The sequence below is a fragment of the Treponema sp. OMZ 855 genome (assembly GCF_024181145.1).
Lineage (GTDB): Bacteria > Spirochaetota > Spirochaetia > Treponematales > Treponemataceae > Treponema.
This window is the reverse complement of sequence record NZ_CP051194.1, coordinates 1,909,675-2,025,017: the sequence shown is the minus strand read 5'-3', so window position 1 is coordinate 2,025,017 and position 115,343 is coordinate 1,909,675. Positions and strand designations below refer to the sequence as shown.

Sequence of the window (115,343 nt, the reverse complement as noted above, 5' to 3'; positions counted from 1 at the left end):
CAACCCCGCGGATACTTCTGCCCGCTCTGTTACAGGTGCGACCGACGATGATGCTGAGCGTTCCGATCGTTATGGAAAAAATATACCGGAACAAGATACTTCCGGCTTTGACCTCCTCCCCGTTCCGGGCATGGCTGTATCATACTAAGCTCGGTAAAAAAATCTTAAACCGCCTCGCGGGAAAACAGCTGAAAAAAACATTCGGCGGACACCTGAAGTTTTTCGGCTTGGGCGGTTCAAAAACCGATACAATCGTTGAAGAATTTTTGAGAGATGCTAAATTTCCCTATGTTATCGGGTACGGTTTGACGGAAACGGCGCCGCTTATTGCCGGTTCAACCGTTCGCCAAAGTGTTCCGGGCTGGATCGGTTACGCGATCCCCGATGTCGATGTTAAAATCGATAACCCTGATCCCAAAACCGGTATCGGTGAACTGCTGATAAAAGGCCCGAATGTGATGAAAGGCTATTACCGCGACCCGGAGCTTACAAAAAATTCGTTTACCGAAGACGGCTGGTTTAAAACCGGCGATCTTTTTGTGATGGACGAAAAAGGTCATCTCGCTATTAAAGGCCGCTCAAAAAACATGATTCTCGGTGCCAGCGGCGAAAATATCTACCCTGAAGATATTGAGTTTGTGCTCAATCAGCATCCGCTTGTAACGGAATCGCTCGTGGTTGAAGGGGAAAAATCTTCCCTTGTTGCCTACGTACAGCTTGATGAAGAAAAACTTGCTGCTGCCGTGCAAAAAGAGCAAAGTCAAAACAAAGAAGGCTCTGCCATTCAGAATTTGCAATCCGCCGTAGCGGGCGCTGTTTCCGGCTTGACGGATGCGATGGCTTATAAACGGGCGGAAATCTTAAACGAGATTAAATTTTTTGTTAATTCCAGTGTGAATAAGATGTCACGGATCGATAAAATTGAACAGGTTGAAGCATTTGAAAAAACGGCCAGTCAAAAGATAAAACGATACCTGTATCATTTTACGAACCGCGGGAAAAAGGATACCGAGGTTTCGGCAGGGGAATAATACACCAGCCGAAGCTTCTGTGTGACAATTTTATCCGATATGCTTGACATTTTTTTCTATTTTCGGTATAAATTTGTCCATAGTTATTTATCACTTTCCCCTGTAGCTCAGTAGGCAGAGCAAGTGGCTGTTAACCACTGGGTCCGTGGTTCGAACCCGCGCGGGGGAGCTTCCGAAGCTCAAACAGTATGACTGTTTGAGCTTTTTTGTTTTTATCCGCTTATCGGCGCCAAAAGGCAGGTACGCATAAGATAACGATGGTGTACAGTTCCAAACGGCCTGCCAGCATAGAAAAAGAGAACACGACCTTTGCCCAATGCGGAAAGAACGAAAAGTCTCCGCCGCTGCCGACTCTGCCGAATGCAGCGCCGATATTACCGACCAATGTAAGTGCTGCCGTTATGTCGGTAAGGAGATCCGCGCCGGTTAAGGCAGCCGTCAAAAACGTTACCAATAGACATACAAAATAGACGAACATAAAACCGGCAACGCTGTATACAACGTCTTTCCGTCCCGGGCGGCGGTTCAGTTGGATACTGAACACGCCATGCGGATGCAAAAGACGCTGCATTTCGTTTAAGGCTTGCTTGCGTAAAATAACCCAGCGGATCACTTTGATGCCGCCCGCTGTCGAACCGGAACACCCGCCGGTAAACATCAGTAAAAAGAGAAGCGCTTGTGCAAAGGCAGGCCATGCACAGTAGTTTACCGTAGAAAAGCCGGTGGTTGTCATAATCGATGCGACATGGAAAAAACTGTGGCGAAATGCTGCCGACAATCCGTAAACCGGTACAAGCACTAATGCAATGCCGATTCCTGTAAAAAGCGCGATACGGATATACGCCCGTAATTCGGAATTCCTAAAAAATTCTTCCGGCTTTCCGGTAAAAAGGTGGAAGTAGAGGCTGAAATTCACACCCGCCAAAAACATAAACACTGTACAGATAATCTCGATCGCTGCCGAGTTATAGTATCCGATGCTGGTATTTTGCGTTGAAAACCCGCCGGTTCCGAGCGTGGAAAAGCTGTGACACATTGCTTCTAAGAACGGCATCCCCGCAATACACAAAAGGATAATTTGCAAGACCGTCATTCCCAAGTAAATAAACCAGAGTGCTTTTGCCGTATGCGTAATTTTTGCCGTTACCTTTCCTTTATCGGGGCCGCTTGTCTCACTTTTTATTAGCTGAAAACCGCCGACACCGAGCAGCGGGAACAAGGCCACGGTTAAGGCAACAATCCCCATACCGCCGAGCCAGTGCATTTGCGTACGCCATACCCGCAGCGCCATCGGGTAGCTTTCGATGTTCTGTAAGACGCTCGCGCCGGTTGTCGTAAAACCCGAAACCGATTCAAAAAACGCATCGCTAAAGTGCGGCACAAATCCCGACAGCATGAACGGAACCGCACCCAATAAGCCCGCGCCGAGCCATGCGGCGCTTACCAAAAGGATTCCTTCGCGCACGGTAAGCCGAATCGGCTGCCGCTTTGTTCTTATAAATAAGAGAATTGTTATTACCCATAACACAGCCATCGGTATAAAAAACGCCGGCAGCATATTCCATTCATGCAAAAATACGGCAACTGCAACCGGAATCAAAAAACTTCCGGCAACAATCGAAAGAATCATAAAAATGATGGTTAAACATTGGAGAAATTTCATTTTTTACCGGCGAAATATTTAATCACTTCGTCGCTTTTTGCGACTTGTACGATAATAGCGAGTTTGTCATCCGCTTCAAGGACGGTATTTCCGCCGGGGATACGGCAGCCTGTTTCGTTCGTAATGAGCAGTATGAGGAACACTCCGGGCATTGCAATGTCTTTCAGGCTTTTCTCTACCGCTTCCGAGTGCTCGGAAATAATAACTTCGACTATCTCAAGTTCACCTGCACCCATGGTATGAATACGGGTAAGGTGCTTACCGCCCAGATGGCTCATAATAACGTCAACCGTAACGTCTTTGAGCGGAATCGCCACGTCCACACCGATCTTATATGCTACGTTCGACATCACGGAGCTTTGCACCAACGCAATGGTTTTGGGGATCCCAAGCGTTTTCAGATACGCAGAGGTAATCATGTTCAGTTCGTAGTTTTGTGTTGCATTGATAACGAGATCGAAGGAATTAAGCGCAATTTCTTCTATAAATGATTCGTCGGTAACGTCGCCGCTATAGATACGCGCGTCCGGATATTCCTCTGCTGCATGCTTTGCAAGGCTGCTGTCTTTATCGATAATGGCAACTTCCCAACGGGATTTGGTACGCAGACCGAATAAGCGTTTAAACATACCGAACGAATGTTTTTCGATAAGGCTTGCTGCGACCCGTTTACCGACCTTCCCAATTCCGACTAGGGCAATCTTTTTGATGGGTTTAACCGTGAACCCGGCAAGCGCATAGAACCGCTCGATATAGTTCGGCAGTGTCAGAATCGAAATCCGCATACCGGCATGGAGCACGGTTCCTCCCGAAGGAATAGCGGTTTTATTCTCATCTTCTACAGCGACGACAACAAAGGGATCATCGATAATACTGCGGATGTTTTGTAATATAACTCCATCCAGCTTACTGTTTGCACCGATAGTAAAACAGGTGAGCTGATACGGAGAATCTTCGAAGGCGATAATATCACTGACAGCCCCGTGCTCAACGGCATTAATGATGGCGAGTGCTGCTTCTTGGTCGGGATGCACCAAAAAATCGATACCCAACGTACGGTCTTTTCCAGTGTTCAGCGATGCAACGTAATTTTCATTTCTTACGCGGGCAATCTTCAGTACCTTGGGAGCAAGAGATTCGGCAACACCGCAGATAATCATATTCAGTTCGTCACTGTCGGTAAGGGTAACCAGCGCGTCTGCCCGTTGGATACCGGCCTCGGTTAAAACTTTCGGATCGTTACCGCTCGCCTCCGTTACGATACAGTCCAAGCGGTTGGCTGCATGGCGGGCGGTTTCTTGATTTTGTTCGATAAGAACCACATTATGCTTTTTTGCGATTAATCTTCGGGCAAGCTCAACCCCTGTTACGCCTGCGCCAATAATAATGACAGTCATTTGTAATGATACTAACACAAAAGCATCGGCATGGACAGGGGCTTGGAAGCCATGGAAAACGTTCCCATTGATAATTCTTAATGAAGATTATCAATGGGAATTCCTATTTGGGCATTTCTAAAAACTCAGGTATAGTTTTTATCCTACTCGTCTCTTTCTTGCTAGTGCGTAGGCACGGTTAGGGAGAAGGTTCTGTCGTGGTCAGTTTACCGTCCGAGCCGACATACCAATTTTGACTGGGAGAGCCCCCCGGCGTTACCGTGAACTTTTTATAGTTTTCGTCAACGGTAATATCGCTGTGAAGGACTTTGGTTGAAGCGTTGTACTTTGTATCCGGTACCGTAATGCGTCCGACAGGTCTTGCACCGGTCAATTTGCCGGAAAGCTTAATATAAACATCGTCATAATCATTTTTCAAAAATATATCATTTTTCCCCTTTATATTATCGTCGGAAGGAACAATGCGAGTACTTCTTTGCATTGTAAATTCTCCCGCTCCATCCGCGCCTTTATATACGTACATACCGCCGCCTGCGACCGATGCCTCACAGCCGTTCACATTACTATCGATAAGCGTACACGCTCCGCGCCGGACATAAATGCCCCCGCCGAGACCTCCAGAGTCGGGCGCTTTACAACCGCTGATATGCACATGGGTAAGTGTTATCGTTCCGTTGTTTGCGATGCCTCCGCCGACACCGGTTGATCCGCGAGCCTCATTGTCTGCAATACGAACCGGTTTCTCCTGCGTACCTGTTATGGTAACCGTACCGCTATCAGCTGGGCTACTGGTACCGTAGATATGTAAGCCGCCTCCACCATCCATAACGGTTATTCCATTAGTCACCGTATTATACCGGATAGCAACATTTTCTTCAGTTGTACACTCTCCCTTTTCCCCTATGTAAATACCGCCGCCTGAAGTTTTTGCCGTATTGCCTTTTGCTTTACTGGGATCCGTTCCGTTATAGTCCTGTTCGCCGCCGATAGTACAGCCTGGCTCTATAATAAGCTTTGCGCTACGTACCGCGATGCCGCCACCGTTTTCGGCGCTATTTTCCGAAATACGCGCGCCGTCTGTTAAAGTCAGCGTACCGTTTACAGAACCGCTTGTATTTGTCTTTATGTAAGCACCGCCACCGTTGTAACCGCCAGCATTATTGCCCGAAATAGTGCAGCCCTTGACGGTATACTTTGAGCTATCGTTATAACCCCCGCCAAAATATATCCCTGCACCGCCGTTGTTAAAATTAGGATCCGTATCCGTACTTGTAAGGCTATTATTTTCTACGGTAACGCTATCCAAAACTCCCGTTATATGTAGTGTTACGTTGGAAGGGTCGAATGCAATACCGCCGCCTCGCAAACCTGCCGTATTACCCGAAATAATTGTCCCAGTTATAACGGCTTCTGTGTTGACACCGCTCGATGCAGCTACACATATTCCACCGCCTTCTATATCTGCCTTGCAGTTCGCAATAGCGCAACCCTTTATCGTTAGCTCTTTAATATTCTTACAGAAGATACCGCCGCCCATACCATTGTCGCCTACCCCCGCAGCCTTGCCGTTTTGAAGAGTGATATTTTCGAGTGTAAGCTTTGTACTGGAACTCGTTACATTAAAGATACGGTGTACATTTGGACCGAGCGCTGCCTGATTTGCATCAAGGCCATCGGTAGTCCGATTACCGCTCTTACCGCGTATTGTGATGCTCTTGTTTATAGGAATTTCACCGTTGTTTCCGGTAGCGTTCGTTGCTTGTATCATGCCGTCTATAACGATGGTATCGCCTGCTGCTGCACCAGCTATTGCTGTTTTGAGCCTATTCCAAGCACCGGAACCGCCTCCTGCTATCACCTTTCCTTTTTGCAATATAAGTTCTTCATCATCGTCGTCCGGAATTAATAGCCAACCCTCTGCCATTGCGCTGTCCTTCGTTAAATGGAAATACTCTTTATATGCGGCGGCAGAAGCATCATTAGGAACCTTTACCAATGTTGTATTTTTTTGGGCGCCATAGTCATGCGGTTCAATATTGATATGGGCAGTTGCATCCAAATCTTTAGCCGTTACAAAAGCGCTTTGCGAAGAGGAACGAGCTCCTAGACACAAGGTATTTGACCCTGCCGTATTGTCTCCAATCTGTGTCCTACCTGTTATAGTAAGTGCAGCGCTACCGGAAGAGGGCTTGCTTAGGTATATTCCAGATCCTCTATTGATGATTCCCGTACCAATTGTATTTCCCTGCACTGCAACTCCGTTGAGTGTACAGCTACCTTGGTCTAGGAATATTCCCCCACCCATGCTTGCGTGGTTTCCGCCTCCTGCAGTAATACTTCCAACCATTCCGCCATTTATTGTTAAGATACCTTTATTGTCGATACCGCCGCCGCTATTTGCTGCGATGCACTTCTGCACGATACAATCTGTCATTGTCAAGGTTCCGCCGCTTTCTATCAGCATCGCGCCGCCGCGGCTTTGGTCGCTTGTACCTGCCGCATTACCGTTTTTGAGGGTAAGTTTTTTAAGTATCAGTTCACCGCCATTTTTGATAGTGAAAATACGATGGGCACTCGTACTGAGCTCATCTTTATTTGCATCGAGCATATCGATAGTTGCATCATTGCCTTTTATCGTAACCTTCTTGGTTATTTCGATTGCACCGTTGTTGCCGTCAGCATTGGTTGCTTTAATTGTACCGTTTATAGAGATAACATCTCCATCTTCAACCGCTGCAACGGCAGCTTTAAGCTGTTTCCAAGCGTTCTGTCCCGTGCTTATTTCCAGTGTGTTATTGCGTTCTGTTTTATAGTATACGACTACATCCGAACTCTTATCATAGCCCTCTTTTTCCGCCCATACCGTAAGCTTATACACAGCATCCGGAACAGCAGGTAATTCTATCGTTTGAGGTGTTTGTCCGGAGCTTTTGCTTACAACCGAACTGTTGCGTTCCAATTTATATTCTACCGTAGCTCCGGTTGTAGCTGTTGACGCTTGCAGTACTACTTTTTGTACACGCGGGTCATAGACTATTTCATGCGGATCGGTTTCACTTCCGCTCTTCGTTGTTGTTGTCCAATTGCCGGTCTGAACGGCTATAAGTACCGGACTAACTTTATTGGTACTGGTAGAAGCGACAAGTTCATCTTCGGAAAACAGTCCGGCTTCATCTTGCAGCCGAAACCGGTACTGCTTTACCGCGCCGCGAACCTCGACATCCGTTTTTATTCTGATAATCCATTTTTCAGTTGAAGGCGGCAATGTATCGGGCGTTACACCAGACTCAACATCTGTAAGCGCTAATTGAGCCGTTGCGCCGGCTTCTAACAAGCGCCCGCCTGCGCCGCTGATGTCGAACCCGCTTTTATCTTCTTTTACCGTTAGCGGTACTTGCACGTATGAACCGTCTCCTTCAGCAATAGAAACCTGTGCAATATCCTTATGCAGAAGTGCCGAGCCGTTTATCTCCGTATCCATATCCTGTGCTTGAAGGAACAACACATAATAGTACTTACCGTTTGCATCAGGCGCAGCCGTCTTGCCGATTGCCCGATAGATAAGATTGGACGGCGTAGTATTTGCCTTTATATTGAGTGTAAATGTCTCTGAAAATTTTCTGCCGTCATCGGCATAGAGCGTAATCGTCGGGCCGATATTTTTTTTGCCGTATTCGTGTTTCTGCAAAAATTTCTTTTTATATGTGAGCGTTAATTGACTGTTTGAATCCTGTGTCAGTTCATAATCATCGGGGTGTTTTGGGGTGGGTGTCGTTGTGCCGGCAACGTCTGTGGGAAAAACAACAATATCGGTAGGGGCGCCTGCATCTTGCGGCAACTTAAAGGTGACGTTTTTGGGATTACGGACGGTAAATGTTACCGTTACATCCCTTGATGAAGGAATACTCTGTATTGTGTCTGTATCGGTTTGTACGGTGATTGCAGGGTTAAAGCTAGACCGGACAATTGCAGCCTCTGTTGACCAATAACTTAAATAGTCGTCAATATCGGCCTGATAATTTTCACATCCGGCACATAAAATGATGCCTGCTAAAAAAATAAGAAGTTTACGCATAGGAGAAGCCTCCTTCTTTTCATATTAAGTTCAGTAGGTATTGTATCCACAGTTCCTGTTTTACAAGTTCCGGTGAGATTTACTAATGCGGTGCTTACACTGCTCTATCCGCCTCAGTCGGATACTATCATAATACCGATTAAAGGTAAATTGCATGGATTCATTGCTTATTAACGTCGATTTTAACATTGATTTTTTTCTTGACCATTTGCGATTCCGTTAGTATTTTCTATCTGTCAAATAAGGAATAAAACGGCAATTCGGCCGACAGGCAGATAAAGCGCCGGATAATTTGAGGAAGGGAATGACAAAAAAACATGAAAAAAAGCATGCGCAGGAGTGCGAAGCCCAACCGGTAGAGCAGAACGGTATGCACACGGACTCCGAAGCCGGTAAAAAAGCTGTCGGTGCGAATCCGCACGGTAACAGCACGGAAAATGCCGGACAGTATGCGGCGCCGGAACAGCAAACCGGCAATCGGGAGCATGGAAAAGAGGCTGCCGGACAAACCGCTCCGGATACGGAAGCGTCAAAGGAAGCAAAGCCGGAGCCGTCCGATGCCGACAAGCTCGCATCTCTGGAAGCAAAATGCAGGGAATTGCAGGATCAATATCTGCGCAAAGCGGCGGATTTCGATAACTACCGTAAGCGCATGATAAAGGAAAAACAGGAGGCAATCGACTACGCAAACACGAATTTGATTTCCGACCTCTTGCTGATATTGGATGACTTTGACCGCGCTATCGAGGCCGGTAAAAAGGCAGGGGAAGAAAGCGCCGCTGCTTTTATGCAGGGTGTTATGATGATCCGGAGCGGCTTATCCTCGCTGCTGGAATCAAAGTACGGGCTGCAGTATTACGAAGCGCAGGGGAAGCCCTTTAACCCCGACATTCACGAAGCCGTTGCGACAAATCCCTCGGCGGAGGTTACGGAACCGACCGTCGGCGCGGAATTGCAAAAGGGCTATAAATTGAAGGAACGGATTCTCCGTCCGGCAAAGGTAATGGTATTGATGCCTGCACCGGCAGAGAAAAAATAACAGGCTTCCGAGTACGCTCAAATGCGCTTTTCGGAGCCGTCTATAAGACTATAAGATAGTATCCCGCACGGGATATATAAGAAGGAGTTTTTATTATGGGAAAAATTATCGGAATTGACTTAGGAACAACCAACTCTTGTGTTGCAATTATGGAAGGCGGAGAACCCGTCGTTATCCCAAATGCCGAAGGAGGACGCACCACACCCTCTATCGTCGCATTCAAAAAAGACGAACGGATTGTCGGTCAGCCTGCTAAAAACCAGATGATTACCAATCCCGAAGGTACCATCTATTCGGTAAAGCGCTTTATCGGCCATCGGTACAGTGAATTAACCGACGAATTAAAGCGTGTTCCGTATAAAATCGTACCGCAGGGAGATGATGTCCGTATCGAAGTGGACGGCAAAAAATATTCCACGCAGGAAATTTCAGCGTTTATCCTGCAGAAGATGAAGAAAACGGCAGAAGACTACTTAGGCGAACCGGTAATCGAAGCGGTTATCACGGTACCTGCGTACTTTAACGACGCACAGCGCCAGGCTACAAAGGATGCCGGTAAAATCGCAGGGTTGGATGTAAAGCGTATTATCAACGAACCGACGGCAGCTTCACTTGCATTCGGCTTTAACAAGGATTCAAAGAAAGAGAAGGTTATTGCGGTATACGACCTTGGCGGCGGTACCTTCGATATTTCGATTTTGGAATTGGGCGACGGTGTATTCGAGGTTAAATCGACCAACGGCGACACCCACTTGGGCGGCGACGACTTTGATAACCGCATTGTCGAATGGCTCGAAAAAGAGTTCAAGGCAGAACAGGGCATCGATCTTTCAAAGGATCGTATGGCATTGCAGCGGCTCCGCGAAGCGGCGGAAAAAGCAAAGATAGAGCTTTCCAGCCGTGCGGAAACGGAAATCAACCTTCCGTTCATCACCGCCGATGCGAACGGCCCCAAGCACTTGCAGAAAACACTGACCCGTGCAAAGTTCGAACAGATGACCGACGACCTCTTTGAGCGCACAAAAGAGCCTTGCCGCAAAGCCTTAAAGGATGCAGGGCTTGAACCGAACCAGATCGATGAGATCCTGTTGGTAGGCGGTTCTACCCGTATGCCGAAAGTAGCTCAGATCATCAAAGAGATTTTCGGTAAGGAAGGTTCAAAGGGTGTAAACCCCGACGAAGCGGTTGCAGTCGGTGCGGCTATTCAGGGCGGTATCTTGGGCGGCGATGTTAAAGACGTACTGTTGCTCGACGTTACCCCGCTTTCGCTCGGTATCGAAACGATGGGCGGCGTATTCACTCCGTTGATTAACCGCAACACCACCATTCCTACCCGCAAGAGTCAGGTGTTCTCGACTGCGGCTGACGGACAGACGGCGGTTTCCATCCATGTGTTGCAGGGTGAGCGCGGTATGGCAAGCCAGAACCGGACGCTCGGCAACTTCGACTTGGTCGGTATTCCTCCGGCTCCCCGCGGTGTTCCGCAGATTGAAGTTACCTTTGACATCGACGCGAACGGTATCGTGCACGTTTCCGCAAAAGACCTTGGAACCGGTAAAGAGCAGCACATCCGCATCGAAAGCTCCAGCGGCTTGAGCGAAAGCGAAATCGACCGCATGGTAAAGGAAGCGGAAGCCAACGCCGAAAACGACAAGAAAGAGCGCGAAAAGGTTGAGGTACGCAACGAGGCCGACTCGATGATCTACCAGACTGAAAAGACTTTGAAGGAAATGGGCGATAAGGTGAACGCCGCCGACAAGCAGCGCATCGAAGAAGCTGTTGCCGCTTTAAAGAAGGCGATTGAAGGCGGAGATACTGCCGACATCAAGTCCAAGACCGAAGCACTCCAGCAGGCTGCGTACAAGATTGCAGAAGAAATGTACAAGCAGCAGGGCGCCGGTGCAGCGGGAGCTGCCGGAGCAGGTGCTGCAGGCGGCGCTGCCGAAAGCGGCCCCACCAAGGGAACCGCCGACGACGTTGACTACGAAGTCGTAAAAGACGAAGATAAATAACAAAGAGGTTTTCCTCCTATGCGAAATTTCCGAACTATAAGGAAATTTCGCATATTTTTTTAAGATAAGGGTAAACGCAGCAAACAAATACAAACAAATCGCAGACGGAGAGGCTAAAAATAGTCTCTCCGTTAGCCTTTTAGAAATAGGCGAGGCAGATACGAGGCATGAACAAAAATTACCCGCAGTCGTGCTTCTGCACGTCGAGGACTAATTTTTGTGGAATAACGAAGTAGATGCCCGCATATTTTTAAAAGGAAAGGTTGAACAGCCTATAAAATTCTGCGGGATATACTAAAAAATCGTTTGCTGCGTTTACCCTAGACGGAGCTTATTTTGGCACAACGAGATTATTATGAGGTATTGGGCGTAGCAAAGACCGCTACCGCCGATGAAATAAAAAAAGCCTACCGCAAATTGGCAATTCAATATCACCCCGATAAAAACCCCGGAAATAAAGAAGCGGAAGAAAAATTTAAAGAGGCGACTGAAGCCTACGAAGTGCTTATTGACGATAAAAAACGCAGCGTCTATGACCAATACGGTTTTGACGGTGTTAAAAATATGGGCGGCGGTTTTGATCCGTCTGCATTCCAAGGTTTTGAAGACATCTTCGGCGGAGGAGGCGGTCTTTCCGACTTGTTCGAAAGCTTATTCGGCGGGGGCGGCTTCGGAGGATTCGGCGGGTTCGGTTCATCGAGCCGCGGTTCTTCACGGAGCAGCGGCCCCGCACGGGGTGCAAACCTCCGGTATGACTTGCAAATCGACTTTACCGACGCCGTATACGGCAAGAAGATTGAAATACAGTATTCACGCGATGAACATTGTACGGAATGCAAGGGTTCGGGAAGCGCCGGCGGGGGCGGCAGAAAGATGTGCCCCGACTGCAAGGGTACCGGACAGGTACGGCAGAACACCGGCTTTTTCTCCATCGCGAGTACGTGTCGGCGATGCGGCGGCGCGGGAACTATTATTGAAAACCCGTGCAAAAAATGCGGCGGTTCCGGCTTAGAGCGGAAAAAGCAAAAAATTATCATCACCATCCCCGCCGGTGTTGAAGAAGGCAAGCGCATTACCATTCCCAAACAGGGAAATGCAGGTTCAGGCGGCGGCGATTACGGCGACCTCTACGTATTCATCTTTATTAAGCCGCATCACTTATTCGAACGGCATGGGAACGACCTGTACTGTGTAATTCCCATCTCGATGACGCAAGCCGCGCTCGGAGGAGAAATAACGGTAAAATCGCTGAACGATAAGCGCCTGACGGTAAAAATTCCCGCCGGTACGCAGCACGGCGATGCGCTCAAGGTGCGCGGAGAAGGTGTCCCCGCAGCAAGCGGCAGAACCGGTGACCTCTACCTCAAGGTAATCATAAAAATACCGACTCGGATATCTTCCGGCGGTAAGAAACTGCTCAGCGAATTTTCTGCAATGGAAGGTGAAAATACGGCGCCGGAGATGGTACCGCTGTCTAAGCTATAGGTAAATGCATCAGACATTTTGGCATATAACCCCGCAAAATAAGCGGCTGTATCAGCAGAGTTTCACCGCTACGCGGTTCAAATGCTGCTCCAGCCACTTATTTTGCGATATGTGTAGCACCAGTCTGATCCATTTACCTTGCTTACGGAAAAAAGGGGCCGTAAGCCTTTTGAAATAGATAACGTAGTAGATACACCGTATATTGCCAAAAGGAGAGACCGAGATGAAAAAAAATTCCATAGTAATAAGCATTTTGTTTTTTTTGTGCTGTGCGGCGGCGTTGAATGCGGAAGAGGCAGCCGATGACTTCGGCTTTGACAGCGAGGCGGAATCGGGCAGTGCTTTTTCGATTGATATCGGCGGAAAGCTTTCTCTCGGCGGCTCGTTTTATTTTGACGATTTTAAGACTTTTAAGGATGTGCAGCCCGGTTCGATGATTGAGGGAAAGCTGCACGTTCACGCAACCGCACCGATGACGGAAGCCTATTTCGGCGTTAAGCTTAACGGTAAAACCCTCGCTCCCCTGCTCGGCACAGAGCAGAACGTTTTTCCCAAAAGTTCCCAGATTGCTTCGTGGATTGACGAAGCATATCTCAAAATGCTCTTTGGTTCGGTAGTTATTACCGGCGGCATCCAAAAGATGAACTGGGGGCGGGCGGAAAGTTTAAGTGTGCTTGATATCGTCAATCCTCGCGATAAAACCGACCTTACGCTGATGTATGCCCCGCAGGAGATGAAAATTGCCCGCCCGCTCATATCCGCAGTCGTGTACCTTCCTCATGATCTCAAACTGGAAGGCGTATATTTGCCGGTATTTGAAGGGAACCGCATTGTTACCGGAAAAACCGACCGCTGGTATTCACAGCAATTTGACCGGATATGGGGTAACAGTGCTTCGGTCTTTCATAAGCCTGCTACCAATACCCTCGCATATTCGCAGGGAGGCGGGCGGCTTACGGCTGCTGTAGGAGGCAAACACGACTTCGGCATTCAGTATTTTTACGGTCGGCTGCCAGAGCTTGCGTTTGAAACCCTTTCCCCTGCAACCTTTACCGGTCTCTATAATCCTTATCACCATATCGGCATCGATTACGGTGTCGGACTCGGCCCCGTATCGCTCAGTGCGGAATTCGCCGCAAATATCACCTCGGATTTATCGGGCAATAATCCTTCCATATATAACCCGTCGCTTGCGTGGAATATCGGTGCGGTCTATTCCGCACCCCTCGGCTTTACCGTGAGTTTGACCGCAACGGAAAATATTCGGCTTCATCATAGCAGAAGTGCTGCTCAAATCAACGATGTGGAATACGGCAAAAAAGCAACGGATACTAAGCTCGCATTTTCCGTATCGCAAACCCTCTTGCGTAATTCCTTGGAATGGAAACTCGGCGCCATTGTCGGGCTTGAGGACGCAGACTTTTGCATTATGCCCGGTATCCATTGGCAGCTCGCAACCTTGCTTATCGACTGTAATGTCGGTATCTTCGGCGGTAAAAAGACCGGAAACTTCGGACAATTTTCCCGCAACAGCTTTATCAGGCTCACCCTCGCGTATGAGTTTTAAAACAGGTTGCCTTGAAATGTGATAACCGAGGATACGTATGACATATACCCAATGGTATGATTCTCCGCTGGGGAACATTTTACTGGCAGCAGACAACGCAGGTTTGACCGGCGTGTGGTTCAACGGCGAAAAGTTTTTTGCTCAGTATCTTGAAGAACAGCATGAAGAAAAAGAAACCCCGTTTTTACAGCAAACAAAGCGATGGCTTGATGTCTATTTTTCCGGAAAAGAACCTGATTTTACCGTGCCGCTCCATTTTAACGGAACGGATTTCCAAAATGCAGTGTGGAATATCCTCTGTACTATTCCGTACGGGCATACAACTACCTACGGTGAAATAGCCAAGCAAATTGCCCGTCAACGAGGTCTATCCCGTATGTCTGCACAGGCGGTCGGCGGTGCAGTCGGTCATAATGGCATTTCCATTATCGTACCCTGTCATCGTGTTATCGGAGCGAACGGTAACTTAACCGGCTATGCAGGCGGCCTTGATAAAAAAAGAGCATTACTGACGCTGGAGAAAGTTCTGTAAGATGCAGGCAAATACAGTGTGGGTATGATAGATATATTAAAATTTGCGGAAGACTTGGTATCGGCACCGCAGCAGATGATACACAAAGCGGGTGGTTGCAATAATGAAAACGGTTTCACGGTGATTCTCGATAACAGCAATACGGAGCAGGCACAGTATCACGATGCGCCGCTTTTCTATGGTCAGACACTGACGATAAAACCACCGAATGATAATACAACAGCACAACAAACCACATCATTCGGTAATAATCCCAAGCCAACGCAAAAAACAGCACCGGATAGAGCTTCAAACAGCGCAACACCAAAAGCGAAAAAGTATGTTCCGGAGCAAATTCGCAGAATGAAGAATCTCTATCAATATGGGAATGGTTCTTTTAAGCAGATATGTAAAAACTTCTATGTGCAGGGAAAATTCATGGAGAACTATGAAGATAATGTTCCTTGGAAAGGAGAAATCAGCACTTATTATTGGTCGACCTATCATAATTTATCTTTAGCTCAGCTGCGCGGGTATTTTACATGGCGGACTGAATTGCGGAAGGGAAACTATCGGAAGCACTGCGAAACGTTTGTATCGATGTATCTGTATGAGCTGCTCAATGGGATAGGAACGAAATCGGTGGAAGATAGCCTTAGGAAAATGGAAGAATTTGAAACAGGTTATATCGATTCAGGATTTGGCGACAAATATCTGCGAGACAGGCTTCATCGGTGGATGCTGGAATTCGCTGTACTGAAGGGACTTGCCCCGGACATTGCCCGTAAGTATGCGGACAGCGACATGCTGGAAAAAGACGCCACAGTTCAAATTCTTCACTATCCGGAAAAATTCAGTGCGCAGGAAGTGTTTAATGCGTTCTGTGTGTTCGGTGGGAAGAAGACTGCCGAATCGAAGCTGATACAAGAGCGCGGGACGGAAGCTATCACCCTCTTTGCAGCAGTGTGGCGGCTTGCTTCCGTTCAATATCAAGAAGATGGAAAAAAACTTTTTCAACTTTGTTTTGGGCGCCGAAGAGCACAGGACTGGCACCCTCTTGAGTACACACTTTACTATGATAATAGTAAGAAAAGAAAATCCGTCGCATATGAGCTGAATCCTTCTCGATCATATCTCTTTAAAGAGGGAGCATGGTATGTGGTAACGTGTCAAAGCTACTATTTTAATAGAAAGATAATTGCTGACTTTTTACATGAAACAGACCGAAGACTGCGCTTATACCTCAAAATAAGACATCCGCTAAAAGAGCGAAAAGAAGCGGCATGGGCGGTACCTTATATAGAGGCGGTTATTGAGGCGGATCGGAAAGCAAAAATCGAAGCGGCACGTCCTAAGATCTCGATTGACTTTTCAGGCCTGGATAAAATCAGAAAGGATGCGCTTGAAACTCAAGGCAACCTGTTAACCGAGGAAGAGACGATGGGCTCGCCGGAATTCAATGCTGTAAACAAAGCCGTCCGCAAGAGCGCGGGCTCAAAAAAACGTACAAAAGAAAACTCAGCAGCGCGGAAGAATACAGCCGCTGTGTTGTCCGTTGCCGCGTCTCCGCACTTAGCATCTGAACAATCCGAAGCGGCAGTTCTAGCAGCGCCGTCCAATACATCCGTTCCGTTAGATGATATGCAAATGCAGCTGTTGCGGATGCTGCTCCGCGGAGAGCCGGTGCTGGAATTGATTGCAGCACAGCGCGGAATGCCGAGCGTTATCGCCGATGCTATCAATGAGGCCTTGTTTGATCTTATCGGCGATACGGTGGTAGAATGCGACGGCAAAACGATTACCCTTGTGGAAGATTATCGTGATGATATTATCGGGATATTGGGATAGGGCAATCGCATCAGAGGCTATTGTAAATCCCCCGCAAAATAATAGGCCGTTCAACCAGAATTTCGATGCGTTGCATCTCAAATGGTTGCCCAACCTATTATTTTGCGTAATTCGATTTACACTTCTGATGCGATTGCCCTACACTTTTAAAATAGCCTGTGCGAAATTTTCTCAAAAATTTCGCACAAAATGAAGACAACCGCTTAAAATATCCGTATGCGGTTGTCCTGGATATTGGGAGATGAAACAACATGAACGAAGCGGAAAGAAAAGTTCCGAAGCGGATTGCGCAGACAGTATTGCATTCTTTAAAAGGCGGTGTTGTGCCCCGTATCGGGCTGCCTTATATCACCGTCGGAAGAAAAAATGAAATTCAAGCCTTGCTGCATGATGTTGATATTATCGCCGAAGGCGGTGCTTCGTTCCGCTTTATTGTCGGGCGGTATGGCGCGGGGAAGAGTTTTTTACTGCAAGCTATCCGAAATTATGTGATGGATCGCGGGTTCATTGTTGCGGATGCAGACCTGTCTCCGGAACGGAGGCTGCAAGGAACGCGGGGACAGGGGCTTGCAACTTATCGCGAGCTGATCGGGAATCTCTCCACAAAGACAAAACCGGAGGGCGGTGCACTCACGCTGATATTGGAGCGGTGGATCAGCACCGTGCAAAGTGAAGCCTTGCAAGAAAGCGGGCTTCAACCCGGAGACCCGGCACTGACTGCGCTTGTCGATCAAAAGATTTACGCGGTAACCGCTTCGGTGAGCGAGCTGGTACACGGTTTTGAGTTTGCTCAATTACTTTCAGCCTATTATCATGCGTATCTCAAGAGCGATGATGAAACGAAAGCAAAAGTAGTGCGGTGGTTCCGGGGTGAATATGCCCTCAAGCGTGAAGCAAAGGAAGAACTCGGTGTCAATATCATTATTACGGATGATGACTGGTACGAGTATCTCAAGCTCTTTGCAACATTTTTTCGGCTGGCAGGTTATTCCGGCATGATGATTATGATCGACGAACTCGTCAATATTTATAAAGTCCCCAACTCCATCACGCGCCAGTACAATTACGAAAAACTCCTCACTATGTACAACGACACCTTACAGGGGAAGGCAAAATACCTCGGTATTATCATGGGGGCAACACCGCAGGCGATAGAGGATAAGCGGCGCGGTGTGTACAGCTACGAGGCGCTCCGCTCCCGTCTTGCAGAGGGGAAGTTTTCCAAGCCCGGTGCACGGGACTTACTTGCGCCGGTAATCCGGCTTGACCCGATCACTGCGGAAGAAATGCTGATCCTCTGCGAAAAACTCGCCGCGATGCACGCCGGTCTCTATGGCTATGAACAGAAAATCACCACGAACGACTTGGCAGGGTTTATCAAAATTGAATATGAGCGGATCGGCGCCGATGTACATATCACCCCGCGCGAAGTAATCCGGGATTTTATCGAGTTGCTGGATATTTTATACCAAAATCCGGGAATGAGCGTTATCGAGTTACTAAACTCCGATACATTTTCGTACGCAAAGTCTGATGCGGTATCGGACACCGCCGATGAAAACTATGCCGAGTTTACGATTTAAGGTGAGTGCGTAGAAGAGCGATGGATATTTTTAATCAATACGCCCCTTTTATACAGGATTATATTTACCGCTCCGGTTGGCAGGCGCTTCGTGCGGTGCAGAATGCGGCGGGCGATGCTCTTTTCAATACCGATAACAATGTGCTGCTGACGGCATCCACCGCCTCCGGCAAAACCGAAGCGGCATTTTTTCCTATTTTGAGCCTCTTATACGAAGAGCCTGCTGCCTCGGTGGGAGTGTTGTACATCGCGCCGCTCAAGGCGCTCATCAATGATCAGTTCGGGAGGCTGAACGAGCTTTGCGAGGAAGCAGGAATCGCCGTAACGCGATGGCATGGTGATGCGCCGCAGAGTCAAAAGCGGAAGCTGCTCCGTAAACCTGCGGGGATTTTACAGATCACCCCGGAATCTCTTGAAGCGCTGATGATCACCAAGCAAAGCGAAATACCCTCTTTGTTCCATGACCTCCGTTTTATCGTTATTGATGAAGTCCACTCTCTGCTGCGTGCGGACCGCGGCGGGCAAACCTTTTGTCTGATCGAGCGGCTCTGCCGGACTGCGGGCTGCAATCCCCGACGGATTGGTCTTTCCGCCACACTCGGTAACCCTGAAGAAGCGGGAGCCTTTCTTGCTGCAGGCAGCGGGAGAGAAACGGTTATCCCCAAATGCGACGGCGGCAAAGAGGTGTGGCGGCTTTCGATGGAACACTTCTTCAATACGGAGCCGCAAGCTGACGAAGGCAAGCCTATTACCATCGAAGCACTTACGGTAGAACCCGCCGCGGACACTGCCCCCAAGGCTGCCGATCCGGGGATGGGCTATATCTTTGAGCATACCCGCGGCAAAAAATGTCTCGTGTTTACCAATTCCCGCGAGGAGTGCGAGGTCGTATGCCAGCACCTCCGGCAATACTGTGAAGCCAACCACGAGCCCGACCGCTTTTTAATTCACCACGGCAACCTTTCCGCTTCGTACCGCGAAAGTGCGGAAGAAGAGATGAAGGATGACGACTCGCTTATCAGTGTGTGCGCTACCGCTACACTGGAGCTGGGGATTGATATCGGGAGACTGGAGCGGGCATTCCAGATTGATGCACCCTTTACCGTTTCCGGTTTTTTACAGCGTATGGGACGTACCGGACGGCGCGGCACTCCTTCGGAAATGTGGTTTGTTATGCGGGAAGATCATCCCGAAGCGCGGTCAATGCTGCCGGAGATGATCCCGTGGTATCTTATTCAAGGGATTGCACTTGTTCAGCTTTATATCGAAGAGCGTTTTGTGGAACCTCCGCGCACGGAAAAGCTGCCCTTCTCCCTGCTCTATCACCAGACCATGAGTACGCTTGCCTCCTCAGGAGAGATGACACCGGCGGAGCTTGCATCCAGAGTACTGTCCCTGTCGGTATTCCGCCGCATCAGTCAGGAGGACTTCCGTACCTTGCTCCGGCACCTTATCACTATTGATCATATCAACCGCACGGAAAACGGCGGGCTGATTGTCGGGATTACCGGGGAGCGGGTTGTCAACAATTATAAGTTTTACGCAGTGTTCCAAGAAAATATCGAATACACGGTGCGTTCCGGTTCCGAAGAGCTGGGAACAATCGTCAAACCGCCGCCTGCGGGCGAGAAGATAGCCATTGCAGGCAGGGTATGGGCAGTGGACGAGGTGGATCACCAGCGCCGCGAGGTATACTGTACGCTGGTAAAGGGGAATATCCCTGCGTATTTCGGTGATGTGGCAGGCGATATACACACCCGTATCTTGGAACGGATGCATACTGTCCTTGCCGAACAGAAAAGCTACCCGTACCTGATGCGCCATGCAGTGTGCCGGTTGCAGGAAGCGCGGAATACGTTCAGCAAGGCAGGGATGGACACTCACCCGCTCATTTCCCTCGGCGGCTCTATGTGGGCGCTCTTTCCTCAGCTGGGCAGCTATGCCTTTCTTGCGTTGGAACGTTTTCTCAAGCTCCGCTGCGGTACACGGCTTGGGCTCAAAGGCTTGAGTCCGTCCAGACCGTACTACCTACAGTTTACCATGCAGGTAAGCGCACAAGAATTCTATCGCATTATTGCCGAAGAAGCCGCACAAAACTTTGACCCGCTCGAGCTTGTCTACGAAAGGGAAGTTCCCATCTTTGACAAATACGACGAGTATGTTCCCTCTGAGCTGGTACGCAGAGGATTTGCCTTAGGTGTACTGGATATCGCCGGCATGAAGCAGCGGGTGCTGGGATGGAAGGAAAATGCAGAGAAAGCATAATATGAAATACAGACCAAGTTATACAATAAACCTGTTCGGAAACTTCCGTTTCTGAACAGGTTACCTTGAAGTGCGATGTTCTAAATCGTGCTATTTGTGCGATTTAGAACTCGTCTACCTGTTCCGCAACGCAGTTGCCGAACAGGTCTAATATGTCTATACTTCTAAGCAAAAACAATATCGGATACTCTTATGAATAACATTACAAGACAAATTTTTCGTGCAGTATATGAAGGGAAGTGGCTCTATGTTGAGTACTGTAATAAAAAAAGTGAGCAAGTTTCTCGATTCTGGATAGGAATAAAAGACATTCTCAAAAATAAGGACGGAACATTGTACACTTTACAATGCAGTGGCCTCCATCTTCATACGTATACACTTGCAGATAATATGTTGCTTTCTGTAGAACGTATACTATCGGCAAGTATTGTAAATGGTACATATATGCCGATAAATCAACATCTTGTTGACGATATTGATTGTAATCCTGCAAAGTATGAATTACTATTTGATGGCTCTGCAAACTTCAAAATTCTCAATTACCTTGCGGATTGCAATAAATTTGAAAGTATTCCGTCATTAAACAATGATTTTTGCCTCATAGAAAATTTAGATGACAATGTCCTCCGCAGTAATCCACAAGAATATCGCTTATCTGATACGCAGTATCGAGAAATTGTTGATGCGTTTAATAAAAAACTGAATATAAAGCAGAAAAAACATCAAATGGAGGGACAGCTGTGTCTAAATAAACTAAGCCTTTATACCCGGAAAGGGCTATATGTACTTGCGTATCGTGAAATATTTTTAAATGTCGAGAAACATACATTAGAAATATCAAACGAAATTTCTTTTAATAAAGAATTCTATATGAATGCCGATTCGGACGACGGTAAGATTGAAAGTATTCGTCGCTTTCTTGAACCATGTGAATTATATCTACTCAAAGATTTTGATAAAAACTTGCAAAAAATTGAAAACATTATTCAGGAAAAAATTTCAAAAGAAAAAATAGATGATCGTCCATATTTTTTATATTTACAACGAAATGTCAAAGTCAATCTTGAAAAAGAATATGAATCGATTCTGACTATGTATGAAACCGGTAAGGTCTCCATTCCAATACGTGCATTCTTCGGAGAACTGCATAGTATTGAAAAAAATGAAAATGATATACCTATAACATTACTGAATAAAAAAATAAATCTTGATCAGCTGCTTTCCATACACAATGCAATGCATAGTCCTGTATCATATACGCAAGGACCGCCCGGAACGGGCAAAACCAATACAATAATAAACACTATTATCACCGCATTCTTTAACAATAAAACGGTTCTATTTTCTTCGTATAACAACCATCCAATCGATACTGTGTTTCAGACTTTAAGTTCACTGCAATATAAAAGACACTCCGGAAGTATCGATACTATACCATTTCCTGTTCTCCGCCTTGGCAGTAATGAGAAAGTAAAAGAAGCATTAGGCTATATAGAAACGCTGTATCAAAAATGTAAAAACATTACAATATATACTACAACACTTGAACGAAATAAATACGATACGATAGAGCGAACAAAAAAACTATCGACATTGTTAAAAAATCATCAAGAAACGGTAGAACTTGCCGAACGAAAAGATACACTTGAAGCAATGCTTGAAAAAAACACAAGTATGGAAATGCGGCTTGGTTTGGAAGGACAGCAGCTTAATGTAATCAGAAAGAAACTTAATGAAATCCCCAAGGTTTCCGATCAGGATGCTCTTAATCTTTTGGAAAATGATGAAAATGAGTTCCTAAAATATCTTTATTATATATCAGCAAGATATATCCAACAGCTCTCAGAACCGGAGTATGATGATCTTCGTCTTATTTTAAAACTTGAAAAAGAGGAAGAACGCATTACGGCTTTTAATAAATATACATCCGTCGATGATAATATTTGTAAATTGCAAAAGATTTTTCCGATTATTGCAACTACTTGTATTTCGGCGCATAAACTCGGCAGTGGCAATCTTTGTTTTGATTGCACTATAATTGATGAAGCAAGCCAGTGTAATACAGCACTATCACTTATCCCGATTATACGCGGTAAAACGCTTATGCTGGTAGGTGATCCGCAGCAGCTTAATCCGGTAATTACCTTGGATGAGAATATCAACAAAGCATTAAGAACAAAATATGGTATTCCTGACGATTACGATTATATTACAAATTCAATCTATAAAACTTTTTTAGCAAACGATTCAATCAGTGAAGAAATCTTACTTCATAATCATTATCGTTGTAATAAAAAAATCATTCAATTCAATAATGAAAAATATTATAACAACCGGTTAAATATAGTATCAGAGTCTACGGTTTCGGAACTATTGGTATTTTATAATGTTGATAGTACAAGGACTAATTTTAAAAATACTTCCGAACAAGAAGCGGAAGCGATTGTACATTATATAAAAAATAATCCTGATAAAAGTATCGGGATTATCACTCCGTTTAGAAGTCAAAAGGAACAGATAGAATATTCAATGAGGGAAGCTGGTATCAATCCTGAAAAATACAGTTGTGGAACGGTTCATGCATTCCAAGGCGACGAAAAGGATGTTATTTTATTCTCACTCGCATTGACCGATACCACTCATAATAAAACTTATGAGTGGTTAAAAAATAATCGTGAACTGATAAATGTTGCGACATCCCGTGCAAAAGATCGCCTTGTGATATTTTCAAATAGTACTGTTCTTAATCAGCTGCACCGGAATGCAGAGAAGACAAAATCAGACGATATCTATGAACTTGCGGAATATGTAAAAGCAAAGGGCTCGTACAAGATAACAAACTGTACAAATGATTCGCGAGCTCTTGGTACAAAACCGTATAAAACGGAAACAGAAGACGCTTTTTTGGAAACATTGAACCATGCACTTTCAATTATTTCTTTAAAAAATAAAAAATACTGTGTCGAAACAGAAGTACAAGCTTCGCATATTTTTAAACCGGGGACGGTTCATCAGGACTATTTTTATCGATGCAGTTTTGATTTCGTGATTTATAAAATCGGCTATAGAAATAAGAAAGAACCAATCCTTGCGATTGAATTAAACGGACGGGAGCATTATAATAATCTACACATAAAAGATAATGACACGAAGAAAAAAGATATTTGCAGAGAGCAAGGATTTACTCTTATTCCTGTAGAAAATTCTTATGCCCGGCGGTACAACTATATCAAAGATATATTAGCCGGATATTTTGGTCAGGTGCCCGATTCATATAAGTAGACAGATTGTTAATGGTGTATATAATTAGTCCATCGGTTGGTGCCCCGAGTGAGACGGCAAGTGCAATTTTTCTTCCTGTCAGAGCTTTGCTTTTTGATCCGTATGCCCAGCCATTTGTTTATAATCTCTATGCAAACATGCTGTTTAAAAAAACAAGATAGTGTATAGGAGGACACAATGCAGAGCCATACAAAAAAAGAGCTGGGAGTTCATCCGTTTTTATTCCCGATGCCCGTACTCATGATAGCGACTTACGGTGAGGATGGAAAAGTTGATGTAATGAATATGGCATGGGGCAGTATCTGTGCAGAAAATATGGTTTTGATGAATCTTGATGAAAAACATAAGACTGCGGCGAATCTCAAGTACAAAAAAGCGTTCACCCTCAGTGTTGCGGATATCCCTCATATTGAGGAAGCGGATTTCTTTGGTATTGCAAGCGGAAATACGATGCCGGATAAATTTGAACGCAGCGGCTTAACGGCGGTTAAGAGCGCCAAGGTGGACGCACCGATTATCCAAGAGTTTCCCCTTACGCTTGAGTGCAAAGTAGTAGAGATAAAAAATGCAGTGTTCGGCTTTTACGTTGTCGGGGAAATCGTCGGAGTTCTTGCAGATGAGGCTGTTTTAAACGAAAAGGGCAAAGTTGAACCGTCAAAGCTCAATGCATTCATTTTTGATCAATTCCAAAACGGCTATTATGCCATCGGAGAAAAAGTCGGCCAAGCATGGAAGTCAGGCGTAGATTTGATGAAAAAATAGCCTGATGCGTTTACCTCCCTTTTGTGCGAAATTTTATCCAAAATTTCGCACAATTTTCCAGTAGACGGGTAAACACATCAGGGAAATAGCTCCAATTCTGCAAAATATATAGGCTGGGAGACCATTTGAGCTGCGTAGCAGCGAAACTCTGGTTGAACAGCCTATATATTTTGCAGGGCTGTCACAACTGCCTGATGCGTTTGCCCATAGCGTGCGGCGTTGACGCAGTACAATCTTTGGGTTACACTCAGTCGTTATGAAAATTTGGTTGAAATATTTTATCGGTATTGTGCTGGGGGTAACCTTTGCTCTTGTCGCCGGTGCCGAAAATACGCTATTTGTACAGGCTGTAGACTTTTTATCAAAAGCAGCGATACAGTTCGGAAGGTATGCTCTCTATCCGGCAGTTTTTTTCGGATTTACGCTCAGTATCTTTGAATTACGTGAAAATAGAAGTCTGCTCAAAGTTGCGATTATTACAAGCCTCATTATCTGCGGTGCCGCATTATTATTGTCCTGTATCGGATTAATATCCGTACTTATTCATACACCCGCTCGTATACCTATTTTTGTAGAAGGCATATCCGATGTGCAAGTTCTCGGTGTGAAAGAATCGCTATTACAGTTACTTCCTTCCAGCTCGTTCGAAGCATTGATAAATGGAACCTATATCCTACCGCTTTGCATTTTCGGCGGATTTGCAGGAGCCGGCTGCGCCGTTGATAGAAATATTGCGAAGCCGACCATCACGCTTATCGATTCTTTGGCTCGGATTTCTTATGCGGTACTGGTCTTTTTTGTGGATATGCTGGTATTCGGTATGGTAGCCGTTTCGTCCTACTGGGTAATTAAATTTCACGAAATGCTCTTGACTGCGGTTTTTGCCGATTTTGCAATTCTGCTTATTGTCGATCTATTGATTATCGCGCTTGTTATTTATCCCGCATTATTGAAAATCTTTTGCCGCGATATCAATCCGTATCGAGTTCTCTATGCAAGCCTCGCACCCATGATGGCAGCTTTTTTTTCACAGGATACCCATGTCGCGCTCAGTGTATTGCTGCGTCACTCCAACGAAAGCCTCGGTGTACGCCGGCGCATTTCCTCCGTTGCCCTTCCTGTTTTCTCCATTTTCGGGAGAGCGGGGTCGGCTTTAGTCATTACCGTCAGTTTTGTTGTGATTTTAAAATCTTATTCGATTAATGTATTTAGGATAGCTTTTAGCGATATATTTTGGCTTGTGGGATATGCCTCTCTCTTTTCATGTTTGCTCGGACGGTTTTCTATCGGGGGAACATATATTGCGCTGACCTCCTTGTGTATGCTTTACGGACGAGGCTTTGAGTCGGGGTATTTGATTTTACGTCCGGCTGCCTTTTTTATCAGCTCCATCGCGGCAGCAATTAACGCGTTAACTGCAATAACGGGAACCTATATCACAGCGTATCGATTCAACATGACCGGCAGAAAAGATTTACGATTCTTTATTTAACCGAAGCCGGTATTGAAGTGTAAAATTATGGAACAAAAATTTCCCGTTCCTTCTCTACTCAAAGAAATCAGCGGATATTTCCATGAAGCGGGCTTTTCCGCATATCTCGTAGGCGGGGCTGTCCGCGATTTTTTCTTAAAGAAAAAAGCAAGCGATTGGGATATTGCAACCGATGCGCAACCGCAGGAAGTAATGCGCTTATTCCGGCGGACAATTCCTACCGGAATAGAACACGGTACCGTTACCATCATCTATAAAAATAAGCATATCGAATGTACAACCTTCCGTACCGAAACGGATTATACCGACGGACGGCACCCTGCAGCAGTTTCATATACGGCAAGCATAGAAGCAGACCTTGCCCGCCGCGATTTTACGATGAATGCCATTGCAGTTTCGCTTCCTGACGGAGAAATCGTCGATCCCTTTAACGGCAGAGCTGATATCCGTGCAGGGCGGATTCAAACAGTTGGGAATCCGCTCGACCGATTTTTAGAGGATGGTTTGCGCCCCGTCCGTGCGGTTCGCTTTGCAGCGCAGCTCGACTTTATCGTCGATACGGGAACATTACAAGCAATCCCGCAGGCGCTGCACATTACCCAAAAAATTTCGATTGAACGATTCCGCGAAGAGTTTACAAAAATGCTCAGCTGTCAAACTCCGCTTACCGGCTTGCGGCTAATGGAAAGCACAGGGCTGCTGAATCTCTTTATTCCGGAACTGATGGAATGCCGCGGCATCGGGCAGGGAAGCTATCATCACTTTGATGTACTCGACCACAGTTTTCTGGTGTGCAATGCCTGCCCGGCAGGAATGGAACACATCCATATCCGGCTCGCGGGGCTTTTCCACGATATCGGGAAGCCCGCTGCCCGCAAGGAAGCGGCGGACGGCAGCTGTACCTTTTACCGCCACGAGGCTGTCTCCGAAAAAATGACCCGCAGCATTATGCGGCGTCTGAAATACTCTAATGCCGAAATAGAAAAGACTGCTCATTTAGTTGCCGAACACATGTTTCATTATGATCCTTCATGGACTGACGCCGCCGTCCGCCGTTTTATCGTCCGTGTTGGGAAAGAAAATATCGATGATTTATTTTCATTACGAAAAGCGGATGTTTTCGGGCTCACCGGTACGTATGCAGAGCCGAACTTTCTTGTAGAATTTACGGCACGGATTGATACGCTCCTTAAAGAGGATGGAGCATACAGCCTTAAAGATTTAGCGGTTAACGGAAAAGATTTAATGGCGATCGGTATTCCTGCGGGAAAATACCTCGGTCTGGTTTTGCATGATCTTTTGGAAACGGTATTGGATGATCCTGCGCAAAACACTAAAGAGGCGCTCTTACCCATTGCCGCAGCGCTCTATGAGCGGATACAACGGTTTCAATAGGCGATGACGTTTTTAGTTTTTACATTGCATGGATTGGATGTAGCCGTTAGGGTTTTCAATTTTGCTACTGCTTAATGGAATAACAGCCGCCTTCTTCTGCAACAAAACCTTCGCGAATGAGACCTTCGAGCGCTTTATCGAAGAGGAGCTTTTCCGTCTGTGTGTTGCCGTACAGCTCTGCATATCCTTGATTACTGTGTGCCGTAAGGGTTCTAATTACTGCGCCGCGTGCTTGCCGTACCGAACCTTCAAACTTGGACTGTTTGGTATAATGCCTGCTTTTTCTGTTCGGATTGACGGTCTTCTTTTTTAATTCTGCGCCGTAATCCATCAGCGCGTAGTACCAAAGCCGCGGATTTTCTTTATACAGAGAGGCTTCGATATGAGGGAATAATTCTTTATCGCTGATATCGGTTTTGTCCTTAAAAAAGAAAAAGATAAACACCGCGCGGATATTTGTTTCGATAAATGCATTGGGTTTATTGTAGGCGAATGTCGAAATCGCGGCAGCCGTGTAGGGGCCGATACCCGAAAGCGTTTGAAGCGTTTCAGGAGCATCGGGAACAACGCCGCCGTATTCGCTTACAATGGTTTGGGCGCACTGATGTAAAAAACGCGCGCGGCGATTGTATCCCAAGCCTACCCACTGTTCAAGCACCTGTACGAGTGAGGCTGCCGCAAGGTCTTGCACCGTGGGGAACACTTCCAACCAGCGGTTGTATTTTTCCACCACCCGCTCGGTCTGCGTTTGCTGCAGCATAAATTCGGACACGAGGATGGAGTACGGATCGTTCGTCGTGCGCCATGGAAAAGATCGCCCATGTGCATCATAGTAATCTAAAATCGCTTTTTGAAAATCGGTGTAATCGGGATGAGGTGGTGCTTCAAGAATACTCATTTGTTTACTATGGATAAGCTGTTCGCTCTTCAAGGCTTGGTATTCCGAACCTTTGTTATGTGTCTGCTTTCGGAACAATGAGCGAACGCCGTAAAAGCTCGTCTATGATAAGCTCTACAATGAGATCGGGGGTATAATGCTCCGTATCGATCAGCATATCGGCAAAGGCATAATCGGTGTTATCGATATTGTACAGTTCTTTGTACCGGCGGGTGTCGTCGCTGTCACGCATCGCGGTAAACTCTTTGATATGTTCAAGGCTTCCGCCCTCCCGCTGAAAGATACGCCCGGCACGTACTTCATCAGAGGCATAAAGATAGACTTTTAAATCTGCCTCTTTCAGCATCCAAATCGCAAGGCGGGAACCCAGTACACACGATGATTTCAGCGCCTGCTCAACTTGGCGGTTATCGACAATGCGGTCAAAGCTGAAATCAGTCTTCGCTTGCTCAATGACTTTCTTTAACGGCATATCCAATTCTTTTGCAAGATTCCTAAAGGTATAATTGATGCACGGAATACCCAATGTGTCGGCAAGCAAGGTAGAGACCGTCGTGTTGCCGCAGCCGGAAGCACCTGAGATTGCAATGCGCAGCTCTTTTTTTGCAGGAATAGCATAGTCGTTTTTCATCAGTGTATCCCTCATTCGATATTGTGAGCTTGCTCGCGGATATTTTCCAGAGCATCTTTAGCGGAGATTACCGCTTGTCCGATTTCCGTCAGCTGATTTTTGGAGCCGATGGTGTTAATCTCCCGATTGATTTCCTGACATAAAAAATCAATTCTCCGGCCGGGAGTTTCGTTCTCTGTAATTTCTTTTTCTAAAGCGGCGATATGAGCTTTTGCCCGTATAATTTCTTCATTGATTGTATACTTAACAAGCAGCACCGCAGTCTCCTGCATAACACGCTGCGGATCCGGCTCACGCTCCATAAGGTCGGAAAATTTCTTTTTCAGCATTGCAGAAAAAAGTTGTTCCATTCTCGCAGCGTGCCGCTCAATCTCCGCAACGGAGTTGGAAAGTACGGCAAGCATTTTCCGTATGTCTGCGGACAATGCCTTGCCTTCTTCAATCCTGCACGCATTGAATTTTTCAGTCAGCTTATCGAGAAGGGGAGTAAGGGCTTTTTGCCAAAGTTCCTCATCAAAATTTTTATCGATTTGTAACACTCCCTCTTGCCGTAAAATCAGGTCGAGCGTGATTTGATTTTCCATTCCGAGCGCATGAGCAATATCAGCGATGGATTTATAGTAGGACTGTGCGAGAGGTATATTGGGCAGGATGGGCTGATCATTATGGATTTTTTTTAAACGCAAATAAAAATCGACCTTGCCCCGTATGATACGCTTGGAAAAATATTTGCGTAAAAACGGTTCAAGTTGAGTGATTGTAGAGGGAATATTGATGTTGAGATCCAAAAATCGGGAGTTATAGCTCTTTAATTCGCAGAAAATATCGGTACCGCTCACAATGCCGTCAAGATAGGCATAGCTCGTCATGCTTTTCATACGTGCGCCTTTTCGAGTAAGTCGTTATAAACGGCTCGACCGAGCTTCCAATTGTCGCCTGCACCGACGGTGATGAATAAATCGTTTGGGCGCAACTCACGCTCTACAAAATCCTTTGCGTCCATAATCTCTTCAAAATAATGAACTCGTTTGTGCCGCTTCTTCATTTGTTCATACAAGGTTTTGCCGTTTGTCGAACCGCTGTATTTTTCCCGTGCGGAAGCATAAATCTTATGCAGGATAACCGTATCGGCGTAGGAAAAAGCGTCGGCAAATTCGGGGAGCAGCGCTGCAGTACGCGAATAGGTATGCGACATAAAGTCTGCAATAATACGCCGTTTGGGATAAAACTCGTGTATGCCCTTGAGGGTTTTATAAATTGCGGTGGGATGATGCCCGTAATCATCCATGAAGAGGATGCCGTTGACTTCGCCCAAAATTTCGCTGCGCCGCTTTGCTCCCTTAAACGAGGCGAGACTGTTCCTGATTGCGGTGAGGTCGGCAGCGGTAACTTCTTTCCGCTCCTGTTTGATAAGTCCGATTACCAGCGCGATAGCAGCAGCGGCATTGAGGACGCTGTGTTCTCCCGGAATACCGATACGGAATTCTCCGTCAAAACCGCGGAGGGAAAAAACGGACTGTCCGTTTTGGATGCCGAGGGTTTTAATCCCGTAATCGCCGTGTGCCGTTTTGCCGTAAGGCGTTAAGACAAGATCGGGACGGGAAGAAAATGTCAGTTTTGCCGCCTCCCGCGCTCCTGCATCGTCGGAACAATAAATTAATTCGGTGAACTGGGGCAGGCGGTCGATGTATTGCAAAAAGGCGGTTAATATATCTTCGTATTGCGGATAATAATCCTGATGGTCGCTTTCGATACTAGTAAGTACGATTTTTTGCGGATGGAAAAATAAAAAGTTACGTTTATACTCACAGGTTTCGGCGACAAAATATTTTGAACCGTTGATAACTGTGCATCCGCCGCCGAAGTTAGACACCGCACTGCCTGCCAATACGGAGGCGCTTAAATGTAAGTCTTTTAAAAGAGTTCCTGCGATACCGGTGGTCGTTGTTTTGCCGTGCACGCCTGCAATACCTGCCGAATAACTGTGTTGAGAAAAAGCGCCGAGCGCTTCGGGATAGCTCATGCGCGGGATATTTTGTTCTACAGCGGCGTGCAGCTCCGGATTTTTATCGGGCGTGTAAGCCGTTGAATATATGATAAGCTTTGTAGAGGCGGGAATATTTGAAGGTGCAAAAGGACTGCTTACCGGTATGTTCAGCTTGCGTAAAAGTGCATCGGTATAAAATTCATCGCTGACATCGCTGCCGGTTAGCTTTGCGCCTCGCGAAACGAGCAGCTCCGCTAAGGCTGCCATACCGGTGCCTTTAATACCAATCATGTGTATGTGATAGCCGGAGAGGTTTTCAGGTAAACGTGTTACAATCATAGATGAGCACATAATAATGAAAAAGCGTGTTTTACACAAGAAGAAGTTGTTCAGGGCTTGACACCCAATACCGTCTTGTGTAGTATAAAACAGCCTTTGGGACTATAGCTCAGCTGGATAGAGCGTCAGATTCCGGATCTGAAGGCCGGCGGTTCGAATCCGCCTAGTCTCATTCTTTTAATAATATTAAACTTCTTGTTGTTTCCCGTATTTCATGCCTGCCTTGTTAGGTCTATTTTAACCGGTCTGTTGACCATTATATTTTTTGAAGGAAATAAAATGATAGCCGGACAAAGAAATAGTGACCTGACGGAAGGAATTATCTGGAAAGTACTGATTATATTTACCTTACCGATTTTGGTGGGGAATTTTTTTCAGCATTTATATACGACAGCTGATGCGGTGATTGTCGGGCGGTTTACCGGCAAAGAGGGTCTTGCCGCAATCGATTCTATTTTTAGCCTATTAAGATTACCCGTTAATTTGTTCAGCGGACTGTCGGCCGGTTCTTCAATTTTAATTTCACAGCTCTATGGAGCAAAAAAGTACAATGATCTGTCAAAGACAATGCATACGGCATTAGTGCTCACGTTTATTGTCGGAACGTTTTTATCTGTTATCGGTGTTTTATCGGCTCCTGCATTATTGGGAATGATGGGTGTTCCTTCCGATATTTTTAATGCAACATTAATCTATGCCAGGATATACTTCGGCGGGATGTTAATCTCGCTCTTTTATAATATTGCTGCAGGAATTTTACGGGCAATGGGAAATGCGCAAACGCCGTTTTATGCATTGGTGGTTTCAAGCGGAATAAATGTTATACTCGACATTGTATTTATCGGTGTGTTCAAGTGGGGGATCGGCGGGGCAGCTTTCGCAACTGTGCTTGCGCAATTATGCAGTGCATCAATTCTTTTTGTTACACTTTCAAAAAAAAGCAGTTTGTGTCCGTTGTATGTTTCAAAGTTTAAAGTATACGGTACTGTAGTTGCAGCTATCACAAAACTGGGTATTCCGATAGGGTTGCAGTCAATACTTTTCCCGGCTGCAAATATGATCATTCAGGCGCGGGTAAATGCTACCGGTACGGAAAACATTGCAGCATGGGCGTTATGTGGTAAATTGGATTTTCTGATTTGGATTTTGCTTGAAGCAATGGTAACCTCTGTTTCTACGTTTGTTGCACAAAACTATGGCGCGAAAAAATATGACAGGGTAAGTACGGGGGTTCGTACCGGTTTATTGATGAGTGTCGTTATTATCGGAATATTGAGTGCGATCTTGTATTTATGGTGTGTGCCATTGGGAAAGCTCTTTATCAGCGCCGAAGATTATGGTATTCTTACCACCGCTGAACGGTTAATGCATCTGATGGCTCCCTTTTATACGGTATTCATATTTTCGGAGGTTTTGTCTGCAGCAATGTACGGAATCGGCGAAACATTTAAACCGATGATTATTACCATGCTTGGAATATGCGTGTGCCGTATTCTGTGGATATGGTGTGTCGTACCGCGGTATCCTTCGATTGAACTAATCGTGTGGGCGTTTCCTGTATCTTGGAGTTTAACTACCGTCGCATTTATTGTTGCATATCTGCGATTGCGGAGAAATATATGAAAATTGTTTTTATTACCGGTGTGTCCGGAACGATGGGATCCGAAGCATTAAAACAGATTGCTCAAACGGGAGCATTCCGGTGCCGTGTTCTATTACGGCCTAAAAAGGCGAATATAAAGCTGGCAAAAAAGCTTCAGAAAAACGAAAACATTGAAGTGTTGTTCGGTGATATACAAAACTACGAAGACTGCCTTGCCGGTGTAAAAGATGCAGACTATGTGCTTCACTGTGCGGCAATTATTCCTCCGGCAGCCGACCACAATCATGATGAAGCTTTCCGTACAAATTGGCTGGGAACTCAAAATCTGCTGAATGCTGTGGTAGAAAGCAGGCAAATCGAAAAGACAAAATTCGTTTACATAGGCACCGTTGCGGAGTACGGTAATAGAACATTCAAACATCCGTGGGGACGAGTTGGCGATCCGCTTTTGCCGAGTGCGTTTGATATGTATGCGGCAAGCAAAGTAAAGGCTGAGCGTGCGGTTATTGAATCGCCTTTATGCTGGGTTTCGCTCCGGCAAAGCGGCATCTTATATGACGAAGTGCTCTTCAATAACATGAATGACGGGTTGATGTTTCATACGTGCTGGAATACGCCGATAGAATGGGCAACGGCACGTACCTCCGGGCTGCTTTTGAAAAATCTGGTCGAAAAAGATACCAACGGAACACTCAAGCCGGATTTTTGGAGAAAGGTATACAATATTGGCAATGGAAAAGATGCCCGTGTTACCGGTTTTGAAACGCTTGACCGCGGTTTTAAAATGATGGGACGGAGCGCCGAGGAAATTTTCCGCCCCGAATGGAATGCAAACCGCAATTTCCACTGTATGTGGTTTGCCGATTCTCATATCTTAAACAGCTATCTTGATTTCCAGCATGAAGGGTTTGAAGCGTTTTTCTCAAAGCTTGAAAAAAAATTGTGGTATTTTAAATTGGGAAAACCGTTCCCGCGTCTGGTTCAGCGTTTTTCGATTATGCCGCTGCTGAACACAAATAATGCTCCGGTTTTTTGGGTTACGCACAACCTCAAAAAAAGAGTGGATGCCTTTTTCGGATCGTTGGAGGCTTATAACGCAATCCCGCGCAGCTGGAAAAAATTCCCGTTATTGTGCAAAAATCAAAACCCTGAAACCGGTGCTGAGTTAGATTACGAGGCATTAAAAGACGAAGCATTGCTTGCAGCAAACAATATGCTTTTAAATCACGGCTATGATGAAACAAAGAAGCCGGAAGACCTTGATATTGAAGATATGCAGCAGGCGGCGGCTTTCCGGGGCGGCAAGTGCAATAGTACAACAATGACCCGCGGCGATATGTACCGTCCGCTGCAATGGCAGTGCCATAATGGTCATCATTTTTCGGCGACTCCGTATTTGGTGCTTAAAACAGGCCATTGGTGTCCCGAATGCTGCAGCGTACCGCCGTGGAATTTCGGAGAGCTTGCAAAACACATTCCGTTTTATGCACAGGTATGGTACGACGACCACACGAGTGATGAAACGGAATCATATTCGGCAGAGGATGCCCGCGATATATCCGCCTACGAAAAATGAAGCTCAGTGACGCTTTCCGAAGCTGGGTCGTTTAGCAGGTTCCTCTAATACACAAAGGGGATAATGCGCTTTGGTTTATAGCGGGCAAATTCCTCGGGGAAGTCTTGCGCATATTTTTTATACAAGGCATGAGACCGCGGTACTAAATTGCAAGCTGTCCAAAATAAAAACAGAAAACCGGCGGATGACCATGTTAAAACAGCGAAGCCGAGCCATTCCACCAATTCACCGAAGTAGTTTGCGCTGGTAACATAGCGGTACATCCCCTTACACGGATAGTAATGCTTGCTGTCTCCATTTGCTCTCAGCGAACGGATATAAGAATCGGATTGTATATTGATAAACATACCGGCGCAAAATAATGCAGCACCAACGATAAAACGGGGATCGGCAAACCAACGCACGCTATACATTTCCGCAGGAGAAAAATAAAAAATCCATAAACCGATTAAAAACGCATTGACCGTATTAAAGAGCATCCCCATAGATACTATGCTGAGCGGCATTTTACTGTTTCCTTTGAGCAGCATCGGGAAAATCAGCGTGCGCTGAATGTAGTGCGCAAGGAAGAAAGACACAAGCACTATCCGTACCGGTTTGTGTGCATAGTCAAGTATGGACAGTAAAGAAATCATAACGATAAGGGTGGGACACTCCATCAGCATCCATGCAGCTTTATTGTTAAAACTGAAACCCCATTTTTTATCGATCAGCTTTCCGTACCCCGCAGGAATAAAATACAAGGCAAAAAAGCATATCAATCCCAAAACGAGCATGACAATTTCAACAGTACAATATACAGAATACAACATTGCCACAGTATCACCGCTTTTCTTCTTTTAATCAACTATCCCTCGATGCGGAGTGTTGGGGAATGTAACTTTCCGCACGGATCAAGCGCCGGTATGAAGGGTTGACAGGCTGCATAAATACTCGTAGCTTACTTAAAAAGGCTGAATGAGATTATGGATCCTACGATACGATTGCTTCCCGCCGATGCAGTGTACACGGTGTATGAACGGCTGCGGCAGGAAAATCCCAACCCGCGGAGCGAGCTGCATTGGAAAAATGTCTATACATTGCTGGTTGCCGTGGTGCTTTCGGCACAGGCAACCGATGTTGGGGTAAACAAAGCAACCACGCCTCTTTTTGAAAAGGTTGATACGCCGGAGCAAATGCTTGAACTTGGCGAAGAGGGACTGAAAAGCTATATCAATTCTATCAATCTATACCCGACAAAGGCAAAGCGGATTATCGCGCTCAGTAAGATTCTGATAGACCAATATCATTCGGAGGTACCGCATGACCGTACCGCATTGGAAAGCCTTCCGGGGGTCGGGCGGAAAACAGCAAATGTTGTGCTGAATGTAGGATTCGGGGAACCGGCAATAGCGGTCGATACACATATTCTGCGTACAGCTCCGCGTATTGGGCTGTCGCAGGGGACAACTCCGCTTGAAGTTGAGCAGGATTTACTGCGCGTAACGCCCGAAGAATTTTTGCTGGACGCTCATCATTGGATACTGTTGCACGGCAGATATGTCTGTAAAGCGCGAAATCCTGATTGTGCCGGATGTAATCTTAATGATATATGCTTAAAAAATGGGGTAGGGGACTAGAACCATACAAAAGGGGGAAAAAGATAACAGCCTGATCAATTTTACGATCGCATTTACAATAGAGCCGTTCCCAGCCGTTGGCTTATTTTTTCATTGGTAGGTCGGACATCATAATATACCGCTTTAAAGGTGATTGTGCGGGCTGTAGTATCCCACAGTGCGAAATATGCAGGGAAATGCGTTTTATCGGCAAGCTCCGCCGCCCTGCCCGCTGCTGCGTCTAATACGCGCGGAAAGCCTACGCTGCCCGGATTGATGATACAGCAATCTTTATCGAGTGTTACCGTTTGCTCCGGTTCGGGGTATAACGCATCGTAGCATCCCCGATCGATGTAGAAAACGGCAGCTTGGTGCGTGTGTCCGCAAAAGCAGAGTTTAAAACCTTCTGCACACAGGTACCGGAGCGATACGGCTGTTTCTTGCCCGCCGTGCAGATATTCGGTGACGGGTTCCAACGGAGAGCCGTGTACAAGCAGTGTCTTTTCGGATAAAAAATAGAGAGGACGCAAGCCTGCCAAAAAGAATCGGCTTTTCCATGAAATAAGCTGTGCGGTTTTTTTTAGAGAGCGGCGGGCGTTCTCGCCGAACCAGCCGGACGGAAGCCTTTTAAGCAATCCTTCTTCGTGATTACCTGTCAGAAGAATGCACGGACGGATATGTTTTTTTAATCTTTTTACTCGCTGAATGCAGGCCTCAGGATCGGGACCGTAGCCGACCATATCGCCAAGCGAGATAAAGCCGTCGTACTGTCCATTGACGGAATCCAGTACAGCGTTGAGTGCTTCCATGTTTGCATGGATATCTGCCGTTACCACTATTTTCATATTGAGAGGAATATATCATACCGTATGCCGGAAAAACTTACAACAAGACTTTTGAATAACCTCCGGGATAGCTTTCAATCCGATTGGAAATTGCTTTCCGAAACGGAGCATTTTCTTGCGTCTACCCCTTTGCAGCAGAACTATGAGCAGCAATTTGCCGTATGGCGTAAACGGCTGCAAACAGGGAAAAATGATGCGGTACGTGCATCGGTACGGGAAGATCTTATCGCATTGAGGAAGGCGCTGCGTTTGGAAGGGTATGATTTGTCTCTTGGAGCAATTCAGCTTATTGTAAAAGATTTTGTGAACGATGATGCGGCGGCTCGCGGTTTCCGGCGGGTTGTGATCTGCTTTTGTGATGCGGGGCTGTTTTGGCTGTCGGGGGAAGCTAATCATCTTGAACTTGGCAGTGATCTACAGGCCGAGTTGGAACGTAAGCGGCTGTATGTTCATCCTGAAATGCATTATCTTTGGTTTCTGTGGAAGCGGAATGCTTTGCTGTTAAGCGGTTCCGCAACCGAAACAAAAGAAGCTTTTGAGCGCCTACAAACGCGCGTACAGGCAAACCCGCAAAAAGTATTGCGCTATCTTAAAGCGTTGTAGGATCAGTCTTACTTGTCTTTTCGCTGTTATTTTAGTACCTTCATCCGTAATTAACATACTTTGATAAGGAGTACAGGGGAATTGAGTTTTCCGTACAGATAGATACTTCATTTATAAACCGTTAGGAGATATGATATGGACATGGATTTATACATAACAAAGCATCGGGTCATGCAAGATTACCTTCGCCAGCTAACCAACCTTGTAAACGGTACTATAGACAAGGCAAATGCTCCATTAATTGCAGAGCTTATTAATAAAACAACGGGTGTATTGAATATGCACCTTGCCTCCGAGGATCATTTTGTTTATCCGAAATTATTGGAGAGCAGCGATGAGAAAATTCGATCGATTACCCGATCATATATGAATGAAATGGCCGGCATAGCGGATTCGTATCTCGCCTTTCATAAAAAATTCAACACGCCGTCAAAAATACTTGCGGATATCGATGAATTTAAGCGGACTTTCAAAAAAGTTCGGGATGCATTATTGAGGCGTATGGAACGCGAAGAAAAAGAACTGTATACGCTTACTGTTTAAAAGTTTCCTGAAAAGGTAATACGTGGACTTGCAATTTCCTCTTTTTGCTCCTATAATTGCGAATATGCTGAGCCAACGCATCGGATTTTTGCAGCACCAACCGCCTCTTTCCAAAGTGCAGTTGCTATTTTCAGTAGCGGCATATTTTCAAAAGGTAGTTGACATACATAGCTTCGTCGGCATAATGACTCAGCGACTCAGCAACTAGACTGCGCCTTGAAAAATGGGTAGCCTTTTCATTCAGACAACAACATCATTATTTTTTCTCATCAATTTTTGCAGACGGCACAAGCAGTGTTAGTGTTTTTCCTTTTACACACAGACGATACTTTGCTGCCTTGGGCATATTTTGTGCGTTAGATATGCAAAAACGTCTTCATTATAAACATATTATCAACACAGTTTTTTATCGTCGAAGCCGTCCGGCAGTGTGGTTTGATTCAGGGTAAACGGAGCGGTAATTGGTAATTTGTAATGAAGTAATGGATGAAAGCCATAAGCGAAACCTTTGGCGCTTTGAGATAAAATAATATATAGAGGAGAAATGTTATGAAAGGAAAGGATAGAAAGACAGAAGTCTTAGGTTTTTCGATAGTGCTGCTGCTAGCTGCACTGTTAGTGTGTACCGGCTGCCCGGGTACTGTAGGAAGTAGCGGTTCGGGAAATGGAGAAATTACACCACCTTCCGGCAATGTAGGTAGTTTTGAAGATACAGGCGACGGCTTTATAAAAATAACCCCACCTGCAGTAGGAATTACCGGTATGGATCCGACAGATCCTTTGCCCGGATTGGGAGATGAATGGAAAGGCGTATTTCGCGAAGGGCGTAAGGTAAAATTGAGTCCTTATAAGCTGGGCAAAATGGAAGTGACGTATAAGCTGTGGAAAGAAGTATACGACTGGGCGGTAAAAGCTGAAAACGGGTATACGTTTGCCAATGTAGGAGTAAAAGGCAAAGACGGAAGTGGGAGCGAAGAAGAGCCGGTAACGAAGGTAAGTTGGCGAGACTGTATTGTATGGTGCAATGCGTATACCCAGAAAACGAACAATGCTGAGAGCGAATGCGTCTACCGCAAAAGCAAGACCGATACTACGGTATTAAAAGACGCGACTGATACAGCTGCTTGCGATGCTGCCTATGCCGATATGAGTAAAAAAGGTTTTAGACTTCCTACAGAAGCCGAATGGGAATATGCAGCCCGGTGGCAAAACGAAAGTACGAATGCTGAAAAATACGGCAATGTATGGCTGACCAAACTAAACAGTGCGAGTGGAGCGAAAGACAAGTGGGATACAGCCGAAACGGGAGAAGTTGCATGGTATAGCGGTAATGCAGACAATGAAACCCATCCTGTAGGAGAAAAGCGGTCAAATGCACTTGGCTTACACGATATGAGTGGGAACGTCTGGGAATGGTGTTTTGACCGGTATGATAATAATCCTACAGCAAACGACGGCGCTTACGAATCCGGCGGATTTGTAACCGACCCGCAGGGTGCTGCTTCCGGTAATTTCCGCGTCATGCGCGGCGGTAGCTGGAACGTTAGCGCGAAGGACTGCGTCGTCGGTTTTCGGTTCTTCGTCGTCCCCGGCAGCAGCATCGGCATTCTTGGCTTTCGTGTGGGTTGTCGCCCCTAGAGTTCACACATTTTGCCGGAGAGGTAGAGCAGCAGCGGGCTGTTGAGCAGTGTACGTCCGTGTACACTGCTCAACGATAAGTTTTTCTATCGAAAAACTTACTGCTGTTTGGAACCACCGCCATCCGTGGCGGTATGCGGCGAAACCGAACAGGCAAAATGTGTAGAGGTGCACGTGTTTTGCTGTAGAGCGTGTGCATATCCGCCAAGGAGGGCGGGGGTATTAAACAGGATTTGATGAAGAAAAACGAAGGCTTATTTTAGACAATGCTGTTGGCATTGTCTAAAAACGCTGCGAGTTTGCTTATCGCAAACATCGCCTATTGATTGCACTTTTTCATTTCGTTGCAAAAGTGTGGCAATTCGCCAATCCTCGCCTTTTGATTCGCAATCCGCTTTAGCGGATAAGATAAACCGTTTCCTTACAGAACAAGCCGACAGGTCTGATAAAGGCTGCGGTTGCCGAATTTTAAGGAACGATAAGAAACTGGAAGACGGAAGCGCAAGGATAGGCTTACTGCAATAATCTTGCTATACTGCAGGTATGAACGCACCACGCAAACTACCGATCGGCATCCAAAGTTTTAAAGATTTGAGGGAAAAAAAATTTCTCTATGTTGATAAAACGGTGTATCTTTCGCGATTAGTCAATAATAGTAAGGTGTATTTCTTAAGCCGTCCGCGCAGGTTCGGCAAGAGCTTGTTTCTTTCAACCCTCGCTGCCTATTTTCTCGGTCAAAAAGAGCTGTTCAAGGATTTGTATATTGAACAAGCGGAAGAAGAACAGGCTGTACGAGAACAGCGATCGGCATGGCTGGAATACCCTGTGCTCTATTTGGATTTTAATACCGGGCAATATGAACTGAGCGGCGCTTTAGATGAAACGCTTAGCTATTTTTTAGATACCGAAGAGCCGAGATACAATCTGCAAAAGAGTGGACTCTCTCATGCTAAACGGTTTACATCCCTCATAAAGGCTGCCTATCAGCAAACAGGTAAGCAAGTCGTCATCCTTGTAGACGAATACGATAAACCGCTTCTGCAAACGATGGGTGTGAACGAAGAACTGAACGAACACTACCGTAATACACTCAAAGCATTTTACTCTGTTATAAAAACCTGTGATCAATATATTCGCTTTGCGTTTTTAACCGGCGTTACTAAATTCAGCAAGATTAGTATTTTCAGCGATTTGAATAATCTTCGTGATATATCGATGGAAGAAGACTATGCCGGTATCTGCGGTCTTACGCAAACAGAGCTTGAAGAAACCTTCCAACCGGATATACAAACACTTGCAACACGGCAGAATATGGACTATCCGCAGGCATTAACAACCTTAAAGCAGTGGTACGACGGCTATTTGTTCCATCCTGCCGGGGAAGGGATGTACAACCCCTTTAGTGTGTTGAGCGCCTTAGCCAAAAAAGAGATTAGCAGTTACTGGTTCGGCACGGGAACGCCGACTTTTTTAGTCAACTTCTTAAAAGAAGCAGGCTATTATATCCCCGACCTTGATGGCAATGTTGAGTTGAATCAAACAGGATTGGAAACGTACCGGGCGGTGGCACAGGATGCATTACCCATTCTGTTTCAAGCAGGGTACCTCACCATCAAGAAGTATATCAGCGATCTGCGGCTGTATCAGCTGGGTTTTCCGAATGATGAAGTTCGGTACGGCTTTTTGGAGAATCTCTTGCCTGCGTATTCCGGTTTAACATTGAGTCAAACCGGGGTATGGATAGGACGGTTTATACAGGACATCCGTAAGGGCAATGTGGACGAGTTTATGGAGCGGCTCAAGTCGATTATTTCCAGTATTGCATACGACAACTTCACCGAACAAAACTTGAAACTGAGGGAGCAGAATTACCAAACGGCAGTGTATCTCGTCTTTGCGCTGATGGGACAGTTTGTGCAAACGGAAGTACATTGCCACAGTACCGCCATGGAGGGCGGTGGTTCCATGCAGCAGCGATGTTTCGGCTGTGCCGAAACTCGTAGTCAAAACTATACACGGATGTATAGTTTTGACAGACGTGCAGATTGTGTACTCAAAACCGCTGATACTGTTTATATCTTTGAGTTTAAGCTCTCCGGCAACGGTAGTGCGGAAGATGCGCTCAACCAGATAAAAGAGCACCGTTATGCGGAACAGTATAAGGCAGACAGCAAGAAGATCGTGCTTATCGGCAGCTCATTTGATGAACAAGCACGCACAATTAAAGAGTGGAAAACGGAACCGCTTAAAAACTAAACCGCCACGGATGGCGGTACTGAAACGAGTTAGTGTGAAAGTCACCACTGTTTAGCTTTTATTTTCAGAACTATGCTTTGGAACCAAGGTAGGTTCTTAGGGCAGAGCCCCGCCCAAGAATGTGCGTCCTTGCACATTCTTGGGCTACGAGTTCGCAATGCGAACTCGCTGCTGCGTAGAACCACCGCCATCCGTGGCGGTACTGCGGTATGTTGATTTGGCAGGAGTGCAAACGCACCAGGTAGAGTAGATAAAAGCGCAGAATAATTGAGGCCGTGAGACCATTTGAACCGCGAAGAGGTTCAACTCTGGTTGAACGACCTCAATTATTCTGCGGGCTATTAAAAAACAACCTGATGCGTTTGCACGGGGCTTGACTTTCTTTTGAAATTATGGAATACTCGTTCAGTCTTGCTAAGACGGTTATGTAACGGGCCATTAGCTCAGCTGGTAGAGCAACAGACTCTTAATCTGTGGGTCGCAGGTTCGAAGCCTGCATGGCTCAGATGAATAGGAGGTTAAGTAGCCTAAAGGCTAGGACTTGACATTCCTAAGAATCATCGGTATATTGTTTCGACTCACTTTGTGAGCGAGAGTGGTGGAATTGGCAGACACGCCAGACTTAGGATCTGGTGCCTCGGCGTGAGGGTTCAAGTCCCTCCTCTCGCAGGATTCCACAACAGTACATACCGAGCGATATATTTTGCGGGAATAGCTCAGTGGTAGAGCGCCACCTTGCCAAGGTGGATGTCGCGGGTTCAATCCCCGTTTCCCGCTCTTACAGAAGCGATTCGGTACACCCGAATCGCTTTTTTTTTAACCGGATGTTTCCGGTCAAGAATAAAGTTCTCTTGCGAGAAACCCTTTTAGTACCATAAGGATATGCCAATGAATTTTACGAAAGAATTTACCCCTATCGAAAAGTCTCGGATGAAACTTTCGATTACCGTTAAGCAGGATGAGGTGCAAAACCGATATGCGCTTTTAACGAAAAAATATGCGAAACAGCTCCAAATACCGGGCTTTCGTAAAGGCAAAGTACCGGTAAAAGTCCTTGAACAGAAATTCGGCGATACGCTGCGCGCTGAAACGTATGACGAAGTAATTCAGAATGTATTGGAAGAAGTATTTGAATCTGCGGATAAATATTCGCGGCCGTTACCGTATTCACAGCCTGAACTTGACGGTACGCCCGATTTCAAACTTGACTCCGACTTGGTGTTTACTGTTCTCTATGATGTACTTCCCAAAGTAGAAATAGCAAAGACGGAAGGTTTTACGGTATCCGTACCCAAAGTATCCGTTACCGATGCTGATATCGAAAAAGAATTGGCGTTGATACAGGAACGCAACGCGCTTGTCATCGATTGCGGTGAGGGCGATACTGTAAAAAATGATAATATCGTAACCATTAACTATGTGCAGCTTGATGATGCCGATGCGGAAATCGAAAGTTCAAAACGGAATGATTTTGTATTTACCGTCGGTAAGGGACAGTTCCATTACGGTGTAGATGATGAGCTTATCGGTATGAAGAAAGGCGAAGAAAAGGTTATCACCAAGACATATCCTGCCGAACATATCGACAAACAGTTGGCCGGAAAAACAATCAAGCTAAAGGTTAGCGTAACTGCATTAAAACGTAAAGATTTGCCTGCTATCGATGATGATCTCGCGCAGGACGTAAGCGAAAAATACAAGACACTTGCCGATTTAAAAGCTGACATCTCAAAAAATCTTACACGCCAGGTAGAAGATGTTCTGAATCGGAAAAAGACCGACAACCTGCTGAAGCAGATGGCGGAAGCCAATCCCATTGAGTTGCCTGAGTCTATGGTTAAGGCAGAACTCGAAGGCCGGTGGGCTATGTTGGCCCAGCGCTTGGGAATGTCTCCCGAAAGTTTGGAAAAATTGACAATCGATATAAACGGTAAATTATCAAAAGCATCCGCGATGACTGAATGGCGGGCAGAGGCTGAACTCCGGCTTAAGACTCGTATCATCGTTGAAAAACTGATGGAAGAGCGGGGCATTACCGCGTCTCCGGAAGACGTTGAAGCGGAATACGCCTCAATAGCTGAGCGCACAGGCGCATCCGCAGAAGAAGTTAAAAAGCATTATGACGGAAATCCTCGTGAAAAAGAATATGTGATCGATGATATTAAAGAAAAGAAACTCTATACTCAGCTTTTTGAAAAATCGACGGTAAAACCGGGTGAAAAACTGACGGTAGAACAATTGCTTGGAGAGGGAGCTGCTGATGTCGGAACAGATGCATAGCCTTGTTCCTTATGTTATTGAGCAGACGGGAAACGGGGAACGCAGCTACGATATTTTTTCGCGCCTGTTAAAAGACCGTATTATCTTTGTTGATGGTGAAATAACCGATGCAACCGCCGATTTGGTTGTTGCACAGTTGCTTTTTCTGGAATCACAGAACCCCGATAAAGATATCAGCCTTTATATTAACAGCCCCGGCGGTTCGGTAACGGCAGGGCTTGCCGTTTACGATACGATGCAGCATATTCATCCTCATGTACAAACCATCTGTCTGGGACAGGCGGCCAGCATGGCTGCTGTTCTGTTGGCAGGGGGAAGCAAAGGAAAACGCTTTGCACTGCCTTCTTCCCGTGTGATGATTCATCAGCCGTGGGGCGGCGCACAGGGACAAGCCAGCGATATTACCATACAGGCACGGGAAATACTCCGGTTAAAAAAATTGATTATCCAATATTGCGCCCATCACACCGGAAAAACGGAAAAGGCGGTTGCCGAAGACATGGAACGGGATTTCTTTATGTCTGCGCAAGAGGCTTGCGAATACGGCATCGTCGATATGGTCATGGATAGGAGAAAAAATGCCTAAATTAAGAAGTGATTCTTCTTTAATCTGCTCTTTCTGCGGCAAGCGGGAAGATGCAGGCCGAAAAATAGTACCGGGACCGGGAGTCGCTATCTGCGATCATTGTATCCAGCTTTGTAAAGAATATTTGACCGCTTATAAGATGGCTACGCCTTTACAGCTTTCAGGGGATATTCCGACACCGATGGAATTAAAGACCTACCTTGACGAATATGTTATCGGGCAAGAGAAAGCAAAACGGGTGTTATCGGTTGCCGTCTATAATCATTACAAGCGGATTATGCATCCGCCGGCTGACCGAAATGCCGTTGTTATTGAAAAATCCAATGTCTTACTGATAGGCCCGACCGGTTCGGGAAAAACGCTGTTAGCACGGACACTTGCACAAAAGATGAAGGTTCCCTTCGCTATTGCGGATGCGACTACTTTAACCGAAGCAGGTTATGTCGGTGAGGATGTTGAAAATATCCTGTTAAAACTTATCCAGAATGCAGACGGCGATATTGCCCGTGCGGAACGCGGTATTATTTTTATTGATGAAATTGATAAGATTGCGCGGAAAAGTGAAAACGTGTCGATTACCCGTGATGTTTCGGGTGAAGGTGTGCAACAGGCTCTGTTAAAAATTGTTGAAGGAACCGTTGCTTCGGTGCCTCCGCAGGGAGGACGCAAACACCCGAATCAGGATATGTTGAAGATCGATACGTCCAATATTCTGTTTATCTGCGGTGGTGCCTTTGTCGGGCTTGATACGATCATTCAGACACGGGTTGCAGAAAATCCGATGGGGTTCGGAGCCGATGTACGGTCTTCAAAAGAAAAGGATTTGCAGGAGTTGTACGACAAGCTTATCCCCGATGATTTAGTAAAATTCGGTATTATCCCCGAATTGATCGGACGGCTTCCTATCAGTGTTTCGCTCAGCGATTTAAAGCTTGCAGACTTGCGCCGTATTCTTGTTGAACCTAAGAACGCGATTATCAAACAGTTCCAAGAATCGTTTAAGCTAGATAACGTTAAGCTGACTTTTGATGATGCCGCCCTTGACGCTATTTCTCAGCAAGCGCTGGATCAAAATACCGGTGCACGAGGTCTTCGCTCTATCGTAGAGAAGCTGATGCTGGATGCGATGTTCGAGGCTCCGTCGATGAAAGGTCAAAAGGCCTTGCATATCACAAAGAAGGTTATTGAAGAAACAGAGAAGCCTGAGTTAAAGCTGATTTCGGAAAAAACGGCATAGTTTGCCGAATTGTATTTTGTTTGGTTTATTTTTTAAATAACATCAAATACCATAAAAAAAGAGCCGGTGCATTAAACGGATGGTAGCTAAAACTTCAACCGTTAGCGCCGGCTCTTTTTATATTCGTGCCGCTTTAGTTAAAAAAATGAGTTGCGGTTTAGTTGCGATATTGTACGCAGATGAGGGCACCCAGTACCATCAGGTGAGCGGAGAGCTGCTGCAGGTAGGTTAGTAAACCGTGCACACCATGTATGCCGCTGTTAAATGTTCCGATAAAATCAATCAAAATAATATTGATGATCCATAAAACGATAAAAATAATTAAGATCACATTTAAAATTTGAGGGGAGAACGTAAAGAGCCCCATCAGCAGGAAAAAACCGGCGATAAGTTCACATACGGCAATCGCGATGATGATGATTGTGCTTATTGTTGAACTTTTTACCAGCTGTGTCAGAAAGGTAACCACCGGATTTAAATTACCGGCGCTGGATTGCATAAGACCTGTTACTCCGCTGACCAGTAAGAAAAAAGCAAGTGCAATTTGTAAGATGGTGATACCCATACTTCGTCTCATAAGAACCTCCAAGTATCTTCTGTAAGAGACATCCTAAAGCTTCGATTTTCTAAAGATGTCTTGTATAATATCGGCGGATAGCGTCAGACTTTTACGGTATTGGTAATTGAAAATGGTGGAAATTGTTTGCGCAATTCGGATTCTAAATGATTTATGAATTATTTCTCCCTCTTGCCTGAATATGTCCCGCCGTTTATACTTTCCAAAATCAAATCTAAGAAAAACCTCTAAAGTCTGAGGTTTTTAGAGGTTCACATGTGTAATAACCGCTATGCAAAATCAATTCTTCAATGTCTTTTTTCTATAGAGCCGATAGCAGTGCACGGGGCAGATGTTACGGTGCATTCACTTTCGTATGATTCGCGTGAGGTACGGACAGGCGCCGCTTTTTTTGCCTTGCCCGGCGTGCATACCGATGGTTCAAAGTTTATCGATGCGGCTATTGCAAAGGGCGCCGTTGCGGTTATTCATGAAACAACACTACCATTATATCAAGAGCATATTTGTTACGTTCAAGTGCCGGATGTTCGTGCCGCAATGGCCGCTGCTGCTGCCGTTTTTTTTGAGGAACCTTCCAAAGACTTGGCAACAATCGGAGTAACCGGTACGGAAGGAAAAACCAGTACCGTCGATTTTATCTGGCAGCTGCTGCGACTTGCCGAAAAAAAAGCGGGCTTTTCTTCAACCGTATCTTTTTCGTTTGGAGATGAGCCGGTCGCCAATCCGGCGCATCAGACAACGCCCGAATCGATTACGGTGCAGGAACGGCTTGCCCGTATGCGGGATAACGGCTGTGAATACGCCGTTGTGGAAGCATCTTCTCACGGGCTTTCTCCCCGAACGGCACGGTTATTGCATGTTCAGTTCGATGCAGGCGTATTTATGAATGTTACGCAGGAGCATTTGGAATTTCACGGCACCTTTGAACAATACCGCTACGATAAAGCGAATTTATTTCGGTCATTAGATAGCCATGATCATAAGAAAAAAAACGGAACGGTTGCGGCCTTCGGCATCGTCAATCTTGAAGACCCGTCTGCCGCCTATTTTGCACAGGCGACAAAGCAGCCCGTATTCGGATTTTCCGTGCAGAAGCATATCGATGGCGCTGCTACGGCTGTTCCCTTTTCAAACTTTGCAGGCGGCTTATCTGCCGATCACGTGCATGAAGGGGAGAACGGTTTAACCTTTACCATTCACGCAGCGTTTAACGGTGTGCAGAAAACGTATGAGGCCGCTGCTCCGGTAACCGGCTTTTTCAATGTATATAATATCCTTGCCGCGCTTATTGCCGTTCATAACTTAACGGGATTGCCGTTTGATATGCTGGTGCCGTTGCTCAATCGGCTTATGCCGGTAAGGGGGAGAATGTGCCGTGTCGAAGCGGGACAGGGCTTTGAGGTGCTTATCGACTATGCGCATACGCCGTCATCATTCCAAGCGATTATGCCGTCTGTCCGTGACCGTGTTAAAGCGAAAGGCGGCCGCATCATTGCCGTATTCGGCTCGGGCGGAGAGCGCGATACCGTTAAGCGGCCGGAACAGGGAAGAATTGCCGGAGAATACTGCGATACGATCATCCTCACCGACGAAGACCCCCGCGGCGAAGATCCTGTCGAGCTTTTGGAGATGATTGCTGCAGGTTGTCCTAACAAGAAGCGCGGCGAAGAACTGTTTATCATTCCCGACCGGCCGACTGCCGTCCGTAAAGCTTTTTCCCTTGCTCAACCGAATGATGCGGTACTCTTGCTTGGAAAGGGGCACGAAAATTCGATTATCGGGAAGAATGGCGCCGTACCCTATGACGAGTACACCGAAGCGCAAAATGCCCTACGGGAATTGCGGAGGACACGATAGAAAACCATCAATAATTCTGATGCAGAGTGCCGAGAGCTGTTGATTTTTTGTTGGGGTTTCCAAAGGGAATACCTTTTGGAAATGCGCGGAAAAAGGATAGGGTTGTAAGGGAATGGAAAAAACACCACTCTGAACGGGGGAGGGAGCACTTCCCCTTAAACTCAAAACAGCTTATCCAGCTCCACTGAAGGGGATATGTCGTAGGTAAATCCGTTGCGCTCGCAATATGCTTTTATTTCTTTCGTCAGTTTTTTCGTTGCGCCGTATTCGAGTAAATAGACGGTGAGTCCATACGTTTTACATTGAGCCAGATATTCCATAAAATATGCTCTGTCTTCTACCGGTTTTGCTCCAAACGTATTATTCTTAAAATGTATTTCGGTAAATACGCTTTCTTGATTGACCCCATGTACCACTCCTTTAATAGAATTTTGCTGCATCGCTTCGGTGATAAACGTATCTCCGCCGTTAATGATAATGGGTTTATTCTCCGTGTGTATTTTGCGTAAGAGAGTTATCAGTCCTTGATATATTTCGGGTGTGTGATAATGATAATAAACGTCGGCATTATCAATAAAAAAACCGTCTATGCCTTTTTGAGATAAAAATTGCGCTTTGTGTTTTATCCTTTTTTGCCATCTTTTATCCGCAACATTTACCCATTCTTCTTCGTCCCAATTTTCGTAGTGTCCTAAAGCGATATCCGCAAATGCGGCATAGTCGTCGCGGAATGTTTCGATAGAGCCGATGTTTAAATAAGAAAATATGTGAACGTTTCCGTTTTTGTGAAGCTGCGCGATATCTTCTTGAGAAAAAAATTCCGCATCAATTACCAGTGTTTTAATTTCTTTAAGCTGCATCACTTTTTCATGATCCATACCAATTAGCACTTTATAATCTTTGGTGCTTTCTGCAGATATACCGTTTATCACAATAATTGTAAAAAAAATTAGTGACATGTAAAGGTCTTTTACATTTCGCATGAATCGCTCCTTATCAAAATGAGAATACTGGAGTGTCCGCTTATTTCTTCGCTGTATACACTACGGCGTAATCTTCTGCACCGCTTTCGGTAAAGTTGTAATCCGAATAAGAGGCAACGGATTGGAAGCCTGCTTGTTCAAATAAAGCTAACAGTGTTTGGCGCTGTAACGGATGTAATACCGTAAAGTCCGAACCTACGGTATTGTGCTGCTTGTCGATAAACTCTATGGTAAACTTGATATTTCCGTCCGGTAAAAAATCATAGCGCCGTTTAAAAATAAAGGCGTCCCTTTCTTTATCTTTAAAGTCCATTTTTTTCTCGGCAAGGATGCGGTCGTAATTGAGGACTTCAACAATAAAAATACCGTGCTCTTGTAAAGCTTGATACACAGCACTGAAAAAACGGCGGAGTGCCGTTTCATCAGGTAGATGCGGGAGCGTATTGCCGAAACACAGTACGCCGTTACAGGTACCGAATTGCAGAATATCGGAGATGTTCGCTTGATGAAATGCCAATTCTCCGGATGTGCGAATACCCGAAGCTTTCTCTTTTGCGATTCCAATCATCTTTGCATTTAAGTCGAGCCCGTATATATCGTATCCACGTTGATGTAAACCCACCGCAAGGTCGCCGGTTGCGCAACCTGCATCACACAATCTGCCCGGCAACGGACAAAGGTGTCGGATAAAATCAAGTTTTTCCGCCTCAAGCGGGAAAAGTTCGCTGTAATGTTCTGCAATCAAATCGTATACGTTCATTCACTCTTCTCCATCGGAATAATTATGGTATACTATATCGATATAATATGCTATGGGAGAACGGTATGAGCAAAATGATGAAATGAGCTTATAATCCAATTTGCAGTTATACAGATAACAAATACGGGGTGATTGTAAGGAATAAATCTACGGTGGAAAGTTAAGCTGCAATGCTGTGTTCCCACAGGTAATAATACACCCCGATGTTCCAAAGGCCGTGTACTGCGGCTACCAGTGTGATACTTACTGCCGGATGAAGCACCTGTTTGAGCTTGAGATAGGCAATGCGGAATACGATTCCTGCTCCTGCGGCGAATATCATGGAAGAAAGTCCGAGGTAACGGTGTGCCAGTGTGAAGAGTAGGAGAGCGGGAAATTCGGTCAGGAGCAACTCAAAAGCTGCAGTAGTGTTAAATGCAGCGGATTTTTTATATCGGCATTGCTGATGCGCTTTAGACGACTGCGGCAAATCTACGGCGTTTCCCAAATTGCTTTCCGATGTCTCCCAATTTTCCTGCAGCCGCGGTTTAATATAACCGGCATAGATATGGTGCAGCCGATTCGGAGTATAGAGCCGGTATAGTATTTCTTCATACGCGGCTGCACAGATCGTGTAAAAGTAGAAAACACACTGTGCACACAATCCGATCGGCTTGGGAGGCAGGGTAAACGGTACTGCTGAAAACAGTGGAGGAAGCAATAAGAAAGCAGTTACCGCAGCGAATTCAATAAAGAGGCGTACATCGTTTTTATTAAAGCCGTTCCATTTCATCCCGTTATCGTATCGTTATTTTTTCTTTAAAACTAGGTTACCGCCTCTCGTGAACTTCTAAAAATCTGACTGAGTTTTAAGCGATGCTCTATTCTCTATCCATCCCAAGATATCGGCTTTTACTTCCTCTTTATTTGTTTCGTTCAAAATTTCGTGCCGGCCGTTCTCGTATAGTTTTAGCGTTACGTCCTGCATTCCGATGTCCTGATAGATACGGTAAAGGGTTTTTAGCGTTTTGCCTCCGTTTGAAACGGGATCTTCCGAGCCGGCGGTAATTAAAACAGGAAGATCGGCTGGTATACCTTTTAAAGCCGTCTGCATATGTAGTCTTTTAAGCCCGCGTATAAAATCCTGAAAAAAGCCTGCGGTACAGACAAATCCGCAGTATTCATCATCGATATATTTTTTTACTTCGCTTTCATCCCTCGAAAGCCAATCAAAGGCTGTGTGCGGATTTTTGATTTTATTGTTATATGAGCCGAACACCAATGCATTCATAAACTTGGCAACGGATTTTCTTCCTTTAAATACGCAGTTAAGGCTTGCTAGCAGCGAGGCAACGGATATGCTTGGGTTGGGGCCTGCAGACCCGATAAGAACTGCCGCTTTGACTGTTGTGCCATACCGTTCGATGTATTCCTGTGTTACAAAGGAGCCGAACGAATGCCCGACGATAATAACCGGAAGAGTAGGGTAGTGTTTTTGTATTTCCGCATTGATTTCCTTTTGATCTTCGACAACACGTCTGAATCCGTCTCCGTCGGCAAGGTATCCCATTAAGCCGCTTTTTGAACCGGTCTTTCCGTGACCGCGGTGGTCGGAGGCAACTACGGCAAAGCCTCTTTTACATGCCGTTTTTGCAAAATCATCATACCGGAGGGCGTGTTCCGCCATTCCGTGCACGATATGCAGCACTGCTTTCGGTTGTTGTTCCGGAAGCCATGTATAAACGGCGAGAGAAGCACCGTCGCTCATTGTCTGATATACAGTTTGCATTGTCTTTGTCCCCCATAAAAAGTCAAGAAGAAAGTATCAACTTTCGATTGACTTTTTACGCACGTTCACAACGAAGTGAGAACGTGCAGATGATATACAAGTTTGCGTTTGAGCAAACTTGAGTAAATAAAAGCCGTGCCATTTGTACGGCTTTTATTTTACACTCCTTTTTACCTTACCATGTTTCTCGGCAGGCGGTCATAATACGTAAGGCACGGTTATAGCGCACTGCTTGCGGTTCGAGCATTTTATCCGATTCAGGGCATGGATCAAGCCGTTCTTCTTCAAGCTCATCGATTTGTGTAATCTTACCCTGTATGTAATCGGTTAGCACTTCCTGTGTAACTTCCAGCCGCATCAGCATTGCGCCGAAGCGGTGATCCAACACCTCTGAACCGAATCCGCGGCATTCTTCCGTCCATACTCGCCGACGCGCCTTCGCTGTTTCGGCTAACACCGTTTTTAGCGGCTTTATCTTATTTTCGATTAATGCCTGCAATGCTTTTTTATCCGTTCCCTTATACGCCTCCCAAATATCCAAGGGGAGCCGCCACTTATAGTAAAGCGTTTTCATCATCAATGCATAAAATTCGGCAATGCTGCGCTGCAAGGAATTAGCCGTGTTGGCTGCATCCTCGATAAAGGCTTGCTCCAGTTTCTTATAGACGGCATTCATATCGGTTGTCAGCGTCCGTATGTAATACAGAAATTTTGAACCGAGCGGGTCTTGATATAACAGATACTTCGACGGCGTTATATCATAATTGTTACCGGTTGTTCCTTCAAACAAATCCGGTTCGCCCTGCCGTATCCATTCGTCAAGCCCCATGCCGGTGTAGAGTTTTAGATACTGCGCAAATTCTTCCTCTTGATATTTGATATGGCAGTCAAGGTAGGCATAGAGTACCAAGCCGAACATACAGGTATAAAGCGGAGCTTCGCTGCCGTCATCACTCCATGAAGTAACGATGACTTCTTTGACTTTTTCCTTTCGGCAAGCCTCAATAGCGGCAAGCGTTGCTTCAAGTGTTTTCTTATGATGCGGTATATATCCCGTCCAGCGCCATGCACCGCCGGCAAACATGGTCTTTTTTGTGAGCGCTCGGCATGCTTGCAGGTGGTCGCGGTAATGGTTGGTCAAGCAGCTATAGTAATCCCAATACATCAATCCTACCTGATTGGGAATAACCGGCTCAACATCTTCTTTGTTATTGGAATAGCGGCCGAAGAACATATCATCCCAAACGATGGGTTTAAAGCCGTATGTTGTACAGAGGGTTTTCATAAAAGTAAGGTGATCTTGCATAATTTCCCTCTTTTCTTTGAGTCCGTTTTCATCCAAATAACGCCCGCGGCCTAGGTTATACGCTTCGTCCATTCCGATATGGATAATATCCGAAGAAAATGCTTTACGTAACGATGCAATCATCCGGGTAAGCAGGGTTCGTACTTCAGCATTGCCGACATTAAAGATGTTATCAATATCCTTATACTTGTATTCTATGGCTTCCCACATAAAATACTGATCCATGTGAGCAAGGGTCTGAATACACGGTACCAACTGTACGCCGAAAATCTTGGCATAGCGGTCAACTTCCTGTAAATCTTTTATAGAGTACCGTCCGCGTAATGCACCGAAATAGGGAGCTCCTTCGACTTCGTACACATCTTCCATATAGAGCATAAACCACGAATGTCCCATAAATGCCATTTCGCGAATAAACTGCTTCAGCATATCGATATGTGCAACCGCATTACGGGAAAGATCGAGCATTAAGCCGTTCTTTTCAAAAACATGATCCATGCGGAATTCCAATAAACGCTGCGCATCCCGCCTTGTATAGATTTTTGAATCTTCGATTGTTTGACTTTTAAGCAGCAGCATCGACAGCGCAAAATAAAAATGCGGTACAGAATCCGCTTCAATTTCGCATACACCGTTTCTAAAGGTTGCGGAAATTTCGGAACTCTTCACTTTTTTGAACGTAACGGGGATACCGTCTTCGCTAATTCTGAGCGGATAGCTTTTCCGCAGCTCTGCAACTGCGAGCGTCATTTTCTTGTCAAGATCGGATAGATCGAGTTTTAAAGGTTTCAATGGTTTTTTTGCCGTACACATACCTTTTCCATTAATTGTGATATAATAAGTTCCATTATACCACAGTTATACTGAAATGGTAGTATAAATTTCCAATATATGGGGGCAGGCTGCTATGAAATGTATTATCGATAAAAGTATCGTTGAACTTGGGATTACAAGCGTTGTAATTGGTGTTGCGAAAAATATAGATCCGCACGCAAAATTATCCGATTCATTCTTAAAAAAGCAAAAAAAGATGGAAGATTGGGCTTTGCGGTGCGATGTTGATGAAGTTTTGAATAATCCGATTACTCAAGGGTATGCGGATTTGCTGCAAAGTGTCGGGCGCAGTATCAAAAAGTATCCGCCGACCGTTCCCGCATTTATTCGGAATATTCAGCGCCGCGGTTCTATGCCGCACATCAATAGTGTTATCGATATCTATAATGTTGAGTCATTACATTCGCTTTTAGCGATTGGCGGGCATGATCTTGATAAAATAGACGGGCAGATAGAGTTTACCGTCAATAAAGAAGCGGGAGTTTTTCTTCCGATTTCATCGACGGAAAAGCATGTTGCCGAAACCGATTATGTATACCGCGACCCTAAAGGTATTATCGCATGGCTTGGTGTCCGCGACGGTGAAAATTATAAATTTGATGACGGGACAAAAAATGCAATCTTTATTATCCAAGGGAATGCCAATACCTCTGTTGAAATACGCGTAGAAGCGCTCAAGCGGATTCAAAGCGATTTAGCGGAGTGTATGCCCCAGTTGGAGTTTGAAATACAGGTTATCGAGGGGTAGCGCTCAACCGCTATTCGCTTTTGGTTTTAAGCACCGACAAGAAGGCTGACTGCGGTAACTCAACATCGCCAACCATCTTCATGCGCTTCTTTCCCTCTTTCTGCTTTTCAAGGAGCTTGCGTTTGCGGGTAATGTCGCCGCCGTAGCACTTCGCCAACACGTCTTTGCGCACCGGATTAACCGTTTCCCGTGCGATAACTTGGCTGCCGATTGCCCCCTGAATAGCAATTTTGAACTGCTGGCGCGTGATTTCTTCCTTTAATTGCTCGCACACGTGGCGCGCCTTGTTATAGGCGTTAGGCTTATACGAAAGCTGCGCAAGGGCATCCACCGGCTTGCCGTTCAGCAGAATATCGATTTTCACCAGCTCCGTCGGGCGCATTTCGATTACTTCGTATTCAAACGACGCATAGCCGCGGCTGATGCTTTTGAGCCGATCATAAAATTCAAACAGCACTTCCGCAAGCGGCATTTCGTAGGTAACCTCCACCCGCTTTTGGTCGAGGTAGTTCATATTGGTTTGTACGCCCCGTTTTTCGATGCACAGGGAGATAATATTGCCGAGGTATTCCGTCGGGGTGATGATATTCGCCCTGATATACGGCTCATCTGCGGAAGCGATCTTGCCCTCGTCGGGGTATTCTGCAGGATTGTCGCAGATTATGGTCTCACCGTTCCGCAGATGGAGGCGGTACTGCACGGACGGCGCGGTAAAGATAACCGCTTGATCGAATTCCCGTTCAAGCCGTTCCTGTACAATCTCCAAATGGAGCAGCCCCAAAAAGCCGCAGCGGAACCCATGTCCAAGCGCAACGGAAGAATCTTTTTCATAGGTTAAGCTTGCGTCATTGAGCTTGAGTTTATCAAAGGCATCACGCAGCTGCTCGTAGTCGTTGGTATCTACCGGGTACACGGAAGAAAACACGACGGGCTTAACCGCTTTGAACCCTGCACGGGGTTCCGCGCAAGGGCGGGCTGCATCGGTGAGGGTGTCGCCGACCTGCACATCAGACACGGTTTTAATACCCGCAATAATATAGCCGACCTCTCCCGCACGGAGGGAGTCCCGCTGCACAAGGTCAAGAATAAAAACGCCGGTTTCTTCTACGCGGTATTCCGCATTGCTGTGCATAAAACGGATGGTCATGCCGGGCTTTACCGCCCCTTCAAACACCCGCAGGTGAATGATAACCCCGCGATATGCATCGTAGTGGCAGTCGAAAATGAGCGCCTGCAAGGGGGCTTCGGCAGAACCCGTCGGCGGCGGGAAGTGCTTCACAATGGCTTCAAAAAGCGCATCGATATTTTGTCCTGTTTTTGCCGAAACTGCAACGGCAATCTCGGAATCAAGCCCTAAATCGTGATCTATCTGAGCAGACACCGCCGGAATATCCGCCGCCGGTAAGTCAATCTTATTGATGACCGGCAGAATTTCGAGGTTGTGCTCAAGCGCAAGGTACATATTGGAAAGCGTCTGAGATTCCACCCCCTGCGTTGCGTCCACAATCAAAATTGCCCCCTCGCAGGACGCAATAGCGCGGGAAACTTCGTAAGTAAAGTCTACGTGTCCGGGTGTGTCAACAAAGTTTAAAAGATAATCCTGCCCGTCGGCGGCGTGGTACGGAATGGTAACGGCTTGGCTTTTAATGGTGATGCCGCGTTCCCGTTCAATATCCATGTTATCGGTCATCTGCGCCCGATAATAGCGTTCGTCGATAACCTTGGCTTTTTCAATAAGACGGTCGGCAAGCGTTGACTTCCCGTGATCGATATGAGCAACAATACAAAAATTGCGGATATGGTCAATTGAATACATAGGTTCTCTATACTATTGGAAATACGGGCGGCTGTCCAGAGCGTTTTTCGGTTAGATTTAACGTGATGCAATGCGGTCTCTTGCACTAAGCGGCGGAATTTTCTATACTAACAAGAGCCTCTTAAAAATCGATAGTTCCGGAGGTTCTTCCTAAATCAGAAACACAAAGGCATCTCTAAAACCGAAAGTTTTAGCGGTTCCTATAAGTGAGGTAATTATGAACGATATACGGTTATTATGGAAAGAAAGTATTGCACGCGCACTCACATCGATGCAGCCTGAAGGAGCTGAGGCCGTTACTGCAGAACGGATTGCAATGGAAACACCGCCCGATCCGACTCTGGGTGATTTAGGTTTTCCGCTTTTCAGTTTTGCAAAGGTATTACGCTCTGCCCCTGCTAAAATTGCGACGGAACTGTTACCTAAGCTGCAAGCTGATTCTGCACTCAAGGGAAAAGGTGAGGTGAAAGCGGTAGGTCCGTATATCAACGTCTTTTTACCCAAGGGTGAAACAGCTGCGCAAATCCTCAATGCAATTATTAGCGGAAATGAAAACTACGGAAAAACAACTACCCTTGCCGGTAAGAAAATCATGGTTGAGTTTTCAAGCCCCAATACCAATAAACCGCTGCACCTCGGACATTTGCGCAATGACGCTATCGGAGAGAGCCTCTCCCGTATTCTCCAGTTCAGCGGAGCGGATGTCTATAAAACCAACATCATCAACGACCGCGGTGTACACATCTGTAAATCGATGCTTGCATATAAGCTCTTCGGAAACGGTATCGATCCCGTAAAAGAAGGTATAAAACCCGATAAGTTTGTCGGTGATATGTATGTTCAGTTCCATAAATACAGCAAAGATCATCCTGAAGCGGAAGATGACGCACAGGAAATGCTGCGGAAATGGGAAGCGGGTGATCCTGAAACGATGCAGCTGTGGAAGACAATGAACGGCTGGGCGCTGCAAGGTATTCAGCAAACATATAGCCGCACAGGAGTTTCATTCGATAAGCTTTTCTTTGAAAGCGATGTGTTCCGCAAGGGTCGCGACGAAATTATGGAAGGCTTAAAAAAAGGTATCTTTTATAAAGACGAGGACGGTTCCATTTGGGTTGACCTTAAATCGATCGGATTTGAAAAGAAACTGCTGCTGCGTGGAGACGGAACGTCGGTATACATCACACAGGATATCGGACTTGCGATAACCCGCCATGGTGAGTGGCCGTTTGACAAGCTTATCTACGTAGTCGGTAACGAACAAATTTATCATTTTAAAGTGCTCTTCTATATTATGAAGCTGCTCGGCTATGATTGGTACACCGGTTTGTATCACCTCGCTTATGGTATGGTGAACTTGCCGGAAGGCAAAATGAAAAGCCGCGAGGGCACCGTTGTCGATGCGGACGATCTGATTACAGAGCTCAAGAATAGTGCATTAAAAGAGATTGCCTCCAAAGGCCGCGAAGATGCGGTAGGAAATCCCGAAGAAGTTGCGGAAAAGGTCGCGCTCGGTGCATTGCACTACTTCTTGCTCCAAGTAGACACGATAAAAGATATGCTGTTCAACGCTTCCGAGTCTCTTTCGTTCAACGGCAATACCGGTCCCTATATCCAATACATGGGTGCGCGTATTTCTTCTATTTTACGCAAGGCTGATACGGAAGAAGGCAAAAAAGCAAAGACAGGTGTTTGCAAGCCCGAGCTGCTTAGCTCCGATATAGAATGGGAATTACTGAAAAAACTTGAAGAATTCCCCGCTCAAGTAGATAAGGCCGCCGCTCAGTATGCACCGATGCTGATAACCAGCTATCTGTACGATCTTTGTAAGCTGTTCAGCCGCTTCTATCATGACTGTCCCATCCTCGGTGCGGAAAACGCCGATGTTGCCGCGACCCGGCTTGCGCTTGCGAAAGCAGTATACATCGTACTGAAAAACGCAACAGGACTGGTGATTGTTCCTTTCCTTGAGGTTATGTAAGAGAGCGCAACCTTTTAACGGCTGTATGAGAATCGGACGTCTGCATAGGTATTTGCAAAGCAGCGGCCGATTCCTGATACCCGGATACGAGGCAGATGAAAACCGGTTATTTAGCGGAACGGTCAAAACAGTTACAGCTGGCGGCGCTCTCCATTGCGCAGGGAATGCAAGCCGGAAGCTTCCGGAGTCATTTCCGGGGCAGGGGCATTGAGTTTGATTCGCTGCGGGAATACGAAGCGGGGGATGATATCCGCAGTATTGACTGGAACTTGATGGCACGAAGCGGCAAAACCTTTGTGAAACTGTACCGTGAAGAACGCGACCTGCGGCTTTTTTTGATTGTCGATGTTTCTGCTTCGATGGAAGCAGGCAGTACCGTTAATGCACCGCAAGAAAAAGCTTTGGAAGCGGCAGCGCTGATCACTTTTGCCGCGGAACATTTGCACAGTTATACGGGACTCCTCGCTTTTGACGGGAAGGTCGCGCGGGTATTTCAGCTCCGGCGCGGCAGAGAACCAAGTCTGCATATTCTGAGTGCTCTGGAACGGATTGTCGTTTCGGGCAGCAAAAGCAAAGGAACCGCATTGGCGCCTGCGCTTGAAGCGGCGGGAAAACTGCTGCGGCAGCGGGCACTCGTCATTATTCTATCCGATTTTAAAGTAGAAAATTTTGAAAAAGAGTTGGGGGTATTAGCACGCCGTCATGACGTTGCAGCTATCCGCATTACCGCGCCTTATGATGAAGCGCTGCCCGCCGCAGGGATATTGCGCTTTACTGACCCCGAAACGGGACTGGAGCGGCTCTTGCCGACCAATTTGCATCAGTTCCGGCAAGATCGTATCCGCCGTATAACCGAAGATACCCAACAATGGGAAAATACCTGTATACGCTGCGGAGCATATCCTCTCGTATTGCCCTACGACGGTAATACGGTAAAGCTCTTAAACCAGTTTTTTTTGACCGGCAAATACGGTATTCAGCCCTTTAGCCGATACCGGCCTCAGGCGGATACGGTATTATGAACGGGATTCTCATTCCTCAGCATATCTTTGTCGGCGATACGGCACAGTTTCTTTTTCCGCTATCCGAAAAAGAATATAAAATGTTAACCGGCAGCGGCTTTACCGTTGCCGCCCCTATTCCGCTTAAAAACATGACACAAAACGACGTGATGACAATCAACGAAATCAAGATTGTTACACGGGAATCACGGTATTACCTCGCTATTACATTTGTCCCATGGGAAACAGGCGAAATTGAGTTTCCGTCTCTTACTTTCTTACAACTACACACTAAACTTCCGGCGATTTCCGTCGCTTCGCTCTTGGGAACCGGTGAACGGGTAAGCCTCCAGCCGCCGAAGCCGCCGCTGTTGCCGCCGGGAACTGACTTTCTATTATACGGCGCAGCGGTTTTAGGTGTTGGGTTGTTGGGAGTGTTAGCCGCCGGAGTGCGGCTGCTTTTGAGAAAGCTGCGGAGAAGAACGCTTGGAACGGCAAAAAAGCGGCTTACCGCACTGCGTAAACAGTTAAAACGGCTTTACAAAGCAGCAAAGAAAATTCAAAAAGACTTACCTCCGCCCGGTGCGGCTTTCGCTACAAATCCGATTTCTGCGGATACGAACGCGATCGCTGCCGGAGAAATTCAAGAAAATACGGATAGCAGGAAAGCTTCAAGCCTTACGGATGAAATCTCAAGGAATACGAAAAATGCCATAGAAAGCTGGTATGCGGGTATTGACCGCTGTCTCCGCGAATATGTACGGGCTTTGTATATGGACAACACCCTTGAAGCCTTAACAAAGGATGAAGCATATTTTTTAAGTGCGACATACGCAGAGTTGACGGAAACCCTTATAGAATTGTTTGCTCCGAAACGGAATATAGCCGATCTGTTTTGCATCTTTTATGCTATGTTGGAACAACAGCGCTTTGCAAGCACTCTTTCCGATTTAATCCGCAACTATACTGCCGTTTCGCAGGATATGCTTAAACAAGTTCCGCGTATTGCCGAAAAAGCAGAAGCCGAATACGCCTTACTCACCTAAATAATTCATCATTTTGAATTATGAATTTGCTCTAATTTTATTGTAAATTTTGCTTGCATTTAAAAAAAACTGTGCTATAATTATTCCTATCTTTTGCAGGGAGACTCGGCTGATAGTGTTTTTCTACGCGAAGCAGCCTTTTGACGGTTTTTTTACCGTATCCTGCACTATAAGTTATAGGAGGCTTATATGTCCGTATTAAGTGTTACCAGTGAAATTAAAACACTGCGTAAAGTATTGCTTCATAGGCCTGGTGCCGAACTACTTCATTTAACTCCCGACACCTTAGGCGAACTGCTGTTTGACGACATTCCGTTCCTTAAAGTCGCTCAAGCAGAACATGACGCCTTTGCCAAGATTTTGAGAGATAACGGAGCTGAAGTTCTGTACCTCGAAGACCTTGCTGCTGAAGCAATTAAAAAACCGGAAATTAGAACAAAGTTTATTGAACAGTTTATTAACGAAAGCGATGTTTATTCCGAAAAACACAAAGAAAGCATCCGCGAACTGTTGAACAACATCAAAGATAATAAACAGCTGATTTTAAAAACGATGGAAGGCATTGATATTAAAGAACTTAATGTCAAAGGCAATGCTTCATTGGTAGACTTCGTTGCCGATTCCGATTCGTCAATGGTTGTCAACCCTATGCCGAACCTGTATTTTACCCGCGATCCTTTTGCTACAATTGGAAACGGTATAAGCTTAAATAGAATGTTCTCCGTTACCCGTAACCGTGAAACGATCTATGCCGAATACATTTTTAATCATCATCCCGATTATGCCGGTAAAGTACCCAAGTTCTATGATCGTTATGATCCGCCCCACATTGAAGGCGGTGATATCCTCAATATAAATGAAAAAGTTTTGGCTATCGGTATTTCTCAGCGAACCAGCGCAAACGCTATCGATGTTATCGCAAAGAAGATCTTCTTTAACAGCGAATCAAAGATCGAAACAATCCTTGCGTTTGATATTCCGGTAAGCCGCGCATTCATGCACTTGGATACGGTATTTACCCAGATCGATCACGACAAGTTCACAATCCATCCCGGTATTCTCGGCCCGCTCCGCGTATTCACCATCACCAAAGGTGCTGCAAAAGGCGAGTTGAAGATTGTACAAAATGATACGACGCTCGAAAAAACACTTGCACAGTACACCGGTACCGGCCATGCAGAGCTTATTCAGTGTGCAGGCGGCGACAGGATTGCGGCAGCACGCGAGCAGTGGAACGACGGTTCGAATACACTGTGTATCAGCCCCGGAACAATCGTTGTATACGAAAGAAACGATGTTACCAACGAGCTCCTTACGAAGCACGGACTGAAGGTTCTGACAATGCCGAGCGCGGAGCTTTCACGCGGACGCGGCGGTCCCCGCTGTATGAGTATGCCGCTTGTACGCGACAACTAAACCGTACATTGCCATAGAGTGCCGACACGTTCTTTCCCGTTAGATCGGATAAACAGACAGGTGTCGGTCTCTGCTGTTTTTGTACCACGGTACTCCATGTAGACTGCGGATTACCGCATTGCTGCTTGGAACGGCTGATATCTTGTCAGTGTTGTGTTGCTTGTCAAATTAAAAAGGCTGTGGTACAATTTTTACATGGGAAGCGTCTGCATACAGATAAGTATTGAAGGCGTTTCCCATATTATTTCATTACTGGGACTGTCAAAAAACTGAATTTTTTGAACGGTTTCCTTAATTTTTTAAACGCTATTAAATAATAGCAAGGAGTTTTTATGGGTGTGAATCTTTTAGGACGCAGCTTCTTAAAGTTGTTGGATTTCAGCTCAGCAGAAATCAGGTATTTGTTGGATCTTTCAAAAGAATTAAAAAAATTGAAGATGACACATACCCCGCACGATCACTTAAAAGGAAAAAACATCGTATTATTGTTTGAAAAAACTTCAACACGCACACGTTGTTCTTTTGAAGTTGCCGCTATGGATTTAGGTATGGGTTCAACCTTCCTTGATCCTGCAAGCTCTCAGATGGGGCATAAGGAAAGCATCGAAGACACCGCACGGGTTTTAGGCCGTATGTACGACGGTATCGAATACCGCGGATTCAGCCAAGAAATTGTTGAAAAATTGGCAAAATATGCGGGTGTTCCGGTTTGGAACGGCTTAACCAACGAATTCCATCCCACTCAGATGCTTGCAGACGTACTCACCGTTGAAGAGCACTTCGGTCATTTGAAGGGTATCAAGCTGACGTTTGTCGGCGATGCACGCAACAACGTTGCCAATTCACTGATGGTTGTATGCGCAAAGATGGGTATGCACTTTACCGCATGCGGCCCCAAGGATTTGTTCCCTGCCGCCGACTTGGTAAAAACAGCTCAAGAGATTGCAAAAGAGACCGGCGCTACCATCACCCTTACCGATGATGTAGAAAAAGGCTGTAAAAACGCAGACGTATTGTACACCGACATTTGGGTATCGATGGGTGAACCCGACAGCGTATGGGAATCCCGCATTAAGCTGTTGAGCAAGTATCAGGTGAACAAGAAGATGATGGCTCTTGCCAACCACAATGCTATCTTCTTGCACTGCTTGCCTTCATTCCACGACTTGAATACGAAAGTCGGACGCGAAGTAAACGAGAAATTCGGTATTCCTGAAATGGAAGTAAGCAACGAAGTCTTTGAATCTGCACAGTCAAAAGTGTTCGATCAGGCTGAAAACCGCATGCATACTATTAAAGCAGTTATGTATGCAACCTTAAAATAAAGCGAGCGTTACTACGAATATGAAAAAAGAAAGAATTGTTGTAGCGCTTGGCGGAAATGCACTTGGGAATAATCCGCAGGAGCAGCTCGCTTTAGTAAAAGAAACGGCAAAATCGATTGTTGCATTGGCAGAAAGCGGCTATGAAATCGTTATCGGACACGGTAATGGGCCGCAGGTCGGTATGATTAATTTGGCAATGGACTATGCTGCGAATGGAAGTGCGGGCACTCCTGCAATGCCGTTTGCTGAATGCGGCGCCATGAGCCAAGGATATATCGGCTATCACTTGCAGCAGGCAATCGGCGACGAACTGAAACGACGGAACGTTAAACGCGAAGTCGTATGCGTTATCACGCAGGTTTTGGTATCGGAAAACGATCCCGCGTTCACAAACCCGAGTAAGCCTATCGGTATGTTCTATACAAAAGAACAGGCTGATAAAATTAAGGCTGAAAAACCGGATCAGACATTCGTTGAGGATGCAGGCAGAGGCTACCGCCGTGTTGTTCCGTCACCGCAGCCGGTCGCAATTGTCGAACGCCCCGTTATCGAAGAGTTGGTTGCCGCAGGGCATATCGTTATTACTGTCGGAGGCGGCGGTATTCCGGTTCTGCAAAAAGCAGACGGCTTACACGGCGTTGATGCAGTTATCGACAAGGATAAATCCTGTGCAAAACTCGCAGCGGATGTTAAGGCTGATAAACTGGTTATCTTAACGGCGGTTGATCAGGTTTGTATCAATTTTAACAAACCCAATCAGCAGGCTTTAAGCAAACTGAACATTGCCGAGGCAGAAAAATACATTGCCGAAGGGCATTTTGCAAAAGGCAGTATGCTCCCCAAGGTGGAAGCATGTTTACAGTTTGTCCGCAATCACAAAGAAGGACAGGCTGTTATTACCTCATTGGCTAATGCAGGCAATGCGCTGAAAGGCGGTAACAGTACGGTTATTACCGCTAACTAATTTACGGTGCTGCGGATAAATACACGTTATTTACCGCAGCACTGCCGGTATTCCGGTTAGTATGACGTTGTCTTCTAACCGGAGCTTGCATCATATATTGTATAAAAACTGTATAATCATGCAAACCGGCTTTTAAATAAATTGGAGGAAAAAAAATGGGAAAAGATAAAAAAAAGAGGTCATCTCTCTCCGCATTCTCGATTTTGTATATCATCTTGTTTGTATTGGCGATAATCACATGGATTATCCCCGATGTTAAAAGTGCAACACTCGGAACCATCGTTATGGCATCCTACAATGGATTTTCCAATGCGCTTGACGTTTGTTTCTTCGTATTGGTACTCGGCGGTTTCTTGGGTATTGTAACAAAAACCGGTGCTCTTAACGCAGGTATTACTCACCTTGTAAAAAAATTAAAGGGCAATGAGCTTATCCTTATTCCGATTCTGATGACACTGTTCTCAATCGGCGGTACAACGTATGGTATGGCTGAAGAGACGGTTGCTTTCTACGGACTGTTGGCAGCAACGATGGTTGCAGCCGGTTTTGATTCGGTTGTCGGTGCCGCTACGGTATTGCTCGGTGCGGGTGTCGGCGTTCTCGGTTCAACGGTAAACCCCTTTGCAACCGGTATCGCTATTGACAGTATCAACAAAAGTTTTGAAGAACTCGGTATTCAGAGCAGCGTAAATAACGGTGTCGTTATTGCATTGGGTATTGTTCTCTGGCTTTCATCTCTCATCATTGCATGTGCATTTGTAATGTCCTATGCAAAGAAAGTAAAGAGAGATAAGGGTTCCACCATCCTTTCCTTGCAAGAACAAGAAATCATGAATGCGGAATTTACAAAGAAAGATACGGACGTTGCAGTTGAATATACCGGAAAAATGAAGCTTACAATGGGCATCTTCGCATTCGGCTTCTTCGTAATGATTATTTCCGTTATCCCGTGGGATAAGTTCAATGTAACTATCTTCGAAGGTTGGTCATCATTCTTAACCGGTGCTGCAATCGGTGAATGGTGGTTCGGTGAACTGGGTATGTGGTTCTTCATCATTGGTTTAATCATTGCATTTATCAATAGGTTTACCGAAAACGAAATCGTTTCCGCATTTATGGAAGGCGCAAAGGATATCATGAGCGTTGTTCTCGTTATCGCTGTTGCTCGCGGTGCTTCCGTATTGATGGGTGAAACCGGTTTGGATAAGTACGTTCTTGAACATGCTTCAAAAGCATTGGAAGGCTTGCCGGCATTTGCATTTGCACCGCTTTCATACATCTTGTATGCCTTGCTGTCATTCGTTATCCCGTCAACCTCAGGTTTGGCAACCGTATCAATGCCGATTATGGGACCGCTTGCACAGAACTTAGGCTACAACCCCGCTGTTATGGTTATGATTTTCTCTGCAGCATCCGGTATCCTGAACCTCTTTACCCCCACGAGCGGTGTTGTTATGGGCGGTCTCGCAAGCGCACGTATCGAATACAGCACATGGCTCAAGTTTGTCGGTAAAGTGCTTGCCGTACTGTTTATCGTCAACCTCGTCGTTCTGACTGTGGGAATGATGGTTCTTTAAAAATAAGCTTTGGGCGTAAAAGTCTGATACAATAGGCACCTAAAAATTTCGATTTTTCCGTGCCTATCATATTTAATAACAAAAACGGCCTATTAATCCGTTCGGATTAATAGGCCGTTTTGTATTTATACCTGCCGTTATTGATAAATCTCGATGGTAGCTTTATCCGTCAAAAGAAGTATAATCGGTATATCGATCATATATTCATCGTATAAATCCAGATAACCTACTTCGGTTGATTTTTTTGCCGTTTTCAGAAGAACTCTTTTGATGGACGGCATACATGTCTTGCTTATCAATAATTGGTATTTACTGCTTGCTAAAAATAATTGCAGCATTTCGTTGTCGGTTTTTGAATAATCATCATCTTGCAGCGAACCGACATAAATCGTCATTTTCTTTTTCCCATATTTTGGGATAAGGTCAATATCCTCTGCATTGATTGCTTTGAGTATGTCTTTATCTTTGTAGTTGATATTCATGTCGATTAGGTATCCGGCATTGACTTGATCGTTTATTTTTATCATTTTTGCACCGAATTGTTCGTATTCTTCCATGTCCGATGTGTTGAACTCAGCAAAAAGATCATCGTAATTGACGGATGGATTCCCCTGCATCGATGCCAACATCTCAATAACTGCCTTTGTGGCAGTGATGCTGATGGTGTTCTGCTCCGTCCCGTCGCTTTTACGGGTAATATGCTGCACGATATCGATACAGCCTGTCAAGCTGAGACAACATAACCCGATACAAATTAATAGTGTTATTTTTTTCATAGAGAACTCCTTCTCGTAATTCTATAAGGAGCTGGAGGGTATGTCAATCAAAAAAATAGGGTGGAGCAGTGCATCCGCATTAGACGTTGGGCCAGCATTGCCGCACTGCTTCTTTAAAGCGGAGACCGCGGTCGAACTCGTTTTTGAACATACCGAAGCTCGTAGCGCCTGGGGAAAATACAACGATTTCTTTTGCTGCAGCATTGTTATTTTGCAGTGCCGGTTCGCATTCTCTGCGGACTGCTTCGAGCAGTGTAGAAAGATCTTGAAAGGGACCGAAGTACGGGGTGTGTTGTGCTTGTAGTAGCGGTATTAATTTATCGGTACCTGTGCCGGCAAGTAAAAACAATGCTTTTGCCTTTTTAAGTTCCGGTGCAAGTGCGGTAAAGTCAAGTTTTTTGTCGGTACCCCCGGTGATGAGAATAACCGGCTTTTCAAAGGCATTCACCGCTGCCGCCGCCGCTTCGGGAATCGTTGCTGCAGAATCATTATAGAATTTGAAGTGTTCCGTTTCGTAAAAAAATTCAAGCCGGTGGGGAATACCACCGTAGCTTTTCATAACGGATGGAATCTGTTGCAGATCGGCGCCGTATAACGCAAGGGCAAGCGAGGCTGCCATGACATTTTGCTTGAGTGCTGCGCCGGGCACTGTAATTCGGGAGGGCAGCAGCAGACGGTCATCGCCCGGTGTCAGCCGTATGCGAGCTGAACCGTCGGAAGCTATCCATGCACCGGTGAGGTTCGGCGGCAACGGATGTGTACTGTACCAAAAAACCTGTCCGGCTGTTTCCTGCGCAAAAACCTTTCCCCAGCCGTCATCGTAGTTGCAGATTGTGTAATCGGTCTTATCTTGGTTGTGGTAGATAATTTTTTTGTCGGCTACATAGCGTTCCATCGAACCGTACCAGTTTTGATGATCGGGCATAATATGAGTGATAAGTGCTATTTTCGGTTTTAGCTGCGGACGGTGCGCAAGGTCGCCGAGCTGCCAGCTGGAAAGCTCCAACACAACCGGCGTGCCGGCGTGTGTTTCGGTTAAGAAGGTGAGCGGGCTTACCGTGATGTTACCGCCGAGGAATGCCGGTATGCCGCATTGCTGTAGTCCGTAGTACAGCGCACTGACGGTTGACGATTTTCCTTTACTGCCGGTTACGGCAAGCACCGGCGCATCACTCAGCTGTAAAAAAATCGAGATATCCGTTTCGATGCAGTGTGCTGCAGCAAGGTAGGGATTCCCCTCTAATTTTACGCCGGGATTTTTAATCACCATATCAGCCGTACGGAAATCTTCAATATTGTGGCCGCCGAGAGCAAAACGCACATTAGGATATTGCTGCAATTCTTCAACAGAAGGTGCAAGCTCCTCTTCGGTTTTCATGTCGGTTACGATCACCTCTTTTGCACCGTGTTCTGCAAAAAAACGCGCGGAAGCAAGTCCTCCACCGTTTAATCCAAGTCCCATAATCGTTACCGAAAGCCCTGCAATATCGTTCAAATTCCGTATCATCATTCGGCAATAATATCAAAAAAAAAGTATTTAGAAAAGAATGCATATTTTTGATTAGCATCTGCCAAATGTATCTTTTGGAAAAAATATGTTTTTAAATTGTCCTCAGCTGCAATTGCCGTGCTTCTCCTTGCCTTGACTATTATACCCTGTAAAGTTAAAATGTTAATATGAGAGATACATTGATAGATAGTGCCGTTCGCAAGATTCCTGATTTTCCTAAGAAGGGAATTTTGTTTTATGATATTACGGGGCTTCTGATAAATCCTGAAGCGTTTCACTATTGTTTGGATAAGCTTACGGGCTTTTATAAGGATGAAAAAATCGATGCGGTTGCAGCGATCGAATCGCGCGGTTTTATTTTTGCGGCTCCCTTTGCGGATAGACTCGGTATCCCGTTGATTCTTATCAGAAAGAAGGGAAAGTTGCCGGGCGATACCTATTCCTGCTCATACGACCTCGAATACGGGCAAGCAACGATCGAAGTGCACACCTCCGATATACAAAAGGGGCAGCGGATATTGCTGCTCGATGATCTCATTGCAACCGGCGGCACGCTGAATGCGGCGCGGAAAATGTTGAATCAGGGCGGCGCCGAGGTGGTCGGTTTTTGCGGCGTTATCGGATTGCCGTTTTTGCACTATGACAAGATTATCGGTGATTTACCGATTAAAACACTGATCGAATACGACAGCGAATAGGGATGAGATTTTAAAATGATTACATTAATTAAAGATATACTGACGCAGAAACCGGACGGGCAGGAGGTTGCCGTCTACGGATGGGTGCGTACCAAACGTGAGACAAAGAACCTCATTTTTATTCAGGTAAACGACGGTTCATGCTTTGCGTCGATTCAGCTCACCTTTGACCGCGATAAGGGGATCGATGCGCAAACCGAAAAAGAATTAAGCAGGATTACGACCGGCGCCTCAATTAAAGCTGTTGGTGCATTGATCGAATCTCCCGCATCGGGACAGTCGGTAGAAGTCGCCGCAAAAACGATTTTTGTGTACGGCGAGGCTTCCGGCGAAACCTATCCGCTGCAAAAAAAACGGCACACGTTTGAGTTTTTACGCGACATAGCTCACTTACGCGCCCGTACCAATACATTCGGAGCGGTTGCCCGTGTACGGAACCAAATGGCTTTTGCCGTACATAACTTCTTTCAAGAGCACGGGTTCCAGTACGTGCATACGCCGCTGATTACCGCCTCCGATTGCGAAGGCGCCGGCGAGATGTTTCAGGTAACTACGCTCAATATGCAGGAGATTGTCCGCAAAGCCTTAAAGGATAAAGTTGATCCTGCAACCTTCGCGGTTGATTACAAACAGGACTTCTTTGAACGCGAGGCATATCTGACAGTTTCCGGTCAACTTGAGATAGAAACGTATGCAACGGCTCTTTCACGGGTCTATACCTTCGGCCCGACCTTCCGTGCGGAAAACTCAAATACGACGCGGCACCTCTCCGAGTTTTGGATGATAGAACCTGAGATGTCGTTTTTCCGGCTTGAGGACAACATGGATTTAGCAGAGAAATTTGTTGTCTACCTTCTCAAATGGGCATTAACTCATTGCAGAGCCGACCTTGAATTCTTTAATGCACAGATTAAACCGGGTCTTATCGAAACGCTGGAACACGTGGTGGAGTCCAAGTTTACCCGTATCACCTATACCGATGCGGTGAAAGAACTTGAAAAACATGCTTCCGAGTTTGAGTTTAAACCGTTCTGGGGTTGCGATCTTCAAAGCGAGCACGAAAAATATTTGACCGAGCAGGTCTTTAAAGGCCCCGTTATCGTAACGGATTATCCCAAGGAAATAAAAGCCTTCTATATGAAGCAAAACGATGACGGTAAAACGGTGCGGGCGATGGATGTGCTGGTGCCGGGACTCGGCGAGATTATCGGCGGTTCCGAACGGGAAGACAACCTTGCCGCGCTGGAAACCCGTATGACCGATCTCGGCCTTGATGTCAAAAACTACTGGTGGTATTTGGATTTGCGCCGCTACGGAACCGTACCGCATTCGGGATTTGGGCTCGGATTTGACCGGCTGCTCCTCTATGTTACCGGTATGGCGAATATCCGCGATGTTATTCCGTATCCGCGGACTCCGAAATCTGCGGAATTTTAACCCCGGTAGCGTGGTGTACCGCAACGCTGCGTACTTATACGGGATGTACCGGTATGCAGCGTACCGGTACATGATGCGTTTGTATGTACCGTACTTACACGTTCCGACCGTAAAACCGGTAGTATGAGTAATCGTTCTTGGAATACCGAGGCGCTTGTGCTGTCGGTTTCTTCTTTTAGCAGCGACCACCGGAACGTGTTGCTCCTTGTGCCGCAGGAGCACGGGTGTACCATTGTACCGGCAACCCTGTTCGGCGGCGCGCGGAGTAAACTGCGGGGGATGGTTTCTACCTATCAGAGCGGGCAAGTCTGGCTCTATTCAAACCCAATAAAAAATTCAAACAAAATTACCGATTTTTCAGTGAGCGCCTACCGGATGGAGCTGCGCGAAAGTTTAGCCCGCAGCTGGTGCGCTGCCGTGTGCAGCGAAATCACGATAAAGACCTGCGGTACGGTGAATTGGCAGCTGGTAAACGCTTTTTTGGATGGGCTGTGCGTTTCCGACGATGAAGGATGCGAGCGCGGGCTCCTGCGCTTTTTATGGCGGCTGTTGCAGACCGCAGGCGTTGCCCCCGATATATTCCACTGCGGCACGTGCGGTATCGAGATTGCACGTAGCGCCGGGGTTGTAACCGGCAGTGCGGAAATTGTAAGCGTCGGTGCGGGGAGCGGCGGCAGGAGTGTAACCAATGCTACGGGGTGGAGGAACAGCGGCACATGCGGCGTCGAGATTGCAATCGACGCTGAAATTGCGGCAAACGCCGCGTCCTGCCCGGCGGAAACGTGTTGTGCCGTGTATAGCCCCGCAGAGGATGAATGCTTTTGTAGTGCCTGCCGCCGGTTCGATGCCTATACGTTTCCGCTTTCTGCAGAGGCTTTCAGGTATCTGTATGCCGTAACGGAAAAAGCTCCCGGCTATTCACGGCACTTGCCGCTCAGCCCCGCGGCCTATGGGGAGCTCAAGCGGTTCCTCTTCTTCTTAACCGAAAAGATGGCAGGGGCACCGCTCAAAACCTTTCAGATGGGGTATGTGTAATCATAAACACTCGCTTGATTTGCCGGTACGTTACTATGATACATGATCTATCACACAGAAAAATGTTATCTTAGCCCCAAAATTTGTCTTCTGCCGATTGTTGTTCGGCAAAAGTCCATACTTCTTGTATCTTGCCATTTTCTATTTTGAATAAATCGATCCCCGGATCATTGAGCTTATCCGCACCTTTCTCCGCTACGGAAACAACACTTGCAGCAACAAAACACTCGTTACTTGCAGCCCAATTGGTAATAACTTTAAATGTGCCGCCGCTCCTTTTTGCGAATTCTCCTAGACGCTCACCCAACGCCTGTTTCCCTATAATCGTACCTGAAAGCGAACTTTCGCCTCCCATGTGCCATACAACAGTATCGGACATTGTTGCAAAAGCTCCCGCAAAATCGCCCTTTTCCAGTGCATCTCGATAAGCATCAAAGACCTTCATTACTTCATGTTTCATAACATTCCTCCAGTAAATATTTAGAAGTTTCTCACTTCTCTAAGTATTATTATAGCCTTTAGTCTTGATTTTGTAAGTACGAACATTTATAATACATAGTATCAAATATAATACTTGAGAGGTTTTTTACAATGTCGATTTATGATAAGTGTCCTTTCGCTACTACTCAAAGAGTATTGCAAGGAAAATGGGCGATTATAATTTTATATCACCTGAGTACGGGTACAAAAAGGTTTAATGAACTCGAAAGATTAATGCCCACAACAACTCGAACTGTTTTAACAAGACAGCTCCGCCAGCTTGAAAGAGATAAACTAATCGACCGCAAAGTCTTTGCCGAAGTCCCGCCTCATGTTGAATACTCTTTGAGTAAATTGGGAGCTCAGTTTCAAAAAGTATTAGACGAGATTGAGGTTTTTGGTCTGAATTATATCGCCGAATTAAATAAAATACAAAAAGGAAAAAGCGAGTAGATTATGTGTGTTTTACTATATTATACTAATATATGATAAAAAATAATTAAATTTATCAAATTCAAAAATTGTCGCCGTTTTCAATTTATTCATATTTTCTTTGGTTATTTTATATTCATAAATTAAATCAGGATCATCTTTTATTACATCTGAAAAAATAAATTCTAATTTAAAAAAAATCAATTTCAGTATCTTCTGTACATATCAGATTTCCAGTTGTTTTATCAAAACAATGTATTTCTCTCTTATATCTATTAATCCTAAGATTTTCATAATTAAAAGTTACCATTGGATAATACAAACCTTTTCTAACCTTATTTCCAAATAAAATCAAAGTTACATATTTTTTTCCATTATCTTCGTAAAATTCTTCGTATCCATACTCTCGAGGTTTATATTTTTTATTTAATCTGGAAATATGACCGGTTTCATTTACAGTGTTCCAAGATAAAATCTTAGCTTTTTCAAAAATAATATCAAAATAAACTAACTTCTTTTCTTCTGAATCATAAGTCTTAACTTTTATTACAACGTTTCCATTAGTTTGTTTCAGATGGATTTTTGTATCATGCAAATATTTATATATTTTTATGAAATCAGATTTCTCAAAATTTTTTATTATACTCTTATTATATTCACGTAATGCTTTTCGATACTCATCATCATTGTAATCAGATAAATAAATATATTTTAAGAATTTTGATTTTTTTATATTTCCATAAGTTAATAACATTTTTAATCCTTTCTCAATACTTTGCATTGTGCACATAACATTGTTTTAAACGACATTGCAGATTGACCGCAATATCGGCTTTTGATATGGTGTTATGTGTTTTTTCAATTACAGTGAATCAACTTTTTTCTGATGTTCTTCCATAATCGGATCCCAATAATCACGATATTCCTGTTCGTATTGTGTGTTTTTTGCAGAAATCCCATACGCAATCAGTTTTGAAATTAGACAATATCTTAATTCAAAAAGACTTTGTGTTTCTTTCCAATAGCTAAAAACAGATGTGCTGACTCCTTTAATTATGTTTAGCGGTAAATTATCATCCGAATATGCGATTTTATATATTAAAGGCATTTTAACTACATCTGAATAATGCCAATGATGTCTATGTACAAAAGGCTTGTTTAAATATCGTTTACCGTTAATATAACACTGAGCCTCATCAATAGGCTCAATTTCCAAAATTTCTATTTCATCAATTGATTTCGGAATATACCAATGAATTTCTACCTGATGATTATTCAACACTTTCCATGTGCTTTGGTTGTCGTCATCGCCATAGTTTTGGAAAAACCAAGCTTTATCGGAGTCAACAACTTCTTTGTCCTTTAAATCCGGCTCTCTTGATCTTGAATAGGTGTAGGTATACTTTGTATAAAAATTAAAGTGATTATCTTCTCTATAACCTTCACTGGAATATGTGTTCTTATCCGGAAGAGACCAGTTTCCGCATTTTAAATATTCTTTTAATTGATTTGCCGTTTTTGGTTTAATAAATTCAAGTTGAAAATGCGATAAGTAACCGCCGAACACCCAACCGTATTCAGCTTTATCGTCTTTCCATTCATAAGGCGAAATTAAAATTTCAAGCCATGGGGCCATAATTTCGTCGATTGTTTCTTCTTTCCCAATAGCAATAATTTTTACAGGTAATCTGTGCGGTAATCCGCAAAGACGATTTGATTTTAAAGACGGATAGCCTCTCACTTTTAATCCTTCTTTTGAATTAACATACATTGTATCAATCACTTTGCCGTTTTCATAAAAATTATTTTTGTCCGCAAAAACCGATGTAATTATTAAAATCAATACTAATAAAGTTAAAAAAAATTGTTTCATATTTTTTTTCTCCAAAATTACGCCGTGTAATGTACACATAACTACTGCTTAGCCTGCATTTGCTGCAAAGAAAATATCGGGTTGAAACAGGTGTATTTTATTCTTTATAGTTATAGAAAACATAATCTGAATATCTATTTTTCAATATCCATTCATCTCTTGCTTTTATGCATTCTTTACATATATATTTTTTTCATATCTTTTCTCTTTAACTACACAACCTCCAAGTATAATATCATTACAATTTGGAAAATGATTTTCCCTAATATTTTCTACATAATCAAGATCAAGGAATTTTATAAGTCCGTATAAGATTGGTATATTATGTTTTTCCATTTTGCATTTATGTATAATACAAAGATGCATATCATTAGCGGAAATAATATTTTTTCTTTATCAATCCATATTAGTTGAGATGCTGTAAATTGTACTAATAGAAATATTATGATACTAATTTCAACTTTCTTCATTCTTTTCTTTTACCCAATCGCCCCAGTGTGGGCGTCTACATATAACTTCTCGTTTAATCTGTATTTGCGGTTTGTCTGCAATGTCAGGTTGAAGCAGGTGTTATTGTGTTATTATTCTATCAGTAAATCAATACCGTAATAGATTTTCGTTTCTCGTATTTGAATAATATCATTTATTTTCCGATCTGAATACTTCAAAATTTTTTCTCTATATTGAGATTTTATTTTTATATCCTCTATTTCTTTTCTTCTTTTAACAGACAAATCAAGAAAGCCTATGTCTTTATCTATTCCTAAAAAATTTCTTTCTAAAAGATTGGCAGCGATTCCAGTTGTTGAACTTCCCGTAAAAGGGTCTAGAATCCATGCATTTTCTTTTGTGGAAGCAAGAATTATTCTTGCAAGTAAAGGTAAAGGTTTTTGAGTTGGATGTTTGCCAAATGCTTTTTCCCATCTTGCGATTGCCGGTAAAGTCCAAATATCCCTCATTTGTGTTCCGCCATTGATTTCTTTCATAAGTTCGTAATTGAAGTAATGTTTTGATTTCTCAGATTTCCTTGCCCATAAAATAAATTCTGTAGAATGTGTAAAATAACGACAACTCAAATTGGGTGGCGGATTTGTTTTTTGCCAAGTTATACAGTTTAGAATTTTATAGCCGATTTCTTTCATAGACTGAGCGATTGAAAAAATGTTGTGAAATGTTCCTGAAACCCAAATTGTTCCAGAATCTGATAATTTTTCTCTGCACAAGGAAAGCCATTTTTTGTTGAATTCGTTATCTGCTTCAAATCCTTTTGATTTGTCCCAGATACCTTTGTTTACAGAAACTTGTTTTCCAGATTTAACAGAAACGCCATCATTACTTAAAAAATAAGGCGGATCTGCAAAAATCATATCAAATTTAAAATCGAATTGAGGCAATATTTCTGTACAATCGGCTTGTACCAATGTGAAATCATGATTTTCTGATTTAAAATATGATTGAAGCATTTATTTGAAAATTTCTTTCATTACACCATTTTCGATATCGGCAATGTTGTAAATTGTATCTAATACATCAAATGTTTCTTCTAAATTATGGCGGGCACTTTTCCAGCCTGAACCATCTGTGAACCAAACAAAAGTTACGCCTTTAATTGTTGCAACTTCATGGGCGAGTGTCTTATAGCTTCTTGAAGTTTCATTAAGTTTCGAACCTCCTGAACCATAAAAGTTTGTTTCGATTACATAAATTTGCTTGTTAGTCTTTACAACATAATCAAAGCGTTTTTCCATTTTTCCTTGATTTGAAATTGCAGATAAATCAGTATTCCACTTTTCTGTAATTTCATGGATGTACATTTCTTTGAAGTAATTTTTATCTTTAATAAAACCTGCTCTTTGAATGTAACTTTCAATCAAGTCTTCCATCAAATGACCGCCACGATTTTTGCGGCCATTTGAATCTAGCCCAATTTCAACACCTGTAACATAATCAAACAGATTGCTTATTAAATGGTTGGCAAGCAAGTCAAACAATCCTGATTTTTCCATAAAATTTACATATTCTTTTGCTGTGTAATTTGCTTTTACAAAATTGAATGAAAAACTTCCGTTTATGTCTATTACAGGAATTTTTGAAGTTCTTACAGCAAGCAAAATCGGAATACATTTTAAAGTTTCAGGATATTTTGTAAGAATTGCTTCGAAATCTGATTTTATATTTTTGGAACCGATAAGAGAATTTAAAATACTAAGTTCAATTTTTATAGAATCCACATTTACGAAAACTTTTTCAAAGTCTATGTAATATGAATAAGTTGCAATACTTTCCCTAAAAGTACGAAACCATAGATTAAAATTACGCTTCATTTGAAGTTTCATTCTCATTGTTTATAGGAAAACGACAATCTCTACAGTAGGATTGAGGTATGATTTTACCATTCCCCATATTCCGATAACCAAAAAGTTCTTCAATCTGAGCTTTACCTATCGCTATTTTTTCACAATTAGGGCATTTTGCATAATCATCTTTTCCGTATGGCATTTTTTATAGTACCTCCAAATAAAAAATTATAAGCAAGCAACTATTAATTCCGTAATTTTACCACGTTCGCTTGCCTTGCTGTTTATCATGCGTGAAGCATTTACTCTATGAATCTGATACGGTCTATATAAATCGTCAAAAAAATTATCTTGAGAATTTACATTTTTGGGATCTGAATTACTAATCAAAATTTTTGCACCTTTCGCATGAATTTCGTTTACAAAGTTTCCAAGTTCAATCTGTTCTTTATCACCGAATTTTTTTTCTGAATATGCTGTAAAAAATGAAGATTCTGTGAGCGGACGATAGGGAGGATCAATGTAAACAAAGGTATTTGAATCAATAAAATTTTTAGTTTGCTTGTAGTCGCCGGTTCTTATTTCTATATTCTGAAGAACGTCGCTTATGGCAATCAAATTATCTTCATTGCAGATTGCCGGATTTTTATAAACGCCGCTCGGGACATTGAATAAACCTTTCGAATTTACTCTGTAAAGTCCGTTAAAACAGGTTTTGTTTAAGTAAATCATCAAAGCGGCTTTTTCTAAGGAATTTTCTTTAGCTTTTATTAAATCGTTAAATCTTTCTCGTTTTTTAAAATAAGTTGTTTTTCTTTCTTCTTGAGTCTGTTTCTGATATTGGTTTTGCCAATTTGAAAGCAAATTAATTAAGTCCTCTGGAGCATTTTTTATTTGATGATAACAGTTTGTCAGTTCAGGATTTATGTCATTTATTAAAATTTCTTTTGGGCGAAATTTTAAAAGTACATCAAATAAAACTGCCCCGCCACCAACAAAAGGTTCACAATATTTTTCAATCTTTTGAGGATAAAAATTCCCTATTTCGGAAAGCAGCTGACTTTTTCCACCTGCCCATTTCAGAAAAGGCTTTACATCTGTAATCGTACTTCTCATTTCTTTAATATAGCAAATTTTTGGATGTTTTTCTATAGCTTCTTTGTTTTCTCTTTTCAAGAGGAGGTTACCTCACTTTCTCCCATAATAGTCATGTCTCTCTCGGCGGTTCACTGCATAGCAGTATCACAGTAACATTCGCTTAACCTGCATTTGTACCTTTGCCGACGCGCTTAGCGGCGGCAAAGTTGGCACGAAAGTTGCATAAAAAAAGGGAGCCGTAGGCGACCGTCCAAGCAACTTCCGTGCCAAAACAAATGTCAGGTTGAAGCAGATGTTAGCTGATGGCTACTTAACTGTCCAAAAACTATTAAGGGTATGATTCGAATTCTGCCTTTCATCAATAAACAATTTATCATAATAATTATGAATATCATCCCATGTCATATTTTGTCTGATAGCACCATCTGGATTTAACCACATACAATTCATAAGATTATCAAAAACACATTCACATGTCCGCCTTGGGAAATTACTTAATAATGAGTTATAGAACGTATCGGTTGTTTGATAATGATGAGTATGTATAAATGGCTGCCATGTTTTTCTAAGTTCATCTTCTTTTTTGATATCTATTATTTCTATTTGTTCCAAATTTCTTTCTTCACTATTTCCCCATGCTTCTTTAAGCATTCCTATTGCTTCAATGTCTGATAGTGGGGCACTGTATCCAAATATCGTAACAATATACGCTTTCCTTAAATAATGTTTTAATACATTCCAAGAATCACGAGTATACAAATCACTATTATAATTTTTTTGCTTGATAGGATAAAGTAATTTTATTGGTTTCAATGGCTGACCACATACACTACATAAATTTGTAATTAATCCACCACGCTTATGCTCTTCACATAAACCAACTGCAACATTGCCATGTAAGAATGATAGTTCAGGTAGATTATCCGTGAATCGTAATGCTCTTTGGTATGCTTGCAAAAGTAATGGATCCCAATTAAATGTTGCAACTAAATCTTTCGATCTAAGTGAAAGTAATAATAAATCATATATAGTCGGCTCATTCGGTATTTTTAAATTACTAAAGTATTCATATATTGTGCTTTCAACTTCTAACTTGACATCACTCAATTCAGGTCTATCATATAATTCAGTATATATATCTTCAATATTGTCTGATTTTGTCTTTAAATCTACTCCTTTTATTAATTTTTCGAGGCAAAGCTTCTTTAGAAATCCATTCATAACACTGATTTTATTGTTGTTTAAATCACCATTTGGAATTGTGGCTACTGATGCACCAGCTCCAAGAATTACTATATGAGGTCTATTTTTCATTAGTTTCTCGTATTTCTCAATTTCTTCTTTTTTCATAATTTATCCTCTACCTCGAAAGTATTCAGCTAACATTCGCTTAACCTGCATTTGTGGCTTTGCCGGCGCGTAAAGCGGCGGCAAAGTTGGCGCAAAAGTTGCATAAAAAAGGGAGCTGCAACAGCAGCGACCGCCAAAGCAACTTTCGTGCCAAAACAAATGAGGTTGAGCGGGTGTTAGATTTTTATTTTTAAATATTAAAATCCAACCACTATGGTGTCGTCTTCTGCATCCCCTTCATATACAGTGTACAGTATCTCTTTTTTTAATCCGAAATAGGCAGATGAGCCAATTTCCCATTCAACTGCACTACCATCAACTGTTTCAACTTTCAGTTCTACTCCTTCTAAAATTTTACTACCAGATGTTACACTTATATTAGTTGTTTGATTAGTACATTTCACTTTACTTGCATTAAATTGAATCGTTATTTCTTTTTTATCCTTCTCAGAATAATCTAATTTAATTTCATTTAAATTATTTGCATCGGAAACTTTAACATTATACCACAAATAATTAAATTCATATAATTGCTCAATATTTTTTATTTTCCATACAGCAACTTTATCAGAGGGAATATTTTTAGGAGTGAACTCCAACCCGTCCTGTTCAAGAACTTCAGAGTTTTTTTCTATCTCGCTATCATCCTTTTTACATATAACTTTTGTATCATCAAAAACTATTTTTAACTTTGCTGGGATTTTCAGAGTATAACTTACATTGATGGTATTTCCTTCTGCATCATTTTTTGAAATCTTATACCATATACCGGAAGATGTGGCATTTTCTATTTTCTTACCAATCATCCATTTATCAACGATCTTCCCAGTGGGAATATTTATTGCAGTAAACCACACCACAGCACCTTCAGCAACCATCATATCACTTGGTATCTCTGCATTATTACTGCCATCAAAACACTTTATCTTTGTTTTGTCAAATTTTATTACTATAGTATTCGGATTGCTTGAATTGCCTGAACCAGCGGGATTTTGACATCCTGTTATCACAAGTACTGCACTAATTATTAAAACTAATGCGCCAATTATTGAAACTACTTTCCTCTGTTTCATGTCAACCTTCCTTTCGCAATGTCTTTTTCCATTGCGAGTTCTATTTCTCAGTCGAATGCCTGTTTCGATTGATTCTGTGCTCGCTTGCCTCTAGGCAGGTCAATCTAACATCTTTTCGGCCCTTCCTCATAATATCATACGAACGCCCCATCTGTAAGCTAAACTGTTACAAGATAAGAAATTAAATTTTTCTTCCATAATAAACACCGGAACACATCATCAACAACCAGATTAGGCCTATCTTCGCTAAATGGGATAAAGGCGAATCGGTGTACTTGAGGAAACACCCATTGCCATGCCCACGCTTTACCTGCAGCGGGATATTTTTTTGCAAGGGCAGAGGGAAGATTAAAGTTTCTCTATATATTTATCTCTGCGTCAGGGGTGTTGATTTTTTTCCACGTTATATAATCTTTTTTGACTTTCATATCTTTTAGCTTATTCCATGCCTCTAAAGCATCTTCTCTTGTTGCATTTTTTTCATTTGCCAGATAATCACTGATGAAGTTATTAAATTTACAGGATGGAATTTGAGGAAGCTTTCCTTCCGTTTTGTTTAACCGAATGTATTCACAAATGACATCATTATACGTTATTTTTTCACCATGAGAAAGTTTGACTTCAATCCATCGATTAAGCCAATATTTTGCCCCTGATTTCGGTTTTAATCCTCGAACTCGTTTATCCATTTCACTATGTATGAATTCCCATGTTTCTTTTTTGTTGCTAAAATTTTCAACATAAGTATGACTATTCAATATGTCTCTATTCCGGCTTTTACTCCGATAACAATTCTTTTTATTCACCGTTCCGGTTTCCAAAAACTGAATAATCATCTCTTCAAGCTGATCCTTTCGTATTTTTGAATCAAAAGGAATTTCAAGCGATTTTGCTAATGCTTTGAGTTCACTCATGTACCAATATTTATTCTCAAATGCTTGTATTGTCATAGAGCTTTTTTCTTATGTACCGTGATTATTGTATAACTGTATGCATTAACAGTTATCATACTATCATCAATACTGATATCCTGATTTCTGTGCACGCCGCGTCCGGCTAACACCCCATTACTGCACCGTAACTTCTGCGGTGATTGGTTCCGTCAAGGAACGTATTTTTTCGGTGCTCAACGGTATGTTGATCATTTCGGAGGGAATCATGCGGGTAATCCGTTTTGTTGCAAGCACCGTGTTGCCCGATTTTACCGATACGATTGAGTTTTGGTAGATGGCATCCACCCGCATGGACAGGTTCACCCCGTCGGGCATGTGCGTCAACACCTTGCGCGGCATCACATAGCGGATACCTTTGCCGAGCGTACAGGGAACGGAAGCCGAATCGGTCAGCGCGCCGAGCGCGTACAGTCCTGCGTGTTTACCGGCGATTCTGCTTTCCCGTGTTACAAAATCGACGATGTCGTGTACATGCAGCACATTACCGCAGGCGAATATTCCCGGTATCTCTGTTTGCATCGCGCTGTCAACCATCGGTCCGTTGGTAATCGGGTCGAGTGTGACACCGGCTTTTACCGAAAGTTCGTTTTCAGGGATCAGACCTACCGAAAGGAGGAGTGTGTCGCAGGGATAATATGTTTGTGTGCCTTCAATTTCGTTAAAATGCGAATCGATTTGCGAAACGGTAACGCCTGCCAACCGGTTCTTTCCGTGGATAAAGCTGATATTATGGCTTAACAAAAGCGGTATACCGTAATCCTCCAAACATTGGGCGATATTCCGGTTGAGTCCGCTCGAAAAAGGCATAATCTCTACGACGGCTTTTACCTTTGCACCTTCGAGTGTCATGCGCCGCGCCATAATCAATCCGATGTCGCCGGAGCCGTAAATGACAACCTCGCGCCCCATGCGGCAGCCTTCCATGTTCATCATCCGCTGTGCCATGCCCGCAGTATATACACCCGCCGGACGGTACCCTTTTACGGCAATCGCGCCCGCAGTGCGTTCGCGGCAACCCATCGCAAGCACAACGGCTCCGGCCTGTATGGTTTTAAGCCCGTCCATCCCTGCCGCAGTGATAAGCCGCTCCGGCGAAATATCGAGTACCATTGTATTCAGCATTACCTGAATATCCGTTTGTGCAGTCTGCATAATAAAGCGCTGCGCATATTCCGGCCCGGTCAGTTCTTCTTTAAATTCATGCAAGCCGAAGCCGGCGTGGATACATTGATTGAGGATGCCGCCCAATTCGCGGTCGCGTTCGATAATCAAAATTTTTTTTACGCCGGTTTCCCGCGCGGCGAGGGCTGCTGCCAAACCTGCGGGGCCGCCCCCGATCACTACAACATCATATTTCATCATGCTCTTTTTCCATTTAAGATTTTGAGGAATTACCGCTGCGGATTTCACTCTCTGCGGTGTTCTTTAACCTTCCCAATACGATCTCCGTACCCTTGTCCGATTTGGCGATGTTTTCCATCGGCAGCTGTAATTCCCTGCTGAGGATTTCCAAAACGCGCGGCGTACAAAAGCCTCCTTGACAGCGTCCGGTTCCGGGACGTACCCGCCGCTTAACACCGTCAACGGTACGCGCTCCGGCAGGACGGCGGATTGCTTCGATGATTTCCGCCTCCGTTACCGTTTCGCAGCGGCAGATGATCCGTCCGTAGAGCGGATTTTCCGCAATCAGGGCTGCCCGCTCTTCGTTGGAAAGGGCGGAAAACTGACTGATACCTTTCCGTGCAGTAACAACCTGCGGCTTTTTTATCAGCTCCGCTCCTGCATATTGCAAAAGCTCCACAACGTATTCGGCAATTGCCGGCGCCGAGCTCAATCCGGGAGATTCGATACCTCCGGCGTGAATAAATCCCTTTGCATGCTTTGAAGCATAGATCATAAAGTCGCCGGTACTTGGACGGGCGCGCACACCGGTAAAGGTGCGTATGGTTTTTCGGAAGTCGAGCGCCGGTACCGATTTTTTTGCGGAACTGTCAATCTTGTTCAGACCGGCAAGCGTTGTCGAAGTATCCTCGCGGTCGTCAACGTCCTGTGCCGTCGGTCCTGCCAAAAGGTTGTTATCATAGGTGGGAGTTACCAGAACACCCTTGCCCATTTTGGTCGGCGCCTGAAAGATAACGTGATGCACCAGATCGCCGCATACCTTATCCAACACACGGTACTCACCTTTGCGGGGATTGATAGTGTAATCGCAATCGCCGATCATCGCGGCAATCTTATCCGCGTAGAGTCCTGCGGCATTGATAACATACCGCGCGGTAAAAACTCCCTGCGATGTCGTTACGGAAAAAGTATGTTCTTGCACCAACGTTTGTGCAGTTACAGCGTGAACGGCGGTATCCTGTGTTGGCGCATGTTGAATATCCTCATCTATTTTTTGTATGCCGGTTACCTCGGCATTGCATATCAGCTCAACGCCGTTTTCTACCGCATTTTCGATAAAGGCATACGTCATCCCAAAGGGACACACGATACCGGCAGTCCCGCAAAATAGTGCTCCCTTCGTCTCGGGCGAAAGGTTCGGCTCTTCCGCTAAAGTCTTTTCCCTATCCCAGATCTCAAGCTCCGGCACACCGTTTGCAATGCCCCGTTCATAGAGCTTTTTAACTTCCTCCATATCTTCATCGGAGAAAGCAACAACTAACGAACCTATCTGCTTAAAATGAAATTGCAGCTGCGGCGCAAGGCGGCGGATCAATTCATTTCCGCGTACATTGAGGCGGGCTTTTAATGTGCCCGGTTTTGCGTCAAAGCCTCCGTGCACAATAGCGCTGTTTGCCTTGGAGGAACCTTCGCAAACTTCCGAATGTTTTTCGAGCAGAGCAATGCTCAGCCGGTACTGCGACAACTCGCGTGCAATAGCACACCCGACAACACCCCCGCCGATTATAATCACATCATACATGAGTTAGTTTTCCCAGTTCATGGCACGTCTTATCGCCTTTTGCCAACCGGCATAGCGCTGTGTCCGCGCCGCTTCGTCCATTTGAACGGTGAATGCGCGGCCTACTGCCCAGTTGCGTTTAATTTCTTCCATATCTTTCCAGAAGCCGACTGCCAGTCCCGCCAAGTACGCAGCGCCGAGTGCGGTTGTTTCCAGCACCTGCGGACGGTGCACCGGTACGTTCAAAATATCGGCTTGGAACTGCATCAAAAAATTATTGACCGCCGCGCCTCCGTCTACTTTCAGCGCCTTGAGCATAATGCCGGAATCTTTTTCCATTGCGGAAAGGACATCCCGTGTCCCGTAGGCAATCGACTCAAGGGTGGCGCGGACAATGTGTTCACGCTTAGCGCCGCGGCTTAAGCCCACAATCGCACCCCGCGCATACATATCCCAATACGGAGCGCCGAGACCGGTAAAGGCGGGCACAACGTATACGCCGTTGGTATCTTCTACCCGCTCTGCGTAATACTCCGTTTCGGCGGCGTCGTACACCAGTCTTAACTGATCCCGCAGCCATTGCACGGCTGCTCCCGCTACGAAGATACTTCCTTCAAGCGCGTAAGTTACCGTGTCTTCGATGCCCCACGCAATGGTCGTTAACAACCCGTTCTGCGAGATAATCGGCGCAGTGCCGGTGTTCATCAGCATAAAGCACCCGGTGCCGTAAGTGTTCTTCGCCATGCCTGCTTCGAAGCATGCTTGTCCGAACAGCGCCGCCTGCTGATCTCCCGCGGCTCCTGCAATGGGGATGTCGGCGCCGCCGAAGGTGCGTTCATCGGTTTTGCCATACACGCAGCTTGACGGTTTTACCTCCGGCAGCATTGAACGCGGAATATTCAGTTCCGTCAGAATTTCATCATCCCATTGCAGGGTGTTGATATTGAACAGCATGGTGCGGGATGCGTTGCTGTAGTCGGTAACGTGTACCTTGCTGCGGGTTAAATTCCAGATGAGCCACGTGTCGATATTCCCGAATAACAGTTCTCCCCGTTCCGCCCGCTCGCGTGCTCCCGCTACATTATCAAGTATCCATTTTATTTTCGTGCCGGAAAAATAGGCGTCGACAATTAGCCCTGTCTTTTTCCGTATCGTATCCGTCCATCCCTTTGCTTTGAGTTCGTCGCAGATTGAAGCGGTACGGCGGCACTGCCACACAATCGCATTGTATACGGGCTTTCCGGTATTCTTATCCCACACGACGGTGGTTTCGCGTTGATTGGTAATGCCGATTGCCGCAACCTCATCGGGGCGCGTTCCGGTTTCTTCCAATACTTGCCGGGCAACACCGCTCTGAGTTCCCCAAATTTCCATGGCATCGTGTTCCACCCATCCGGACTTAGGAAAAATCTGAGTAAACTCTTGTTGTGCAGTAGCGATAATCGTACCGGCTTTATCAAATAAAATAGCACGGGAACTCGTTGTTCCCTGATCAAACGATAAAATATATTTTTTCATGCTATGATATACTATAAAGCGGTTCAGGCAATTATGCAAGTTCAAGGATGCATACCAGCCTTACCGGATAAAAATGTTGCCCCCTCTTGACTTAAAATCTCAATTGAATTTGTATATGTAATAAACAGGAATGGAGCATTTAGAGTGTTAAAAAACAGAGATCTTAGATTTTTCAGCATTTCCTGTCAGAGTCTGAGCGGAGGTAATTATGAATGAATTTAACGGCGTGGCCGATACGATGCTGATACCGATGGCTGCGCGGATCTATGCGTCTAAACATTTTCCTGAATATTTTTATGATGAAACGGCTTTGTCGTTGGAATCAAAAATTCCGGCGGGAACATTTGAGCGGATTTGGAAATCATCGTCTCAATATACGATGCTGGCTTCGGTCGCTCGCTATTATAATTTTGACGAGATGATAAAAAATTTTTATGCCAAGCATGAAAAATGTAATATCATTAATCTTGGAGCCGGATTGGAAACTGCCGCGTTTAGATTACCTGAAATCAAAGCTCCGTTTTACGAAATTGACTTACCCGAAGTGATAGCGTTGCGTAAAAATATTTTGAATACGAGAGAAAACGAAACGCTGATCGATGCGGATATTTTTAAGCTGGAGTGGACGGATGGTATTGACACTTCTATCCCGTCCTTGCTGATTGTATCCGGCGTCTTTCAGTATTTCCGCGAAGAAAAAGTGCTGGCTTTTTTATCCGCGATTAAGGATCGCTTCCCGAAGGGGGAAGTAATTTTTGATGCGACAAATGCAATCGGTATAAAGTATGCCAATAAGTATGTACAAAAAACAGGTAACACTTCGGCGCAGATGTATTTTTATGTAGATGACGGTTCTGCCTTTGCGCAAAAATGCGGCATGGAACTCATAGAACAGCGTTCCTTTTATACTACCGCGCGGAAGCTGTTAAAGCATAAATTAAAGCTGTATACCCGTATCGCGATGAAAGTATGTGACGATGGAGGCAGAACCATTATTCTGCACTTAAAATTGAATTAAGGGGGGAATTACTTCCTTATAAGATAAACCGATAGACTTGCCGGTTTATGGGTATCCACAAACTTTAAGCTTTCCTCTTGTTCAATTAGAAAAAGTATGCGATAATAAAAAACAAATGGCTGTTAGTGTAAGACTCCCGGATATTTTGCGCACTTATGCTTTGCGTTTTAATAGTCCATTTGTGGGGATTAGCGAATTAACCGATTATTTACGAAAGTATGCTCAAAGAAATATAGCTGAAAAGCCGGATCTTGCTTCTTTCATTGATATATCGGAAGCAAGATTGGTAACGGAGCTGGAAGCTCTTGAATCGGAAGGGAAAGTAGAGCTTATTGACGATAAACGGAAGGGTAAAGTTGTCTTTGTTCCGTTCTATTTCCTCGATAAGGTAACCCGTCAATACGAGACGATTCGGGAAAAGCCGGAATTGCCTTTCCCGCTTGCCAGCGCGATACCGCAGAATTTTTCCAAACGGTTTCTTCGTTATATCAGGATTAATACCGATTTTACCGAACTGCAGCCGGAAGCTGAAAGCAATACCTTTCTGTATCAACTTATGTTTCCGGATGACACACCTCCGCTTATCTTCCCGGGGAATTTTTCTACCGATCAGATGCTTGATCTTGCGATTGCAAAATTACGCTTCTTTTTTCAGAAGGATGAATTACGGGATTTTATTCAAAAGAAGTTGATAACAGCAAACCCCGGAAAAGAATATTCCATTAGAAAGTTTATTCTTACGATTCAAGCCCATTCTTCCGAAGCCATGTATACGTTGAAAAAATCAGGCGATGTATATTTGTATTGGAGCTATCTTTGCTCGGTTGTAAAACAGGAATTTTCGAAGAAAACCGAAAAAATGAGCGATGAAATCACCATTTTGCAGGCTATCTTTATTATTGAATACCTGAATAACTATTACCGGAATAAGACGCAGCAGTCGCTTCAACGGGAAACTGCACTAAAGAATCTTGATTTGGCACTTCAAAAGCCTCCATATTATTTTAATAAGGCTGCCATTGTTAATTTTAAAGATTCCCGCGGGGTACCGCTGCTCGGGCAATATAGTCAAGAGGATCTTGAAGAATATATACAGGAAAAAACTGCTGCTGACGGCGATACTAATTTACCCGACCTTCTTAGCTTCAAAACTCCTGATGGCGAGCGGTATTACATCATGTTGGATAAAACGGTGCCATTGATTATCTCACTGGTGAACGATAACCGGAAAAAATTACGGGATGTTTGCTTAAAGAAATGGTATCAACAACTGATACGGTTTGAACAATCCGATGCGATGCACACCGATTCGGCATTTAATCAGTTATTAAAGACCTTATGTGCGGAATACGTACCGGTATTGTATGCATTACTAGGCGCCTCGTTTATTCCTATGCTTTCAGCTGACAAACGTATTACGGAACATCAGGCTGCAGAAATTCGGAGAATATTTTCCCGTGACCGGTTATTGTCCTATACCGACTTATTTATGATGAACAGGCAAGAACTTTTAACCGATGCAAAAATTCTCTTGCCTTTCTGGTATACGATTCCTATTTTATCTTCTATCATCGCTTTTTTTATGCGCCCCAAGAAGTCTCGTCACGCTGCTCGGTCGGGAAATTCTAAGTCAGGATCTTTACCGCAGCAACCGGGAACCACGAATAAAAAAGTTTCGCCGCGGGAAATTGCGAGCGAACTGCAGGCTGAATTTATTCCTGAAAATAAAAGTCTACAGGATTGCATTATTGAACAGCTCGATCTGTGGAATACGATTATCGATCCGGTAATTAGAAAGCAAAATACCGAGGATGTGAACTCTTTTATCAGAGATCAAGTGAAGATAGCGCATAGGACGCAGTCTTTTTTAAAATTAACTTCCGATCGTATTCGTAATCTGGCGGATGCAATTGTCAGTACGCCCGGTTTGGCAAAAGTAAAAAATAAAGGGGCACTAAGACTTTATACGGAATATTATATCTTATGGCTTGTGCTGCATTCTGTATAAGTATAAGAAAAGAATGCATATCCTCTATTCGATAGCCTTCTTTTTTTGTATCTTAACAATGTCTGAACTGATAAATACCGGTTAACCGGTAAATAGCTCAGTTCATATTTTATGGAGGAAATTGGTATGGCTGTACTACATTTAAATCAGGAAAATTTTGATAAGACAATCAATGATGCTGAAACGGCATTGGTAGATTTTTGGGCGCCGTGGTGCGGGCCTTGTAAGATGCTTGGTCCCGTTTTTGAAGAAGCGGAAAAGGAAGTTAACGGAAAAGCCGTTCTCGCGAAGGTCAATGTAGACGAACAGCAAGATCTTGCTGTAAGATTCGGCGTTACCAGTATTCCGACGCTCATCCTTTTCAAAAACGGAAAAGAAGTTAAACGCTCTCTCGGATTTATTGATAAAGCCAAGATACTCGCATTGCTCTAACAAGCAGGTAATCACCATACCCCGATGCAAAGTCGGGGTGTTTTTCTCTCCGCATCAATAAGAACATATTTTAGGAAATACCGACCGGTCGAGCGGTTTCATCTTACGGAACGCCGGTCTTTAGATACCTGCCTTATATACCCGTTTTAACGAAAGCGTTTTTTTTGTTTCCAATGATACCCTTGCAATAATACCGCAGAATAGTGCTTCTCCGGTTTCCGGTATGTCAAATGTCTGCGGGGTAAGTGTGAGGCTTCGAGCTACAGCAGCTTCAATAGAGCTGCCGATGATCGAATGGAATGCCCCTATCATGCCTGCATCGGTAATGTAGCCGGTGCCGCCTGCGAGGATACGTTCATCGGCGGTTTGCGTATGAGTATGAGAACCGAACACACAGGAAACACGCCCGTCAAGATAATAAGCGAGGGCTTCTTTTTCCTGTACCGATTCCGCATGGAAATCCACCATAACTATTCCGTCAGCCAGTTCCGTTAATAAACGGTCAGCCGTTTGGAAAGGGCAATCGATCGGGCGCATATTTTCCCTTCCTTGCATATTCAGTACCGTCAATGTCCCCTGCGGTTTACGCACGGTGATGATGCCGCTGCCCGGCGCAAGCGGGTAATTTGCAGGGCGCAGTATCCGCGGTTCCTGTCCGAAATCGGCTCGCAAGTCAAACCGCTCCATACTGTGATTCCCGCCGGTAATAACATCAACTCCGGCAGCAAATAACCGCTCGGCTTGTTCCAATTCTATGCCGGAGCCTTTCGCCGCATTTTCTCCGTTTACGATGATAAAATCAAGTTTTTCAGCTTTAATCAGCACCGGTATCACTCGTACTGCAATATCGACGCCGAGTGTTCCGCAAATATCTCCGCCGAAAAAAAGAGTCAGTTCATCCATTTCGTAGCGAAATACCCTATATATTCACAAGCAGCTGCATTGCACCGTACTCTTTGGTCGAAATCATTTTCAGCTTTTCCGAAGCTGTTTCGATATACCTTCTGTCCTCAGTCTCGGCTGTTTTTTCAAACAGTGAAATAATCTCCGACCAGTCCTGTGCAATTTCGACAAATGCATCATACGCATTTCCGATATTCTTGTTGCCGGTAAACAGATACGCTTCTTGCAAAAAATCACGGTAGAGATTCCTAAACAATGCTCCGCCAGTGCCGGCCCGTTCCATCAGCATCGCAGTTGTTCCAAACTCATCTTTTCTGTTTTTTGACGTATCATACCAATGAAGAAGCACTTCCGATGCCTTTTCAATACCTTTGTATGCTAAATTTTTAATCGGCGGGTTGAGGTAGGTTGTTGCATTATTCCGAATCGCTTGTACAACAGCGTTTTCCAGCGGAACGGGCTTTTCCCCTTTCTCAATTATATACGAGCGGTTTTTTGAGGACATCGGTCCTTTTTCACTTCGGGCACGTTCTAAACTTTGAAGCGAGGTTATAACCGCTGTCCCTTGCTGTGCCGTATCAACTAAAAAGGCAGAAGTTTCATCATAGCCGGTCATAGCAACATAATGACCTGCAAAATGAATTGGATGAGAAAAATACTCAAGGTGATAGCAGTCCAGTTTGAGTCCAACTGCTTTTCCGCTGTCTAACAACGCTTTTACCGTTTGCCACGCTTTTGGCTTTGAGGCCGTCTCCAAAACCGTCAGTTTTAAACCGAGATTCCGTGTGATATTTTCCGTTACCAGATCAGGTTTTATTCTTCCGCCGATAAAGGGGTAATCCATCGTTTTCATATTCCAAATAATAAACCCGAGTCCCTCGCCAAGTCCGAATAACATCGGTTCGCTTAACTCAATTCCGAGTTGTTTTAAGAGCGTTCCTGTAGCAGTTGTTTCGCAATGCTGTCCGACAAACGGTTTAAGCGCTATTTTCATTTTGATACACTCGCTCCCCTTATATTTTAAACACATCGTACACTTTTTTGAGGGCGGCGGCGAGGGCGTCGATGTCTTCCTGCGTGTTGTAGATGCCGAGGCTTGCGCGGCAGCAGGAGTTGATGCCCATGTAGTCCATTAGCGGCTGCGTGCAGTGGTGTCCGCTTCTGACCATAACGCCTTGCTCATCCAGAATATACGCAGTGTCGTGCGAATGGACGTCTTTGACGTTAAAGGCGACGGTGGGTACCCGCCGCTGCGCATCCGTATAGTACGCTTCTACAAAGTCGAGGCTTTTTAAGGCGGTTACGAGTGACTGGTGCAATCCTTCCGCATAGCGGTGTACTTCCTCAAGTCCGAGTTTTTTCAAAAAGTCGATACTCAACTGTAAAGAATGAATCGCAGCGGCATCTAAGGTACCGCCTTCGTACTTTGCGCCGCCTGCTTTAAATTCGCTGGTTTGTTCACCGACATAATCAATCATGCTGCCGCCGTAAAGGAAGGGCGGCATTTTTTCGATCAGTGTGCGCTTGGCATACAGCACTCCGGCGCCGAACTCCGCATAGAGCTTGTGTCCCGAAAACGCGAGGAAATCGCAATCCCATGCCGCAACATCATGCGGAAAGTGCGCGATGGACTGTGCCGCATCGATAACGACGACGGCGCCGTACTTATGCGTCTCCGTGATGATCTCCTGTACCGGAAAGACAACGCCGGTGGTATTGACGGCGGCGGTTACCGCTACAATCTTGGTGCGGCTGCCGAGCAGGGCTTTAAAACCCGCCATATCGAAGTTGCCGTGTTCGTCAAGGTAGACATACCGCAGCGCGGCGCCGGTTTTCCGCGCAACGAACTGCCATGGAATAAGGTTTGCGTGATGGTTGGCAATCGAAATGATTATTTCATCGCCGGCATGGAGCTGCTCCAATCCGTAGCAGTATGCAATGATATTGAGCGATTCGGTTGCATTCTTGGTAAAAATAACCTCGCCGGAATCGTCGGCGCCGATAAAACCGCTTACCGTAGTGCGGGCGGCTTCAATCAATGCGGAGGATTCCATCGCAAGGGTATGGGAGCCGCGCCCTGCGTTTCCGTTGCTGCGGGTGTAGTACGCCTGTACGCCGTCGAGCACTGCCTGCGGACGCTGCGCAGTTGCGGCAGCATCCAAATAGTGAATATTCCGATTTTGCAGCAACGGGAAGTATTGCTTATACATAATCTCTCTCCAAGGTAAACGCATCAGATATTTTATTGTATTCCCCGCAGCATAAGTGAGCCTGTTCAACCAGAATTTCGCCGCGTTGCGTCTCAAATGGTCGCCCAATCTCACTTATTCTGCGACTTTTACCTATTCACCTGATGCGTTTACCTTTTTTCTAAAAAATAAGGCGCGAAATTTTATGTTTATAAAATTTCGTGCAAAAGGAAAGCAACCGTTTTACCTATTTCCGATGCGGTTGCCCGATATTCGCTGCCCCCGTTTTTTCCGGAACGGTACCGGATGCAGCCGTTTTATCCGCTTGCGCCTGAATCTGCGTTGATAGACGTGCATCAAATTCCTCGTTCAGCCGGTTCCTTATTGCCTCATCAGGAATACTGTTAAAGACGGGGCGGAATGCAGCGTCGATAATCAGTTTTTTTGCGCTGAGCTCGTCGAAGCCGCGGCTCATTAAGTAGTAGAGTTTTTCTTTATCGATGGCGGCAAAGCTCGCGGCATGCTCCCCGATAACGTCATCCTCATCGCAGAAGATGGTCGGGATGCTCGTACCGGCGGCATTTTTATCAAGCATGATACTGTTATCCGCAAAGCGGGCGACGGAAGCTGAGCATCCCTTATTCAAGAAAATATTGCCGCGGAAAACCTTATGAGCCTCGTTTTTCAGCGCGCCGCGGGCTTTTATCTCCGACAGCGTGCTCTTGCCGTTGATAATCAGATTATGTTCAAGATCCATCCGGCGCGTTTTATCGACAAAGTACAGCGGGAAGATGTCCACTTCCGCCCAATCTTCCTGCATATAGGAAGAATAAGACACGCCGTTTTTTTGCGAACCGAGCTGTATGTCGTGAACGGTTACCCGTGCTCTTTCGCCGACATCCATCCGCACTGTTTCAAAGTTGAGCGCGGTGTCTGCAAAGTTTTGAATTTTGATAATCTCGACTGCGGCATGTTTCCCGACACGGATACTGATAAGTCCGTTCCGATACGATTGCAGCGCGGGGGATTTTTCGTCGGTATCGAAGTAGAGGATGAGCCGCGCCGCAGCGTTATCTGCTATGTCGATATAGCTCTGGTCAAACAACACGGAATGAGCCGCGTCAACGGTGAAGCGTACGAAAAAGTCCTGCATCGCTTCGGGTCTGTTCTTATCGTATTCAGCGTTATCAGCTTCAATTTTGAGGTAAAAGCCGCTGTTCCGCTTCGTCTGCACCTCATCGGTAAAACGTTTCCCCAGTCCGCAGTTTTTTTCGCGCGGAGACTTTTCGGTGTTGAATATTTTAGCCACCTGCTCCGCACTGCATGTTTTGAGGAAGTCTTCAATCGGCAGATACTGCGCGGTTTTAGATTCCGTATGAAAAAAGATACCGGAAAAAGGAGCCGCCGGTACATCCTGTATATGATAATCGAGCCGTTTAAAATAGTTATCGTTTCTCATCAGCCTATCGTCCCCTCCAGCTCAATGGAAATAAGGTTATTCAGCTCGACGGCATATTCGAGCGGAAGCTCTTTGGAGATCGGTTCGACAAAGCCTTTGATAATCAAGGATTTAGCCGTCGCTTCGTCGAGTCCGCGCTGCATGAGGTATAGAATCATCGAATCGCTGATGCGTCCGATCTTCGCTTCGTGTCCGATGTCGGCGTCATCGGTATGGTTTTCGATAATCGGGATGGTGTCGGTGCGGGACTCGTTATCCAGCATCAGGGATTCGCATTCGGCGAGCGCCTTTGCGCCGGTTGCATCCTTACCGATAACCAGCAAGCCGCGGTAGTTCGACTCGCCGCCGTTTTTCGCAATGGAGCGCGAGTGCATTTCGGACACGGTATTCTTTCCGATATGGACGGTTTTAGTACCGGTGTCGAGACACTGCCCCGCGGAAGCGAAGGTAACGCCGGTAAACTCGGAGCGAGAGCGGTCTCCCTTCAAAATACTCATAGGATAGAGCATTGTTACGCGCGAGCCGAACGAGCCGGACACCCATTCGATAGCGCCGTCTTCTTCTACGATTGCCCGCTTGGTATTCAGGTTGTAGAGGTTCCGCGACCAGTTTTCGATCGTGGAATAGCGCATGGTCGCCTTTTTGCCGACATACAGCTCGACGGCGCCTGCGTGGAGCGCATTTTTATAGTACTTAGGTGCGCTGCATCCTTCGATAAAGTGCAGATAAGCGCCCTCATCGACGATAATCAGCGTGTGTTCAAACTGCCCTGATTGGTTCGCGTTCAGTCTGAAATAAGATTGCAGCGGGAGTTCGACCTTGACGCCCTTGGGTACATACACAAACGAGCCGCCCGACCATACCGCACCGTGCAGCGCGGCAAACTTATGATCGTTGGGCTTTATCAGCTTCATAAAATGCTCGCGGACAAGATCACCGTAACGCAGCACCGCCGATTCCATATCGAGGTACACAACCCCTTGGTCTGCAAGGTTTTTCTGTAAGCTGTGATATACCACTTCGGAATCATACTGCGCGCCGACGCCCGCCAGCGAGGTTTGCTCCGCTTTGGGAATACCGAGCCGGTCAAAGGTCTGTTTAATCTCTTCCGGCACCTGATCCCAATCTGTAGCCATCGGCTTTTCATCGGAAACAATGTAGTGAATAATCTCTTGAATATTGAGGTCGGAAATATCGGCGCCCCAGTCCGGCATCGGCCGTTCAAAAAAATACTGCAAAGATTGCAGCCTGAGGTCAAGCATCCACTTGGGTTCCAGCTTGCGGGCGGAAATCTTTCGCACCACGTCTTCGTTCAAACCGACACCGGTGGAATACTGATAATCGATTTTATCCTTTATATCGTAAATGCCCCGCTCAATATCGGAGATGAAGGTGCGCTTTCGCGTTTGGAACAGGGGCGAGCGAGAATCTCTAAAATCATTACTCATAGCCGCTCCTACATCCCTGCGTATCCGTGCTTTTGAATATGCTCTACCAGCTCGATGCCACCAGTCTTTACCAGTGATCCGTTAATCAACACGTGGACATAATCGGGCTTTAAGTAATCGAGCACCTTGCTGTGGTGAGTGATGATTAAAATACCCATGTCCGGCGTTTTCAGTTTTGCAACGCCCTCAAATACAATTCTGGTGGCATCGATATCCAGCCCTGAATCCGTTTCGTCCAGAATAGCGAGCTTGGGCTGCAAGACTGCAAGCTGAAGAATTTCGTTCTTCTTTTTTTCGCCTCCGGAGAAGCCCACATTCAAACTGCGATCTGCGTACTCGGGATTGATGCTGAGCGTTTGCATTAAACGCATCAGTTCTTTATGAAAGGTGAGCGCCGGGATTTTTTTACCGGTGACGGCTTCCTTTGCAGCGCGGAGAAATTCTTCTACTTTTAAGCCCGGAATTTCTTCGGGATTTTGAAAAGAAAGAAAGATACCTTTTCGCGCCCGCTCAAAAACGGGCAGATCATTGAGTAATTCTCCATTAAAGAAAATTGAACCCTGATTCACCTGAAAGACGGGATTCCCGACAATCGCTGCAGCAAGCGTGGATTTTCCGGCGCCGTTCGGCCCCATAACCACGTGTACCTCGCCTGCGTTGATGGTCAAGTTCAAATTATGCAAAATCGGCTTTTCATTCACCGATAGATGTAAATTTTCTATATGTAATAGCGGTTTCATTCGCAACTCCTTCGTGTGAAATATATTACTGAAATATTATAACAAGATGCAAAATACGTTACAAGAGTTCACAAGAAATGAGCATTACACGGGCACATTGATAGGAAAGGGCAACCGCAACAGGAATATTTTAAACGCTTGCCTAAACCCCGAAAATATGCTACATTCGCTCCGTTGTTTCGTAAAGGACGATTAACTCAGCGGTAGAGTGCTACCTTCACACGGTAGAAGTCACTGGTTCAAACCCAGTATCGTCCATTTTATCTTTCTCATTATTTACTACGACACTACAATTCAATAGTGCTACAATCCGATATCGATTTAATTAAACTTTTAAGATTTGAGCTGCTCCTTGCCGAAGCATCATATCCGCAAGCACAATGGCAACCATCGCGTCGATAACGGGCATAACCCGCCGATAGAGGCAGACATCATGCCGTCCCGTAATAGCATGACTTATGCAATCCCCGCTTGCGGTTTCCATTATCTGTTCTTGCGCAATTGAAGGCACCGGTTTTATGACTGCCTGAAACACAATGTCTTTTCCGTCGGAGATGCCGCCGGCAATTCCGCCGTGATGATTTTTATCGATAGCATTTGCTTCAGAACCGGACATACGCGCCAGCTGAAAGCCAGCCCCGAATGCAATACCCTTAACGCTACCGATGGACAGCACCGCCTTTGCGAGCTCCGCTTCAAGCTTATCAAAGACCGGCTCGCCGAGGCCGGCAGGAACATTCCGCACCGTACATTGTACAATAGCTCCGGCGGAATCACCTGCCTGTTTAATAGCTGCGAGTTTACTATTTATTTCCGAAGGGAGTTCATCCGTTGCAGAGATTGGGTTACAGGGGATACCTGCAATTTCTATTGCTGAGGTTTGGATAGTGATCGGGAGGATGGAGCCATGCTGCGGGCGGTTTTCTCCGGAAGCGGATGTGCCGTCCAGCGGTTTACCGTCAGCCTTGCACGCCGTATACTGTGCGGGATGCGGTACCGGATAGTGTGCCAGCACTTTCTTTGCGATAACGCCTGCAGCAATTCGTGCAGCGGCTTCACGCCCCGATGCGCGTCCGCCGCCGCGCCAGTCGCGGCGGCGGTATTTTGCCTCGTAGGCAAAATCCGCATGACCGGGACGGTATAGGTCTTTTAGTGCTTCATAGTCATGCGGACGCGCATCGGTATTGCGCAAAAGCACCGCGATCGGCGTTCCGAGGGTTTTGCCTTCAAATACGCCGGAAAGGATTTCGGGTATATTCGGTTCCCGCCGCGCGGTTTCAAACGTACCCGAAGGTCGTGCCGTATTAAATGCAGCGGTAAAATCTTCAAGTTCCAGCGGAATACCGGCGGGGCACCCGTCAACGACAACGCCGATTGCGGCTCCGTGGCTTTCGCCAAAGGTAGTAACTCTAAAAATCGTTCCGAATGTATTTCCTGCCATGGCGGTAGTTTACTTTAAATACCAGCAGAGCACAAGATCACCGGAGGGCAGAATGGGGAAAACATTGAAGAAACCGAATTTACCTTTTTGTAAGGCTTTGACAGTAGTGTTGTTTCTCGATATTCTCAGGCTATCTAAACGCAATTTCAGACTGATACTTTTGCTTTATTTTTTTGAGATTGTGTCTAAACACCTCTTTTGTATTTTTCATCTCACTGCTGAGTTCAATAAGCTGATTTCCTATTGTTTGCAATGCCGCAGCGGTCTGATCAAATTTCATACCTGCTAATTCGCGGCAGGTATAACATTTTAACAGCTCACCGATGCTTTTTAATTCTTCTGCAAGCGGATTGGGCAATTCTTTCAAGAAAGCGTTAAACAGCTCGTGTAAAATCTTGTTTGTTTCTTTTAAAGCGAGACTACAGTTTTGCAGGTCTTGCAAAATAGAGTTACTACTATTGTTAGGTTGCAGTTCACCAAGTTTTTCGGAAATGGTATCCAGTATCTTTTTTAGTTCGCCGGAGTATTTACTTGAAAGACTTGTTATAAAAGGATCTATAGCTGCAATACATTGATTCAGATTATCAATTACCGCTTTATTATCCTCGCTATACGATATGTAAGGATTTTCTTCAAGCTTCCGTATATATGTTTCTATCTTTTCAATATAATGGGAAAGGTTGGCATTCGCTTTAAAGTTCTCTAACTCTTTTATGGCTTTATCAAGCAGAGGCAATAGATCATTTTGCAGAGGCAATAACTTTTTATCATCTTGTAGCTTAATCTTTACATTCGGTAGTATATCCAGCCGTGTATCGAAATTTGTATCAATAGATTCGATACAGAGGCTTCGCATGATCACAAGTTTTAAAACGTCGATCAATTGTACCATAACGTCCTTTAGTTTATTGGTGCTTGAACATTTTGAGCTAATTACAATCAATTCACCAATATATTTCCCAAGTGTTTCGTATATTCTTTTTTCATCAGGAAAGAGTGTGTTCCAGTCAACGCCTTTCTTTTGCAGTTCATCTAAAATACCTTTTTTTGCTTCTTTATCAATGAGGATGCGCTGCGGTAAAAGCCATTTTTGATTTATTTTTTTCTGAGCCTCATAGAGTGATAAGCCGAAAAGACAGAAAGCTCCTTCTTGTTTGATAATGCGGTCATTATTTTTTTTCGTCTTAACGCAGAGAACCGTGCTTAAATGATCATACTCTATATTATTTTCCGGGAAGTTCATCCGCTCTTCTTGTATAAGGTGATGCAGCTCATCGCTATTTATTTTTTTTCTCGGTCCTAATTTACACAAATTACTTAGGATTGCAACCTTATCGCTGTTGTAGTATTCGATATCATCTTCCGGAACGACAAAGATAACCACTTCTCCGTCAATATCAGCATGGGCATTACAGGCAAAATACAGTCCGACATACGGGCTGCTTGATATGTCCAGCAGGCGGGTAGGCATACCGAAATGCTGCATTTTTACGAGCTTTTCCAACGCTGTCGGATCATTGATAAACTCTGCATGATTTTCTACCACGGTATCGTTAAACAGTTTGTCTTCATAATCCAGTAAATTGCCATCACGGAAAATGGAGGCAACATTTTTATAGGTATATTGAGCGTGTCCGCGGTAAAATATCTCTTTACGCGCTTTTTTGCAGTCTTTAGTGAGTTCCTCTACCGTTTGAATAAAGTCGTTGAGCGAATCGATTTTAGTTACCAAGCTATCGTTTGCGGTAGTATTGTTTGTCGGCATACTTAATCTCCTTCTTATGTGTTTTATACGCAAAGTCTTGTCTTGTATTCATGTCTTTGCTCTCGTTCCGCAAGGGCTTGCCCCCTTTCGGGACAAGCCCCTGCCACCCGTGCAGCTTAAATGCTGCACGGATTTCTTCTACGGTTGTTCAATAATCTTGCTTGCATCAATCCCGTAGTCAATCAGCTTCTGCTTTACATTGCCGCCGGATTTAACCTTAAACCGTGCTTCGGCATGGATATTGTAAAAAGGATTGCTTTCTATCTCGGTTATATTCACCGCTTCGATAGTGATGTCTTTGAGTCCTTTGCAATTGTAAAAAGCAGTGCTTCCGATTTTGGTAAGCCCTGAAGGAAGGGTTATGCTCGTCAGCCCCGTGCAGCCGGAAAAAGCAGCTCTTCCGATTTTGGTAAGGTCCGCAGGAAGGGTTATGCTCGTCAGTCCCGTGCAGTCTCTAAAAGCATCTTCTTCGATTTTGGTAAGCCCCGCAGGAAGGGTTATGCTCGTCAGCCCCGTACAGCCGTAAAAAGCAGCGCTTCCGATTTTGGTAAGGTCCGCAGGAAGGGTTATGCTCGTCAGTCCCGTGCAGTCTCTAAAAGCATCTTCTTCGATTTTGGTAAGCCCCGCAGGAAGGGTTATGCTTGTCAGCCCCGTGCAGCCTCTAAAAGTACTGTATTCGATTTTGGTAAGCCCCGCAGGAAGGCTTACACTCGTCAATCCCGTGCAGCCTCTAAAAGCAGCGCTTCCGATTTTGGTAAGGTCCGCAGGAAAGCTTATGCTCGTCAGTCCCGTACAGCCTCCAAAAGCATCTTGTTCGATTTGGGTAACACTCGCAGGAAGGGTTATGCTCGTCAGCCCCGTGCAGCCTCTAAAAGTACTGCTTTCGATTTTGGTAAGCCCCGCAGGAAGGGTTATGCTCGTCAGCCCCGTGCAGCCTCTAAAAGTACTGCTTTCGATTTTGGTAAGCCCCGCAGGAAGAGTTATGTTTGTCAACCCCGTGCAGCTGGAAAAAGCCCCGCTTTCGATTTTGGTAACACTCGCAGGAAGGTTTATGCTCGTCAACCCCGTGCAGCGGAGAAAAGCATCGTTTCCGATCTGAGTAAGCCCCGCAGGAAGACTTATGCTCGTCAGTCCCGTACAGCCTCTAAAAGCAGCGGTTCCGATTTCGGTAAGCTCTGCAGGAATGGTTATGCTCGTTAGCCCCGTGCAGCCGGAAAAAGCATCGCTTCCGATTTCGGTAAGGCCCGCAGGAAGGCTTATGCTCGTTAGCCCCGTGCAGCCGGAAAAAGCAGCGCTTTTGATTTTGGTAAGCCCCGCAGGAAGTTTTACCTCGGTAACTTTTACGCAGCCTTTAAAGGCCTCATATCCAATGTATTGTACATAGGCGGGAACTTCGATTACCCCTTCGGCAGTTGTTTTACACGATTCGACATAATACCCTTGCCAATCTTTTCTAATGGTAAGTATATCGTCGGTTTCAAAGGTTACCGAAACGGTCTTGTCTGCTTTTACCGTATGGACTTTAACATAGCCGTGTTCGGGGTCGGTATTGACGTTTTCCCACTTTAAGAGCCGGTAGCCCGTTTCGGGAATGGCGGTAAAAACGATGTGCTTGCCCTCCGCCACTTTTTGCGTACCGTCAAAGGACGCCCCGTCAAGCGTTGCGGTAAGACTGCCGTGTTCCGGTTGGCTAAACGTTATGCGGTACTCGGGCACATTGATGAATTCGACCAACACGTGTACCGCTTTTGTAACGGTGAGGGTACGAATTGGTTGAGTGTCTGCATCTTCCCATCCTGTCCATTTCCTTACACGGTAGGTCGGGTCAGGTTCTGCCGTAAAGATAATAATTTTATCCTTTTCTACCTCGCCGCCGGTAAACGGAGCGCCGTCAAGGCTTGCTGTTAATGTGCCATTCTGCGGGGTATCAAAGATAACGTTAAATTTTGGAACCGGAATAACCTCGACTCCATACTCAAACTCTACAGAAACAGCCGCATTTTCTTTTACCGTAAGCACAACCGTTTTATCCGTACTTGCAGGATTATCCGTTCCCGTCCATTTCTTTACACGGTATCCGGCGGCAGGAACAGCGGTAAAGACGACTGTTTTCCCTTTTTCTACCTGCGCCTTGTTTTCCGTAAAGGTAAGCGGCTTACCGTCTACTTTTGCGCTGACGCTGCCGTTCGCTGTAGGAGGGGTAAGAGTAATCTCAAACTTCTGCACCGGAATAACAGCACTTTCAAACTCTACAGAAACAGCCGCATTTTCTTTTACCGTTAGTACAGCCGTTTTATCAGTACTTGCAGGATTATCCGTTCCCGTCCATTTCTTTACACGGTATCCGGCAGCAGGGGCTGCGGTAAAAACAACAGTTTTCCCTTTTTGCACAGCGCCGCCGCTAAAGTCTGCTCCGTCTAGCTTGGCACTCAGCGTACCGTTCTCCGATATTTTTGTAAAGCTCACCGTATATTTTTCCGTAAGACTTTCTATATCAATAAACTCGACGCTTACGGCGCTCTCTTTTTCTACTATTAAGCCAACCGTGGTATCGGTACAGCCTTCTTTTCCCGCCCCCGTCCATTGCTTAACGGTGTAGCCCTTATCCGGTTCCGCCTTAAAAAGCACTGTCTTGCCTTCCGCTACAGTTCCACCCGTAAAGTCTTTTCCGTCAATACTTGCCGTAAGATTTCCGTGTTCGGGTTGCGTAAATGTAACCGTATGCATAATTGCCGTGCATTCTGCGGTTACTGAAACGCCTGCCTTCACGGTAAGACTGACCGTACCTTTATCACCGGCATTTTCTATCCCCGTCCAGCGTGAAACCTTCATACCGCTTTGCGGATGAGCGGTAAAGGTTACGGTCTTTCCGGCTCCAACGAATTCCCCGTTTGTAATTGCCTTTCCGTCTACACTGGCGGTAACGGTTCCCCCGATAGCGCTAAAGCTAACCGGATATGAATTAACCGTAACAGACGGCTGCTTACAGCCTGCGTATACAAACACAAATAACAAGAGGTTTAAAATAGCCGCTCTTTTTATTTGTGTTCCCTTTTTTTGTGTACGCATAGTACACCTCCTTTTGTATGTTGATGTAATTGAATGGAAAAACAGGAAACCGGTATAAATGCAAAAACCGTACTGAAGGCATACAAAGCAGCCGGTACGGTTTGCGGTAAAAGAAAAAAGGTTAAAAATGTATAAATTATTGTAGTATAAAGAGTTATTTTAATGGGGGGGGGGGGTAAGTCTTTAACAGATAATGAGTTGCCCGCCTCATCCTTTTATCGTTGAAGAGGGAAAACGCCCTTCTGTTAACGGTAAGAAAAACGAATGATCTGTGCGACTTCTTTATCTGCATAGGGGATATGGTATAGTGGAAGGTGGCAAAAGTCAAGGTTCTTTTGAAAATATACGGTGCGAGGTTTGTTATGCGGTAACCTTTTATATCTTACGGATGTTTTAGATATCATGTGTACAATATGCATGAAAAGGAGAGAAAGCCGTAAGGACTCCCTATGAGTACGGTACACACGATTAACAACCTTACAGGAGAATAATATGAAGAATTTTAACCGCACTTTACGTATAAGTGCAACAATCGGTTTTATTTTGGTGCTATGCTGCTTGGCGTTTGCTGTCTATGCGAAGGATAAAGATAAAAACAAGAAGCCGGGAATCAGCTATGAGGCCGACATCGACTATCCCGTTTTTGAAAAAGAACCCCTTCTCAATGCCCAAGTTTCCGATGTTGTTCAGAAGGCACTTGAAGCCTTTAACAGCGAATTCTTTTCTGCGGAAGCGCCCGCCTATCCGCAAGGTTTTCAATTCAATATCGACAGCAGCTCGGTATACGAAGATTCTAAGCATATCAGTTTTCTCTTAACTGTCTATCAATATGTCGGCGGCGCAGCACATGGCAGCACCACCCTTATTCCGATAACCTACAGCAAGCAAACAAAGAAGCTGCTTTCATTGGAAGAAGCTTTGCAACCGGCAAAAAAAGACTGGCTTGCAGCTCTTTCAACTGAGGCACGTAAACAGCTGAATGCTCAAGTTCAAAAGAAGACCTTTAGCTCCGACGAAGATTGGATTAACAGAGGCACGGAACCTACAAAAGAAAATTTTGCGGTCTTTAAGCTTGAAAAAAATTCCGTCCGCATTGTTTTTAGTCAATACCAAGTCGGGCCGTATGCTTCCGGTATGCCGGAAATTGTTGTTCCCCGCTCGTTGTTTAAGTAGGTTTGTTACAGCGTAGATTTTTTATAATATTATGATATGATGCCGGTATGGATCACGTATATTCGATACAAGAGATTACTGGCATTATCAAATCGCTTTTTGAGCAAAATTTTACCTCCCTCCGCATCGCGGGAGAGATTTCCAACTGCCGCTCTTCAAGCACCGGGCACCTCTATTTTACCCTAAAAGATGAAAAAGCCGCATTGCAAGCGGTTATGTTTAAAGGCCGTACATGGACACTCGGCTTTGAGCCGAAAGACGGACTCAAGGTTATTGTATCAGGTTCGCTGTCGGTATATGAGCAGCGTGGTTCGTACCAGATAATCATCGAAACGATGGAGCTTGCCGGAGAAGGCGCTATTCTGAAAATGCTGGAAGAGCGGAAGCAGAAACTTGCGCGCGAAGGCCTTTTTGACCGAGACAGGAAGCGCCCATTGCCGTTTTTTCCACTCCGTATCGCCGTGATTACCAGCCCAACGGGCGCCGCCCTGCGCGATATACTCACTGTGCTTTCGCGCAGGAACCGCACGGTAAGTGTTACCGTGCTTCCCGCTCCCGTGCAGGGGGCGGAGGCGGCTCCTGTGTTAGCTCGTCAGCTGGAAACCGCCAATCGGTATAAGCTTGGAGAGCTTATCATTATCGGAAGAGGCGGCGGCTCCTTGGAAGACCTGTTGCCCTTCTCTGATGAGGCTGTTGTCCGTGCTGTAGCCGCTTCTGAAATCCCCGTTATCAGCGCAGTCGGGCACGAAATCGACTGGGCGCTTACCGACTTTGCAGCGGATGTACGCGCGCCTACGCCGTCTGCCGCCGCCGAACTTGCCGTACCGGTCTTGGATGAAATTACCGATACCATTACTCAAATACAATCCGATATGCTGCACAGTATCGGCAGCGCTTTGGAAAGAATACGGCTTACGATTAAAGGGTTTACACCGGAGTCGCTTGAAATGAAATTCCGCCGTATCGAGCAGCCGCTTTTAATGCGCCTTGACGATGCGAAAGAAAATCTGCTGTACACAATGCAGGCGCGGCTGACTGACACAAAGCACCGGCTCGCCTTGCTGACCCGTACCATTGAAGGGGCAAACCCGCAAGAAATTCTCAACAGAGGGTATTCTATCGTCTACAATCGGCAGACGGGACTTGTACTCCGCCGTGCGCAGGATGCAGCAGCTGCCCGTGAACTCCGCATTAGACTCGCCGACGGAGAAATTGCCGCCTCTACCGAGGAGTAAGCATCAATCGAATGGCAGGCGTTAAGCGAATGGCCGTGGGGAGATACTTTTGAGGTAATCTGAAACGGCGGTTTGGCAAGAGCTTATTTCTCTCAACATTGGAAGCCTATTTTCTCGGAAAAAAAGAGCTGTTCAAGGGATTATATCTTGAAAAACTGGAAGAAGATTGTGCTGATTGGTGCGGGATTTGATGAGCAAACGCGAACGATAAGAGACTGGAAAACGGAGTATCTATGTTATTAACCATAACGGCGGAAGGAGAGAATGCCGCAGCTTTAAGCTTTTTGCTGCACAAGCATCCCGATAAATTACAGCAGGTTGAGCTGTCAGTCGGTGCTGCCTATATATTTTATCCGGAGTGCGGAAAAGAAAAAGTAACAGCGGCGCTCCTTTTGGATATTGATCCGATCGGCATGGTACGTAACGCAAAGAATTTTGCCGGGAAAGATTTTTTACTGGGGCAGTATGTCAACGACCGGCCGTATGTTGCGTCTTCTTTTATGAGCAGTGCAATTTCAAAGGCGTTTTCGAGTGCGATGAACGGCAGCTGTAAAGAGCATCCTGAATTTATCGATATGCCGCTTGCCTTAACCGCCAAAATCTCCGTGCTGCCGGCGCCGCGGGGCGGTGAACTGTTGATTAAACGGCTCTTTGAACCGCTCGGGTACACAGTTGAAGCGGAACGGCACCTGCTCGACACACAATTTTCCGAATGGGGCTACGGAAAGTATTTTACCCTGACACTTAAAAATACCCTGCCGTTGAAGGATTTACTGTCGCACCTCTATGTGCTCATTCCTGTTTTGGATAACGAAAAGCACTATTTTATCACACAGAATGAAGTTGAAAAATTGCTGCAAAAGGGCAAGGGCTGGCTTGAGCAGCACCCTGAACGGGAAATTATTGTTTCGCGGTATTTAATCAACCTAAAATCGCTGGTGCGTTCCGCCTTTGAAGTACTGCAGGCAGCGGAAGACGGCATCATACCCAGCGCTGATGATGAGACTGAGCAAGATGAACTTACGAAAATAGAAGATACTGCTGCCGCTCACACTCAGCTGCAAAAAGAAAAGAAAGAGCGCCTCCATGACATACGGCTCAAACTTGTTGCAGAAAAACTGAAGCAGAGCGGGGCTGCAAGCGTTATTGATTTAGGCTGCGGCGATGGCAAGCTGCTCAGACTACTCTTAAAAGAAAAGCAGTTTACCCGGATTGCCGGTACCGATGTTTCTTATTCGGAATTAGAAAAAAGCCAAGACAAACTCCACTGGGAAGAAATGCCTGAAAAGCAGCGTGAGCGGATTTCGCTCTTTCAAAGTTCACTGACCTATCGGGATAAACGGTTCAACGGGTTTGATGCCGCAGCCGTTGTTGAGGTAATAGAACACCTCGATCCCAACCGCTTGCCTGCGTTAGAAAAATCCCTATTTACCTACGCAAAGCCTCAGACCATTGTGCTAACCACGCCGAACCGGGAATACAATGTGCGGTACGAAAATCTTTCTGCAGGAAAAGTGCGGCACAGCGATCACCGGTTTGAATGGACACGCTCGGAATTTGCAGCATGGGCGGAACGGGTTGCGCGTGAAAACAATTATACGGTTGCATTTTTCCCAGTCGGTGAAGAAGAAGAAAACATAGGAGCACCGTCCCAAATGGCGGTATTTACGTATGGAAATTAGAATACCAAAAACAGCCTTAGTACTGCTCGTGGGCGCTTCCGGCTCAGGCAAGAGCAGCTTTGCTAAAAAACATTTCGCCCAGTATGAAATCGTTTCGTCGGATGCGTGCCGCGGTATTGTTTCCAATGATGAAAATAATCAGGCAGCCTCAAACGATGCCTTTGAACTGTTCTACTATATTATTTCAATGCGGTTGAAAAAAGGATTGCTCACGGTTGCAGATGCGACGAATATTCAGCCCGATGCACGGAAAAAACTCATCAGCATTGCCCGTTCCTTTCACGTACTGCCTGTTGCTATCGTCTTTGATATGCCGCAGGAGTTATGCGAAACGAGAAATCAGCAACGCACAGACCGGAACGTTCTGCCCCATGTTATCCGGCGGCAGCTGCAGGACTTAAAGCGTTCCCTCCGGAGCATAAAAAAAGAAGGCTTTAAAAAACTCTACACATTCCGGTCGGAAGAAGAGGCCGATAACGTGCCCGCGATTGTGCGGGAGAAGCTCTATAACGATAAGGCTGAGCTGCATGGTCCCTTCGATATTATCGGGGATGTACACGGCTGTTACGAAGAGTTGATTGAGCTGCTGCAAAAACTCCGCTACATAATAGAAGAAACGGCAGATGACGGCACCAACTACGGCTTAAAAGTCAGTCATCCTGAAAACCGCACGGTCATTTTTTTAGGTGATTTGATTGACCGAGGCCCCGCATCGCCCGCCGTACTCAAACTGGTTATGAGCATGGTCAGAAGCGGTATAGCGCTCTGTGTTCCGGGCAACCATGATATGAAGCTCCACAAAAAACTTACCGGGAAGGCAGTGCAGGAAAAACACGGCTTGGCTGAAACACTCCGGCAGCTTGAAGGTGAACCCGATGCATTCAAGAACGATGTAAAAGAATTTTTGTACGGGCTTGTCAGCCACTATGTGTTGGATTCAGGAAAGCTCGTGGTTGCCCATGCGGGGCTCAAAGAAGAGATGCAGGGACGCGGTTCGGGAGCAGTACGCTCGTTCTGTTTGTATGGAGAAACCACCGGAGAAACGGATGAGTTCGGCTTACCGGTGCGGTACAACTGGGCAGCGGAATACCGTGGACGTGCAAAGGTTGTGTACGGGCATACCCCTGTACCATCCGCACAATGGCTGAACAACACCATCGATATTGACACAGGCTGTGTTTTCGGCGGCTCCCTCACCGTGCTGCGTTACCCCGAAGAGGAACTCGTTTCGGTACCGGCGCACAAGGTGTACTGCGAACCGGTGAAGCCGCTTGAGGCTGAATGCTGCAGAACAGGAAGTGCACTGATACACGAAGCCGCTATCGCAGAAGTTCCGGCAAGCAACGAAGCTGTACAGCCGTCGGTCAATATAGCGGCAGTGCACGGGGCATCCAACGTGCTGAAAAACCTGCAAGCGGCCGGCAGCAACAATACAATCATGTCATTGCAGCAGCAAGATGATGATGTACTCGATATAGAAGACGTAACGGGGCGGAGGATTGTTCAAACACGGCTGAAACACAACATTTTGATTCGGCAAGAAAACTCCATCGCCGCTCTGGAAGCGGTGAGCCGGTTTGCGGTAAACCCTAAGTGGCTTATCTACCTGCCGCCTACCATGTCTCCCTGTGAAACAAGCGCACTCGACGGCTTCTTGGAATATCCCGCCGAAGTAATCGGCTATTACAAAAACCGCGGGGTTCAAGCGGTGGTTTGCGAAGAAAAGCACATGGGTTCCCGCGCGGTACTCGTTATCTGCAAAGATGAACAGACCGCAGCGCACCGCTTCGGTATTACCGGGGAAGGCTTCGGTATCTGTTATACCCGCACGGGGCGGAATTTCTTTAATGAGCCGGAAACCGAACAAGCGTTTCTAACCAAAGTGCGGGATACCTTAACCCGCTCAGGCTTTTGGGAAAAGCATCAGACCGATTGGGTGTGTCTGGATGCAGAACTGATGCCGTGGTCGGTAAAGGCGCAAAGCCTTATTCAGGCGCAATATGCAGCAACGGGATCTGCGGCGCTCAATGCACTTGCGGAAGCGGAAGCCGTGCTGCGTGTAACGGCACAGCGCGGTATAGAAGGCGCTCGCGAGATGCTGCATACCTTTGCAGAGAAAAAGCATGCAGCGGAAAAATTTGTTTCCGCATACCGCGCCTATTGCTGGGAGGTTACCGGCATCGATGATTACAAACTTGCGCCGTTCCATATTTTAGCAACGGAGGGCGCCGTCCATGCCGATAAAACCCACCAATGGCACATGGAACAGATCGCCGAGATATGCCGTGCGGATTCCACGCTTTTTAAACTGACACCGTATAAAATGGTGCATTTGGACAATGAGGCGGAAATTGCCGATGCAGTAACGTGGTGGCTTGAGCTTACAGGTAAGGGCGGCGAAGGAATGGTGGTAAAACCGTATCAATTTACCGCTTACGGTACAGACGGTACGCTTTTGCAGCCTGCCGTAAAATGCCGCGGAAAAGAATACCTTAGGATTATCTACGGACCCGAATATTGCAAGCCGGAAAATCTTACCCGGCTTAAAAAACGGGGATTAGCAAAAAAGCGGAGTCTTGCCCTCCAGGAATTTGCCCTCGGTATCGAAGCGCTCGAACGCTTTGTACGGAAGGAACCGCTTCGGCGCATTCACGAAAGTGCATTCGGCGTGCTTGCTATGGAAAGTGAGCCCACCGACCCGCGGCTGTAAAAATAATCCGGTGCGGTTGACAGCTGATGCAGTTCACTCATGCAGTTGACGCTGTACTAAAGCGAGTTTTTTTAGTATGTTAGTACGTCAACGGTTTTTATAGCAACCGTATTTTCATTACTAGGGCATTTCTGAAAATCGAATTAAATTTTGAGAAATGCTGTAAACTTATAAAGGGCGGATGAATGAATACTTTTTATAACACGGAAGAAACGTCAAAAGAAAAAACAAACGATAGTGCGAATGAGCAGCTGATGCAAAAATTCTTGAATACCCGTCAGATTATTCTGTCGGGCGAAGTGAATAAAGAACTGGCGGAAAAGGTTATCCGTCAGCTTTTGATCCTTGAAGCCGATTCCGCTTCAAAACCGATTTATGTGTATATCGATTCTCCCGGCGGAGATGTTGATGCCGGTTTTGCGATTTTTGATATGATCCGGTTTATTAAGCCGCCGGTTTATACGATTGGTATGGGATTGGTAGCCAGTGCAGGTGCGCTTATTCTTTTAGCGGCACCGAAGAACTACCGGCTTGGGCTTCCGAATAGTCACTACCTTATCCATCAGCCGTTATCCGGTATCAAAGGGGTTGCGACGGATATCGAAATCCATGCAAAAGAAATTGAAAAAATCCGCGCCAAAATAAATGCGCTTATCGCCGAAGAAACCGGTAAGGATGTAGCGGACGTTGCTAAAGATACCGACCGCGATTACTGGCTTTCGGCAGACGAAGCAGCCGCTTACGGGCTCATCTTACAGGTCATTAAAACCCGCAGCGATCTTCCCAAAAAATAAAATCAGTACCGCCATGGATGGCGGTGGTTCCATATAGCAGCGACGTTTTTGCTGCGCAAAAACTCGTCGTTGACCAGCGTACAGGGACGTACACTGGTCAACAGCGCCACGGATGGCGGTGGTTCTATACAGAAGTAAGTTTTTCGTCAGAAAAACTTATCGTCAAAACGCCCAAGGATGGGCGGGGTATTAATCAGGGGTGAGTTTTGGACAAAACTCGCCTTTTCCCAACATACACGGACGTATGTCGGGAAAAAGTGTACATGGATGTATACTTGCCAACAGCACCACGGACAGCGGCGTTGAAGCGGGTGTTAGAACTTATTTTCCAATATAAAAACTTTCATGACTGTATTCACACCATTTTTCATACATCTGAATATATTTTTCTTTGATAAATTCCTGTATCTTTCTTAATTCTTTATCCGTAAATAATACCCGGCAACCTTAAATGAAAAATATTTCGGCATATTAATCTTCCATATATTTTAAACAGCTTTGTAAATGTTTTTTTGAAGCTGCTATTTCTATATCATCCATATTTGTTTCTATCAAAGTCCCATCAGGTTTAAACACTGCGGCACCGTAACCATTATTCAGATTAAAAACGCTTATTCCTTCGGGAATTTTTTTAAATGCAAAACCATTATCAATGACATCCGCTTCATGAGCAATTTTGTATAAATCAGGCATATCGTACCTCAACTTTTTTGATTGCAGATAAAAAATCTTCTGCCTCAATATATAAATTTTTTAATATTGGGATTAAATCAATATATTCTTCTTCCGGTTCAGAATTATGAGTATATTTAGCTAATACTTCAAGATAACCATTATCCCAATGGAGAACCTTTTCATATTTTTCCAGCGAATACGGTGCTACAAATTTTAATCGAGTCTTATTAAAAGAAAATAATGTATAGGAACCATCATTGCTTAAATAAGCTGTGTCAAATCTACTCATGTTTCAATTATAGCATAAAAATTATAACATAAACTACTTATAAAACCATAAATACTTAAAATTACAGTAGTTCTAACATAGGCCTGATGCACTCTCAGCTCCACACAAGCGGTCGTTTGTTATCGGACAGCCGCTTATCAAGATATTCCTTATTTAGGTGCAGTTCTTTTACTAATGTGCGCATTTGATCGGCGGAGAGTAAATTCTGTTCGGCAAACAGGAAGATGAGCGCCCGTTCCGCAATGCAGGGAACACGGAGCGCATTCATCCGTTCCGGAGAAGGATTGGCACAATCGAGATATTCGGTCTTAAACGTATTAAACAATACGGAATGCTCCATATCATCTTGAATTGCTGCCAGCTCTTGCATAAGCGGCTGCATATTTCCTCTGCTTGCTTCTATTCCGAGCGGCTTTAGCGTAAAGAATGTGTATTGCTTGCCCGGCAAAAAGTGGTGCTGGTCACAGCGGGTACAGTAATTCGGTTCGAAGGGGTCTTCTTTTTTGCGGTCTCCGCCGATGATAATCAGCGGATCAAAATAAAGGGCTGGGCATTCAACGCCGTTTACAATGTAGTACCGATAGGTGTTGTAGCCGTTTTGCAGACAGTCGGGATGTTCGCAATAGGCGGAGAACGGATATATTTCCGTTGCCGTTTCTACCAGCAGCCGTGCCGTCGCATTAAAAATTTCACCGCGAAAGTTTAACAGCAAGGTCGGCATAACAAATACAAGCCCGCGCCGATCGCTTTCTTTTTTAATCACATACGCGAGCCGTTCGTCGTAGAAGGCTGCTTCATCGATAATCCATGTACCGATATGCGGATTTTCTTGTAACAGTTTTTCAAGCGAAAATGAATTGCCGACCGTTGCAATATTTCCTCCACAGCGTTGATAGCCGCCGCGGTAGGCGAGGGCATCATCGGGATAATCGGGGAACCGCTCTTTATCTAAGCTGTAGCGTGCAAAAAAGGTATATCGCCTATCCGCCGAGCCGACACCGCTTGCAGGGTCAAACAAGTCTTTTTGAGAGTTTGCTCCGCTGGTCAGTTTTTGTACTGCGCCGCTTTTGGTACGGGCGACTTGCGCATCCCGCCATACGTGTCCCGCATATTCCGTTTTTCCCGACCCCATCGGCCCGACTACCAGAATACGGCGAGAGGCAGTGGTAAAGTCAAAATGAGCTTTCGGCTCATGCATCAATAAAGAAGGAAAACCAAGGTTTTTAAACCATGCATTAATCTGTTCTTGCGCCGGTTCCAATTGCATTTATAAAGCTCCAAATCGTGAGAAGGGGAATACCCGCAGTATCGTGGTACCGAGTATCTTTTCTGCAGGGACATATTTCGGTTCGACATTACTGTAAAACCGGATGGATTGTGTATCGTTCTTATCAACAGAAGTCAGTTTAAAACCAGTGGTATGGCGCATATCGGTTGAATTAAACCGGTTGTCGCCCATCATAAAATATGCGTTTTCGGGAATGTACTCATCCTTTCCCGCAGGAAAGACATTCATGTTGCGCTGATTAGTCCATGCAAGATAAAAGGCATAGGTTTGCGCTTCTTCCAAAAGTCTATTCCGCACTTCGTCGTTGATAAATTGCTCTGCCGTAGCGTTTGCACGGAAAAGTTCGATATTACGGATAACGATTTTACCGAAGCAGAGTTTGATAAGCGCATTTAACTGCGCAAACCGTTTTTCATATAATGACGCATGCTGTGCTTCGCTGCTTTGCCAGTAGGGAATCCATCCCGTCATAAAGCTGCGGAACCATGCAAGCCCGCCGTTGGTCGTTAAAATTTCGCGGCTTATCGTGTCGTTGGCACGGAAGAGGGTGAGTATCTCATATCCCGATCCCTGCAAGAAATCCGCCGCTACTGCCGTATCCTTATTATGCTTTAAAAGCGAAAGCCGATTGATAAGCGATTCTGTTTGCTTTACCGCATCGGTTAAGTTGAGTTCTTTCCGCTGAGCTTCGACCGATTCCAGCACACGCAAGTCTGCGGCACTGATGAGTATATCTTTGATTAAACGGCGTTCCGATTCAGGGAGACTTGCTAAATCCCAGTTGGCATAGAGCCGATCTTCTTCTACCGGTAAAAATTCCGTGTCGCCGCGGTGCTTAGCATACAATACTCCGTCAACCAGCATGAGTTTTTCTCCGGGTAGTCCGGTTACCCGCTTAACCAACGGATCCGGTTTCGGTTTGCCGTTTTCATCAGTATTAATATTCACCTGTGCAAGCGTAAGCATATAGACTAGCTGCGACATAAAGGTTTTAAGCTGTGCCTTGGGTGTGTCGGGGTAATTCGGGTTGCTGAAAATAACAATATCGCCGCGTTTATATGTTTTCCATCGCGGCAGTCTAAAAGAAGAAAGCGGAAAAGCGGGTCCCGAAGGAGTTTTAAGGCCGACAACCGTATCACCGATCATAAATTGCGGCACCATAGATTCCGTTGGAATACGGTATACTTGAAAGATAAAGATATTGATGAGTAACACAAAAAAGATCGCGTAAAAAGCAGCATCGACCCATTCCAACAGTTCAATTAAAACTCGTTTTATTATTTCTCTAACCGGTTTTTTTCCGCGGTATCCTGTTAAAATGATTTTTATTATTTCGCCAATTGACGTTCCCTTGCTCGAAGGAATTTTTTTCTTTTGAATGGGTTGAATATCCGGAAAATATTTTTGTAAATTTTTATTTTTCAGATAATGAACGGTCACTGCTTTCAGAACAACGATACCGAACCACATCAGTGCAAGAATGGCATCCATTATATAAGGCGAATGTTCTACAAGTGCGCGGGAACACACAAAGCAGGCAATCATAACAAACGGCCAATAATCGAAGAGCTTTCTCGTAAAAACAAGTGAGATATAGGTTCTCTTTCGGTTTAACTTTAATTGTGAATACACAAGCACTGAAGAAAAAATGATGCCGGCTATGCTCCCCGCGAAGGCTAAGCCGTGCATATTCTTGACAACTAATAGCAGAGAAAAAACAAAAGACAGTCCTGTACAAACGCGGAAAAATAGTGCCATGAATAACCCCTTCAACAATTTTTACACACAAGATACTTCATTACTGTAAGCGGCTTATTGTAGCGGTTATTATTTAGAATGTCAATTTTTCGGTTTGTGCTGTATCCATCGTCTTGTTGCACTTTTGTACACCATCACTTGAACAGTTGGTGGTAAAGTGATAGTATTTCAGCATAAAGTTATTAGAGAAAGTTGATAAAAAAGGGAAAATAAACATATCAGCATTTCTCTATAGCAACGGCAACTGCCGGCTATGCATCCTACAACGTGAAGCTCTTCACTATAACAGCGAATTTTATATCAGCTATTCACTGCTACAGGAATAGTTCTCCACGGCATTGATTGAGAGGCACCTTAAAAATTTCTGTTTTTTTAAACACCTTCTAATGCAGTAGTTTGATGCAATTTTATTGTCTAAAGGAGATGCTTGACAAAATGGATGGAAAAAGTATAATACCCCCCCCCCCCCCCCCCCGAAAAAGAATTTTCTCGCTACGATATAAGCTTGTTTTACTTTTCGGTGCATTGATTTTAGTTGCCGGTATTGTGCTGGCTGTCTTAGCTGTAAGAACTGCTCGTAAAGCGGTAATAGAAAAAATTACCGTTCACCTTACCGATAAAGCAACTGATATCGCGGCTATTGCAGACGGGAGAATGTCCACTGTTATGCAATTTATTGAAGGCCTTGCCCGTATGCCGTTCTTACGTGACGAAACTCTTACGCTGTATCAAAAAGTTCAAATGCTGTCTGTAGAAGCGGAACGTAATGCAAAAATAGATTACTTCGGAGTATGCGATCTGCACGGCAATCGCTATGATACACGTGACACTCCTACAATTGTAAATGATCGGGAGTGGTTCCGTGCCGCTGTGCAGGGAAAAACTTATATTGCGGAGCCTGCGCTTTCACATATAACAAATAATATGCAAATACTTTTTGCCGTTCCGATCTATGATAATGCTAATACTGTTATCGGCGTATTAAATGCGGCGGTACCGGCGAAACAGCTGTCCGATGACATCAAAGATATTGTAGTCGGTCAAAAAGGATATTGTTATATTATAGATTCGTCGGGTACTGTTGTCGCGCATAGAGATTTCTCGTTGGTTCAAAACTATGCTAATTCACAAGAAATGGCGAAAACGAACGCATCGCTTACGTCTCTTGCTGCATTTGAAAAACAGGCTCTGACATCGCAAGTTTCTTCCGTAGGATACTATGAGTATAACGGTGTCAATAATATAGCCTCTTATGCGACAATACCGTTAACAGGGTGGACTGTTATTATAAAAGCTCCGGTCAATGAATTTATGGGTACCGTCAATGCATTGCGAAACGGGATTCGGCTTATTGGAATTATTATTTTCCTGACAAGCCTTATCATCGTGTATATTATCGCCTATAAAATGATACATCCTATTCAGGCGGTTGTCGCTGCATTGCAGGATATTGCTCACGGTGAAGGAGATTTAACCGTTCGTTTGCCGGTTTTCGGAAATGACGAAATAACGAATTTATCCGCATACTTCAATGAAACAATAGAAAAGATTGCTTTATCGATACGTGCTGTCAGTGCCAGCGGAGACACGATGGAAGAAATCGGTAGCGAACTTGCCTCTAATATGACCGAGACGGCAAGCGCTATCCATGAAATCAGCACCAATATTACAGGTGTAAAACAACAAGCACTAACGCAAGCGTCAAGCGTAACCGAAACAGCTGCTACCATCGAAGAGATCGTCCGGACAATTAAACAGCTGAATACCAGTATCGAAGCACAGGCTGCAAGCGTTGCACAATCATCTTCTTCTATAGAACAAATGGTTGCAAATATTGCTTCAATCACAAA

At 45.1% G+C, this 115,343-nt stretch carries 89 protein-coding genes, 6 tRNA genes and 2 pseudogenes (2 of these 97 only partly in view); 52 read left to right on the top strand and 45 right to left on the bottom strand.

Annotated elements, in window-relative coordinates:
• Together E4N65_RS09090 and E4N65_RS09085 are read left to right on the top strand one after the other, a co-directional pair.
• Positions 1–1,031, top strand: partial view of an AMP-binding protein gene (locus tag E4N65_RS09090; RefSeq protein ID WP_253672912.1) — the 3' portion only. 697 nt of this gene lie to the left of the window's left edge; only the last 1,031 of its 1,728 coding nucleotides appear in the window; its start codon lies beyond the left edge, outside the window; it ends in the stop codon at positions 1,029–1,031.
• A 96-nt stretch (positions 1,032–1,127) separates the two neighbouring features.
• Positions 1,128–1,200 (top strand) — tRNA-Asn (locus tag E4N65_RS09085).
• Positions 1,201–1,251: 51 nt separating this feature from the next.
• On the opposite strand, the gene E4N65_RS09080 is transcribed toward E4N65_RS09085, so the two are convergent.
• The 3 genes from E4N65_RS09080 to E4N65_RS09070 all read right to left on the bottom strand — a co-directional run bounded on the left by E4N65_RS09080 (position 1,252) and on the right by E4N65_RS09070 (position 8,166).
• A complete protein-coding gene (locus tag E4N65_RS09080; RefSeq protein WP_253672911.1) occupies positions 1,252–2,694 on the bottom strand; it encodes a TrkH family potassium uptake protein in 1,443 nt (480 codons plus the stop codon).
• Positions 2,691–4,109 carry a Trk system potassium transporter TrkA gene (gene trkA / locus E4N65_RS09075; protein WP_371921812.1) on the bottom strand — a complete coding sequence of 473 codons (1,419 nt, stop codon included), beginning with the start codon at positions 4,107–4,109 and terminating at the stop codon, positions 2,691–2,693. The genes E4N65_RS09080 and trkA overlap by 4 nt, the downstream gene beginning before the upstream one ends.
• Before the next feature lie 160 nt (positions 4,110–4,269).
• The gene (locus tag E4N65_RS09070) at positions 4,270–8,166 is read right to left on the bottom strand and encodes a right-handed parallel beta-helix repeat-containing protein (RefSeq protein WP_253672910.1); all 3,897 of its coding nucleotides are present in this window, start codon (positions 8,164–8,166) and stop codon (positions 4,270–4,272) included.
• Between the two features lie 304 nt (positions 8,167–8,470).
• Between E4N65_RS09070 and E4N65_RS09065 the strand changes: the two genes are divergently transcribed.
• The 9 genes from E4N65_RS09065 to E4N65_RS09025 all read left to right on the top strand — a co-directional run bounded on the left by E4N65_RS09065 (position 8,471) and on the right by E4N65_RS09025 (position 23,757).
• Positions 8,471–9,205 (top strand): nucleotide exchange factor GrpE, encoded by a 735-nt coding sequence (locus E4N65_RS09065; RefSeq protein ID WP_253672909.1) that lies wholly within the window; start codon positions 8,471–8,473, stop codon positions 9,203–9,205.
• 95 nt (positions 9,206–9,300) lie between these two features.
• On the top strand, positions 9,301–11,217 hold the full coding sequence (gene dnaK / locus E4N65_RS09060) for a molecular chaperone DnaK (RefSeq protein ID WP_253672908.1): 1,917 nt from the start codon (positions 9,301–9,303) through the stop codon (positions 11,215–11,217).
• Positions 11,218–11,553: 336 nt separating this feature from the next.
• Complete coding sequence (gene dnaJ, locus E4N65_RS09055; protein WP_253672907.1) at positions 11,554–12,702, top strand: molecular chaperone DnaJ; 1,149 nt, start codon at positions 11,554–11,556, stop codon at positions 12,700–12,702.
• A 223-nt stretch (positions 12,703–12,925) separates the two neighbouring features.
• Positions 12,926–14,269, top strand: coding sequence for a hypothetical protein (locus E4N65_RS09050; protein ID WP_253672906.1), 1,344 nt, complete (start codon positions 12,926–12,928; stop codon positions 14,267–14,269).
• 37 nt (positions 14,270–14,306) lie between these two features.
• The gene (locus E4N65_RS09045) at positions 14,307–14,801 is read left to right on the top strand and encodes a methylated-DNA--[protein]-cysteine S-methyltransferase (RefSeq protein ID WP_253672905.1); all 495 of its coding nucleotides are present in this window, start codon (positions 14,307–14,309) and stop codon (positions 14,799–14,801) included.
• A 24-nt stretch (positions 14,802–14,825) separates the two neighbouring features.
• Complete coding sequence (locus tag E4N65_RS09040) at positions 14,826–16,628, top strand: TerB N-terminal domain-containing protein (protein WP_253672904.1); 1,803 nt, start codon at positions 14,826–14,828, stop codon at positions 16,626–16,628.
• Between the two features lie 251 nt (positions 16,629–16,879).
• Positions 16,880–18,211 carry an ATP-binding protein gene (locus E4N65_RS09035; protein ID WP_253672903.1) on the top strand — a complete coding sequence of 444 codons (1,332 nt, stop codon included), beginning with the start codon at positions 16,880–16,882 and terminating at the stop codon, positions 18,209–18,211.
• Between the two features lie 20 nt (positions 18,212–18,231).
• A complete protein-coding gene (locus E4N65_RS09030) occupies positions 18,232–20,475 on the top strand; it encodes a DEAD/DEAH box helicase (RefSeq protein ID WP_253672902.1) in 2,244 nt (747 codons plus the stop codon).
• A 444-nt stretch (positions 20,476–20,919) separates the two neighbouring features.
• Positions 20,920–23,757, top strand: coding sequence for an AAA domain-containing protein (locus E4N65_RS09025; protein WP_253672901.1), 2,838 nt, complete (start codon positions 20,920–20,922; stop codon positions 23,755–23,757).
• Between the two features lie 37 nt (positions 23,758–23,794).
• On the opposite strand, the pseudogene E4N65_RS12245 reads toward E4N65_RS09025, so the two are convergent.
• A pseudogene (locus tag E4N65_RS12245) lies at positions 23,795–23,875 on the bottom strand (flavodoxin family protein); the annotation flags it as partial.
• 59 nt (positions 23,876–23,934) lie between these two features.
• Here E4N65_RS12245 and E4N65_RS09020 point away from each other — a divergent pair.
• The 3 genes from E4N65_RS09020 to E4N65_RS09010 all read left to right on the top strand — a co-directional run bounded on the left by E4N65_RS09020 (position 23,935) and on the right by E4N65_RS09010 (position 27,406).
• Positions 23,935–24,519: a flavin reductase family protein gene (locus E4N65_RS09020; RefSeq protein ID WP_044015239.1), complete on the top strand. Its 585-nt coding sequence runs from the start codon at positions 23,935–23,937 to the stop codon at positions 24,517–24,519.
• A gap of 256 nt (positions 24,520–24,775) precedes the next feature.
• Positions 24,776–26,011, top strand: a complete 1,236-nt coding sequence (locus tag E4N65_RS09015; RefSeq protein ID WP_253672900.1) for a dicarboxylate/amino acid:cation symporter — start codon at positions 24,776–24,778, stop codon at positions 26,009–26,011.
• A gap of 27 nt (positions 26,012–26,038) precedes the next feature.
• A complete protein-coding gene (locus E4N65_RS09010) occupies positions 26,039–27,406 on the top strand; it encodes a CCA tRNA nucleotidyltransferase (protein ID WP_253672899.1) in 1,368 nt (455 codons plus the stop codon).
• Between the two features lie 64 nt (positions 27,407–27,470).
• On the opposite strand, the gene E4N65_RS09005 is transcribed toward E4N65_RS09010, so the two are convergent.
• Genes E4N65_RS09005 through murC form a run of 4 tightly spaced genes read right to left on the bottom strand, consistent with a single transcriptional unit; the run spans position 27,471 to position 31,261 of the window.
• On the bottom strand, positions 27,471–28,304 hold the full coding sequence (locus E4N65_RS09005) for an HhH-GPD family protein (protein ID WP_253672898.1): 834 nt from the start codon (positions 28,302–28,304) through the stop codon (positions 27,471–27,473).
• A gap of 55 nt (positions 28,305–28,359) precedes the next feature.
• Positions 28,360–28,935, bottom strand: coding sequence for a (d)CMP kinase (gene cmk / locus E4N65_RS09000; RefSeq protein ID WP_253672897.1), 576 nt, complete (start codon positions 28,933–28,935; stop codon positions 28,360–28,362).
• 11 nt (positions 28,936–28,946) lie between these two features.
• Positions 28,947–29,813, bottom strand: a complete 867-nt coding sequence (locus tag E4N65_RS08995) for a YicC/YloC family endoribonuclease (RefSeq protein WP_253672896.1) — start codon at positions 29,811–29,813, stop codon at positions 28,947–28,949.
• A complete protein-coding gene (murC, locus tag E4N65_RS08990) occupies positions 29,810–31,261 on the bottom strand; it encodes a UDP-N-acetylmuramate--L-alanine ligase (RefSeq protein WP_253672895.1) in 1,452 nt (483 codons plus the stop codon). The genes E4N65_RS08995 and murC overlap by 4 nt, the downstream gene beginning before the upstream one ends.
• Positions 31,262–31,359: 98 nt before the next feature.
• Here murC and E4N65_RS08985 point away from each other — a divergent pair.
• From E4N65_RS08985 to E4N65_RS08975, 3 genes are all read left to right on the top strand, one after another.
• A tRNA-Arg gene (locus E4N65_RS08985) sits at positions 31,360–31,433 on the top strand.
• 107 nt (positions 31,434–31,540) lie between these two features.
• Entirely contained in the window at positions 31,541–32,884 is a 1,344-nt protein-coding gene (locus tag E4N65_RS08980) for an MATE family efflux transporter (protein WP_253672894.1), read from the top strand.
• Positions 32,881–34,440, top strand: a complete 1,560-nt coding sequence (locus E4N65_RS08975) for an NAD-dependent epimerase/dehydratase family protein (protein WP_253672893.1) — start codon at positions 32,881–32,883, stop codon at positions 34,438–34,440. The genes E4N65_RS08980 and E4N65_RS08975 overlap by 4 nt, the downstream gene beginning before the upstream one ends.
• Before the next feature lie 44 nt (positions 34,441–34,484).
• On the opposite strand, the gene E4N65_RS08970 is transcribed toward E4N65_RS08975, so the two are convergent.
• On the bottom strand, positions 34,485–35,252 hold the full coding sequence (locus E4N65_RS08970; protein WP_253674825.1) for a DUF1295 domain-containing protein: 768 nt from the start codon (positions 35,250–35,252) through the stop codon (positions 34,485–34,487).
• A gap of 165 nt (positions 35,253–35,417) precedes the next feature.
• Here E4N65_RS08970 and nth point away from each other — a divergent pair, with 165 nt between their 5' ends.
• Entirely contained in the window at positions 35,418–36,059 is a 642-nt protein-coding gene (nth, locus tag E4N65_RS08965; RefSeq protein WP_371921834.1) for an endonuclease III, read from the top strand.
• A 53-nt stretch (positions 36,060–36,112) separates the two neighbouring features.
• On the opposite strand, the gene E4N65_RS08960 is transcribed toward nth, so the two are convergent.
• A complete protein-coding gene (locus E4N65_RS08960) occupies positions 36,113–36,883 on the bottom strand; it encodes a metallophosphoesterase family protein (protein ID WP_044015257.1) in 771 nt (256 codons plus the stop codon).
• Between the two features lie 24 nt (positions 36,884–36,907).
• Here E4N65_RS08960 and E4N65_RS08955 point away from each other — a divergent pair, with 24 nt between their 5' ends.
• From E4N65_RS08955 to clpX, 10 genes are all read left to right on the top strand, one after another.
• A complete protein-coding gene (locus tag E4N65_RS08955) occupies positions 36,908–37,486 on the top strand; it encodes a hypothetical protein (protein WP_044015258.1) in 579 nt (192 codons plus the stop codon).
• A gap of 135 nt (positions 37,487–37,621) precedes the next feature.
• Positions 37,622–38,029 (top strand): hemerythrin domain-containing protein, encoded by a 408-nt coding sequence (locus E4N65_RS08950; RefSeq protein ID WP_044015260.1) that lies wholly within the window; start codon positions 37,622–37,624, stop codon positions 38,027–38,029.
• 549 nt (positions 38,030–38,578) lie between these two features.
• Positions 38,579–39,667 (top strand): formylglycine-generating enzyme family protein, encoded by a 1,089-nt coding sequence (locus E4N65_RS08945; protein WP_044015263.1) that lies wholly within the window; start codon positions 38,579–38,581, stop codon positions 39,665–39,667.
• 543 nt (positions 39,668–40,210) lie between these two features.
• Positions 40,211–41,923 carry an ATP-binding protein gene (locus tag E4N65_RS08940; protein WP_253672889.1) on the top strand — a complete coding sequence of 571 codons (1,713 nt, stop codon included), beginning with the start codon at positions 40,211–40,213 and terminating at the stop codon, positions 41,921–41,923.
• Between the two features lie 432 nt (positions 41,924–42,355).
• Positions 42,356–42,428: transfer RNA gene (locus tag E4N65_RS08935), tRNA-Lys, on the top strand.
• A gap of 84 nt (positions 42,429–42,512) precedes the next feature.
• Positions 42,513–42,592: transfer RNA gene (locus E4N65_RS08930), tRNA-Leu, on the top strand.
• Between the two features lie 36 nt (positions 42,593–42,628).
• Positions 42,629–42,700, top strand: a tRNA-Gly gene (locus E4N65_RS08925).
• 111 nt (positions 42,701–42,811) lie between these two features.
• On the top strand, positions 42,812–44,203 hold the full coding sequence (tig, locus tag E4N65_RS08920; RefSeq protein ID WP_253672887.1) for a trigger factor: 1,392 nt from the start codon (positions 42,812–42,814) through the stop codon (positions 44,201–44,203).
• Positions 44,184–44,789, top strand: a complete 606-nt coding sequence (clpP, locus tag E4N65_RS08915) for an ATP-dependent Clp endopeptidase proteolytic subunit ClpP (protein WP_044015357.1) — start codon at positions 44,184–44,186, stop codon at positions 44,787–44,789. Before tig ends, clpP begins: the two co-directional genes overlap by 20 nt.
• A complete protein-coding gene (gene clpX / locus E4N65_RS08910; RefSeq protein WP_044015358.1) occupies positions 44,782–46,026 on the top strand; it encodes an ATP-dependent Clp protease ATP-binding subunit ClpX in 1,245 nt (414 codons plus the stop codon). The genes clpP and clpX overlap by 8 nt, the downstream gene beginning before the upstream one ends.
• A gap of 157 nt (positions 46,027–46,183) precedes the next feature.
• On the opposite strand, the gene E4N65_RS08905 is transcribed toward clpX, so the two are convergent.
• Positions 46,184–46,603: a hypothetical protein gene (locus E4N65_RS08905; RefSeq protein WP_253672885.1), complete on the bottom strand. Its 420-nt coding sequence runs from the start codon at positions 46,601–46,603 to the stop codon at positions 46,184–46,186.
• A 255-nt stretch (positions 46,604–46,858) separates the two neighbouring features.
• Between E4N65_RS08905 and E4N65_RS08900 the strand changes: the two genes are divergently transcribed.
• Positions 46,859–48,460 (top strand): UDP-N-acetylmuramoyl-L-alanyl-D-glutamate--2,6-diaminopimelate ligase, encoded by a 1,602-nt coding sequence (locus tag E4N65_RS08900; RefSeq protein ID WP_253672883.1) that lies wholly within the window; start codon positions 46,859–46,861, stop codon positions 48,458–48,460.
• 161 nt (positions 48,461–48,621) lie between these two features.
• Here the strand turns inward: E4N65_RS08900 and E4N65_RS08895 are convergent, their stop codons facing one another.
• The 5 genes from E4N65_RS08895 to E4N65_RS08875 all read right to left on the bottom strand — a co-directional run bounded on the left by E4N65_RS08895 (position 48,622) and on the right by E4N65_RS08875 (position 54,090).
• Complete coding sequence (locus tag E4N65_RS08895; RefSeq protein WP_253672881.1) at positions 48,622–49,443, bottom strand: glycoside hydrolase family 191 protein; 822 nt, start codon at positions 49,441–49,443, stop codon at positions 48,622–48,624.
• A gap of 40 nt (positions 49,444–49,483) precedes the next feature.
• Entirely contained in the window at positions 49,484–50,203 is a 720-nt protein-coding gene (locus E4N65_RS08890) for a class I SAM-dependent methyltransferase (protein WP_253672879.1), read from the bottom strand.
• Between the two features lie 160 nt (positions 50,204–50,363).
• Entirely contained in the window at positions 50,364–50,975 is a 612-nt protein-coding gene (locus E4N65_RS08885; RefSeq protein WP_253672877.1) for a CPBP family glutamic-type intramembrane protease, read from the bottom strand.
• Positions 50,976–51,032: 57 nt separating this feature from the next.
• Entirely contained in the window at positions 51,033–51,971 is a 939-nt protein-coding gene (locus tag E4N65_RS08880) for an alpha/beta hydrolase (RefSeq protein ID WP_253672875.1), read from the bottom strand.
• Between the two features lie 175 nt (positions 51,972–52,146).
• Complete coding sequence (locus E4N65_RS08875; RefSeq protein ID WP_253672873.1) at positions 52,147–54,090, bottom strand: beta-N-acetylhexosaminidase; 1,944 nt, start codon at positions 54,088–54,090, stop codon at positions 52,147–52,149.
• Between the two features lie 94 nt (positions 54,091–54,184).
• On the opposite strand from E4N65_RS08875, the gene E4N65_RS08870 reads away from it, so the two are divergent.
• Positions 54,185–54,859: a B3/B4 domain-containing protein gene (locus E4N65_RS08870; protein WP_253672871.1), complete on the top strand. Its 675-nt coding sequence runs from the start codon at positions 54,185–54,187 to the stop codon at positions 54,857–54,859.
• A gap of 10 nt (positions 54,860–54,869) precedes the next feature.
• On the opposite strand, the gene lepA is transcribed toward E4N65_RS08870, so the two are convergent.
• On the bottom strand, positions 54,870–56,675 hold the full coding sequence (lepA, locus tag E4N65_RS08865; protein WP_253672869.1) for a translation elongation factor 4: 1,806 nt from the start codon (positions 56,673–56,675) through the stop codon (positions 54,870–54,872).
• Positions 56,676–56,892: 217 nt separating this feature from the next.
• On the opposite strand from lepA, the gene argS reads away from it, so the two are divergent.
• The 7 genes from argS (at position 56,893) to E4N65_RS08830 (ending at position 65,985) form a co-directional block, all read left to right on the top strand.
• On the top strand, positions 56,893–58,656 hold the full coding sequence (gene argS, locus E4N65_RS08860) for an arginine--tRNA ligase (protein WP_253672866.1): 1,764 nt from the start codon (positions 56,893–56,895) through the stop codon (positions 58,654–58,656).
• A gap of 95 nt (positions 58,657–58,751) precedes the next feature.
• On the top strand, positions 58,752–59,678 hold the full coding sequence (locus E4N65_RS08855; protein ID WP_253672864.1) for a DUF58 domain-containing protein: 927 nt from the start codon (positions 58,752–58,754) through the stop codon (positions 59,676–59,678).
• Complete coding sequence (locus tag E4N65_RS08850) at positions 59,675–60,703, top strand: hypothetical protein (protein WP_253672862.1); 1,029 nt, start codon at positions 59,675–59,677, stop codon at positions 60,701–60,703. Before E4N65_RS08855 ends, E4N65_RS08850 begins: the two co-directional genes overlap by 4 nt.
• Positions 60,704–60,892: 189 nt before the next feature.
• Positions 60,893–62,119 (top strand): arginine deiminase, encoded by a 1,227-nt coding sequence (gene arcA, locus E4N65_RS08845; protein ID WP_044015381.1) that lies wholly within the window; start codon positions 60,893–60,895, stop codon positions 62,117–62,119.
• 332 nt (positions 62,120–62,451) lie between these two features.
• Positions 62,452–63,444: an ornithine carbamoyltransferase gene (gene argF, locus E4N65_RS08840; RefSeq protein WP_253672860.1), complete on the top strand. Its 993-nt coding sequence runs from the start codon at positions 62,452–62,454 to the stop codon at positions 63,442–63,444.
• 19 nt (positions 63,445–63,463) lie between these two features.
• Complete coding sequence (gene arcC, locus E4N65_RS08835) at positions 63,464–64,408, top strand: carbamate kinase (protein WP_044015386.1); 945 nt, start codon at positions 63,464–63,466, stop codon at positions 64,406–64,408.
• A 155-nt stretch (positions 64,409–64,563) separates the two neighbouring features.
• Entirely contained in the window at positions 64,564–65,985 is a 1,422-nt protein-coding gene (locus tag E4N65_RS08830) for a YfcC family protein (RefSeq protein WP_253672858.1), read from the top strand.
• Between the two features lie 137 nt (positions 65,986–66,122).
• On the opposite strand, the gene E4N65_RS08825 is transcribed toward E4N65_RS08830, so the two are convergent.
• A complete protein-coding gene (locus E4N65_RS08825) occupies positions 66,123–66,761 on the bottom strand; it encodes a hypothetical protein (RefSeq protein ID WP_253672856.1) in 639 nt (212 codons plus the stop codon).
• 79 nt (positions 66,762–66,840) lie between these two features.
• Complete coding sequence (gene murD, locus E4N65_RS08820; protein ID WP_253672854.1) at positions 66,841–68,271, bottom strand: UDP-N-acetylmuramoyl-L-alanine--D-glutamate ligase; 1,431 nt, start codon at positions 68,269–68,271, stop codon at positions 66,841–66,843.
• Positions 68,272–68,438: 167 nt separating this feature from the next.
• Between murD and E4N65_RS08815 the strand changes: the two genes are divergently transcribed.
• From E4N65_RS08815 to E4N65_RS08805, 3 genes are all read left to right on the top strand, one after another.
• A complete protein-coding gene (locus E4N65_RS08815; protein ID WP_044015395.1) occupies positions 68,439–68,969 on the top strand; it encodes an adenine phosphoribosyltransferase in 531 nt (176 codons plus the stop codon).
• A gap of 15 nt (positions 68,970–68,984) precedes the next feature.
• Positions 68,985–70,406, top strand: a complete 1,422-nt coding sequence (gene asnS / locus E4N65_RS08810) for an asparagine--tRNA ligase (RefSeq protein WP_253672852.1) — start codon at positions 68,985–68,987, stop codon at positions 70,404–70,406.
• Positions 70,407–70,529: 123 nt separating this feature from the next.
• Positions 70,530–71,441, top strand: coding sequence for a DNA repair protein RecO (locus tag E4N65_RS08805; protein WP_253672850.1), 912 nt, complete (start codon positions 70,530–70,532; stop codon positions 71,439–71,441).
• A 70-nt stretch (positions 71,442–71,511) separates the two neighbouring features.
• Here E4N65_RS08805 and E4N65_RS08800 read toward each other — a convergent pair whose 3' ends face one another.
• Positions 71,512–71,901 (bottom strand): nuclear transport factor 2 family protein, encoded by a 390-nt coding sequence (locus tag E4N65_RS08800; protein WP_044015401.1) that lies wholly within the window; start codon positions 71,899–71,901, stop codon positions 71,512–71,514.
• Positions 71,902–72,032: 131 nt separating this feature from the next.
• Between E4N65_RS08800 and E4N65_RS08795 the strand changes: the two genes are divergently transcribed.
• Positions 72,033–72,374, top strand: a complete 342-nt coding sequence (locus E4N65_RS08795; RefSeq protein WP_044015404.1) for a winged helix-turn-helix transcriptional regulator — start codon at positions 72,033–72,035, stop codon at positions 72,372–72,374.
• 169 nt (positions 72,375–72,543) lie between these two features.
• Here the strand turns inward: E4N65_RS08795 and E4N65_RS08790 are convergent, their stop codons facing one another.
• The 12 genes from E4N65_RS08790 to glpK all read right to left on the bottom strand — a co-directional run bounded on the left by E4N65_RS08790 (position 72,544) and on the right by glpK (position 85,417).
• The gene (locus tag E4N65_RS08790; protein ID WP_044015406.1) at positions 72,544–73,107 is read right to left on the bottom strand and encodes a hypothetical protein; all 564 of its coding nucleotides are present in this window, start codon (positions 73,105–73,107) and stop codon (positions 72,544–72,546) included.
• Between the two features lie 108 nt (positions 73,108–73,215).
• Entirely contained in the window at positions 73,216–74,226 is a 1,011-nt protein-coding gene (locus tag E4N65_RS08785; RefSeq protein ID WP_253672848.1) for an SH3 domain-containing protein, read from the bottom strand.
• A gap of 581 nt (positions 74,227–74,807) precedes the next feature.
• On the bottom strand, positions 74,808–75,689 hold the full coding sequence (locus tag E4N65_RS08780) for a DNA-methyltransferase (protein WP_044015413.1): 882 nt from the start codon (positions 75,687–75,689) through the stop codon (positions 74,808–74,810).
• On the bottom strand, positions 75,690–76,550 hold the full coding sequence (locus tag E4N65_RS08775) for a type II restriction endonuclease (protein ID WP_044015414.1): 861 nt from the start codon (positions 76,548–76,550) through the stop codon (positions 75,690–75,692).
• On the bottom strand, positions 76,540–76,725 hold the full coding sequence (locus E4N65_RS08770; protein WP_052185525.1) for a hypothetical protein: 186 nt from the start codon (positions 76,723–76,725) through the stop codon (positions 76,540–76,542). Before E4N65_RS08770 ends, E4N65_RS08775 begins: the two co-directional genes overlap by 11 nt.
• A gap of 26 nt (positions 76,726–76,751) precedes the next feature.
• A complete protein-coding gene (locus E4N65_RS08765; RefSeq protein WP_253672847.1) occupies positions 76,752–77,699 on the bottom strand; it encodes a DNA adenine methylase in 948 nt (315 codons plus the stop codon).
• Between the two features lie 228 nt (positions 77,700–77,927).
• Complete coding sequence (locus tag E4N65_RS08760; RefSeq protein ID WP_044015416.1) at positions 77,928–78,971, bottom strand: hypothetical protein; 1,044 nt, start codon at positions 78,969–78,971, stop codon at positions 77,928–77,930.
• A gap of 197 nt (positions 78,972–79,168) precedes the next feature.
• Positions 79,169–80,044, bottom strand: a complete 876-nt coding sequence (locus tag E4N65_RS08755) for a hypothetical protein (RefSeq protein ID WP_044015417.1) — start codon at positions 80,042–80,044, stop codon at positions 79,169–79,171.
• Between the two features lie 359 nt (positions 80,045–80,403).
• Positions 80,404–80,994, bottom strand: a complete 591-nt coding sequence (locus tag E4N65_RS08750) for an SAP domain-containing protein (protein ID WP_044015419.1) — start codon at positions 80,992–80,994, stop codon at positions 80,404–80,406.
• A gap of 117 nt (positions 80,995–81,111) precedes the next feature.
• A complete protein-coding gene (locus E4N65_RS08745) occupies positions 81,112–82,359 on the bottom strand; it encodes an NAD(P)/FAD-dependent oxidoreductase (RefSeq protein WP_253672845.1) in 1,248 nt (415 codons plus the stop codon).
• 13 nt (positions 82,360–82,372) lie between these two features.
• Positions 82,373–83,920, bottom strand: a complete 1,548-nt coding sequence (locus tag E4N65_RS08740) for an NAD(P)/FAD-dependent oxidoreductase (RefSeq protein ID WP_044015421.1) — start codon at positions 83,918–83,920, stop codon at positions 82,373–82,375.
• A 3-nt stretch (positions 83,921–83,923) separates the two neighbouring features.
• A complete protein-coding gene (glpK, locus tag E4N65_RS08735) occupies positions 83,924–85,417 on the bottom strand; it encodes a glycerol kinase GlpK (RefSeq protein WP_044015424.1) in 1,494 nt (497 codons plus the stop codon).
• A 208-nt stretch (positions 85,418–85,625) separates the two neighbouring features.
• Here glpK and E4N65_RS08730 point away from each other — a divergent pair, with 208 nt between their 5' ends.
• The 3 genes from E4N65_RS08730 (at position 85,626) to trxA (ending at position 88,875) form a co-directional block, all read left to right on the top strand.
• Positions 85,626–86,435: a class I SAM-dependent methyltransferase gene (locus E4N65_RS08730; RefSeq protein WP_253672843.1), complete on the top strand. Its 810-nt coding sequence runs from the start codon at positions 85,626–85,628 to the stop codon at positions 86,433–86,435.
• Positions 86,436–86,616: 181 nt separating this feature from the next.
• A complete protein-coding gene (locus E4N65_RS08725; RefSeq protein WP_253672842.1) occupies positions 86,617–88,443 on the top strand; it encodes a hypothetical protein in 1,827 nt (608 codons plus the stop codon).
• Between the two features lie 126 nt (positions 88,444–88,569).
• The gene (gene trxA / locus E4N65_RS08720) at positions 88,570–88,875 is read left to right on the top strand and encodes a thioredoxin (protein ID WP_044015431.1); all 306 of its coding nucleotides are present in this window, start codon (positions 88,570–88,572) and stop codon (positions 88,873–88,875) included.
• Positions 88,876–88,995: 120 nt separating this feature from the next.
• Here trxA and E4N65_RS08715 read toward each other — a convergent pair whose 3' ends face one another.
• From E4N65_RS08715 to sufC, 6 genes are all read right to left on the bottom strand, one after another.
• The gene (locus E4N65_RS08715) at positions 88,996–89,778 is read right to left on the bottom strand and encodes a TIGR00282 family metallophosphoesterase (protein WP_253672840.1); all 783 of its coding nucleotides are present in this window, start codon (positions 89,776–89,778) and stop codon (positions 88,996–88,998) included.
• A 16-nt stretch (positions 89,779–89,794) separates the two neighbouring features.
• Complete coding sequence (locus E4N65_RS08710; protein WP_253672838.1) at positions 89,795–90,772, bottom strand: BtrH N-terminal domain-containing protein; 978 nt, start codon at positions 90,770–90,772, stop codon at positions 89,795–89,797.
• A 19-nt stretch (positions 90,773–90,791) separates the two neighbouring features.
• A complete protein-coding gene (locus E4N65_RS08705) occupies positions 90,792–91,988 on the bottom strand; it encodes a SufS family cysteine desulfurase (RefSeq protein WP_253672836.1) in 1,197 nt (398 codons plus the stop codon).
• A gap of 226 nt (positions 91,989–92,214) precedes the next feature.
• Positions 92,215–93,426 (bottom strand): Fe-S cluster assembly protein SufD, encoded by a 1,212-nt coding sequence (gene sufD, locus E4N65_RS08700; RefSeq protein WP_253672835.1) that lies wholly within the window; start codon positions 93,424–93,426, stop codon positions 92,215–92,217.
• Positions 93,426–94,874, bottom strand: a complete 1,449-nt coding sequence (gene sufB / locus E4N65_RS08695) for a Fe-S cluster assembly protein SufB (protein ID WP_253672833.1) — start codon at positions 94,872–94,874, stop codon at positions 93,426–93,428. Before sufB ends, sufD begins: the two co-directional genes overlap by 1 nt.
• An 8-nt stretch (positions 94,875–94,882) precedes the next feature.
• The gene (gene sufC / locus E4N65_RS08690) at positions 94,883–95,614 is read right to left on the bottom strand and encodes a Fe-S cluster assembly ATPase SufC (RefSeq protein WP_044015440.1); all 732 of its coding nucleotides are present in this window, start codon (positions 95,612–95,614) and stop codon (positions 94,883–94,885) included.
• Between the two features lie 186 nt (positions 95,615–95,800).
• On the opposite strand from sufC, the gene E4N65_RS08685 reads away from it, so the two are divergent.
• Positions 95,801–95,872 (top strand) — tRNA-Val (locus tag E4N65_RS08685).
• Between the two features lie 67 nt (positions 95,873–95,939).
• Here the strand turns inward: E4N65_RS08685 and aroC are convergent.
• The 3 genes from aroC to E4N65_RS08670 all read right to left on the bottom strand — a co-directional run bounded on the left by aroC (position 95,940) and on the right by E4N65_RS08670 (position 101,889).
• Positions 95,940–97,055 carry a chorismate synthase gene (gene aroC / locus E4N65_RS08680; protein ID WP_253672831.1) on the bottom strand — a complete coding sequence of 372 codons (1,116 nt, stop codon included), beginning with the start codon at positions 97,053–97,055 and terminating at the stop codon, positions 95,940–95,942.
• Positions 97,056–97,185: 130 nt separating this feature from the next.
• Positions 97,186–98,820: an FRG domain-containing protein gene (locus E4N65_RS08675; RefSeq protein ID WP_253672829.1), complete on the bottom strand. Its 1,635-nt coding sequence runs from the start codon at positions 98,818–98,820 to the stop codon at positions 97,186–97,188.
• Positions 98,821–98,958: 138 nt separating this feature from the next.
• Positions 98,959–101,889, bottom strand: coding sequence for a leucine-rich repeat domain-containing protein (locus tag E4N65_RS08670; RefSeq protein WP_253672827.1), 2,931 nt, complete (start codon positions 101,887–101,889; stop codon positions 98,959–98,961).
• Between the two features lie 492 nt (positions 101,890–102,381).
• Here E4N65_RS08670 and E4N65_RS08665 point away from each other — a divergent pair, with 492 nt between their 5' ends.
• The 6 genes and pseudogenes from E4N65_RS08665 to E4N65_RS08640 all read left to right on the top strand — a co-directional run bounded on the left by E4N65_RS08665 (position 102,382) and on the right by E4N65_RS08640 (position 109,483).
• Entirely contained in the window at positions 102,382–103,062 is a 681-nt protein-coding gene (locus E4N65_RS08665) for a DUF3298 and DUF4163 domain-containing protein (protein ID WP_253672825.1), read from the top strand.
• 47 nt (positions 103,063–103,109) lie between these two features.
• The gene (xseA, locus tag E4N65_RS08660) at positions 103,110–104,297 is read left to right on the top strand and encodes an exodeoxyribonuclease VII large subunit (protein ID WP_253672823.1); all 1,188 of its coding nucleotides are present in this window, start codon (positions 103,110–103,112) and stop codon (positions 104,295–104,297) included.
• Between the two features lie 65 nt (positions 104,298–104,362).
• Positions 104,363–104,470: pseudogene (locus tag E4N65_RS08655) on the top strand (AAA family ATPase); the annotation flags it as partial.
• Positions 104,471–104,530: 60 nt separating this feature from the next.
• Complete coding sequence (locus E4N65_RS08650; protein ID WP_253672821.1) at positions 104,531–105,979, top strand: 3' terminal RNA ribose 2'-O-methyltransferase Hen1; 1,449 nt, start codon at positions 104,531–104,533, stop codon at positions 105,977–105,979.
• Entirely contained in the window at positions 105,969–108,689 is a 2,721-nt protein-coding gene (locus E4N65_RS08645; RefSeq protein WP_253672819.1) for a polynucleotide kinase-phosphatase, read from the top strand. The genes E4N65_RS08650 and E4N65_RS08645 overlap by 11 nt, the downstream gene beginning before the upstream one ends.
• 185 nt (positions 108,690–108,874) lie before the next feature.
• Positions 108,875–109,483 carry an ATP-dependent Clp protease proteolytic subunit gene (locus tag E4N65_RS08640; protein WP_253672817.1) on the top strand — a complete coding sequence of 203 codons (609 nt, stop codon included), beginning with the start codon at positions 108,875–108,877 and terminating at the stop codon, positions 109,481–109,483.
• Between the two features lie 471 nt (positions 109,484–109,954).
• On the opposite strand, the gene E4N65_RS08635 is transcribed toward E4N65_RS08640, so the two are convergent.
• From E4N65_RS08635 to lepB, 4 genes are all read right to left on the bottom strand, one after another.
• Complete coding sequence (locus E4N65_RS08635) at positions 109,955–110,176, bottom strand: DUF7723 family protein (protein ID WP_253672815.1); 222 nt, start codon at positions 110,174–110,176, stop codon at positions 109,955–109,957.
• Entirely contained in the window at positions 110,169–110,447 is a 279-nt protein-coding gene (locus tag E4N65_RS08630) for a DUF7724 family protein (RefSeq protein ID WP_253672813.1), read from the bottom strand. The genes E4N65_RS08635 and E4N65_RS08630 overlap by 8 nt, the downstream gene beginning before the upstream one ends.
• Before the next feature lie 94 nt (positions 110,448–110,541).
• Entirely contained in the window at positions 110,542–111,714 is a 1,173-nt protein-coding gene (locus E4N65_RS08625) for a thymidine kinase (protein ID WP_253672811.1), read from the bottom strand.
• A complete protein-coding gene (gene lepB / locus E4N65_RS08620; RefSeq protein WP_253672809.1) occupies positions 111,715–113,493 on the bottom strand; it encodes a signal peptidase I in 1,779 nt (592 codons plus the stop codon).
• 435 nt (positions 113,494–113,928) lie between these two features.
• On the opposite strand from lepB, the gene E4N65_RS08615 reads away from it, so the two are divergent.
• On the top strand, positions 113,929–115,343 hold the 5' portion of the coding sequence (locus E4N65_RS08615; RefSeq protein ID WP_253672807.1) for a methyl-accepting chemotaxis protein. The gene runs 718 nt beyond the window's last position; only the first 1,415 of its 2,133 coding nucleotides appear in the window; it begins with the start codon at positions 113,929–113,931; its stop codon lies beyond the right edge, outside the window.

Bases quoted from the DNA above. Each gene is read 5' to 3' on its own strand.
- E4N65_RS09080 (WP_253672911.1), bottom strand. From the start codon at position 2,694: ATGAAATTTCTCCAATGTTTAACCATCATTTTTATGATTCTTTCGATT.
- E4N65_RS09070 (WP_253672910.1), bottom strand. From the start codon at position 8,166: ATGCGTAAACTTCTTATTTTTTTAGCAGGCATCATTTTATGTGCCGGA.
- E4N65_RS09065 (WP_253672909.1), top strand. From the start codon at position 8,471: ATGACAAAAAAACATGAAAAAAAGCATGCGCAGGAGTGCGAAGCCCAA.
- dnaK (WP_253672908.1), top strand. From the start codon at position 9,301: ATGGGAAAAATTATCGGAATTGACTTAGGAACAACCAACTCTTGTGTT.
- E4N65_RS09050 (WP_253672906.1), top strand. From the start codon at position 12,926: ATGAAAAAAAATTCCATAGTAATAAGCATTTTGTTTTTTTTGTGCTGT.
- E4N65_RS09045 (WP_253672905.1), top strand. From the start codon at position 14,307: ATGACATATACCCAATGGTATGATTCTCCGCTGGGGAACATTTTACTG.
- E4N65_RS09040 (WP_253672904.1), top strand. From the start codon at position 14,826: ATGATAGATATATTAAAATTTGCGGAAGACTTGGTATCGGCACCGCAG.
- E4N65_RS09035 (WP_253672903.1), top strand. From the start codon at position 16,880: ATGAACGAAGCGGAAAGAAAAGTTCCGAAGCGGATTGCGCAGACAGTA.
- E4N65_RS09030 (WP_253672902.1), top strand. From the start codon at position 18,232: ATGGATATTTTTAATCAATACGCCCCTTTTATACAGGATTATATTTAC.
- E4N65_RS09025 (WP_253672901.1), top strand. From the start codon at position 20,920: ATGCCGATAAATCAACATCTTGTTGACGATATTGATTGTAATCCTGCA.
- E4N65_RS09020 (WP_044015239.1), top strand. From the start codon at position 23,935: ATGCAGAGCCATACAAAAAAAGAGCTGGGAGTTCATCCGTTTTTATTC.
- E4N65_RS09015 (WP_253672900.1), top strand. From the start codon at position 24,776: ATGAAAATTTGGTTGAAATATTTTATCGGTATTGTGCTGGGGGTAACC.
- E4N65_RS09010 (WP_253672899.1), top strand. From the start codon at position 26,039: ATGGAACAAAAATTTCCCGTTCCTTCTCTACTCAAAGAAATCAGCGGA.
- E4N65_RS09005 (WP_253672898.1), bottom strand. From the start codon at position 28,304: ATGAGTATTCTTGAAGCACCACCTCATCCCGATTACACCGATTTTCAA.
- cmk (WP_253672897.1), bottom strand. From the start codon at position 28,935: ATGAAAAACGACTATGCTATTCCTGCAAAAAAAGAGCTGCGCATTGCA.
- E4N65_RS08995 (WP_253672896.1), bottom strand. From the start codon at position 29,813: ATGAAAAGCATGACGAGCTATGCCTATCTTGACGGCATTGTGAGCGGT.
- murC (WP_253672895.1), bottom strand. From the start codon at position 31,261: ATGATTGTAACACGTTTACCTGAAAACCTCTCCGGCTATCACATACAC.
- E4N65_RS08980 (WP_253672894.1), top strand. From the start codon at position 31,541: ATGATAGCCGGACAAAGAAATAGTGACCTGACGGAAGGAATTATCTGG.
- E4N65_RS08975 (WP_253672893.1), top strand. From the start codon at position 32,881: ATGAAAATTGTTTTTATTACCGGTGTGTCCGGAACGATGGGATCCGAA.
- E4N65_RS08970 (WP_253674825.1), bottom strand. From the start codon at position 35,252: ATGTTGTATTCTGTATATTGTACTGTTGAAATTGTCATGCTCGTTTTG.
- E4N65_RS08960 (WP_044015257.1), bottom strand. From the start codon at position 36,883: ATGAAAATAGTGGTAACGGCAGATATCCATGCAAACATGGAAGCACTC.
- E4N65_RS08955 (WP_044015258.1), top strand. From the start codon at position 36,908: ATGCCGGAAAAACTTACAACAAGACTTTTGAATAACCTCCGGGATAGC.
- E4N65_RS08950 (WP_044015260.1), top strand. From the start codon at position 37,622: ATGGACATGGATTTATACATAACAAAGCATCGGGTCATGCAAGATTAC.
- E4N65_RS08945 (WP_044015263.1), top strand. From the start codon at position 38,579: ATGAAAGGAAAGGATAGAAAGACAGAAGTCTTAGGTTTTTCGATAGTG.
- E4N65_RS08940 (WP_253672889.1), top strand. From the start codon at position 40,211: ATGAACGCACCACGCAAACTACCGATCGGCATCCAAAGTTTTAAAGAT.
- tig (WP_253672887.1), top strand. From the start codon at position 42,812: ATGAATTTTACGAAAGAATTTACCCCTATCGAAAAGTCTCGGATGAAA.
- clpP (WP_044015357.1), top strand. From the start codon at position 44,184: ATGTCGGAACAGATGCATAGCCTTGTTCCTTATGTTATTGAGCAGACG.
- clpX (WP_044015358.1), top strand. From the start codon at position 44,782: ATGCCTAAATTAAGAAGTGATTCTTCTTTAATCTGCTCTTTCTGCGGC.
- E4N65_RS08905 (WP_253672885.1), bottom strand. From the start codon at position 46,603: ATGAGACGAAGTATGGGTATCACCATCTTACAAATTGCACTTGCTTTT.
- E4N65_RS08900 (WP_253672883.1), top strand. From the start codon at position 46,859: ATGTGTAATAACCGCTATGCAAAATCAATTCTTCAATGTCTTTTTTCT.
- E4N65_RS08895 (WP_253672881.1), bottom strand. From the start codon at position 49,443: ATGCGAAATGTAAAAGACCTTTACATGTCACTAATTTTTTTTACAATT.
- E4N65_RS08890 (WP_253672879.1), bottom strand. From the start codon at position 50,203: ATGAACGTATACGATTTGATTGCAGAACATTACAGCGAACTTTTCCCG.
- E4N65_RS08885 (WP_253672877.1), bottom strand. From the start codon at position 50,975: ATGAAATGGAACGGCTTTAATAAAAACGATGTACGCCTCTTTATTGAA.
- E4N65_RS08880 (WP_253672875.1), bottom strand. From the start codon at position 51,971: ATGCAAACTGTATATCAGACAATGAGCGACGGTGCTTCTCTCGCCGTT.
- E4N65_RS08875 (WP_253672873.1), bottom strand. From the start codon at position 54,090: ATGTGTACGGCAAAAAAACCATTGAAACCTTTAAAACTCGATCTATCC.
- E4N65_RS08870 (WP_253672871.1), top strand. From the start codon at position 54,185: ATGAAATGTATTATCGATAAAAGTATCGTTGAACTTGGGATTACAAGC.
- lepA (WP_253672869.1), bottom strand. From the start codon at position 56,675: ATGTATTCAATTGACCATATCCGCAATTTTTGTATTGTTGCTCATATC.
- argS (WP_253672866.1), top strand. From the start codon at position 56,893: ATGAACGATATACGGTTATTATGGAAAGAAAGTATTGCACGCGCACTC.
- E4N65_RS08855 (WP_253672864.1), top strand. From the start codon at position 58,752: ATGAAAACCGGTTATTTAGCGGAACGGTCAAAACAGTTACAGCTGGCG.
- E4N65_RS08850 (WP_253672862.1), top strand. From the start codon at position 59,675: ATGAACGGGATTCTCATTCCTCAGCATATCTTTGTCGGCGATACGGCA.
- arcA (WP_044015381.1), top strand. From the start codon at position 60,893: ATGTCCGTATTAAGTGTTACCAGTGAAATTAAAACACTGCGTAAAGTA.
- argF (WP_253672860.1), top strand. From the start codon at position 62,452: ATGGGTGTGAATCTTTTAGGACGCAGCTTCTTAAAGTTGTTGGATTTC.
- arcC (WP_044015386.1), top strand. From the start codon at position 63,464: ATGAAAAAAGAAAGAATTGTTGTAGCGCTTGGCGGAAATGCACTTGGG.
- E4N65_RS08830 (WP_253672858.1), top strand. From the start codon at position 64,564: ATGGGAAAAGATAAAAAAAAGAGGTCATCTCTCTCCGCATTCTCGATT.
- E4N65_RS08825 (WP_253672856.1), bottom strand. From the start codon at position 66,761: ATGAAAAAAATAACACTATTAATTTGTATCGGGTTATGTTGTCTCAGC.
- murD (WP_253672854.1), bottom strand. From the start codon at position 68,271: ATGATGATACGGAATTTGAACGATATTGCAGGGCTTTCGGTAACGATT.
- E4N65_RS08815 (WP_044015395.1), top strand. From the start codon at position 68,439: ATGAGAGATACATTGATAGATAGTGCCGTTCGCAAGATTCCTGATTTT.
- asnS (WP_253672852.1), top strand. From the start codon at position 68,985: ATGATTACATTAATTAAAGATATACTGACGCAGAAACCGGACGGGCAG.
- E4N65_RS08805 (WP_253672850.1), top strand. From the start codon at position 70,530: ATGAGTAATCGTTCTTGGAATACCGAGGCGCTTGTGCTGTCGGTTTCT.
- E4N65_RS08800 (WP_044015401.1), bottom strand. From the start codon at position 71,901: ATGAAACATGAAGTAATGAAGGTCTTTGATGCTTATCGAGATGCACTG.
- E4N65_RS08795 (WP_044015404.1), top strand. From the start codon at position 72,033: ATGTCGATTTATGATAAGTGTCCTTTCGCTACTACTCAAAGAGTATTG.
- E4N65_RS08790 (WP_044015406.1), bottom strand. From the start codon at position 73,107: ATGTTATTAACTTATGGAAATATAAAAAAATCAAAATTCTTAAAATAT.
- E4N65_RS08785 (WP_253672848.1), bottom strand. From the start codon at position 74,226: ATGAAACAATTTTTTTTAACTTTATTAGTATTGATTTTAATAATTACA.
- E4N65_RS08780 (WP_044015413.1), bottom strand. From the start codon at position 75,689: ATGCTTCAATCATATTTTAAATCAGAAAATCATGATTTCACATTGGTA.
- E4N65_RS08775 (WP_044015414.1), bottom strand. From the start codon at position 76,550: ATGAAGCGTAATTTTAATCTATGGTTTCGTACTTTTAGGGAAAGTATT.
- E4N65_RS08770 (WP_052185525.1), bottom strand. From the start codon at position 76,725: ATGCCATACGGAAAAGATGATTATGCAAAATGCCCTAATTGTGAAAAA.
- E4N65_RS08760 (WP_044015416.1), bottom strand. From the start codon at position 78,971: ATGAAAAAAGAAGAAATTGAGAAATACGAGAAACTAATGAAAAATAGA.
- E4N65_RS08755 (WP_044015417.1), bottom strand. From the start codon at position 80,044: ATGAAACAGAGGAAAGTAGTTTCAATAATTGGCGCATTAGTTTTAATA.
- E4N65_RS08750 (WP_044015419.1), bottom strand. From the start codon at position 80,994: ATGACAATACAAGCATTTGAGAATAAATATTGGTACATGAGTGAACTC.
- E4N65_RS08745 (WP_253672845.1), bottom strand. From the start codon at position 82,359: ATGATGAAATATGATGTTGTAGTGATCGGGGGCGGCCCCGCAGGTTTG.
- E4N65_RS08740 (WP_044015421.1), bottom strand. From the start codon at position 83,920: ATGTATGATGTGATTATAATCGGCGGGGGTGTTGTCGGGTGTGCTATT.
- glpK (WP_044015424.1), bottom strand. From the start codon at position 85,417: ATGAAAAAATATATTTTATCGTTTGATCAGGGAACAACGAGTTCCCGT.
- E4N65_RS08730 (WP_253672843.1), top strand. From the start codon at position 85,626: ATGAATGAATTTAACGGCGTGGCCGATACGATGCTGATACCGATGGCT.
- trxA (WP_044015431.1), top strand. From the start codon at position 88,570: ATGGCTGTACTACATTTAAATCAGGAAAATTTTGATAAGACAATCAAT.
- E4N65_RS08715 (WP_253672840.1), bottom strand. From the start codon at position 89,778: ATGGATGAACTGACTCTTTTTTTCGGCGGAGATATTTGCGGAACACTC.
- E4N65_RS08710 (WP_253672838.1), bottom strand. From the start codon at position 90,772: ATGAAAATAGCGCTTAAACCGTTTGTCGGACAGCATTGCGAAACAACT.
- E4N65_RS08705 (WP_253672836.1), bottom strand. From the start codon at position 91,988: ATGTATAAGCAATACTTCCCGTTGCTGCAAAATCGGAATATTCACTAT.
- sufD (WP_253672835.1), bottom strand. From the start codon at position 93,426: ATGAGAAACGATAACTATTTTAAACGGCTCGATTATCATATACAGGAT.
- sufB (WP_253672833.1), bottom strand. From the start codon at position 94,874: ATGAGTAATGATTTTAGAGATTCTCGCTCGCCCCTGTTCCAAACGCGA.
- sufC (WP_044015440.1), bottom strand. From the start codon at position 95,614: ATGAAACCGCTATTACATATAGAAAATTTACATCTATCGGTGAATGAA.
- aroC (WP_253672831.1), bottom strand. From the start codon at position 97,055: ATGGCAGGAAATACATTCGGAACGATTTTTAGAGTTACTACCTTTGGC.
- E4N65_RS08675 (WP_253672829.1), bottom strand. From the start codon at position 98,820: ATGCCGACAAACAATACTACCGCAAACGATAGCTTGGTAACTAAAATC.
- E4N65_RS08670 (WP_253672827.1), bottom strand. From the start codon at position 101,889: ATGCGTACACAAAAAAAGGGAACACAAATAAAAAGAGCGGCTATTTTA.
- E4N65_RS08665 (WP_253672825.1), top strand. From the start codon at position 102,382: ATGAAGAATTTTAACCGCACTTTACGTATAAGTGCAACAATCGGTTTT.
- xseA (WP_253672823.1), top strand. From the start codon at position 103,110: ATGGATCACGTATATTCGATACAAGAGATTACTGGCATTATCAAATCG.
- E4N65_RS08650 (WP_253672821.1), top strand. From the start codon at position 104,531: ATGTTATTAACCATAACGGCGGAAGGAGAGAATGCCGCAGCTTTAAGC.
- E4N65_RS08645 (WP_253672819.1), top strand. From the start codon at position 105,969: ATGGAAATTAGAATACCAAAAACAGCCTTAGTACTGCTCGTGGGCGCT.
- E4N65_RS08640 (WP_253672817.1), top strand. From the start codon at position 108,875: ATGAATACTTTTTATAACACGGAAGAAACGTCAAAAGAAAAAACAAAC.
- E4N65_RS08635 (WP_253672815.1), bottom strand. From the start codon at position 110,176: ATGCCTGATTTATACAAAATTGCTCATGAAGCGGATGTCATTGATAAT.
- E4N65_RS08630 (WP_253672813.1), bottom strand. From the start codon at position 110,447: ATGAGTAGATTTGACACAGCTTATTTAAGCAATGATGGTTCCTATACA.
- E4N65_RS08625 (WP_253672811.1), bottom strand. From the start codon at position 111,714: ATGCAATTGGAACCGGCGCAAGAACAGATTAATGCATGGTTTAAAAAC.
- lepB (WP_253672809.1), bottom strand. From the start codon at position 113,493: ATGGCACTATTTTTCCGCGTTTGTACAGGACTGTCTTTTGTTTTTTCT.